The following is a 96,526-nucleotide window of genomic DNA, read 5'->3' on the forward strand; positions in this document are numbered from 1 at the left end:
TCTTGTTGTTTCAACAGTATCCATTATCCATTATTCAGTATCCATTGGCACCTGTCTGGCACAGTCGCCCTATCAGCTACGCACAGGCCGCGAAATCGGTTTATTGGGAGCGGGAGCCGTAACGCTTGGGGCATCGGTCGCGCTGACCAAGGCTATTGATCCACTTACGCCCGCCGAAATTGCCTCACTCAATCGGGGGGATATTAGTTCCTTCGACCGCAATGCTACTTTTCATTGGTCGACCTCGGCTGATAAATGGAGCGATGTTGCGCTGGTAGGTACAGTTGGAGCAGCAGGGGTAGTGTCGCTGGGTTTGCAACCCATACGGCAGGATTTTAAGACCGTAGCCATTATGTATGTCGAAACGCTGCTCCTGGCGAATGGCATTGAGCGGACAGTCAAATCAGTAACCCAGCGTACCAGGCCGTATGTGTACAATTCACTAGTTCCACTGGATGAAAAGCTGGACCGAACCTCACGACAGTCCTTCTTTTCGGGCCATGCGACCAATGCCTTTGCCACGGCTGTTTTTACGAGTGAGGTCTTTCGGCATTATTTTCCGCATTCCAAATTAAGACCTGTGGTCTGGGTAGGAACACTTGGGCTGGCGTCAGCTACGGCCCTGTTTCGGTACGAAGCTGGTTTACACTATCCGACGGACCTGCTGGCTGGTGCTGCGTTTGGCTCCCTGGTCGGCTGGGGGATTCCCAAGCTTCATCAGATCAAAAAGAATAGTGATCTAGGGAAACGGCTGGATGTGCAGCCCTGGAGTAACGGAACCGCCAACGGAATCTATATGCGGTTGGCCGTGTTCTCGCGTTAACGGTTACGTACTGCTGCCAGACGACCTTTAAGCGACAACAGTGTTTGACGAATGACTAAAATTACGGATCATATAAAAGCCGCAAACGGCAAGCCCATTTTTTCGATTGAAGTTATACCGCCCATTAAAGGCGATAATCTTAAGAATCTGCTCGACAACATCGAGCCATTGATGGAGTTTAAACCGCCGTTTATCGACGTTACCTACCACCGGGAGGAATACATCGAACGGCCCTTGCCCGACGGAACCATTCAGAAAATAGTAACCCGTAAACGGCCCGGTACGGTAGGTATTTGTGCGGCTATCATGCATAAGTTCGGTGTAGACCCGGTACCGCACGTACTTTGTGGTGGGTTTACCCGCGAAGAAACCGAAGATTTTCTGATCGATCTGCATTACCTCGGCATTGATAACGCCCTGGTGCTTCGTGGCGACCCCGCCAAGCCGTTTACAACCTTCAAGCCCAAAGAAAACGGTTACTCATATGCGAGTGAACTGGTAGAGCAGGTCGCCAACATGAACCGGGGTATTTATCTGCATGAGGAAGATACGGCCCTGGCGCCAAGTGATTTCTGTATCGGGGTGGCTGCTTATCCTGAAAAGCATTTTGAGGCTCTCGACCACGACATTGACTTTCACTACCTCAAGCAGAAAATTGACAAGGGGGCGGATTACATCGTGACCCAGATGTTTTTTGATAATAAAAAATTTCTGGATTTTGTGGCCCGGTGTCGACAGGAAGGCATCTCTGTGCCGATCATTCCAGGTTTGAAACCCCTCAGCACACGGAAGCAACTTCAGATTCTGCCCAAACTCTTCCATCTGGAAATTCCAGAAGACCTGCGGAAGGCCGTTGAAGCCTGCGAAAACGATCAGCAGGCCCGGCAGGTTGGGGTGGAGTGGTGTATCCAGCAATGTCGGGAACTCACGGCAGCTGGCGCACCTGTCCTGCATTTTTATACGATGGGGAAAGCTGATAATATCATGAAAATTGCCCGCGAACTGTTCTGATTCAATAGGGTAGTAGGGTAAGGGCAGAGAGAAATTATGCTACGTGACACCGAAATTAATCAGTTTATCCGCGACGGGTTTGTTCGTATTGATAATGCCTTTTCGCGTGAACTAGCCGATGAAGGCCGCGCGATTTTGTGGAAAGACACGGGATGTGATCCCACTGATTCTACGACCTGGACACAGCCTGTTATTCGGTTGGGCGGTTATGCACAGGAGCCTTTCCAAAAAGCGGTCAATACCCCCAGGCTACACGATGCCTTCGATCAACTGGTTGGTAAAGGACGCTGGGAGCCGCGCAACAGTTTAGGGACGTTTCCGGTCCGGTTTCCAAGTCCTGACGATCCGGGGGATACGGGCTGGCATGCCGAAGCGAGTTTTGCGGGTGAAGATGGGTCATGGCGATTGAATATATCTTCGAAAGGACGGGCCTTGCTCATGCTGTTCCTGTTCTCGGATGTGGGGCCTGACGACGCGCCAACCCGAATTCTGGTGGGTTCGCATCGGGATGTACCGAAATGGCTGGAACCAGCTGGCGATCATGGGTTGTCGTTTATAGAACTGGCGCAGCAATTTGATGAATCTACCCTGAATCGCCCGGTTGAGCTGGCAACGGGCCCGGCCGGAACCGTATACCTCTGTCATCCCTTTCTGGTTCATGCCGCTCAGCCCCATCGGGGTTCGGTCCCCCGGTTTATGGCCCAACCCCCTTTACTTCCGGCCGAACCCTTGCAGCTTCATCGATCGGATGGGGATTATTCTCCGGTCGAGCAGGCGATTCGTTTAGGCCTGAAATAAGAAAATGGTCACTTCGTCTGTCGGAAGACTAATTGAAGCAACCAGTTGGTTTTACTGGAAATGCGTTTTGTTACGCGGCTAAGTAGTTTCGATACGTTCTAAGAGAAAGCGCGATAGTGAGAATACTTAGCCTGACAAAATGGAATAGACGTATCTTCTTCCTGGCTCAAAGAGAATTGCCAATTCCCACCAGGACGATTGAAATAAGGATCACTACAATTCCGGTGATGAAGGTACGAAATGTAGCCCCCGACACACCCGACCACTCTTTCAGATACAAGCCCCACAGATTCGCCGTTAGAATGATGGTTGCCATATGGGTAATCCAGGAGCTGGCTCCATTGCCCAGTTTACTTTCGCCCATTCCGTAGAAGAAAAACTGAAGAAACCACATAGTACCCGCAGTTGCCGAAAAAAGAACATTGGCCAGAATGGGTGTTTGCGTATTCGTGTAATTGCTGAAGGTCTTATTTCTGGCGTTTAGATACATACACCACAAAAAGTTAGTAGTTAGCCCACCCCATAACAATACCACATAGGTTACATTATTCTGAAACAGGGGGTTACAACCTTGTAAAACGGCTTGATCGGCCAGGGGCTTACCGGCTTCGATGCCATAGTTGAAGAATGCACTTAGTATACCTGAGATGACAGCAATTGTTAGGCCCTTCACGATGTTGAACTCTTTGACAGAGGCTTTCTTTTCAGCATCCGAAAGCTCTGCTTCTTTCATCATGCCCGCTTTACCCGAGATCGCAATCCCGATGAGGCAGCATAGTACACCCAGTAATACTAACCTGCCACCACTTGAGCCGAGCATGTCGGTAAACGAGACTTTTCCTTGTATAGGGTTAATCGTATAGTAGATGGAAGGTACCAGGGCCCCAAAAGCTGAACTGAACCCTAATACGACGGAATTGCCCAGCGACATACCGAGATAGCGAACGCCCAGTCCATACGTAAGGCCACCGATGCCCCACAACAAACCAAATACGATTGTTAGCATCTTGACACTTGCATCGGCCGAGGCTATTATGGCAGGGAAATCGGGGATGGTTAAGTAGGCGGCTAAAGGCGGTACAATGAGCCAGGAAAAAAGACCTCCAATAATCCAATAGCTTTCCCAGGCCCATCCTTTCACTTTATTAAAGGGCATGTAAAAGCTGCCCGAAAAACCGCCACCAATTGTGTGGTAAATGATGCCAATCAGAACTTGCATAAAGAAATCAATTACAATACTATGTTAAACGCTGGTCGGTAGCCGTTACGGCCTATAGTTTGACGTGGCTAAATACGTTCTACTCGATTCTGATTGTTAGTGGTTACTGAGATTGCTGGAAGCCAGTCTACTGAGTGGAACCATCTTCGATAATCCACTCAATTTACGCGACCTGACTATTGCTGCAAGCTGAAAAGAATTGACTGTAGGAATATACCTATCCAGACTACAACCACGATTCTCAAAAATTATGAATTACACTCATTATTCATAATTTTTAACAAATTTATCCTTATTTGCTCGTCGAACTCACCTGCTCTCTCCTGTATAGTATTATCTGGTCTTTTGGGAGTCATTTGTTGCCATTTAAGGTCATTCGCTAGCTATACTAATGAATGCCTGCCGAATGCCCAGATACGTATTCCAACCGAAAAAAAAGAATCTCTTTTGTAGCAGGAGAGTGCATGACACAGGAGAAATCAAATAAAACGTACTTTGCCTAAAAACAAGATTTCGGAAAGATACTACTTACAATTTATCTATGAATACGACGCAAGCGTTCAACTACGTTAGCTATCTCTGGGATGATCAGAAAGCCGCAGAGCTCGCGGGTGATGAAGTAGCTTTGTTTATTTATCGTTCTAACCTGCTGGGTGCTGACCTGCGTCTGACGAACTACGCCGGTGGAAATACATCGGTTAAGCTGATGGAAACCAATCCATTAACCGGCGAGCCTGTTGAGGTGATGTGGGTGAAAGGGTCTGGTGGAGATATTGGTACACTGACCAAAAAAGGCTGTGCCAATCTGTATGTTGATCGTTTGCATGCGCTGAAAAGCCGCTACCGGGGTCTGGAATTTGAAGATGAAATGGTTGGTCTTTTTGATCACTGCCTCTTCGATCCCAAATGTGCCGCGCCATCCATCGATACACCCCTGCATGGATTGCTCCCCTTTAAGCACATCGACCACCTGCACCCTGATGCCCTGATTGCCATAGCTGCCAGCAAAGACGGTGAAGCGATCATGCATGAAATCTGGGGAGATCAGATGGCCTGGATTCCCTGGCAGCGGCCTGGTTTCGATCTGGGCCTGAAGCTGGAAGAAGCTGTTAAGAAAAATCCGAACCTTCGGGGGATTATCCTGGGTGGCCATGGGCTGTTCACCTGGGGGAATACGTCCTACGAATCATACATGAATACGCTGGAAGTGATTGAACAGGCATCAGAATACCTGCATCAGAACTTCGGTAAAAAGCGCCCAGTGTTTGGAGGAGTAGCTCGCCAGAGTGAAACGGCTGAAACCCGAAAAAAACTGGCAGCCGACCTGATGCCGACCTTACGCGGATTGGCGTCTAGCTATCGGCAGATGATCGGTCATTTCACCGACGACGAACGGGTATTGGAATTTGTGAACTCCAACGACTTGCCTCGTCTGGCTCGCCTGGGTACAAGCTGCCCTGACCACTTCCTGCGTACCAAAATCCGTCCGTTAGTGCTCGACCCTGAGAAACTGACCGGCGAGGATAGTACGGCCTATCTTGGCCAGGCGTTTGCCGATTATCGTGCCGATTATACGGCTTATTACGAGCGTTGCAAACACCCAAACAGCCCGGCCATTCGCGATACCAACCCTGTGGTATTATTGTGGCCGGGTGTAGGTATGATGACCTTCGCCAAGGATAAGCAAACGGCTCGGGTGGCTGCTGAATTTTACACCAACGCCATCAACGTAATGAAAGGTGCCGAAGCGGTATCTGATTATGTGGGTCTGCCCGAACAGGAAGCGTTCGATATTGAGTACTGGCTGCTCGAAGAAGCGAAGCTCCAGCGCATGCCAAAGCCGAAACCGCTGTCGGGCAAAATTGCCCTGATTACGGGTAGTGCGGGTGGTATCGGTAAGGCTATTGCCAAAAAATTCCTGTCGGAAGGGGCTGTAGTTGTTATCAACGATAATGATGCCGACCGTCTGGCAGGTGCCAAAGAAGAGTTTCTGAAGCAATACGGAAAAGATGCCTATGCCGCTGACCAACTGGATGTAACCCAGGCCAACACCATTGCAGCAACGTTCAATACGGCAGTTCTGGCATTTGGTGGCGTCGATATCGTGGTCAACTGCGCTGGTTTGAGTATCTCGAAGCCGATTGAAGAGCATACCGAACAAGACTGGGATTTGCTGTATGATGTACTCGTGAAAGGCCAGTTTCTGGTTACTCAGAAGGGCGTTGAAATCATGCGCAAGCAGAAACTGGGTGGAGATGTGATTAACATCGTCAGTAAAAACGCCCTGGTTTCCGGTCCTAACAATGCTGGTTATGGTTCGGCCAAGGCGGCACAACTGCACCTGAGCCGTTTGAATGCCGCCGAACTCGGCAAAGACCATATCCGGGTGAATGTGGTAAACCCCGACGCTGTTATCTCGGATTCGAAAATCTGGGCGGGTGCCTGGGCCGAAGGCCGTGCGAAGGCGTATGGCATTACGGTAGAAGAACTACCTGCTTACTACGCTAAACGGACATTGCTGAATGAGATCATCCTGCCCGACGATATTGCCAATGCCTGCCTGGCCTGCGTAAATGGCCTTCTCGCTAAATCGACCGGCAACGTGCTAAACGTAGACGGTGGCGTAGCAATGGCGTTTGTTCGGTAAAAGCTCCAACCCCAAAGGGGGATAAATTGTGGTGTCAGTAAGAAACTGACACCACAATAATTATCAGCCCACAAATTTATTTGTGGGTTAAAATGGTAGTTTACGCGTCATTTTCAACCGTTTTAACGGTTTTGAGAGCTAGCCAATATGGTCAGTCGGTAGTCCATAATGCACCATAAACCTCCGGTATTCTTCCTGAAAGCTTAGTTTACGATGGTGTTCTTCCTGGTTCTGAATATAGTTCCGAACGCGCGATACATGCGACTCACTGACCGAAAACGCGCCGTAACCAGTTTGCCAGGCAAAATGCGTCGCGGTCAGTTTAGTCTGATTAAACGTGTGTGAACTGCCACCTTTTAGTTGTTTCAGTACATCAGCGATTGACTTTTTGGGATTGAGCAGGAAGAGAAGATGAACGTGGTCGGCCACTCCACCAATACAGTCGACAAAGCAATCCAGATGAATTAATTGATTCAGTAGTTCGTTGTGGACAGTTGATCGGATTGACGGATAAATGAGCGGTTGACGGTCTTTGGTGGAGAAAACAGCATGGACCCAGAGTTTCGATTTGGAGTGGCTCATAGGATAGTGGGAAAAACCGTTAAAACGGTTTTAAAAATTGATGAATGATTTTGTGATCCCACACATGAATGTGTGGGCTGATAATTAGACGGATTCCCCAGATCGTGGATACCTATAACTTGTAAACCTTTATGCAAATCGAACGCGAACACATTGCGGACTTTAACCAGTCGCAGCTGGAAGGGCACCAGCGGAAATTGTCGTACTGGACACAGGAGGTCGCCAAGGCTGAACCCATTATTCAGAAATTGATCGACTTTCAGATTGCGATTCCGAGCTGGGCATTGGGTACAGGCGGAACGCGTTTCGGACGTTTTCCGGGTGGGGGAGAGCCACGCTCGCTCGAAGAAAAAATAGAGGATGTTGGTCTGTTGCACGCGCTGAACCGCGCCAGTGGAGCTATTTCGTTGCATATTCCCTGGGACATTCCAACGGACCCACAGGCGATCAAACAATTGGCCGCTCAACACGGGCTTCGGTTCGATGCCGTCAACTCCAATACGTTTCAGGACCAACCCGACCAGGCGGTGAGCTATAAATTCGGCTCACTGCAGCATACCGATGCGGCCGTTCGCCAGCAGGCCATTGATCACAATATCGAAGTGATCCGGCATGGCGTAGCATTGGGTTCCGATTCGCTAACGGTCTGGTTGTCGGATGGTTCCTGTTTTCCGGGTCAACTGAATTTCCGGAAAGCCTTCGATCGGACGTTGGGTAGTCTGGCCGAAATCTACGCAGCGCTGCCCAATGATTGGAAAATGTTCGTCGAGTATAAAGCGTTTGAACCCAACTTCTATTCGATGACTGTGGGCGACTGGGGCAGTAGCTTCCTATACGCTAGTAAACTCGGCCCGAAAGCCTATACGCTGGTCGATTTGGGGCACCACCTGCCTAACGCCAACATCGAGCAGATCGTAGCGATTTTGCTGCACGAGGGTAAGTTGGGTGGATTCCACTTCAACGACTCTAAATACGGCGATGATGACCTGACTGTTGGAAGCATCCGGCCTTACCAGTTGTTCCTGATTTTTGCTGAATTGATCGATGGCATGGACGCTCGTGGGATGAACCATGCCAAAGACCTCGGCTGGATGATCGATGCCAGCCATAACGTAAAAGATCCGCTCGAAGATCTGATCCAATCGGTCGAAGCGATTCAAATCGCTTATGCCCAGGCGCTCCTCGTTGACCGTGAAGCTCTTGAAGAAGCTCGTGAGGCCAACGACCCGGTTCGGGCACAGGAAATTTTGCAGGAAGCGTTCCGCACGGATGTTCGGCCACTGGTAGCTGAAGCGCGTCGTCGGGCAGGAGGGGCCCTAAATCCACTGGCTCTGTTCCGCAGCCTGAACGTCCGCCAGCAACTCATCGGGGAACGTGGCGCCAAAACCGTAGCAACGGGACTTTAAATTAATGAGCGAAAGAGTGAAAGAGTGAAAGAGCGAATGCCATCCGGCAGACAGGTTTTTGCGTCAGCTATTCGCTCTTTCACTCTTTCATCCTTTCACTCTTTGACTATGAACGTTGTTGCAATTTTTGACATCGGTAAGACCAACAAGAAGCTATTTCTGTTTGACGAGCATTACCGGATCGTTTGGGAGAAATCGGAGCAGTTTGCCGAGGTGCCTGATGAAGATGGTGATCTGTGCGAGGATGTAAACCTGCTTCGGAACTGGGTTGTTACGTCGCTGTCTGAAGTGATAGCCTTGCCCGAATTTTCAGTGAAGGCGGTTAACGTTTCAGCCTATGGGGCCAGCTTGGTGTACGTCGATCAAAACGGGCAGGCAATTGCCCCGCTTTATAATTATCTGAAGGCGTATCCGGCCCCCTTACTTCAACAATTTTTCAGTACATACGGTGGCGAAACGGAATTGACGCGTCAGACGGCATCGCCTTCGCTGGGTAGCCTGAACTCGGGGCTGCAACTGTACCGATTCAGGCACGAGCAGTCGGAACAGTTTACAAAGCTGGCGTTTGCACTTCACTTGCCACAGTATGTAAGCGCTCTGATTAGTGGCTGGCCTGTTTCGGACCTGACTAGTATCGGGTGCCATACCATGCTCTGGGATTTTGACCGACAGCAATACCATAACTGGGTGACTGCCGAAAAACTGGATACCCATCTGGCACCTATTGTACCCTCAGATTCGGTTCGGGAAACAAACCTGAATGGACATTCGGTGCAGGTAGGAGTGGGTTTGCATGATAGTTCATCGGCTTTGATTCCGTATCTGGCGTCGTTTCAGGAGCCGTTTGTGCTCATTTCGACCGGAACCTGGTGCGTGAGCATGAATCCATTTAACAGCCGGCCATTAACCCCCGAGGAATTACAATACGACTGCCTGAACTATATGCATTACAAAGGCCAGCCGGTGAAGTCGTCGCGGCTGTTTGCCGGGTATGAGCATGAACAGCAGGTTAAACGGCTGGCAGCGCATTTTCAGACCCCGGTTGATCAGTACAAGAAAGTAGCCAACAACCCGGAGATCATTGAGCGATTGCGGCATCAACAGAGCCAGGTAACAACGGGCGACGATGCTAAAGGCGATCAATTGCTATCGATGAAAGGCTCTTTGTTTGGACAACGAAACCTGTCTGAATTTGCTACTTACGATGAAGCGTATCACCAGCTCATGTTGGATATTGTATCGCAGCAACTGATTTCGACCAATCTGGTGCTAGCCGGGTCTCCGGTCAAGCGGATTTTTGTGGATGGTGGTTTTGGTAAGAACCCTATTTACATGAACCTGCTGGCAATGGCCTTTCCAACCATTGAGGTCTATGCCGCGTCGGTAGCGCAGGCATCGGCGTTGGGGGCTGCCCTGGCCATTCATCAGCATTGGAATGCCTTCCCGCTGCCTGGCGACTGTGTTGAACTCAAGAAATACACAGCTCAGACTATTGTTCATTAATTTACGGCTTTCCGTATACTGAAAAGCTATGAAGTACCCACCGCTACGCTGCTGGTTTGCCTTGTTGTTTTGCATCATATCATCTGGTGTTCAGGCGCAGAAGCTTCCTGGTAAAAAGAAAATTCTTGCTAAGATGACTCTGGCTAATGCGTACTTCATGAAAACCTGGCCTGACCCTGGCAAGGAAATCGTAACCAATAAAACTCGTCCCAGCAACATCTGGACGCGGGCCGTATACTACGAAGGGCTGATGGCTTTGTATGGCATCGATAAGCAGAAAGCTTATTACGATTACGCGGTCGAATGGGGGGTAAAGCATAATTGGGGCCTTCGCAGTGGCCCTAAAACCCGAAACGCTGACGATCAGTGCTGTGGCCAAACGTACATTGATTTGTATGTAATGGATCGGGATGCCGGTAATCCGCAACCAGAGCGTATTCGCGACATCAAGGCGTCTATTGATGCGATGGTGGCGAGCGATAAAGTCGATGACTGGAACTGGATCGATGCCTTACATATGGCAATGCCTGTTTTTGCAACGCTTGGCGTACTGGAAAAAAATCCCGCTTACTTCGAGAAGATGTACCAGATTTACAGCTACTCGAAAACGAAGCACGGCGGCCATGGACTTTATAACCCGGACGATCATCTGTGGTGGCGGGATAAGGATTTTGTACCCCCTTACAAAGAGCCCAATGGGCAGGACTGCTACTGGTCGAGAGGAAATGGCTGGGTCGTGGCAGCCCTGGTTCGTGTGCTCAATATCCTGCCGAAAGATGCTCCACACCGTGATGAGTATCAGAAAACCTATCTGGACATGATGCAGGCGTTAGTGCCTTTGCAGCGCCCCGACGGATACTGGAATGTTAGTCTCCACGACCCAACGAATTACGGCGGTAAGGAACTCACCGGAACTGCCCTGTTTGTATATGGTATGGCCTGGGGCATTAATCACGGCCTGCTCGATGGTAAGACGTATCGTCCGATCATCGCCAAAGCCTGGAATGCCATGGTGACCGAATCCGTTCATCCAAACGGTTTTTTAGGCTATGTGCAGGGAACCGGCAAAGAACCGAAAGACGGTCAGCCCGTTACCTACGATAGCAAACCCGATTTTGAGGATTATGGTCTGGGTTGTTTCCTGTTGGCAGGAACCGAGTTATATAAATTGAACTAGTTCGACGGTTGGTATCTATGGAAGAAATTGCGTTTACAATGAAATTAAAGCCTGGTGTTGAGGCCGAATACCAGCGACGTCACGATGACATATGGCCCGAACTAGCCCAGGCCCTGACTGATGCCGGTATTCGGGATTATTCGATCTTTCTGGACCGTGCAAGCGGCACCCTGTTTGGGGTTCAGAAACGGTTGCCGGGCCATTCCGCTGATTCGCTGCCTGAACTACCGATTATGAAAAAATGGTGGGCGTATATGGCCGATTTAATGGATACGAATCCCGATAATTCACCCGTCGCTGTTCGGCTGGAGCGGGTCTTTCATATGGATTAGTACACGAACCAGTACTCAAAAAGTCGGTTGCCATAGCTGTTGGTCTAAAACCTTCAACAGCTATGGCAACCGACTTTGTTAATGCATTAGTGTAATTCTGTTAACCACTGTTGCGCAAACGCACGCGCTTCCATGACGGGGGCTTTACCAAGCCGATACAGGAATTTCCATTCGGCAGGTTTCCGCTGGTATACGGGATTGGCAAATTCCTGCTTCCGACCCATGGGCATCAGTCGGGCTTCAAAATCGACGGTTTCCGTCAACGTGATAAAATCCTGCAATCGTTTTTTTAGCAAAGGCCGGAAATCAGCATGGGCGTCGAATTCGGCTTTTTGCCGACGTTGTTGTACCAGTTGATCTTTATCGATATCGGGTGTGGCCGTCGATTGATCGATATTGGTTATGGCTTGCCGTTTGAGCAAGGCTAAATACTGCTTTTTGCAGTCAGCAGGGGGCAGGTTCAGTACTTTTTTCAGTTCAGCAATGTATTGCGCTTTACTGGTTCGTTCACTGCCCGACAGGGAAGCTAATTCCTGTGTTTCCTGCGCCAACTGGCTCCGTATGGCCATCTGGATCATAGCGGGGGCCATACCGGCAAAGGCCTGATCGAGCGTGCCTAGCTGGCTTTTCATGGCCGACCGATTGGCTTCATTATCCTGTTTGGTTTTAGCCATATGCTCGTCGGTATAGGTTTCATCGTACGGATAATACATTCGCAGGTCCTGTAGCCAAACGTCCTTAAAAGTCGATGATTCTACATACGCTCGAACCACTTTTCCCAGTGCGCGTACCGTAGCCGCACGAGACGATTCAGGAATCCGGCGAGCCGTCTGCCGAATGGAGCTGGTGGTGTTAAAAAAGAACCATTGCGGCTCTTTCAGATTGAGCAGGACATCCTGACGAAGCTTACCGGTATCGATGCTTAGTTCGGTCATGACATCGCTCATGCGGGCGGCAACGAGCCAGCAACTAAGGCAGCCTAGAATAAGAAGGACGGGGTATTTTGTTTTCATGAGTGGTTAAAAAAGAGGGAGGTTTCGGGATTCTCGATTGGTTGTGTAAAGGTGTGGATGGGGTGTTCGATACGAAAGACTAAAGGCTATCAACCCACAAAAACAGGCATTGAATGGATGGATCTGGCCTTTGAACGGATATACTCCGTACCCACAAACAGGGGCTTCCCAAGCGAAACAGGTAGCTGATTGACGCCGTAGCAATACAACGTTTGGGTTGGACAACCTGGCTCGGCTTCAAACGTTACCTGGCAGTGATTCATGGCGGCTGGTGTATAGGTAAATGGCCAGGGATGACCCACCTGAGCAACCGTTACTAACCCCGCGTCATTCCCCAGTATCGATAATTCGGGAGAAGGCGCAAAACGCCGGAAGGTTGGCAGGCCAAAGCGTTGCATGAGTTGGCGGGTTGTGGTCGGTGTGCACTCGGTGGCAATACCAACCTCGCTAATTCCCTGAAATAGGTCATCGACCGTCAGATTCGGATTAAACAGTGAGAGGTCGTTCCAGCTGATAAACTTCACCAGGTTGCCGTTGTTGTCGTGAAAGAAACTGGCCCGCGCACGCCAGGTAGGTAATTCAATAATCTCCTGTCCGTTCGTTGTCAGATAGTTCTGCGGATAACTGTGTAGGCAGACCTCCAGCATACCCACCGGCACGTTGATGGCAAAGTGATAAGGCGCTACCAGCTCATCGACGGCCCTGAAAGTCAGGCGGGTCCAGCCCACCTGAATCGTAAGAGCTTCGGTCGATTCAGCAACGATTGGTAAGCCGAGCTGCCGGGTGTAGAAGGCTCGGGTTCCCGGCAGATCGCCCGTATAGAGTTCAAACGCTACGATTTTCATGAGAAAGGCTTACTGAGTAACAGCCGACTTCAACGTCACTGTAGTGGTCGATTTCTGATTGTATTCGGTAGCTGTTTTCTCGATTTTCAACCCAGCGGCTGATGCTTCCAGTACTTTCCATTCCGATACAGCACTGGTATCTTTATCGTTTACGATGCGGAGGGTAGCTGTTTTCTCGTTGTACGTCCAGTGGCTGGGTTTGGCAACTACAGGAAGCGACTCATTCGATGAGCAGGTCAGGGTACCCGTATGACCCGATACTTTACCAGTTGATTCGAAGGTCAGGGTGTTGTCTTTGTCGCAGGGGCGCAGAAACGACATCAGATCATTGTCAACATCGCCATCACCATCCAGATCAATAGCCGGACTAACCTGAAACGAGGTCATACTCAGATTTTTACCGACGAAGGCCAGGCTTTTGCTGTGGGAAGGCAGCTTGTATGATGCGGCTGTCAGGATGAAGGTGGCGGCAGCGGCCAGGAAAAAGATATTAAACGCTTTCATTGTATTTGTTGTGTTTTGATTGAAAAAAGAGATTTCTGTTTGTTGTTCATTAGGCCTGATTGGCATGGCAAAGTTGATGTTCGATTCGGGCGTATACCACCAGCATTGTTGTCAACCGGAAGAAGACCCGGATGAACTGATGGGAAAAGCCAGTCAACCGGATACCGATCACGCCAATTCGAGGATCGGCTGGAATGCTGGTACATGGTCGGCCAAAAAATCGGCGTAGCTCCGGGGGGCACGCTCTAACACGTCGGTGCAGAAGGCAACATCATCGGCCGATACTTGCAGGCCTTCTTCCAGCATGCATTGGTAGGTTTTTCGCCAGTCCTCTACCAGCCAGGTGGCAAGCGATTGGTCTGTAGCAGAATTGTTGGTGGAAGCGGAAGGCTCTCCGCCGGACTGATCATCGGACTGGGCTACCCGAACTGATTGAGGGCCAACAAGCGGAATCGACAGTCCGTTAAATTCGTCAGTAACAATGGCTTTGACTGTCGCATCGGCCACGTCGCGTGCATCGACGCGATTGACACCCTGATCGTCGATGGGCTGAGGAGGAATCCCGTATGACGCGATCGATGAACCGATGATCAGGTCGTTTTGGTAGACAAGGGTAGGGCAGATCATGACGAACTCCATGCCTGTTTGCGTCAGCACGTTCTCGATAATGACCTTCGCTTTTAGATGCGGTATCCGACGGACTTTGTATTGGCTTAAGTAGACCATTTTACGAACGCCAGCTCGTTTGGCTGCGGCAATTGCATACTGTCCCTGGGCTCCTTCGGTAGGGCAACGCTGGTTGAGCAGGGCTACGGTGTCAATATCGTTGAATGCTTTTGGCAGGGTGGCTGGTTGCTCCAGATGACCTACAACCGTTTCAACATCGTTCGGAAATAGGGTGGCTTGTTCGGGCGATGTGATCAACACCCGGACCGATACGTTTTGCTGGACTAATTCGTCTATGACCAGACGGCCAATCGTTCCGGTGCCGCCTATGACTAAGGTTTTCATGATTCAGTATTGTTGTTTATGCGTAAAAAAGAGGTTTGTGTTTCTGTTCAGGAAGGATAACCGCTTGCTGAATGATGGGTCAAAATTGCTCGGTACGATTCGACTGAACCAGGCTGAATCGGTTCAACCGGAAAAACGAGCCTATGAAATGAGTGATACGAACGGTAAAACAAACACAGTGATGATCCGAATCTGTGTCTGGCCTGCACTTTTTAAACCGGACAGTTGCGGACAAAACTGTACGATTACGGACATCGACTTTTAATGGAAAATGCCTTTCTAGGCTCGATAAGGCGAATTTTATGTTTGGCAGGAGATTTGTTTTGCAAAATTACAACAAATCGTCTCAACCAATTTACGACCATGCGAAGAGCCTTTTTAGGGGAGTTCGAAGAAATCGTCCTGTTGGTCGTAGCTGCCTGTCCCGCCGAAGCTTACGGCGTTACCATCTGGGAGGACCTTCAGCAGCAAACCGGCCGTTCGATCACCATGAGTGCGGTTCATGCCACCTTATACCGGCTGGAAGAAAAAGGGTTTTTATCCTCTACGATGGGGGGAGCTACTGCTGAGCGAGGAGGGCGCCGGAAACGGTTTTTTACCCTGACGGCCCTGGGCGTTCGCGCGTTAAACGATGTTCAGCAGGTTCGGAGCCGACTTTGGCAGGCCATTCCTCCCGGAAAATTTCAACTGATTGGCGGGTAGTCTATGAAAAAGCAACCTATTCCACCACGCTGGGCCGACTGGCTTTTAGAAGTTTTTGTAGCTCCTCCTTTACGCGAAGACGTGCAGGGCGATCTGCACGAGGTATTTTACAAACGAACAGAACAGGAGGGCTTGTCGAAAGCTCGTCGGGAGTTTATCTGGGCTGTGCTCCACTATATAAACCCCTACTTTTTCAAAGCCCGCCAACGTACCAATCGACAGTCTGATTACCCATCACCCTCTTACCTGCATCCTGCTATGCTACGTAATTACCTGACCATCGCCCTGCGCACGCTGGCCCACAACAAGGCCTATTCCATCATCAACGTCGTTGGATTAAGTATCGGTCTGGCGGCTGCCATGCTGATTATTCTCTATACCAAAGACGAAGTCAGCTACGACCGCTTTCATACCAACAACCCGAACCTGTATCGGATCACCAGCCGCGATATCACACCCGGCGATCAGAAACCAAGCTACAATACAAATACGGGTATTTTTCAGGGGCCTAAGTTTACGGCTGGTACACCGGAAATACAGTCGTTTGTTCGTTTTCAATCCGGCCAGAGTGATATCCGGCAGGGCAATGAAGTCAAGAGTCAGGAGATGTTTTCGACAGATCCCGAGTTCTTCCAGTTATTCAGTTTTCCGTTGTTGAGTGGCGATCCCAAAACGGCTTTGTCTCGCCCGAAAACGGTGGTTATTTCGGAAGATATGGCCGAAAAACAATTCGGGACAACCGATGCCCTGGGTAAGATCATGTTCATCAAGACCGAAGCGCAGTTTGAGCCGTATACAGTAACCGGAGTTGCGGTAAAATGCCCCCAGAATTCGTCCATAAAATTCGACGTATTACTGCCAATAACTGTTTCGAAAGAAGACATTGCCCGAAGCGACAACTGGTTCAGTTTCTTTCTGAATACGTTTGTGCTGGTGCGTCCCAACGCGAATATCAAGGCCGTCGAGGCAACCATGAATCGGATTTACCAGACCGATGCCAAAAACACGATTTTGGAAATGGCTAAAAAATTTGGGATAAAAAGTAAGACGATCTATTCGCTCCAGCCGCTTACAGAGATGCACTTAAGTACCGATCTGCCGGTCAACAATGGGCTGGTCGATGAAAGCAGACCTACGTTTTCGTACATTCTGTCGGGTATAGCCTTGTTTGTGCTGCTGATTGCCTGCATCAATTTTGTGAATCTGACGGTAGCTCGTTCGCTGAAACGGGCTAAAGAGATTGGGGTCCGAAAAGTAGTGGGAGGGGGGCGAAACCAGCTTATTATCCAGTTTCTGGGCGAATCGTTCCTGCTCTGTTTTGTCGCGTTTGTGCTTGCCATTGTGTTGTTGCTGCTTGTATTACCAACGTTCAACCAGCTTGCCAACAAAGCCCTTTCGTTTGCTTATCTGCTCGACGTAAAACTGATTGCCGGATACATTGGGCTATTTCTTGTAACGGGTTTATTGGCAGGGTTTTACCCGGCCATTGTCCTCTCTGGGTTTAGCCCGGTTCAAAGCCTGTATAGCCGATTCCGGTTTGCAGGCCGGAATTATCTGCAACGGGGGCTGATTGTGTTACAGTTTTCGCTGGCTTCGTTTCTCATTGTAGCCACATTGACCATCAACTCCCAGTTGAACTACCTGACGACCAAAAGCCTGGGTTACGACGATCGAAACCTGGTGGCGGTAAATAAATCGAGCCTGAACCATAGCGAAGCGCGTTTGCTCAAAAGTGAACTGATGAAGTTTCCAACCATTGTCGATGTAGCGCCCAAGAATCGGGGTTTCTGGGGAACGGTGGCTAAAGTCAATGGAGAGAAGCAGCTTTCCTTTGCCTACGAAACCGTCGATGAAATGTACCTGCCCCTGCTTAAGATTCCGATTCTGGCCGGTCGTAACTTTTCGCCCGATTTCCCCAGCGATTCGACACAGTCGGTGCTGGTTAATGAAAGTTTTGTGAAAGAAGCAGGCTGGAAAAATCCAATTGGTCAGGAGGTGAATTTCTTTGCTTACGAGATCCCGGAACGCTATAAGGTGATTGGCGTTGTGAAAGACTATCACTTTGCAGCCCTGAATCAGAAAATCCGGCCGCAGTTGTTCACTATGAAACCAAAAAATGACTTCGGGAAAGCATTTGTCAAAATAAAACCGCATACCGAAACCGAAAGCCTCCGGGCTATCGAGCAGACGTTTAAAAAACTGTTCCCGATTAACCCCTATTCCTATAGCTTTCTGGATCAGGACAATCTGAAAAAATACGAATCGGAGGCTAAATGGCGACAGATTATGCTTTTCGGGGCCATCCTGACGATCTTTATTTCCTGTATTGGGCTATTGGGGCTGGCGACATTGGCAGCCGAACGACGTACAAAAGAGATCGGTATTCGCAAGGTACTGGGTGCATCGGTAAGCAGTATTGTTCAACTGTTATCGTCCGATTTTCTACGATTGGTGGGTTTCTCCTTTGTGTTGGCCTTTCCAGCGGCCTATTTTGCCATTGACAAGTGGCTGGAAAACTATCCCTATCGGATCGAAATCAGTGCCTGGACGTTCGCGTTGGCGGCCCTCCTGGCCATATTGATCGCTTTCTTCACGGTCAGTTTCCAATCCATTCGAGCAGCCATGTCGAACCCAGTGAAAAGCTTACGATCGGAATAGAATCTAGTTGATAAGCGAGGGTTTACAACTGGATTAATGCGTCCGATGAGGGACATCAGTTGTCCGGTAATGGACAAAGAATGAGTGTGAATTGAGAAAAACAGGCCGTTTCTGAGCAGAAATGGCCTGTTTTTATTATTGGCAATAGATTTGTACGATAAAATATAAACTAATAACCTAAGCCGATGCGTCGAACCTATCTGGGTGAATTTGAAGAAATCGTCTTATTAATGGTAGCTATCCTGGATGGGGAAGGGTATGGGGTTACGGTCAGTCAGGCACTGGAAGAGCATACCGGCCGGATTGTTACGTTTGGTACGGTTCATAACACCCTGATCCGGCTCGAAGAAAAGGGGTTTGTATCGTCTTACCTGGGTGGGGCCACTACCGAACGAGGGGGCCGACGCAAGCGCCTGTTTCGGGTTACGGCTCTGGGCAGTCGGGCGCTTCAGGAAATCCAGCAGCTCCGTCAGGAACTGTGGCAGATGGTACCGCCAAACACCCTTCGACTCGGTGGCGTATGAATAGGTCTCCTCAACCCCGTAACGACAGACCGCCCCGCTTTGCCCATTGGTTATTGACCCGGCTACATCCCGAAAACACCCTCGAAGAGGTAGAAGGTGATCTGGCTGAGCTGTATGATTACTGGCACCATCGGGCGGGACGAACGCAGGCCATCTTGCGGTATGCGCTCAACGTGCTATCGGTCCTGCCGCCCTTTGTCCGTCGAAGAAAACAAGTTAAACAACAATACGAACAACCTTCTAGTATTCATCCTGTTATGATTCGTAACTATTTAAAAATTGCTTTCCGGAATCTACAACGCAATAAGGGATACACGCTGATCAATGTGGCGGGACTGGCCTTAAGTATGACCTGTGGTATCCTCATTTTTACTTTGGTCAGCCATCATCTGAGTTATGATAACTTTCATGCGAATGCCGATCGCATGTATCGGATCGTAACGGAGATGCACCGGGATAATATCGGCTATAATCACAGTGTACCCTCACCACTGGGTAAGCATTTCCGGGACGATTACACCTTTGCTGAAAAAGTAGCCCGGATTATCAGTGCCGACGATCAACTGATTACCCTGAGAAATGGAGCTGATATAAAGAAGATAAAGGAGGAAGAAGGGGTTGCCTTCACAGAGCCGGAATTTTTTGACATGTTCAATTTTCCGTTGCTCGAAGGGGATAAAAAAACGGCGTTGCTGGAGCCAAATACCGCCATTATGACCGAACGAATGGCCAAAAAGTATTTTGGCGATGAAAACCCGATCGGTAAGACCTTCTGGCTCAACAACCGGATCGTATTCAGGGTCACAGGAATCCTGAAGGATTTGCCCGATAACACCGACCGAAAGAACGAGATCTTTGTATCGTACCCCACATTGAAAGCCTATGATTCTTGGCTAGCCAATGATATTGATGGGTGGGGCGGTATTCGCGATGGGGTCGAATGTTATGTACAGTTACGGCCCGGTGTTTCGGTAGCCCAGGTAGAAGGGGTGATGCCTGCCTATGTCAAAAAGTATCGACCGACCAGCAAAAACGTCCATCACTATAAATTGCAACCGCTCGCGGATATTCATTTCAATGCCCAATATGGGGGTGTAATGGAAAAAAAGAACCTGTGGGTACTGGCAATTATAGGCTTGTTTCTACTGGGTACGGCTTGTGTAAACTTCATCAACCTGGCTACGGCGCAAGCACTCAAACGAGCCAAAGAAGTGGGCGTTCGTAAAGTGTTGGGTGGACTGAAAGGCCAGCTTTTCTGGCAGTTTATTTCCGAAACGGGTCTGATAACTATAGTCGGTGTTATCGTTGCACTGGGAATGGCGGTTCTGATGTTGCCTGTGGTCAATGCGTTTTTCCACTCGCAAATGACGCTCAATCTGTTTCAGAATAGCCGATTCGTGCTTTTCATTGTCGCGCTTGGCGTGGCCATTACCTTTTTTGCCGGTTCATATCCCGGACTTATTCTGGCCGGTTTCAAACCAGTCGTGGCCTTGAAAGGCAAGCTCTCTCAGCAGCATATTGGTGGTTTTAATACCCGTCGGACATTGATCATCGCTCAGTTTGCTATTTCGCAGGTGCTCATTATCGGTATGTTGGTCATTATGTACCAGATGCGATATGCCAAACAGGCCGATTTAGGGTTCGACAGGGCGGCAATTGTCATGGTACCGATGGGAGATGACTCGACGCATACCAAGATGAACACGCTACGAAATGAGTTGCTACGCATCAAGGGGGTAGAGAAAGTATCGATTTGTTACGCAGCTCCAGCATCCACCAATAGCTGGGGTAACTTCGTGAAAGTGGATAATGAGGAGACGAACTTCAGAACGAGTATCAAATCGGCCGATGATCAGTATTTGTCCACGTTTGGACTGGAACTGGCAGCTGGCAAAAACCTCTTTCCGGCCGACAGTGCCCGAGAGTTTCTGGTCAATGAAACCTTCCTGCGAAAACTCAATATCAAATCGCCCGAAGCTGCTCTTGGTAAACTAATTTCGGCCAACGGGGGCACTATGGTAGCACCCATTGTGGGCGTAGTTAAAGATTTTCATGATGCCTCATTTCATCAGGAAATAAGTCCGATTATCCTTACAACGAATAAAAGCGATTATTCCGATTATGCTATAAAACTGAATGTTGCTCAGGCCAAAACCACACTGGCTGCTATTGAAAAAGCATGGCTGGAGCAGCATCCCGATCAATTATTTGCCTATCAGTTCGTTGATGAAAGCATCGCTAAGTTTTATGAAACGGAAGATCGAATCCTGCAACTGGTCGAGTTCTTTTCATTGATTGCCATTTTTATTGGTTGCCTGGGTTTATATGGGTTAATGTCGTTCATGGCTGCTCAGAAAACGAAGGAGATCGGCATCCGTAAAGTGCTGGGAAGTAGTGTGTCTCAGATTCTATGGATTTTTGGTAAAGAGTTTTCCCGACTGATCGGTTTGGCTTTTCTGATTGCGGCTCCCATTGCGTGGTGGGCCATGACTAACTGGCTTCAGGGCTTTCAATTTCACGTTCAGATGGAAGCCTGGATTTTCCTGGCAGCGATTGGAAGTACGCTGTTGATTGCCGCACTGACGATTGCCTATCAGGCTACCAGAGCTGCATCGGTAAACCCCGTGAAATCATTACGTTCTGAATGATGGCGTAGCCCAAATGGTATTAGCTACTGCAAAGATTAGGTATTGATAAGATGACGAAACAGAGCCTTTGCCGAGCGTAGGCCGAGTCTAAAAAAAGGGCCAACAACGTAAAAAGGTTACGTTGCTGGCCCTTCATCTTTGTGTGCTATCAGATAAACGAACCCGTTTCATGACCATTTTTGATCCAATGGAAACAACAAAAGCAATACTCAAAAATGCCTGGCCCTACCAACAGGACAAGATGAATCTCCCTGTCAATGATCTGGAAGCCGCTATTCCCTTTTATGAAACCTACCTGGGCTTTCGGTTGATTGATCGGCCCGAAACGCCTTGTCCATCGGCTATCCTGAGCAGGGATGCTCTACAGATTGGCCTGGCCGAAAACGGTAGCGATCCGACACAGGACGGCTGCTTCTTTGAAGTTGACCATATTGAGCGAGCTTTTGATGAGTTCAAAGCCAATGGACTGACTAAAGAATTGTCCGGTTTTAGCAATCAAAAGCATGGCGAAACCAACTGGAAAGTCTTCTTCGTGATTGCGCCTGATGGACTTTGTTACTGCTTTGGTGAACGGCAATCGTAGTCGAACCTTATTGGTTTGATGGATAGTTTGGAATATTTTTTCCAAGGTAGATGTTCCGTTCGGCCTTGTACATAGTACCGACGTCTTTGAGTTTCAGAATACCGCTGCCTCCCCGGTTTTCCAGCTTGGCTCGTTTGTCGGCCGTAAGCAATGGGTCATCGTCAAACAGGTATTCGTCAATATAGTACTCGTTGAGCGTGGGTTCTTTAATCGTGATGTGAATGTGGGCCGGGTCGGTATGGCCGGGGTAAGGAGCCGGACGTAACGTAACAAACTTGTATTCGCCTTTCGCGTTGGTGCGCATCCAGCCGCGTATGGAACCATGCCGCTTTTCCCAGCCTTTGGCACTTTCTTTGGCTGTGTAATGCCCCGTTTCGTCAGTATGATATACATACAGAATAACGCCCGGTGCAGGTGTTTTGCCGTCGGCTTTGTATACGATTCCATTGATAGCCAATGGCTTTTTGCCGTTCCAGGTGGCATCTGGTAGTTTCGCCAGCATGTCGAGCTTATCGAACGGAACCGGACTTTCATAAATCGCTTCGCAGCCTTCACACGGACCACCGGCTTTTTTATCCTGCCCGAATACAGGCAATGTGAGCAGCAATAGGAGTAGGTAGCTAAGAATAGAACGCAGATTTTTAAGATGTTTATGATTGGTTATGATTTTATCCGTGTAGATCATAATTATCCTGAAAATCCGCGTTCGATGTTGAATTAATCGGTGAGTGTACATAGCTGATGGGGCTTAGTTCCAGCAAATTAGACTTGGTTATGCGACGGATTACTAAAAATAGCGATTCCATTGATCAGTCGCATAAAACCTGGAGTTGAAATCAACAGGGACTGAATTCAACGGAAACGATTGATGCTGAGTAGTACAACTAGTCTAATTGGCCGTACTTATAAACAAGCGGGGGGAGAAATCACGCTTTGAGTGCCCCTGTTAGCTATATTGTGGCGAAAAAAGCATATCTCCGCTTAAGTAGTATACGTGCACAATTGAATTCATTCATGAAAATCGTACTTGTTGCCTTTTGTATTGCCTGTTTAAGTAGCCTCGGTCTGTTTGCCCAGTCTACCAATCCCGCCATTCGCCAGCGTGAGTTTATTTATGAAAAAGCTCCGACGCCAGAATGCCATGCTTCTACCATTGCCGAAACACCCGCTGGCCTCATTGCCTCCTGGTTTGGTGGTACATACGAGCGTCATCCCGACGTAGGTATCTGGGTGAGCCACCATACCAAAACGGGCTGGGCGACACCGATCGAAGTAGCTACAGGTGTACAGCCCGATGGGAAACGCCTTCCCTGCTGGAATCCCGTTTTATTTCAGATTCCTAAGGGGGAACTACTCTTATTTTATAAAGTCGGCCCCAGCCCCTCGACCTGGTGGGGAATGCTGAAGCGCTCGAAAGATAATGGTAAGACCTGGTCAGAGCCCGAGCGGTTGCCCGATGGTATTTTAGGGCCTATCAAGAACAAGCCCGTATTGCTGTCGTCGGGGGTTTTGCTTTGCCCGACTAGTTCAGAGGATCATAACTGGCGGGTGCATTTTGAGCAAACAGCCGACTGGGGCAAAACCTGGCAAAAAACGGCCCCCATCAATGATGGTGTAACCGACGGGGCCATTCAGCCCAGTGTTCTGTTTCACAAGAATGGTCAGTTACAGATTCTTTGCCGGAGTCAGAAGCTTGGGTTTATTCAGGAAGCCTGGTCGAAAGATGGTGGTAAAACCTGGTCGGCATTGCAAAAAACAACCCTGCCTAACCCCAACTCAGGAACCGATGCCGTTACCCTGAAAGATGGTCGGCAGGTACTGGTCTACAATCCGACATCACCTGTAAATGGTAAAAGTGGCCCTCGTACACCACTCGATGTAGCCATTTCGGATGATGGAAAGACCTGGAAAACGCTGGCTGTTCTTGAAAACGAACCCGGTGAGTATTCATATCCTGCCGCTATTCAAACCGCTGACGGTCTCGTACATATCACCTACACCTGGAAACGTCAGCGCGTCCGGCATGTGGTCGTTGATCCTGGAAAAATATAGAAACCCAACGGCGGACCGGCAGACCCGTACAGATGGTTATGATTTACAAAGACCTTAATAAATCATAACCATCTGTACGGGTCTGCCGGTCCGGCTCTATCAATCCCGCTTGCCAAGTTTATTGAACAACCCCGAGTACATATAGTTCTGGAGATATACATACTCTGGAACTATATGACGCTCATTGCCGAAGCTCCTCCGAAGGATACGTATATCCCTTCTTTGCCGCCCATACATACCGTTACGCTGACTGTCAACGGTATCGAAGCTCAATTACAACTTGCTCCCTGGACGTCTTTACTCGATGCCTTACGCGAGTATATGGATATGACTGGTACCAAAAAAGGTTGCGATCACGGTCAGTGTGGAGCCTGTACGGTTCTGGTCGATGGGAAACGCATCAACTCCTGCCTGACGTTGGCCATTATGCAGGAAGGTAAGCAGATCACTACCATCGAGGGCGTTGCCCAAATGGCTACAGATGCGCCCTCTGGCCTCCACCCAATTCAAAAGGCGTTTATCGACTGCGACGCATTCCAGTGTGGTTATTGTACGCCCGGTCAGATTTGCTCGGCGGTAGGGCTCCTCAACGAAGGTCAGGCCAAAACAACCGCCGATGTCCGGGAACTCATGAGTGGCAACATTTGCCGTTGTGGGGCTTACACCAACATTGTACAGGCAATTGAGGAAGTCATAAATCAGCAGGCCGTATGAATAGCTTTACTTACATCCGCGCCGACTCGGTTGAACATGCTGTCAATGAACGCGTAGCGGAAACGGGCGCCAGGTTCATTGCAGGAGGAACTAACCTGCTCGACTTGATGAAGGAAACGGTAGAGCATCCTTCCCGCCTGATCGATATTACCCGCTTGCCCATGACCAGCATCACCGAAACCGTTGACGGTGGACTGCGGCTTGGGGCATTGGTAACCAATGCCGATACGGCTTATGACAAGCGTGTTCAGGAACGGTATCCGCTTCTGTCACAGGCTATTCTGGCCGGGGCTTCTCCACAACTTCGCAATATGGCGACCAATGGAGGGAATCTGATGCAGCGAACCCGCTGTTATTATTTCTATGATGTGGCCACACCCTGTAATAAACGGGAGCCAGGTTCGGGCTGCTCGGCCATCAATGGTTTCAATCGAATCCATGCCATTTTAGGGACGCAATTGCTGAGCCAGGATGGAATGCCAGCCGAGCCGCAGTGCATTGCTACCCATCCGTCCGATATGTGTGTCGCGCTGGCCGCTATAGGCGCTGTGGTACGGGTAACCGGCAACTATGGTGAACGAACGATTCCCTTCGCCGATTTCCACCGATTGCCCGGCAACACGCCACATATTGACAACTCCCTGGCATCTGACGAACTGATAACGGCTATCGACTTACCCCAGAATGGCTTTCCGAAAAATCATATGTACCTAAAACTGCGCGACCGGGCTTCCTATGCGTTTGCCTTGGTATCGGTTGCGGCTGCACTGGAACTGGAGGGCGATACGATTACGGATGCCCGCATTGCCCTCGGTGGCGTAGCCCATAAACCCTGGCGCAAACCCGAAGCTGAGGCTTTGCTGGTTGGCAAACCCGTTTCCGGCGAATCGTTTCAGGCGGCTGCCGATGCGTTGCTGGCCGGGGCTCAGGGGTACGGAGCGAATACGTTTAAAATAGAACTGGCAAAACGAGCCATTGTCCGCGCACTGGGGCAGGCCGCTAAACTCGAACCAACCGAATGAGTCAGGTAATTGGAAAACCCATTAACCGCGTCGACGGTCGGGATAAAGTGACCGGAAAAGCAAAATATGCCGCGGAGTTTCAGGTGCCGGATCTGGCTTATGGATATGTAGTTTCCGGAACAATAACAAAAGGAAAAATTACCCGCATCGATACCAGCGAAGCCCTGCGTCTGGATGGTGTTTTGCAGGTATTTACCCATGAAAACCGGCCCAAACTGGCCTGGTTCGACATCAGCTATAAAGATCAGGATGCGCCACCGGGTTCACCGTTCCGCCCCTTGCAGGATGCGACTATCAAGTACAGCGGCCAACCCATTGCCCTGGTTGTCGCCGAAACGTTTGAAGTGGCCCGCTATGCCGCGTCGCTAATTCGGGTTGAGTATAAAGAAGAATCGCACGAAACCAGTCTGGAAGCGAATCTGCACCGGGCCCGGCCCCAAAAGCACGGTGTGGCCGATTTGTTGAAACCACCGCCACCCAAACCTCGTGGCGATTTCAATAAAGTTTACGAGGAATCGCCCGTCAAAATGTATGGACGGTATATCCATGCGGCCGAACACCATAACCCAATGGAGTTGTTCGCCAGCACGGTCGTCTATGAAAAAGGTGGAAAGGAACCGAAGCTGACGATTTATGATAAAACCCAGGGCGTAACGAATAGCATCCTGTACGTTTCGCAGGTGTTCGATATCCCGTTCAAAAATATTCGGGTGCTATCGCCTTATATGGGTGGTGGGTTTGGCTCTGGTCTGCGGCCACAGTACCAGTTATTTATGGCCGTTATGGCATCGCTCGAACTGAAACGATCGGTGCGTGTAACCCTCACCCGCCAGCAGATGTTCACCTTTGGTCACCGTCCTGCTACCGTGCAGAATGTTGCGCTTAGTGCTACCGCCGACGGGGCTATGAATGCGCTCTACCATGATGCTAGGGGAGAAACCTCGCGCTTTGAAGACTACACTGAAATCGTAACAAACTGGGGTGGTATGATCTATCCGCCCGAGAACGTCACACAGGATTATAAACTGGTGCCGCTAGACGTGTATACGCCACTGGATATGCGGGCCCCAGGGGGTGTAACGGGTATGTCGGCGCTGGAGATAGCCGTTGATGAACTGGCCTATGAGTTGGGCATGGACCCGCTTGAACTCCGGCTGAAAAACTATACCGACCTGGATCACAACACCAAAAAGCCGTTTTCGAGTAAAGAACTCCGGGAATGTTTCCGGCAGGGAGCCGAGCGGTTTGGCTGGTCGAAACGTCAGTTTGAGCCGCGTTCGATGAAAAAAGGGCATAACCTGATCGGCTGGGGCATGGCAACCGGAATCTGGGAAGCGAATCAGATGCCCGCCCGTGCCGAAGCAGCTTTGCTGGTTAATGGTAAACTATGGGTTAGTAGTGCAACTGCCGACATTGGTACGGGAACCTACACCATCATGACGCAGATTGCCGCCGATACCCTTGGCGTTCCGGTCGAAGATGTGCTATTTAAGCTGGGTGACACGGATTTTCCGGTGGCACCTATTTCGGGCGGCTCCTGGACGGCAGCTACGGTTGGTATGGCTGTTCACTCGGCTTGTGAAGCCGTTGGTAAATCGCTGCTGGGGTTGGCGAAGAAATTGTCCGGCTCACCGTTCAAAGGGGCGAAGTGGGATGATATTGAGTTTGCCGATAAGCAGTTACGGCTCAAAAGCGATCCATCAACGGCCGTTTCGCTGCAAACGCTGGTTGACCTGAATGGGGGAAAGGCTGTTCGGGAAACCTCAACGGGGTTACCGAACGCGTTGAAGCAAAAAGACTATGCCCGCGCAACGCATTCAGCCGCGTTCGTTGAAGTTATGGTTGATGAAGAGCTAGGCACGGTAAAGGTTACTCGTGCTGTAAGCGCCATAGCTGCGGGGCGAATTTTGAATCCGAAAACAGCACGAAGTCAGATTCTGGGTGGCATGGTTTGGGGTATCAGCAAAGCACTTCACGAAGAGAGCATTCTGGATCACAACATCGGCCGATTCATGAATCATAATCTGGCCGAATACCACGTATCCGTCAACGCCGATATTCATGATCTCGATGTCATATTCGTCGAAGAAGATGACACCATTGTGAATCCGTTGGGCATCAAAGGGCTAGGCGAAATCGGGATTGTAGCCATGCCAGCCGCCATTGCCAACGCCATCTTTCACGCAACAGGCAAGCGGGTAAGAGACCTACCCATTACGCTGGATCGGTTGCTGTAAGATTTTTTTTGACAGGATTTACACGATTTACAGGATTGTTAAGAATAAGGTGAGGGCAGATTACAAATCTGCCCTCACGAACGCAAACAACCTCTAAACAGGTTACCTGCAAATCCTGTCAAAAGAAATTAGATCAAGCCACTGCTTTCCCTTCCAGGATGGGCCGTTTGTCTTTCGTTTTGGCCAGAACATTCAGGCTGCTCTGAAATTCAACCTGCACACCATCTGACCCAAATCGGCAGGTAACGGTGTCATAATGGGCCGTTTCAATAAATCGCCAAACCATTACAAACGTATTGGCATCTTGCCAGCTTCCCGAGCCAGCAACTTTGCGGGTTTCACCGCCCGGAACAGGTGTTGGCGTTAGCATCAGTGGAGCTATAGGAAAAGTAGTCGTGCTTTCGACCCATCGGTTTACCCCACAAAGAACCTGATGAGGTCCTTTATCGTCCTGAAGTTTAAAAATGCATCCGTCTTTTCCAAAAGTTAATGATACATCCTTGACATGCAGAGAGTTGTCGGCAACAGCATAGGTCTTGCCACTGATCTGGCTGAATACTGAAGAAGCGGGATGGCTAGGTTCAGGTAATAAGGTTAACGCTGTTAACTTCTTTGTCAGAGCGGCTTGCTGCGTTTTGGCTGATGCCAGATTTGTACCGCGAAGCGCTGGTAAAATATGAGTCCAGGCGGCATCCAGCACTGCCTGCATATTGGCCGTTTCGGAAGTCATCGCAATGACGGCATCCTCTTTTGGCAACACAATGCAGTATTGTCCGTAGGCGCCATCGCCCCGGTAGGCATCGTTCCGACACCGCCAGAACTGATAGCCGTACCCCTGAATCCAGTCGTTGACACTGGCATCGCCTTTGCCCCCTTTCGATTGGACTTCGGCTTTGGTAGCGTCGTTGATCCACGATTCCTGAATCAGTCGTTTGCCATTCCACATGCCTTTCTGGAGATACAGTTGCCCGAATTTGGCAATATCTTCGGTGCGTACCCGCAGCCCCCAGCCGCCGGTATTAATCCCCTGTGGCGAAACCTCCCAGTCTTCGCCTTCAATACCCAATGGTCCGAACAGACGCGGCTTCAGGTACTCCAATACGGTTTGTCCCGTCACCTTTTGCACAATAGCGGAGAGCATGTAGGTGGCCCCACTGTTGTAGACGAAGAACGTTCCGGGTTCATGCTCGACGGGCTGGGCCAGAAACGATTTTACCCAGGATGCATCACCACCGCGAAGGGCGCCCGTCGTATCCTTGTCGTGTCCGGTCGACATGGTAAGCAGGTCTTTTACACGCATAGCCGCCAGATTAGCGCTGACCGTTGCTGGCACATCGTCGGGGAAAAACTTTACCACCTTATCATCAACCGTAAATCGCTTTTCAGCCACGGCCATACCAACTGCGGTAGACGTAAAGCTTTTACTGAGCGAATACAGGGTGTGTTTATATTGAGGAGCATAGGGAGCCCACCAGCCTTCGGCCACAACCTGACCATGTTTCAGTACCATGACACTGTGGACATTAAGTTTCTGGCTTTCGATGGCATTTAGGAAATCCAGTAGTCCACTGGGCGATACACCCTGAGCTTCGGGCTGGCTCCGGGGCAGTTTACCCGTTTTGGTTGGTAAAGCCCAGCTCGTTGTTGGTAGATGGCTGGCAATCAGCAAACCAGCCGCGCCGAAGCCAAGCTGTTGCAGGAAATCTCTACGATTTAAATTCATGGTTTTGCCAAAGCGGTTTGAACTGAAAGTTAGTGTTTATAGGTCGATCAGGTAGCGCAAATCCAAAAGGAGTAGGGCATGGAAAAGTTACTATTGGTGAGGAGGAAAATAAACTATGAACGCGAAGCCGCAATCGAAACGTGCTGAATTAAATGGAATGTTGGATTTTTCGAGGGGAGTGGTTGATTGTTTTTTGATTCAGGGTATTTTTATAGCAGTCCTTCGGGTAAATTCCTGTTTTGCCAGAGATTTATTGGGGGGCATAGCCGTAACCACTTCACTCATCATAGAAAATGCCAAACCGATTCCTTCCTCTTTTTTTACCTCTTTTTCTGCTCACCATAGTAGCTCGTCCACAGTCGTTCAAGCCAAAGCAGTTGCAGGAGGCTACCATCGATCAGCTACACACGGCCATGCAGAAAGGTAAGCTGACGGCTGTGGAACTAGTCCAGCTTTACCTCGATCGCATTGAGGCTTATGACAAGCAGGGCCCATTTCTCAATGCGATTATTATGGTGAACCCCAAAGCCTTGACGGAGGCCCGCCGACTCGATTCATTGTACAAAGCGACAGGTACATTTGTTGGCCCTTTACATGGGATTCCGGTGATTGTAAAGGACAATTACAACACCTTCGACATGCCTACCACCAACGGAACGCTGGCCATGAAAAAGTCGATTCCGCCCAAAGATGCGTTTGTCGTCAAGCGGATTCGGGAAGCAGGGGCTATCATCATTGCTAAGTCGAATCTGGCGGAGTTTGCGACCTCGGGGCAGGTGTCGGTAAGTTCGATTCTACCCGGCTATTCCCGAAATCCATATGATACAAAACGAACAACGGCCGGGTCGAGTGGGGGAACAGCCGCTGCGGTAGCTGCCGATTTTGGCACTATTGGCCTTGGAACCGATACGGGTAGTTCGATTCGGGGGCCATCCTCGCATCAGAGTCTGGTGGGTTTTCGGCCAACGCTGGGCTTAGTCAGTCGGGATGGTATTGCCCCATTAGCGTTGACGAACGATACGGGTGGGCCGATCTGCCGGACGGTTGAGGATGCCGTGCGGATACTGGATGTGATAGCCGGTTATGATAAAGCAGATACCGTAACCCGACGGAGCGAAGGGAAGATACCCGTTTCGTATCGGCAGTATCTGGATAAAAATGGTTTGAAAGGCGCTCGGATTGGCGTATTCCGTCAGCTCTGCACTACCAAAAATTCGGACCCGCAGGTATATGCGCTTTTCAATAAAGCGCTGGACGAATTACGGGCGGCTGGGGCTACGATAATCGACTCGGTACGGGTGCCTGAACTGGACACCATCAACAAGCAGTTCGATACGATTCCGCAGCTTCGTCGCGATTTCAACGTGTATCTGGCAAACCTGGGACCCAATGCTCCGCACAAATCGCTGACATCTATCATCAAGTCGCGGCAATTTCATCCGAGTATCGAAAAAACGCTGCTGGATTCCGACAAGGACACGCTGGCGCCGGAAGCCCATAAAGGATGGGAGAAAAACCTGGCCTTGCGGGAGCGACTACGTAAACTGCTTCTTCGGGCCATGGATTCGACGGGTGTCGATGCGTTGGTGTATCCGTCGTTCAGCTATCCTCCGCGCTTGCTCGGTGATCTGAATACGCCGTCGGGTACGAATAACAATGCTCTGTCACCACCGACAGGCTTTCCGGCTTTTTCAGTCCCGATGGGCTTTACGTATACCGATTTACCCGCTGGTTTGCAATTCTTCGGGCGCCCCTTTAGTGAGTCAACCCTCATTCGGTTGTGTTACGCTTATGAGCAGGCTACCCACCATAGGCACCCACCCGACAGTACGCCTGTTCTGCCAAAGAAGAAGCGGAAAGCTACCCGGTCATAAAATCTCAAGTATCAAAACCGATACCTATAGAACTGACCGTTTGTCAGGGGTTAAGGATTTATGGTGGTTATTGTAATCATTGCTAAATCGCTAAAGCGTACAACGGGTTTGTAATCTTTCGCAGACGTTAATCTGAAAGACTTATTTTCAGCATGAGTTGACTAATTTCTTGCCTGGACGATTCGCGCCATTGAACTAATCAGTACCCGTTTTTTATGTTGAAACTAATTTTGAGTACGTGTTTCTTTATTAGTCTGAGTGTCCAGGCTGCGTTCTGCCAGAACCTTGAGCCACTTGAATTAGCCAAACGGATTTTTGATAAGAGCGACTTCCCCAAGTTACCTAATTACATGAGTGGAGAGTACGAAGGGCATCCGAATGGCTCGGATTTACCCAAAAATTCAGTAACGCGATTTCAAGTACTTGATCAGACAAATCAGCAAGCCGTAGTAGCCTTAACCATACTAGATGCTGGTGGACAGGGAGTAGATAATTACCTCTTTTTTAGAAAAGAATCTGTCTGGAAACTATATGCAGTAAGAGCATTAGCGATGAATGGTTTTAATTTCTATCTAAAAAAGATGCTCGAACGATTGACGCCCAGGCAAATCGATAGTGTTGTAACAAGTTCAAAAAAGAACCCTAAAGCGTCTCTATTTTCTTCAAAAAAAGAGTATGCGTTTAAGCTTGGCAATGCCCGGTTAATGACATCTACGGATGATCAATTAATTCATTATTTTAAAGCACATAAAGCTGAGTTTGAGAAGCTAAAGCAGTTGATGCTGAACAGGAACAATTACGTGGATGCGGATAAAGAAAGTAAACGACGATTCGGCGAGAACTTGAAGTCTGCTAGTGAGAAATTATTTCTATCCTATTCGCCTACTGGTGACGATAATTTTATAGACGCGACTGAATTGGTGATCGGGGGAATGGTTGATAATTGGGTAGGCTATGTGCATATACCGGATAAAAAAGACGTACCAGTTATGAGTGCAGGTCATATCATCTTGCTCCGTGAAATTGGGAATGGGTGGTATCTTTATAAGACAACCTAGGTAATAAGAAGGGGTAATGACGAAACTATCTTTATTTTTTATAGTACTTGCTCTGTCAACGGCTGGCTATGGGCAAAACCGGGCGGCTATGCTTACCCCCTTTGAACGTGATACCAATCAGACGGCAACGTATGAGCAGATTATCCGTTGGTATCGGCAGTTGGACCAGCAGTATGACCAGGCTAAATTGATTGAAATCGGGAAAACGGACATTGGTAAGCCTTTGCATTTGTTCCTGTTAGCAGCTGATAAACAATTTGCCTCCCGTCCTGACCGGGTTACCTTGCTGATTAATAATGGTATCCATCCGGGCGAACCGGAAGGCATTGATGCCTGCATGATGCTGGCGCGTGATTTACTGAAAGCCAATAAACTTCCCAAAAATGTTCTGGTTGCTATTGTCCCGGTCTACAATGTAGGTGGTTGCCTGAATCGGGGCGTTTCGCGGGTGAATCAGAACGGGCCAGAATCGTATGGATTTCGGGGTAATGCCCGTAATCTGAATCTTAACCGCGATTTTATAAAAGCGGAAGCTGAAAATACGCGGGCTTTTCAATCGATGTTCCAATGGCTGAAGCCGCAGGTATTTATTGATAATCATACCAGCGATGGCGCTGACTATCAGCATGTGCTGACGTATTTTGCGACGCAGAAAGATAAGCTTCATCCGTTGGTGTCGGGCTATATGGTTCGGTCGTTTCAGCCAGCGTTAGATAAACAGTTGACAGCTAAGGGCTTTCCATCTGCCCCGTATGTGAATCATGCAGGCGATACACCGGAGAGCGGGTTGATTGGGTATAATGACTCACCTCGGTATTCGACGGGCTATGCTGCTTTATTCAATTGTTTCGGGTTTACGCTGGAAACCCATATGTGGAAGCCCTTTCCTGCTCGGGTAAAGGCATCGTATGTGTTCGATGAGGAGGTAATGCATTTGTGCGATCGAGAAGCTAAAACGATTTTGACGAATCGACAACGAGCCGATGAAGCCATCCGCCAGCAGACAACCTTTCCTCTGAGCTATAAACTGGACCGTAGCAAGACCGATTCGGTTACGTTTCTGGGCTATGCGGCTGCTTATAAACCCAGCGAGGTATCGGGCCTGAACCGACTTTATTACGACCGCACAAAACCCTTCACGAAGCGGGTTCCTTACTGGAACACCTTCGCTGTCGATGTACAAGTCGATAAGCCTCGGGCGTACGTCATTCCGCAGGGATGGGCTGAGGTAATTGGTGAGTTAAAGCGCAATGGGGTGACGTTGACGCCCTTGGCAAAAGATACGTTACTAACAGTTGCTGCCTATTACTTTACGGATTTCAGGACTCCACAGCGTCCCTACGAAGGCCACTACCCGCATTCGGGCGTAAACGTGCGGACTGAAATACAAACGATTCAGTTTTATAAAGGTGATTTTCTCGTCCCAACCACACAAATAGCGAATCGGTACATTGTCGAAACGCTTGAGCCGCAGGGTGTTGACTCGTTTTTTGCATGGAATTTCTTCGATAGTATTCTGGACCAGAAGGAGTATTTTTCGAATTATATATTTGAAGACACAGCCGCTGACCTGTTGAAGCAAAACCCGACCTTACAAAAGCAACTGGACGAGAAACGTGCTGCCGACAAAGCCTTCGCCGAAAATGCCAATGCGCAACTGGATTTTATTTACAAACAGACACCGTATTACGAGAAAACCCATAACCGCTATCCGGTGTATCGGATAAATTAAAAACTCTTTTTTCGACAGGATATACAGGATAAAACAGGATTGCTTTGTCGATATTGATCCTGTTTTATCCTGTAAATCCTGTCGAAAAGTAAAACAAGATGAACTCAATGAGTCGTTTCGTAATTTGTTTCTGGTTGGTTGGCCTGGTTTCGCTTAATCTAGTTGCCCAGACTAAACCATCGTCGTTGGATGTCGCAGCCATTCGGTCGTTGCGGGCGGAGTCTAATCAGGCTATTCAGGCAAAAGACCTCAGTGGATTCGGGCAAACGATGTTGCCGGAAATAGAGGTGACGCGGGGAAGTGGTTCGCACGTGTCAGGCCGGGATTCGGTACTGGCGTCGGTAGCCGTTCAATTCAAAGACCCGGCTTTTCTGGGATACGTTCGGTACACGGATCGCATAGACATCAGTACAACCAGTCCATTAGCTGCCGAGCATGGGCATTGGGAAGGCCGCTTCCGCCGATCTGACGGCACTCAACTCATCACAGGAACCTACCTGGCGATGTGGCGCAAAACTGACTCAGGCTGGAAAATTCGCTCCGAATTATTTGTGAGTTTAAGCTGTACCGGCAGTGCCGCCTGCGGAAAGTAATGGCGATTAGTTTGCCTACGCAGACAATTCTTTAAAATAGGTGGATGAAAGCTGGAATGTATTTGGCAAGGTTCATTTATTAGATGGTACATCTGGTAGAAAAAACGAACATCAAATACCGAAAGAAGACCAGGCTTTTAGTCAACAATAGTTTTTTAATGAATCTGGGGCCATAAATCTATGGCCCCAGATTCAACTCTATTATACCTTCTTCCGTCTTACCCCTTTTTCACTTCCTTCGCCCAGCTATCTTTCAGGGTAACGGTTCGGTTAAAGACGGGTTTATCGGTAGTAGAATCGGAGTCGAGGACGAAGTAGCCTTTGCGTATGAACTGGAAATTGCGGATAGCTTCCGAACGAGCGGCTTCGACCAATGCTGGTTCGACAAAGGCGCGGACCACTTCCAGTGAGTTCGGGTTCAACAGTTCACGGAATTCGCGTTCGTCGGCGGCTGGGTTTTCGACCGAAAAAAGCCGATCATACAGCCGAACTTCAGCTTCGACAGCGTGTGGAACTGATACCCAGTGGATGGTACCTTTTACGTTAATACCCGATGTGTCCGAACCGCTACGGCTTTCGGGAATGTAGGAGCAGCGAAGTTCGATAATCTCACCCGCGTTGTCTTTGACCACTTCATCACATTTGATGATGTAAGCCCCTTTCAGCCGAACCATGCCGCCCGGAAATAGCCGGAAGAATTTCTTCGGCGGGTTTTCCATGAAATCATCCCGTTCGATATACACTTCCCGGCTAAACGGAACCTCCCGGTCACCTGCACTAGGGTCTTCGGGATTGTTTTCGATGTGCATGATTTCTTCCCGACCGACCTCATAATTGGTAATGACGAGCTTCAGTGGTTTTTCGTCCAGCACAGCCATCACGCGGTGCGTGGTTTTGTTGAGTTCTTCGCGGATGCAAAACTCCAGAAGGCCCACGTCGATCAGGTTATCGCGTTTGGCGATCCCGATGCGGTCGGCAAATTCGCGGATGCTGGCAGGGGTATAGCCCCGACGACGAATACCGGCAATGGTTGGCATACGCGGGTCGTCCCAACCGCTAACGTGTCCTTCTTCAACCAACTGCTTGAGCTTCCGTTTACTCATAACCGTATAGGTCAGGTTGAGCCGGGCAAACTCAATTTGTCGGGATGGGAAGATGTTTAACTGATCGATAAACCACTCGTATAATGGACGGTGTACTTCAAACTCCAGCGTGCAGAGTGAATGCGTAATATGCTCAATCGAATCGGATTGCCCATGGGCGAAGTCGTACATGGGGTAAAGGCACCAGGCGTTGCCCGTCCGATGGTGATGCGCATGCTTGATGCGGTAGATGATTGGGTCGCGCATGTGCATGTTGGGAGAAGCCATATCGACCTTAGCCCGTAACACTTTGGCACCATCTGGAAATTCACCCGCTTTCATGCGCCGGAACAGATCGAGGTTTTCATCTACACTCCGGTCCCGGTATTGATTCATGCGACCCGGTTCCGTCGGCGTACCTTTCTGTGCGGCAATTTCTTCCGACGTTGAATCGTCTACATAAGCTAATCCTTTCTGAATCAGTGTTTCAGCAAATTGATAAAGCTGGTCGAAGTAATCGGAAGCGTAGAACTCATTTTCCCACTCGAAGCCTAACCATCGTACATCGTTCTTGATCGAATCGACGTATTCAGTGTCTTCAGTAACGGGGTTGGTATCGTCGAAGCGTAGATTGGTCTGTCCGCCGTATTTATCGGCCAGGCCAAAATTAAGGCAGATGGATTTGGCGTGACCAATGTGCAGATAGCCATTGGGTTCGGGTGGAAAACGGGTGTGAATGCGTCCACCGTTTTTACCAGCGGCTAAATCGTCTTCAACAATTTGTTCGATAAAATTGAGAGAGTTTCCTGCATTATTGCGGTCAGAGGAGTTGTTCTCACCGGCAAGAGATTCTTCGGGTTCCTTCGTTGCTTCCGCCATGTCGTTACTTCACACTTGATAAAAGCCCGAAATTACGGCCTTTGACCGGGTTTGGCAAACAGAACCGTTATCAATTGCGTTTCAGAGAGTAGCTCGAGAGCCAGAAACAGCATACTCAAAAGCCCTGAATTTTCGCTAACAGGGTCATGGAAAAACTACTTAAGTAGGTAGTAGCCGCTCGTTAATTTATTATTAATGAACGAACAAAATGGCTGTCAGAACGAGTTGTTGCAGTGAGCAAGCCGTTTTCTATCAGCCAACAACGGTGCTCAAGGCTTACGATTTATGAAAAAAACGTTTATCGGCTTTCTTTTTGCGGTTGGGTGTTTCGTATCTAATTATGGATTTGCTCAGAGAACAACGGACTCGTTGACTCGACAGGCCTATCTGGCCGATTGTATTCAATACGCATTAAGTCACCAGCCGACTGTCAAACAATCCGTTATAGACCAGGAAATTGCCGAGCGAACAATTCAGAGTAGTCTTTCGGCCTGGTATCCACAAGTTTCAGCGGGGTATAGCCTGCAGCATTACCTGAAACAACCCGCAACGCTCTTTCCCGACCCAACCACGGGCGAAGTTGTTCCGAGAGTGATCGGGGCAAAAAATACATCGACGGCATCGCTGTCGCTGACTCAGAATATATTCAATCGGGACTTATTGCTCGCTAATCAGACAGCGGATGCGTACCGGGTACAGGCAACCCAGAATACGGTTCGTAACAAAATCGATGTGGTCGTCAATGTTAGCAAGGCTTTTTACGATGTGATTCTGACCCAGCGTCAGGTCGATATTCTGAGTGTCGATATTGCTCGTTTGCAGCGTAGTCTTCAGGATGCCACCAATCAGTATCAGAGTGGAATTGTCGACAAAACAGATCCACAACGGGCTGCTATTGCCCTTAACAATACGCGTGCTCAACAGAAACAATACCGGGATCTGATTGGGGCTAAATACCAGACATTGAAGCAACTGATGGGGTATCCGCCCAATACTCCGCTCAATGTGGCGTATGATACGCTGCAACTTGTAAACGATGCTAACCTGGATACCCTTCAACTGGTCAATCCGCAGAATCGTATTGAATACCAGCAGCTATTGACCCAGGGCCGGTTACTGGATGCCAACGTAAAATATACGCGCTGGGCGTATTTGCCTAACGTAGCGGCCTTTGGTAATTATAACCTGTTGTATCAGAACAATTCCTTCGGTCAACTCTTTGGTATGGTATTCCCGAATTCACTGATCGGCCTGTCAGTAGCGTTGCCAATTTTTCAGGGAGGGCGTCGGATTCAGCAGACCAAAATCGCTGAGTTGCAGGTACAACGGTTGCAATGGGACTTAGCCGCGCTCACCAGTTCGGTCGATGCGGAGTATGCACAGGCGCTGTCTAACTACAAAGGGAATCTTGCCAACTACCTGGCGCTGCGGGAAAACCTGATAATGGCAGAAGATGTCTACCGGATTATCAACCTGCAATACCGTTCCGGGGTAAAAACCTTCCTTGATGTGACCATTGCTGAAACAGACCTGCGAACGGCCCGTCTCAATTCGTTTAATGCACTTTATCAGGTATTAATCAGTAAGTTAGACGTTCAGCGAGCCCTCGGTGTTATTCAATTTTAAACCATGAAACTTTCTCCCTATTTCACCCTGCTTACGAGTGTTGCGTTGTTTGCCTGTGGCAGTAACAAAACAGATCAGCAGCAAGGTCCACCACCACCTACCCCTGTTTCGGTTGCCAAAGCGACAAAAGGGAATGCAACCTACTATGACGAGTTTCCGGCTACGGTAACGGCCTTGCTGGAGGTTGAGATTCAGCCGCAGGTGGCTGGTAACATTACGGGTATCTTTTTTCAGGATGGGCAGCATGTTAGCAAAGGACAGAAGCTTTACACCATCGACCCGCAGCAGTACCGGGCTAGTTACGATCAGGCGGTAGCCAATCTGAATGTACAAAAAGCCAATCTGAACCGGGCCCAGAAAGATGCGGATCGGTACAACACATTAGCTCAGCAGGATGCCGTTGCCAAACAACTGGTCGATAATGCCAATGCTACGCTGGAATCGGCCAAAATGCAGGTCGAAGCGGCTCAGGCAGCCATCCGGCAGGTAGGAACGAACCTGAAATACACCACGATTTTTGCGCCCCTGGACGGGACAATCGGTATTTCGCAGGTTCGGCTCGGAGCAGCTGTAGCACCCGGTCAAACGCCACTTAATACCATTTCGTCTGATAACCCAATAGCGGCCGATGTGCAGATCGATGAGTCGCAGATTCAGCGGTTTCTAAAGTTACAGAGTCAGCCCAACGTGACGCGGGATTCGACCTTTGTCTTGCTTTTGCCGAGTGGACAGCCGTACGCTTTTCCCGGTTCAGTACGCATTGTAGACCGGGCTGTTGACCCACAGACGGGTACGTTACGGGTGCGTATTGCCTTCCCGAATCCTAACCGACAACTGAAACCGGGACTGAATGTGAACGTTCGGGTGAAAAATAGCACAGGCGAACCGCAGTTGCTGATACCATACCAGGCCGTAACGGAGCAGATGAGCGAATACTTTGTGTTTGTCGTAGGCGATAGCAGCAAGGTGAGTCAGAAAAAAGTGACGCTCGGTGCCCGGATCAATGATAAGGTCGTCGTGAAAAACGGCCTGAATGAAGGCGAAACCGTCGTAACGGAAGGCACCCAGAAAATTCGGGAAGGAGCGAAAGTAAAAATTAATGAGTGAAAGAGTGAAAGAGCGAAAGAGTGAATCATGCTGACTCCCTTTCGCTCTTTCACTCTTTCGCTCTTTCACTCATTGGATTATGTTCGCAGAAATATTCATCAACCGGCCGGTTACGGCCATAGTGATATCGGTGGTTATTGTAGCGCTGGGGGTGCTGGCCTTGCAGAGCCTGCCCGTCAGTCAATATCCCGATATTACACCCCCAGTCGTGCAGGTGACGGGTACGTATACGGGAGCGGATGCCCAAACGGTTGAACAGACCGTAGCGACGCCCATTGAAACCCAGGTGAACGGGACGCCCGGCATGGATTATGTGCAGACCAATGCCACCAACGACGGCCGGATGACCATGAACGTGACGTTTAAGGTGGGGACGGATGTGAACATTGCCGCACTTGACGTTCAGAACCGGGTGGGGATCGCACAGCCACAATTGCCCGAAGAAGTTACCCGGCTTGGGGTTGTGGTGCGGAAGCGGAATCCATCGCTGTTTATGCTGGTGGCGATTTATTCGCCCAACAAAACCCACAACGTTTCGTTTCTGGATAACTACGCCAACATCTACATTCGCGATGCCCTGCTTCGGGTGCCGGGAGTAGGGGATATTTTCAGCCGGGCCGATGATTTCAGTATGCGGATCTGGCTCAAACCCGATCGGCTGGCGCAGCTTGGCTTAACCCCCGACGATGTAGTGGGTGCCCTTCAGGAACAGAATTTACAGGTAGCAGGCGGTTCGGTAGGCGCGTCGCCACAACCGTCCACCCAGGCGTTTGAGTATACAGTTTTTACCAACAGCCGACTCAGTAAAGAAGACGAGTTTAAGAAGATCATCGTGCGGAGTGACCCAGCACGTGGTTCTCTGGTGTATCTGGAAGATGTGGCTCGGGTGCAACTGGGTAAGTTTTCGTATGCCAGTAACTCGTTTGTCGATGGGAACCGGGCGGCTTATCTGCTGGTCTATCAGTTGCCGGGTAGTAACGCCATTGCCACCGCCAAGGGCGTATATGCTGCGATGGACAACCTGAAAAAGACGTTCCCCAAAGACATTGATTATGTCGTGCCGTTTGAGTCGGTATCGGTTATTCAGGTGTCTATTTCGGAAGTGGTCGAAACGCTGCTCGAAGCATTGGGGCTGGTGGTACTGGTTGTATTCCTGTTCCTGCAAAGCTGGCGGGCTACCCTGATTACATTGCTAGCCATCCCGGTGTCGATCGTTGGTACATTTGCCTTGTTTGTGCCACTAGGGTTTACGATAAATACGCTGACACTCTTCGCGTTCGTGCTGGCTATCGGTATCGTGGTCGACGATGCCATTGTGGTGGTGGAAGCCGTGCAGGTGAATATCGATAAAGGGATGTCGCCAAAAGACGCGACTAAGGAAGCGATGGCCGAAATTTCGGCTCCCGTTATAGCCATTGCCCTGATTCTGGCGGCTGTGTTCGTTCCGGTTGGGTTCATACCCGGCATTGTCGGGCGGTTGTACCAGCAGTTTGCCATCACCATTGCCGTATCGGTACTGATTTCGGCCTTTGTCGCCCTGTCGCTGACACCTGCTTTATGTACGCTGCTCCTGCGTCCGATGCATATTGACGAAAAAGCGACTGGACTCAACAAGTTCTTTTACAAATTCAACCTGGTATTCGAACGCATGACCAATTCGTATACCAACAGTGTCAAACGACTCATCAAAGCGACCCCGCTGGTGATTGTTGGGCTGGTTGTTATTTACATTGGAACGGGGCTGTTGTTCCGCGCAAAGCCTACCGGATTCCTGCCAACGGAAGATGAAGGCCGTTTGATTGTGACCTACGAAATCCCGGAAGCGGCTTCAACCTCCCGGAGCCTTGTCGTGCTGAATAAGGTGATGGCCATTCTGAAAGCGCAGCCATACGTCGCCCATTTTTCGGCGCTGGGTGGTCTGAATGCCATTACGTTTGCCTCAAAATCGAATAGTGGTACGGTATTTATTCAGCTCAAACCCTGGGAAGAGCGCAAAGAACGAAATATGCAGGCCGATTCGCTGGTAGTGAAACTCCAGCGGGCGCTTTCGAGCCTGAACGATGCCCGTCCGCAGGTGATTCAGCCGCCTGCTATTCCGGGTCTTGGACAAAGCTCCGGGTTTACCTTTGAAATTCAGCAGCGCGAAACCAACGACGATGTCCGCGCTTTTGATAATGTGGTACAGAACTTCCTGGCCGAAGCCAACAAACGACCCGAAATTGGCCGTGCCTTCTCGTATTTCACCGCCAAGACTCCGGCTTACCGAGTAGATGTGGACCGGGATAAGTGTAAAAAGTTAGGGATACCTGTCAGCAGTGTGTACCGGACGATGCAAACGTATCTGGGTAGCCAGTACGTCAACGACTTCATTATTTATGGACGTAAGTTCCGCGTGGTGGCGCAGGCCGATACCATGTACCGAACCGATGTGCGGAATCTGGGCAATTATTACGTACGAAATCAGGCTGGTCAACTGGTGCCGATCAGTACGGTAATTAAAACGACGGTTATTGAAAATGCGCCCCTGATCTCGCACTTCAACCTGTTCCGGTCGGTTGAGTTAAACGGCGGGGCTAAACCCGGCTTTAGTAGCAGTCAGGCCAATGATGCGTTGCGGGAAGTAGCGGCCAAGGTGTTGCCTGCCGGTTATTCCTATGATTTTGGTGGCCTGAGTCGGGAGGAGATCAATGCCGGGAATACATCGATATACATTTTCATGCTATCGATTGGGTTTGTCTTTCTGTTTCTGGCCGCTTTATACGAAAGCTGGTCGGTTCCCTTCTCAGTCTTATTATCAGTGCCGATTGGCGCGTTGGGGGCTATTGTCGCGCTTATCCTGTTTCCGTATTTAAGCAACAACGTGTATGCCCAGATTGGCTTGATTACCCTGATCGGTCTGGCTGCGAAAAACGCCATCCTGATTGTCGAATTTGCGAAAGAACGGGTGGATCGGGGAGAAGACCTCATTCAATCGACACTGGAAGCTGTTCGATTGCGGCTCCGGCCTATTCTGATGACATCGCTGGCGTTTATTCTGGGCGTATTTCCGCTGGCCATTGCCAGTGGAGCCGGTGGGGTAGCCCGCGCTACGATTGGGCGAACCGTACTGGGTGGGATGCTGGCGGCTACGTCGATTGCTATTTTTGTCGTGCCTGTTTTGTACGTGGGTATCACGCGGCTGGCCTATGGTAAAAAGGGACTGGAAGAACTGAAAAAGAACGCGAAGAACGAAGAGAAGCCTCAGGAAGAACCACAGCCAGCGATCGATAAGTAAGGCGAATTACGAGCGAATTGACGCCTGTTGTAAGCTCATAAAGACCTTGGGTTGATTGTTGATTTTCTGTTCGTTCGCTTTCCGGTATTCTTGCAAAGGATTTACATCAAAAGCCTTTGCAAGAATGACAGGACGCAAAAAGATATTTCTGACCGCCGGAAATCAACAATTACCTTCCATTACCGCACAGGGGCGGGTGCATTATTCGAGTGATGGGCGGAGCGGTACCGTGCACTATTCGAGCCCACAGGCTTCCTTTTCCATGTGGTACGAATTTGCTGGAGGTAATGCCATTGCGATTATTGATATACCAACCCCCGAAACCTGGGTAGAACGAACTAAACTTCCTCTAACTGAACGCGAAACGGTGTTGCAGTTTATTGGTGATCAGGTTGTTCGCGATCAGGTGCCGGGTGGTGGCTATTTCGACTATTCGGACAATACCATGACAATCTGTCGAGGCCAAAAGCCTGTATAGTCAGGCAATTGATCCCTTCTGACTAGTAATTACACCTCACCCTTTAATGGCTGGATGGTTGGGGCAAACAGGTGGATGAGTAACCAGGCCAGCAGATAGGCACTTCCACACATCAGAAAGATGTAATTGTACCCAATCGTAATGTTGCCCTGTGCTTTATAGGTATCCAGTAAGGCACCTACAACTATTGGAAATAAGATTCCTCCCACCGAACCGGCCATACCGCCCAGCCCAACTACTGAGCTCACAGCGCTCTTGGGAAACATATCGGATACCAGCGTAAATAGATTGGCGCTCCAGGCCTGGTGTGCAGCCACCGCCAGACTCAATAAACCCACAACCTCCCAGATGGATGTCGCATAACGAGTCAGTACAATGGGTACAATGCAGAAGGCATACAGCAACATGGCCGTTTTTCGCGAGCGGTTGATGGTCCACCCCCGATTCAGAAAGTAGCCCGATAAATAACCACCCCCAACACTACCAATCGTCGCGGCTGTATAAACGATGATGAGGGGTAGGCTTGGTTTCTTAAGGTCAAGATTAAACGAGGCTGCAAAATAGGAAGGGAGCCAGAACAGGAAGAACCACCATACGGGGTCGGTTAGCAGTTTGCCCAGAATAAACGCCCAGGTCTGACGGCGCCGAATCAGATCGATCCAGCGAACGTTGGAGGCTCCCTCCGTCGTCCCTTCGGTATCCTGCGTGATGAAGGCCAGTTCCTGCGTCGATACATGCTTATGGTTTTGTGGGCTATTGTACGACCACCACCAGAAAAAAAGCCAGATAAATCCGATCAATCCCGTCAGTATAAACGCTACCTGCCAGCCGTATACGCCTAGAATCCAGGGAACGGCGATGGGGGCGACCACCGCGCCAATATTAGTACCCGCATTGAAAAGACCCGTAGCGAGTGCCCGCTCATGGCGTGGAAACCATTCGGCCACCGTCTTGATGGCTGCCGGGAAGTTGCCGCCCTCGCCAAGACCCAGTAAGGCCCGATACACCCCAAAGCTGAACGTGCTGGTGGCTACGGCGTGCAAAGCAGCGGCTATCGACCAGACTAAGACGGCGAGTACATACCCCACCTTCGTACCAATTTTATCGATTAGGCGACCAAAGACGACATAACTAAGCGCATAAGCCGCCTGAAAAGCCATGACAATATGGCTATAGTCTGTTTCGGTCCAGTTGAAGATTGTTTCCAGCGTTGGTTTAAGCAGACTGATCACCTGACGGTCCAGGTAATTGATCGTGGTCGCCACAAACAGTAATCCAACAATTCGCCAGCGGTAGTTGGTCATAAATTGGTAATCATTAAATGGTCATCGCTAGTCATTAAATGGTCATTACTGGTTACTGACCGCTTCGCGGCAATGCACAGTGAAAGGCTATAAATGACCACCAATGCCGGTACATGACAATAGAGTTAAAACGGTAAGGTGCGGAGAGACTGGCTACTTTCCTGAGCCAGATCAATGATTCGCGCTAGCTGCTGAATGTCGGTAGGCGTAATTTCGGGCTGGGCTCCATTAACGATCACCTCATACAGATTGTCGTAGAACGGAGCGTAATTACCCGGAGCACTTTCTATAATTTCGGCTTGTCCATCCCGGTACAGCGTACCCCAGCGGTCGTCGGGCTCGATGCCTAAATCGGGCTCATTGGGGAGTCTATTCGTTCGGAGTCGTTCCTCTTGTGGGTCCAGGCCGCCTTTCAAAAACGAACCTTCGGTGCCATGCAAACTGTACCGTAATTTGTTCTGATACATCATCAGGCTGGATTCGAGCCGAACGACCTTATCGGCATAGCCTAGCTTAATGTCGAAATAATCGGGGACGTGGCTATTGGGGCGCAGGATTCGAATGGTGCCCTGTACCGTTTCAGGAGCTCCAAACAAATGCAGGGCCTGGTCGAGTAGGTGAGGTCCCAGATTATACAAATTGCCTCTTCCTGTACCTGCCTGTTCTTTCCAGCTCTGCGAATTGGGGGGTACAGGTGAATAGCGGTCGTATCGGCACTCATAATCGACCAGCGTGCCCAAAGCCCCGTCGGCCAGCAACCGTTTAATCGTCAGAAAATCAGAGTCCCAGCGTCGGTTTTGGTAAGCAGTGGCCAGTTTGCCCTGTTTCTGAGCCAGTTCGAGCAGGTCGATGGCTTCGCGTTCGGTCAGAGCAAACGGTTTTTCAACGACAACGTGTTTCCCCTGTTCGAGGGCTTTTCGGGCGTAGTCAACGTGGGTTTCGTTCGGACTACAAATAAAAACCAGGTCAATCGCCGGGTCTGCAAAGAGTTCATCGGGAGTAGCTACCCATTCAATCGACGGATCGAACTGCCGGACTGCATCCGGACGGCTACTGGCAATTTTTTTAAGATGAAAACGCGGATTGACCGTCAGAAACGGCGTGTGAAAATAACGCCCTGATAGCCCAAATCCCACCAAACCTACTTGAATAACCTGCGGCATATAGCGATAGAGGAATTAGGAAATACAATCGGTTTACGGCTTTCTGAACGCGGCTGTAAACTGATTGTATTTCCTATAAAGGAGTTAGCCTGGGTTTATCTCCTGTTTAGGATGGCAAATTGTTGGTTAGTTAGCTACTTCGCCGTTCCTGAAACAGGTACCAGTTGAGCCGATAGGTCAGGCGTTTTCATGTCTTTGTCGAACGGAAACATGGGGTGTTTGATGCGTTTATAGGGAAGCCGGAACAGATCCTGGTCGACACCACCGGGCGTTAGTGCCATGATCCAGTCCGCACGCATGTTGTACAGTTCCGGTTCGAGGTAGCCAATCTTCACAACGACGATATCCGCTTCACGAGGCTTCAGTCCAAGCCGGGTAAAGTCGATTTCTTTGTGATACGGTTTGCGCTTTTGCGTAATGATCACATGCACGCTCCCTACCTTGATAACCGCTTCTACTTCAGCATCTTTATCGCCGTGTACAATCGATTCTACAGTGCCTTTGAGGGGAATCGGAGGGGCGTATCGGGCATCAACTGCCGCTCCGGCTTTTCCTTCGACAGTTCCGCCAACGCCAGCCGCAATGGCCTTTTTGATTAGCTCCGGAGCCGGTATGGACGCGTAAATCAAGGAAGGGCCATTCGCCTTCTGAAAGGCTGGTCGGGACAAAATCTGAGTGAGTGTCCAGGTAACATCGCCTGCTCCACCAGCCGTTGGATTGTCGCCGGTATCACTAATGAAAAAGGGATGTTTCGAACTGGTTAAGGCTTTTGCCAGGCATTCATCCAAAGTACCTGTTGGTGCCACAAAACCGAACTCGGAGCGGACCCGCCAGAAATGCTGCGCCAGTTTTTCGGCCGCCTTGGCCACACTGGCTTTATCGTCGCCGGTAACCATCACAACGGCATGGTTGCGGGGTTCATCGGCCCAGGCGTATCCAATCCAGATACCGGCATCGACAATACCCGGCTGATGGTCGGCCAGGGGAGCTACTTCCTGATACAGGCTTTTGCCCGGCTCGATGCGCGTGCTGGTTTTTTCGCCGGGAAGCAAAATCGGGATGGGTATCCAGGCTTTGTAGGCTGGTTTGCCCTTGCCGCTTTTGATGCGTTCCAGCAAATGAACAACCGCCCGTTCTTTGGTTTGCATGGCATCTTCGTGCGGAGCCATCCGGTAGCAGGTCATCAGATCGGTGTTTTGGGCCAGCCGCCAGGAAACATTGCCGTGCAAATCCATTGAGGTCGAGATGAGCGTCTTATAGCCAATGACCTGTCGGATTCGGGTGATCAGGTCGCCTTCGGGATCATCGAGCCCTTTCACGCTCATAGCCCCATGGATGTCGAAATAGAGCCCATCATACGGACCATATTTTTTGAGCGAATCCAGCATTTTACCCACCAGCGACTCGTAGGCTTCGCGGGTTACAGCCCCACCCGGCAGCGATTTACCCACAACCGTCGGAAACCAGATAGCCTGTTTCCGCAAAGGGGCCACGGGCATCATGAATGGATAGGCATTGAATACTTCGGGGCCGTAGCGGGCGTGGAAGGCCTCTTCCAGGGTAACGGCTGGAGAAAACGTGCTGGACTCGATGCCCAATCCCGCAATGGCGATGCGGGGTAAACGCGTGTCATTGCCAGGGGCCGACTGGGCAAGGCTGACTTGAATGGAGAGAAAAGTGGTGGTTAGAACGAAGAAGAGCTGTTTCATGCCCACAAGTTAACGCATTGCTTCGAAATCCGTGGCTGTAGAATCCGACAGACTAGCGTTCTTTCGTCCGGGTATAGAAACGAGCCTGAATTTGCCGAGTCGATTGGTGCATTTCATGTTGTAAGTCATGCATCTGATCGGCGGGCAGGTCTTTAAAGGACGCATTTTCAGGATGGTGATGCTCGTGAGACCCTCAGTAGATGAAAGTTAGCCTGACAATTATTGAAAACAGGAGGGTAGTACCGGCGCTTGTATAGTTACCCAATCGCACGGGTGATCCCGTAATTATGAGCGCACTTGAAGACTACTCCTCCTGTGGCACTAGTTATATGAGCATAGAAGAGGGCTGAATACAGTAATGCAGATTTCCAGGCGGTATTGTAGGCTATATGACATTGGAATCATAGAAGGTAGTGGGTTCGAGTCATTATTCCCATACGGGGAAAGGATCCTTAAAAGCACCCTTATTTTCCATATGGTTAAGCTCATGTTCGGTGCATAAGCAGTCCATTAGCTCAGCCGTAATCTGGTTTTGGTTTAAATCCTGCCCAATGATAACCAGTTCGTTCTGGCGGTCGCCAAACCGTTTATGCCAACGCGAGTCGATTGCCTGCCGATTTTCTAGGAAGGAAGCATAGCGTAGGCGTTGAGAAAAGGGCATAGAAGCCCACCAGACTCCCGCTCGTTCGGCCCGAAGGCTTCCGCCCGCCTGACTAAAATTCAGGGCATCGGCTGGTCGGGAAGCCAGCCAGAACAGTCCTTTACTACGAATGATACCTGCTGGGAAGTTTTCGCTCAGATAATGCCATAGACGTGCCGGGTGAAACGGCCGACGATCTCTGAAAACAAATGACGAAATGCCATACGCTTCGGTTTCGGGTGTATGACCCTTGCCGGATTTATGATTCTGTAATTCCTGAATCCAGCCCGCTGATTGGGAGGCTTCATCAAAATCAAACAAATGGGTGTTTAAGACTTGGGTTAGCTCGACCTTCGAGAACTGGCTTTCGATGAGTCGGGCGTTGGGGTTGAGTTTTTGAAGGATTGCCTTTAACTCGCCTAGTTGATTCGGCTTGAGCAGGTCTGTTTTGTTCAGTACGATCACGTTGGCAAACTCAATCTGGTCGGTCAGCAGATTTACGATCGTGCGTGTATCCGAAGCGTCGTCATTTAATTGTCGTTGGTAAACTGTATCGACCGAACTAAAGTCGCGGGGGAAATTGAACGCATCAACCACAGTGACCAAGGTATCGAGCCGGGCGAATCGCGACAGGTCAATGCCCTGATTTTCGTCGATAAAGCTGAACGTCTGTGCTACGGGCAAGGGTTCAGAAATCCCCGTGGATTCGATCAGTAAGTAATCAAAACGACCTTCGCGAGCCAGTTTTTCAACTTCAATCATCAGGTCTTCCCGGAGGGTGCAGCAGATGCAGCCATTACTCATTTCAACCAGCTTTTCTTCCGTTCGGGATAGGGTATTTTGCTGATTCACGAGTTGGGCATCCACATTGACCTCGCTCATATCATTCACGATGACGGCCACTTTCAGCCCTTGTTTGTTGTGCAGGATATGATTGAGGAGGGTCGTTTTGCCAGCCCCCAGAAAGCCACTAAGAACGGTCACAGGTAGTTTTTTCATAATTGATTGCGTGATTTACTGAAGCTCGGCGTCCTCCAGTATGTAGTTTAATTCATAAATATTGTCGGCGTTGAGTCGTAAAGTACCCGAAAATGTTCGTCGCTCGTCTGTCTTGAATTTGTACGGCAATCGTTTGAATTTGAGAGCAATAATGGATTCGGGACCGGCAGCTCCACAGAAAAAACAGGCCGCCATGGGGAATCGGGAAACAACATAAATGCCCCGCTCCAAATCAATGGGAAGTACATAGCCTGCTATGCGGATGGATTTACCGGATAAGGCTTTTACCGAGTTGCCAAAATGAGGGTACAGCATCACAACGCCTTCTTCGGGATACCATTTTTTTTTGAACTGAACATCCCGCAACTGCTCCCAGGATACCGTTTCTGGTATTGTTGTCAGATGGAGAGATACCCCAAGAAAAAAGGGTAGAAGTAAGGAAACAGGCGTCATGACACTCAGTGGTTATGATGTGTTCGGCAGTAACGAATATTCAGTAGATGGGTTACGACCAGCCCCAGCGAGGCTGCATAAGCCAGAAATTCAAACGATTCATGCACTTTTTCCAGCAGCAGGCCCGTTGCGAATAGCGCCAGGAGACTCCAGAGCGCACCCGCAATCCGTCCAGACGTATGGCGGGTTGCTGACCATACGGCCAGTATGTTGATCCCAATAAAAAGGTAATCGAGGCTAAGAAAGCCCATGCGTAGGGCATCGTGTTGAATAAAGGTGGAAGTCAGCACCAGAATAGGCGTAATCAGGCAATGGATGATACACAGAACCGATCCGGTAATGCCGATCCAGTCGGCACGTTGGCGAAAAACGAGGGATTTCATTGATTAAATCTGGCCGTAGTTTTGTTGTAAATGCAACATTGTTGCAAAAATAGAAAAGCAATTTTGTCTTACCAAGCTAGATGGATTATTTAATGCAGCATTGTTGCATTTTCATTGATTGGTGTACCTGAAATGCTGATGGATGAATTTGTATGTGTTTATTTTCAGGCTACCTTTGTTATACTATGCGCTCTCTACTGATTTATACACTCCTTCTGGCCGTGCTGCTACCCAGCATCAGCTCATGGGGTATCATTGCGCATTATCAGCTGAATAAAGAATACATTGCTCGGGTCTTGTGCGAGAATCGGGATAAACCGCAGATGCATTGTGATGGTAAATGCTACCTGGCTAAACGGTTAAAAGCGCAACAGGATAAGCAGGATAAAGAGACAACAGAGCGTGTTCAGCATACCTCACTGATTCAATTATATTTCGAGGCTAATCAGGCATTTACCTTTGTATCGCCAGTAGTGTATACACATCGGCAGGTATTTACGTATCTGCTTAGCCTGTACGCGGCTCCTACCCACGGCCTTCTTCGGCCACCCTGTGCCTGATCTGGTACGTTAATCATTTCCAGTCGATAGCCCCGCTAAGATGGGCAAGTTTGCTGTATCTATGGCTGTCGATCAATAGGTCGGTGTTCTCGGACAACGTTCCATATTCTTCTAGTTCAGTCTGTTTGCTCATTGTGTGAGCAGGAGGCTTCCATGTTACTTCTGTATGAATGCTACGAACTATAGTATAGCCCTATTGTTGGGCCTATTTTGTGTTGCCTGCCAATCGAGCCCATCGACTGATGCGGCCAATCAAGCTGATTCAAGTGCGCTAATCACAGCCAGATCTCAATCGGTAGCCGATCTTGAAAAACAGATTTTGGCCCTTCATGACAGCGTAATGCCTGCCATGAGTGACCTGATGAAACTGAGAAAACAGGTGATGGAGCAGTTAGGCGAACTGGAAAAAGAGCCCATGTCGGCTGATGTACAGCGGCAGAAAGAGCAGGCTCTTGCCGTAAAGACAGCGCTGGATAAAGCCGATGCGTCGATGATGGATTGGATGCATATCTATAACGGAGACACCCTGGCAACGTTGAATGAGCAACAGGCCCTGGCGTATTTGAAAGATCAGCAGCAACGTGTACATACGATGAGTCTGTTGATGCGCAAAAGTATCGACGACGCGAGGGCTTATCTGAAACAGCTATGAAATTCAGGTGCGCGTGTATAAGTCTGTTGTTGCTGTTTGGCCTGAGCCAATGTAGCCAGACGACTGAAAAGCTGCCCTATATCGGCGAGCCCGAAACGGTGACCAACCTGGTAGATGGAAACGAAGTAACGGGGCGAGGCTATCCAGTCATTCCAGCGTTTTCGTTCATCAATCAATATGGTAAGACGGTGACCCAGCAGGATTTCGATGGGAAAATCTACGTAGCCGATTTCTTCTTTGTGACTTGTCCGACTATTTGTCCCATTATGAAAAAGAACCTGCTGGAGGTATACAAAAAATATAAGGATAGTCCCGACGTCAGGATTCTATCGCATACCATCGACCCCGACCATGATACCCCGGTAGTACTCGGGGAATACGTTCGGGAGCTTGGTATTACAGGCACCATGTGGCAGTTCGTAACCGGCGACCGGGAAAAAATCTACGACATCGGTGAGAATCACTACCTGGTAACGGCTGGGAAAGATGCCAAAGCACCGGGTGGCTACATTCACAGTGGGGCCTTTGTCCTGATCGACAGGGAGAAGCACATTCGGGGGATGTATGATGGCACCACACAGGAGGGAACCCAGAAGTTGATCCGGGATATTAATGTGCTCCGGCAGGAATACGAGTAGCGAATGGAAATTACCAAACTCTTATGAATCGAACACGTAGTCTGTTTACACTTCATAGCTGGCTGGGGCTATTTACTGGTATTTTTCTTTTTCTGCTGGGGCTGAGTGGATCGGTGCTCGTGTTCCGGCATGAACTGGATCAGGTTGCCAACCGTGAAGTCCTGACGGTAAAGTTACCGACTCAAGTTGTGGCCAATCCTTTAACCCGGTGTTATCAAACGATTCTCAGCCGCTATCCAAACCTGGACGGCATTGCCTGGCTTAATCCTGACGCCGGACCGACAGAGGCCTACGACTTTCGGCTTTACCTAAATGATACCCAGTTGCTCACGTACGATCTGGGATTGATTTCATTTAATCCATATACCGGAACGATAGTGCGTGAAGGTAAATCGATTGACTTCAGTCCCAGCATCATCGAATGGTTATTCCAGTTTCATTTTAGTTTCCAGTTAGGCATGCCAGGAGCGGCTTTAACTGCGCTGTTTGGGCTGACCATGTTGGGGTCGTTGCTGACCGGGTTAGTCATCTACCGAAAAATGATCTGGAGAGTGCTGACGCTTCGGTCGCGAATAAACCGCAAAAACTGGCGAACCATCAGCTCGGATCTTCATCGGCAGGTTGGGGTGTGGTCGTTATTGCTCAATGCTGTAATCTTCTTTACGGGCTTCTGGATGAATCTGTTTGCATTTGAGCCCAAAACCTGGCAGGCTGAACTAACGCAAACCCGGCTTAATACGCCAATGGCTCTGACGGCCGATGGGTTGTACCAGCAGGCCAGGCGATTAATGCCCGATCTGGAACCGTCGTATGTATATCTGCCGACACAGCCTGAGCGCAAATTTAGGGTCAGCGGACCCTTGAAAGGGCAGTGGGCGTTGTGGGGAGCTGGTAACGCCGTTATTCTTGATCAGCAAACGGGCAAACTTGTCCAGATTCGTCGACTATCGGAACTGCCAGTGGCCAAACGTCTGGAGTCGGCATTTTTTCCATTGCATGTAGGCAACTACGGCGGCTTACCCGTAAAAATTGTGTATGTATTGATTGGTTTAACGCCGGGCATACTGGCTATTACGGGTTTTCTGCTCTGGTGGCGACGGGCTCGGAAGCCAACGCGTAATTGGCCTGAACAGCGTATTGTTGTTAGGCCAACCTAACTGGCTTGGTTGACACAAGTCTCTAACTCTATTCAGCATGAACGCATTACCTACTCGTCGGGACTTACAACAGCTACTGGCCAATACAGGAGTTTCGCTGCCAGAGTCGAAATCAGTATGGTCGCAGGAAGCTATTAACTGGACTGCCTTGGTACTCATTCACGTTGCTCTATTGCTGGCAATGTGGGACATACTTGTCCGTCTCCGGCCGCTCACACATTAACGAATCTTATCCCATGAAAAAACGTAATCAACTTATTTTAGGGCTCTTTCTGTTCGTTTATACAAGCCTGTCCGCGCAGGCACAATCTGCCCCGGTTGGTGATACAACCCGGGTCGCCATTCTGCTGTTTCCAGGCGTAGAGTTGCTCGATTTTGCCGGACCGCTGGAAGTGTTTAATCACATGGAAAGCGCTAAGGTATATACCGTAGCGGCTCAGTCGGGCCCCATGACCATTATGCAAAGAATGCTCACCGTCGTGCCCGAATATACCCTGTCGACAGCGCCATTGCCTGATGTGCTGGTGGTGCCAGGTGGACGAATGGAAGAGGTTATGCAGGATAGTAGCGTCGTCAGTTGGATTAGGCGGACTACGTCCCATCGGCAACTGACGATGTCGGTCTGCACAGGTACGTTTCTGCTGGGCAAGGCGGGTCTGTTAGATGGTAAGACCATTACGACGCATTGGGCAGCCACTCAAATGCTTCAGCAAATGACCCCCAAAGCTACGGTGATGGAGCATACCCGGTTCGTGGATCAGGGTAATCTAGTAACTACAGCGGGTGTTTCGGCGGGTATTGACGGGGCCTTGCGCGTAGTGGCCCGGCTGAAAGGCATGGAAGCTGCCAAACAGATCGCCCGCATCATGGAATATGACAAGTGGGACCCGAAGGCAGGACTCGTTGTGGGCCAGATACGAACCCAGGCTAAAGGGAAAGCCAACCCAACTGTCGGGAAACCAGCCGCCGTCAAAAAAACGGTAGTGATGAAACCGGGTCAATGGAAACTAACCTCATCTATTGACCCAGTCTGCCAAATGTCAGTAGACGGATTGGTGGCCGATACAGCTCGGTACATGGGCAAGACGTATGGGTTCTGTTCAAAAATGTGTAAAGAGCGGTTCAGGAAAGAACCGATGACCTACCTCAAGCACTAAACTATCTATTGGCTCAATTATGTCTGGTCTGTTCTACCTGAACTAGATGTAATTGACCTTACCCCAAACTTTATTATGCGTTTCAATAATACGTTTCTCCTTCTGCTTTGCCTGCTGGCCATCAGCAGTTTTGCCCAAACCATAACCGGGAAAATTAAATCTGGTTCAGGCGAAGCCATCGGTTTTGCCAACATCTCCGTTTTGAACAGTTCGAACGGGACAACGGCCGACAAAGACGGTAATTTTTCCCTGGATCTGGCCAGAGGAAGGTACCAGTTACAAGTCAGTGCTATTGGCTTTGCCACCAAAATTCAACGGGTGACTGTATCGGACCAACCGCAAACGGTAGACGTCACCTTGGTGGATAATACCAATGCCCTGAGCGAAGTGGTCGTCACGGCTGATAAAACCGAAGAAAAGCTACAAAACACGCCGTTGGCGGTTACCTCGCTCAATGCCAGGCAGCTAGAAGAATATCGGGTGTGGACCATCAGCGACCTCACTGCCCTGGCACCCAGCACCTTTATTGTGGAACACGGAAATAGCACCGGGTCTAATTTTTTGAATATTCGGGGGGCTATGGGGTTTGCCAATGATCAGTCCGTGGCTACGTATGTGGACGGGGTCTATCAGTTTGATTATTTTTCGGCCCCCTTCAATTTCAGCAATATCGAACGAATCGAAATTCTACGGGGACCCCAGGGTACGCTCTACGGCCGAAATGCCTATAGTGGCGTGCTCAACGTAATTACCAAACGACCCACCAACAAAACCAGCGCATTTGCCGAAATCGATTTGGGCAATTACGGCCAGCAGCGGTATAGTGTGGGGCTCAATGCCCCGCTCATACAGGATAAATTGTTTGTGAACGCCGGATTTCAGGCCAACATTCGGGGAGCAATCTATTCGAATCCAACCCTGGACACTAGAAATTTCGACCATCATAAGGCCTATAGCGGCAATGTAAACCTGAAATATCTGGTATCGGACAAGTGGATAGTCGACTGGAACACAAGGTATGAAAACGACAACGATAAGGGGGCATATCCCTGGGCCGCTACCGACAGCGCGGCCCGAGCCAATCCGTACACGGTTTTTGGCAATTGGGATAATACCGAACGCAGAACCAATTTCAACACTTCTCTAGGTGTGCGATACTTTGGCCGTACGTTTAATTTTACGTCCATCACCGCTTTTGTCGATTATCATATCTGGTTGCCGGGACGATTTGATTTTGATTTTGGGCCCGACCAGTTAATTAGCTTTACTACCTGGACAGAACAAAACGAATTGACCCAGGAGTTTCGCATTTCGTCGCCAGCCAATGCCGGGAAATGGAAATGGACCGTAGGCTCTTATTTATTCGGGGAAAAAATAAAGAATAGCAGCACGACCTATTTCGACAAGGACTATGCTCTCCTCGATCCGAATGCGCCCTACGCGTCCATCGGCAACGGGAAACGGAATGGGTACGGTATCGCATTTTTTGGGCAGGCGGCCTACGCCATCACGCCAGCTTTTGACGTAACGATTGGGGCCAGGTATGACATCGAGCGCCGGGAACTGACGCAAAATTCTTTGTTTGAAAAAGATAATGTAGTTACGTTGTTAGCCCCGGACAGCACCTCAAAAAAGACTTTTAATGCGTTTACGCCCAAGGTTATTTTGAGTTACAAATTGACGGATAACTCGATGGTATATGGGGCGTATGCCAAAGGATTCCGAGTGGGCGGATTTAATTTTGGCAACCTAGCCAATCCAACCTATAACCCGGAAAAATCAGATAATTATGAAGTGGGTATCAAAAATACGCTTTTCACAAACCGGCTTAAACTGAACCTGACGGCGTTTTATTTCCAACAAAAAGACCAGCAGGTATCCACCTCCCGCGACGGCGTAAACTATGCCACGCTGAATGTGGGCGATATGGATAATTATGGATTGGAGCTGGAAGTATCGACCCTGCCGATCAAAAACTTACAAATCGACTAGACGGCCAGTACCTCACACAGTGAATACAAAAAATTACAACTTTTTGATGCAGAAACCAATGCGGTAAACGATTACAAGGGTAACAAAGCGATTAACAATCCAGCTTTGCAGTCGATGCTTGCCGTTCAATACGGCGTGCCTTTTGCTACTTCTGCTCAAACGTTCAAAGCCTTTGTCAGGGGGGAATTCCGATACATCGGCCAATACCAGTTGGATTTTGTCAATGCCTATCAGCAGAGCGCGTATGGTATGGTTAACACCCGAGCCGGTGTTACCAGTAGTCATTTTGATGTTGCCCTGTGGGTTCGTAATCTTACGGATGTGCGCTACATGGCGTATGGGTACGGCAGTTATATGATGGGCCTTCCCCGAATGCTGGGTATAACCCTAACTGGTAAATTTTGATTTTTGACCGTTGGGGTATCCGGGATTATACTCTCTGATTACGTTTACCCCTTATTGTACCAAAGTAAACCTCTTGTTCCTGTTTGTTTTTGTAAGCGCTGTTGAATTGCCAATGCGGACATTTATTCTGTATCTACTGCTGATTGCGACAATATTGCCGACGGTAAGTCCGTGGGGGATTGTTGCGCACTATCAGCTTAATAAAGAATACATTGCCCGGGTGCTTTGCGAAAACCGCAACCGACCCGAATTGCATTGTGATGGCAAATGTTATCTGGCTCGCCGTCTGAAAGCACAGCAGGATCGGCAGGACAAGGAAACTACCGAGCGCGTTCAGCATACGCCTTCCGTTCAACTTTATTGCAACGAGCGCTTCGGCTTTTGCTGCGAACCGGTTTCTGCCTTCAGGGAAGCTATTCCCACTTTTGCCTATCAATTGATTGTTTATTCTGCACCATTACCTGCTGTTTTTCAGCCACCAGGTAATCCTGGCCAGTGGGCTTGACAACGAAGCCGTTTGTTCGTCGCCAGCATCTGTCGGGCGAAATCAAAATTCTCAATTATTAACTTATTCATTTTTAGGTTAGTCGTTCCCAAACGGGCTCATATTCTGGCCGAACAGATCGGCTTGCGCAAGTAGCGCATGCCCAGTAAGGCGTATGGATACGGTTGTCTTTGAGGTGACGATGACTTGACCGCTTTAACACGATTATGCATACTCATTTTTCATATCAACTTATCGTTTCGTTTCTGATTGTCGGTATTACGTTGGTTTCCTGTAAGAAGGACGACGAGGATATCATTGACCCAGCCGTTAAAAACTCGGTATCCATTCAATTTGAAAACCGGGTGGGCGATCAGAAACTTGTACTGGGGACTCCTGCTTACAAAAATGCATCGGGAGAAACGTTTGCCCTTACGACGCTCAATTACTTTATCAGTAATATATCGCTCAAAAAAGATGACGGTACAGTCCAGAAATTCCCCAATCAGTATTTTCTGGTTCGCCAGGCTGATGCGGCTTCGCAGGTGATTACGCTAAAGGATGTACCCTCGGGCAATTATAGTGAGATGAGCTTCATGATTGGGGTCGATAGTACCAAAAGTGTATCGCCCGTCAGCGAGCGGGTAGGGGCACTGGATGTGACTAGCTACGGCACGGATGGCATGTACTGGTCGTGGAATTCGGGCTATATTTTCCTGAAAATAGAAGGCACATCAACCGCTGTACCGACCACAATCAGTGCCAATCAAAGTTTTGCGATGCACATCGGTGGATATGGTGGCGGCTGGAATGGCTCTGCCAAAACGGTGAATAACCTTCGTTCGGTAACGTTACCCATGACGACGAAAGCCACCGTTCGGGGAAATATCGCTCCTGAGATTCACTTGTTTGTGGATGCGCTCCAGATCTTCAATGGCCCCAATAAGATCAGCCTGGCTACGACGAACAGTGTGCATATGCCTGCTGCTGCAACGCCCATTGCAGACAACTACAAGACCATGTTTCAGGTCGATCACGTACACAACGATAAGCAATAGGTCGCATCGGTCCCTGGCTTCACAGGCTGGGGGCCGTTCTTGTTCTAGCTTATGAATAGACTATCGAGTCTCAAAACAGGATTTGGGGGCGTTGGTTTGGTGTTGGGGCTGCTGGCCTGCCAGGTGGAAGAGCCGGAGGCTCAGCCCCAGGAACTTTTTCAACAGCCTGCCAATTTTCCCCAGCCGGTTTACGCCGTGGACCAAAATCGGCCCACGGCGGCCGGGGTAGCTTTAGGCAAATCGTTGTTTTACGATGGCATCCTGTCGCGCGACGGGTCGATTTCCTGCGCTGAGTGCCATAACCAGGCATATGCGTTTACGCACCACCAGCATGATGTTAGTCACGGGATCGATAATCGGGTAGGAACCCGGAATTCACTGCCGATTCAGAACCTGGCCTGGGCATCGGATTTTTTCTGGGATGGAGGAGTACATAGCCTGGATTTAGTACCGATTGCACCCATCGAAAATTCGGTGGAAATGGATGAACGATCGGCGAATGTGATCCGTAAACTGCGGGCAAGTGCTACCTATCCTGCTTTGTTTAAAGCGGCCTTTGGTACTGACGAGATCAATGGGCCTCGTTTTCTGCAAGCCTTGTCGCAGTTTATGCTAACGATGGTTTCAGGGAATTCGCGCTACGACAAGTGGGTTCGGAAAGAGCCGGGCGGTACGCTGACCGTCGAAGAAATGGCCGGGCTAACGGCTTTTCGGGCTAAATGCAGTGGCTGCCATGCAGGTGAGTTGTTTACTGACAACAGCTTTCGGAACAATGGCCTGTTTATTCAGGGGAGTAACGATGAAGGGCGGGCTCACGTTACCGAGCTGCCGCAGGATCGCTACAAATTTAAGGTGCCGAGTTTACGGAATGTTGAGAAAACATTGCCTTATATGCACGACGGCCGATTTTATTCGCTCGAAGCCGTGCTGAATCATTACGCCGAAAATGTGCAGCCAACCGAAAATCTCGATCCTTTACTTCAGCCGAAAAGTAACTCGGACCAATCCCGGCTAGGTATTCCACTAACATCGGACGAAAAACGACAGATCATTGCATTCCTGAAAACACTTACCGACGACCAGTTCCTGCGTGACCCTCGGTTTGCCATTCAGTGATGATTAACCAACTAAAGGCGATTGCCCTATGAAAAAATATTTCTTGTTCGGATTGTTTGTACAACTCGCATTACCGACGTTGGCCTGTGACCTCTGTGGTTGTAGCAACGGTGGGTCGTTTTTTGGGATTCTGCCACAAGGTCATCGGGGCTTTCTGGGGGTTCGCTATCGGTACAACTCGTATCACTCCCACCTGAATAGCTTGAATCTGAGTAGCCAGGAGCAGTTTCGGACGGCTGAGCTTTGGGGGCGGTTCTATCCGATCCGTCGGATGCAGGTAATGGCGTTTGTACCGTATCAGTTCAGTCAGCAAACGATGCTCAAATCGGGGGATGTAACGCCCCTGCGTGGTCTGAGTGATATTACCGTGCTGGCGCATTACAACGTACTGAATACGTTTATGGATGATACCACCGTGCATACTGTCAATCATAATTTACTGGTCGGGGGCGGTGTGAAGCTGCCAACAGGCCGTTTTCGGTATGATGAAAACAGCCTGTTGGATGTAGCTAACCCGAATTTTCAGCTCGGAACCGGCAGTATTGACTGGATTGGCAATGTGATCTATACAGCTCGCTATAAAAATTGGGGTGTAAACGCTGATGTGTCGTACCGGATAACGACAGCTAATCCGAATGGCTATCGGTTTGGTAACCGATTCAATACATCGGCATCCGTTTTTTACCTAGCCGGCCTGGGCAGCCGGTCCATCATGCCTAATGCCGGGTTATTTGTCGAACACGCTGGGCATGATGGACGTGATGGTGTGGTAAACAAGCAAACGGGGGGCTATGCGGCTTATCTGAATCTGGGCACCGAAGTGTATCTGAATAAACTATCGGTTGGAATGAGTTATCGGAAGCCCGTATCGCAGTATTTATCGGATGGCGAACTGCGCGCCAATGCACAACTAACTACTCATATCACCTTTTTATTCTGATAAACGATGCGTCTTTCGCTTATACTACTGCTGCTGGTGTGTTTATTGGTAGGCACAATTTGGTCGTGCCAGAACGAAGTTGACGTTTCCGAAACCGGATCGCTCATCATAAACCTCGATAACCGGGTTGGCAATCAGGATTTAAGCCTGGGAAAAGCCACGTACCAAAATGCGGCAGGCGAAGCCTTTACAGTTACAAAATTCAATTATTTCGTCAGTAACTTTCGGCTTAAAAAGGCCGACGGAACGGAGTATGTATTGCCTCAGGAGGCTAACTACTATTTGATTCAGGAAGATAAACCAGAATCTCAATCCTTTACACTGACGACGATTCCAGCGGGTACGTATATCGGGATGTCGTTTTTAATTGGGGTGGATAGTTTGCGGAGCCTGGCCAATATTAGCCAGCGTACGGGAGTGCTTGATCCGGGTCTGGGAACTCACGAAGCAATGTACTGGGAGTGGAATTCAGGTTATATTTTTCTTAAGCTGGAAGGTACGTCCCCGGTCGCTCCAGCTGCACAGAATAACCTGTTCTTCTATCATATTGGTGGCTTTGGAGGTGGGTACAATGGCAAGAAAACCATCAACAATCTTCGCACCGTTACCATTTCGTTCAATGGAAATTCGGCTCAGGTATCTGCATCGGGCAGACCGCAGGTCAATCTGACTGCAGATGTACTAAATGTCTTTACTGGCACAACAACTTTGCAAATTGCCCAGCATTCGTCAGTAATGTTTGAAGATTATTCAGCCAACATCGCGAATAACTACAAGGAAATGATCCGGTATAAGGATTTGCAAAATCAGTAAGATGATTAATTCCCTACTCAAACAGGAGCAAGTCGACTACACCTGACAACTCCTGTTTGAGTGGGGAAAAAACAGGAAGCATTGCATGGATAACGCGCATCGGTGTGCCGACTAGATAATGCGCGGAAACAGCATCGGCACACGCTGTCGGTAGGTTTTATAGCTATCGCCGAAGATGGACACCAGCTTTCGCTCTTCAAAATAAATGCCGATCCGAATGTAAAGCGCTGCTGCCAGAACCAGAAGGGTATGCGACCAGGTAGGCTGGGTAATCCAGATTCCTAGCAAACACAATAGAATGCCTGTGTATAACGGATGACGAACGTACTGAAGTAACCCTGTCTGGCGCAGGCCTTGCCCCGTGTCCTGTTGGCTGCTGACGGGCCAGCCGATAAATTCGCCCAGATCATAGCCCCACAAGGCAATCAGGGCAATTCCTGCGCCAAGCATGGTAATTGGCAGACCAACCAGCGCGGTGCCTTGCCAGGTGCTAACATACTCAACCGGCGCTTTCCAGTGAAGCCATAGGACGGGTAGGAAAGTAAGTAGGGCGATTGCGTTGTATAGCAAACGATAATACCGACTGAGCCAGCCTAATCTGAGTGCTACCGTTTGTTTCAGCCATGTACTGGCAGTCAGGCTGTGAATTAAGCCAAATACAAACCAACTAGCCAGAATTAAAACATAATACATAGCTAAGGGACACTAAAACGTAATTTGACTGTACCCCAAATTCATCTTAATATAGCCATAAGTCCTCTTACGACAAAAAGTAGCCTGGGGCATGGATACGCTAAGCCGAGAATGCACTAAACCGGAAGGGGCTGATGTCAAATTTAGTTGTTCCGATTAAGGCTAGCTCGGCCATAATCTGGCCGACGGCTGCCGAATGTTTGAAGCCGTGTCCCGAACAGGCAGAGGCCAGTAGCACATGGTCATAGTCAGGATGCTGGTCGAGGATGAAATCACCGTTGGGTGTCATCGTATACAAACAAACGACCGATTTAATGCACTGAGGCCCAATGCCGTTTAAGTTTGGCTCGACGAACTGCTCATACATACGCTGTGTTTCGGCCTGGCTAACGGTTCGGTTTACGGTATTAGGGGTGGTGGGGTATTCGTAGGTTTCAGTAGCTACTTTAAGCCCACCAGTAGGTCCGTCGATGGCAGGAAACCCATAAATGCCCTGGTCATTCAGGATAAAGATCGGCATGTTATCCGGTGTGTACTGCTCATATTTACCCTCAACAGCGAACCAGTAAAGTACCTGGCGATACACCTGTAGCAAATTGCTATAGGGCGTTTGTCGAAGTGATTCCGTCACCCATGAACCCGTCGTCAGAATCAATTTTCTGGTTTGATAGCTACCTTTATCCGTCAAGACAGTCACGCCCGAATCGGTAGACTGAAACGAAAGCATTTGCTCATTCGTGTGAACCGATGCACCTGCTTTTTGAGCCTGTTCCAGTTGAACACGGATGCATCGTTCAGGATGTAAAAAGCCCGCTTCGGGTTCGTAATAGCCTATATCGTTTTGGGCATATCGGAATTGCGGGAATTCATGCCGTAGGGCGTCTGTATCCAGAATACGGTGGGTAATACCAAACTGTTCGGCTGCTTCAAGCGTAGTCGTTAACCAGCCTGGTTTATTACGGGTTTGTACGGTAGAATGTTGCTGACCTACGAAAAGCCCACCTGTAATGGTTAGTAGCTTTTCTCCCGATTGCTGTTCGAGTTCGCGCCAGATCTGGTATGAACGTAAAGTAAGCGGTACAAAATGCAGGCCTTCGCCGATGGCCTGTCGGGTAATGCGGGTATCACCGTGGGTAGAGCCCAGCGTATGCGGAGGCTCGAACTGGTCGATACCCAGAACGTTGGGCGTCTGCCTGGAGAGCTGATACAGTGTAGCACTACCCATTGCTCCCAACCCGATAACAATAGCGTCGTAAAGCATACACTCGTAATTAATTGCCTCCCAAAATAGTAAAATAAACCGCAAAGACGCGAAGCCGCCAGGAAAGACAGCAGAACTGGCTCCTGGCGACTTCGCGTCTTTGCGGTTTATTCGGAGCTATTTCTTTTTAAGGAGGGTCGTTACTTGATGAAGCGAGTAGGCTACATTGAGGCTTAACGCGCGATTTTTAAGCTTATCATAATCGCCTGCGATAGGATCGATATTAACCAGCCCCAGCTCATAGGCCAGACTTAAACGAAGTCCCTGTGGCAATTGATACCCGGCGGTAAAAGCCAACCCGGCATCGAAGCGCTTAAAGCCCAGGTTTTTATCGAAAGCCGATACCGAAGGGGTGTTGTCGGAGTCTTTGATTTTACCCCATAAGCCGTAAGCCAGATAAAAACCTACGCCCCCAAACAGACGACCCTTGTTGCCGGGTAAGTCGTGGTTGTAGAGAATGTAGGCAGGAATTTCAAGGTATGTCATCCGGGTTGTCGAAGTGCCCGATTTATAGGTGGTTTTGCTGCCTTTGCCAATAAGCTGGACACCATACAGCAGCGACACGTGACTAAGAAACGGGGCTTTGTCAGGCGAGGTTGTCGGACCAGATCGCGAATCGTTAGTGGCCAGCAGCGTAGTGGGGTCGGCTGGTTGAATACGACGGTTCGATGTAGGGTTATAATAATGGATAATCTGGTTGACCAATCCCTGATTGTGAAACTGTATTGCTAAATTCAGAGCCAGCACATCGCCTGGGGTAGGGGCCGTAGCTGCGTAGGGCGTTCCGGCATAGGAGGGATTCAATAGTTTTTGCCGGACCATATCGATCGATGCCTGTAAAAAAGTATCGATCTTTCGATCTAAGTCTGTAGCGGGCCTCTGGGGTACTTCAGGCCCGATTAACTGAGCCCATACCAGGCTGGGAAATAGCACGATGAGTAGCAAGAAAATAATGTTTTTCATGACCATAACAGGTAAAAGTTGGCTCCATAAAGTTCCCGTACTCTCATCAGCTAAGGTATAGTTAGTGCTAACTATTTTGCACCGACAACCGAATCACCTTCGGACCTTCGTTAATAATAATGATCGAATGATTGAGTTGTTGAATGAGTTTCTTCTTAATTCAATCATTCAACAACTCAATCATTCGATCATTGTTACTTTGCGCTATGGAAACGATTTCGAGGAAAGGATTTATTCAGCAATGTCTGGGGCTTGGGGCGTTGGCTGGCTTGTCGTACCTGCCCATTACAGCCTGGGCTGAAGGAAGGACAGATGAGGATTTCTATACGAAAGTAGTAGCTGCCAACGAACAGGAGGTGGCTAAGCTCCTGAAAAGCTTAACCGCTGACCTTACTGAGGTACGACGGCGGGCTGGGTATGACCTGGCGAATCTGGCTGCCGCTTTTTGTGAACCCACGTCTTCGTTTTACCAGAAGGAAGAGCTAGTGGGAGCCATGTCGAAGATCATACAGTTTCTGCTGAAGAAGCAGCATTCCGATGGCACCCTCGACTTCGGAAACCTGGCCTCTCCACCCGATACGGCCTTCATTCTGGAACCGCTTACAGCAGCCGCTACGATTCTGAAACACACTAATCAGGCTTCGCTTAATGACGTAAAGGCGCAGTTAAAGACGTTTATTGTTAACGCGGGTGAAGCGCTCCGAACAGGTGGAGTACATACGCCCAATCACCGTTGGGTCGTGTCGGCCGCATTGGCCAAAATCAACGCATTGTACCCAGATTCCGGCTACGTGAAACGAATTCATGAATGGCTGGCCGAGGGTGTGTATATCGACGATGAGGGCAACTACCTGGAACGGAGTATGAACTATTCCGTTGTCATCGATCGGGCACTGATTACAATGGCTAGTCTGTTACCTATGCCCTCGCTGTTTGGCCCGGTTCGCAAAAACCTTGATTTAGTATACGTTCACTGCGAACCTGACGGTGAGCTGGTTACAGTCGATTCCCGGCGGCAGGACCAGTATGCCCCCATCAGCATGCTGTACTTTTATCATGAATATCGGTTTATGGCCCTTCATGATAACAAGCCCGAATGGGCGGCCATCACCCGGTACATTGAAACACTGCCTGGGTTTACAGATCGGGTATTGAATGACTTGCTGGTTTATTATCTGGAGGAGCCGCTCTATAAAAAGCCGTTGCCAACACCAAAAGCGCCTTCGGTCAATTTTGAGGTCTTTTACAAGCATACCAACCTGGTGCGCATCCGGCGGGCCGATACGACGACGACGCTGTTCGGAGGGACCGATTTTCCGATTATTATTGCGTCGGGCCGGTCGAATAGTCCAAATTTTTTCAGTTTCCGAAAAGGAGCCGCCATATTGAAATACATGCGTCTGTCGACCGATTTTTTTAGTACAGGTTATTTCCACAGCCAGGGAGTCCGGCATGAGGCTGGCCGATACATACTGCATCAGAAAATCGAAGCGCCATATTATCAGCCCTTGCCTGCCCAGTATCGCAAAGCCAATGGCGATTACGCCCATTCGCAAAGTACCGATGGACGCTTCTGGAACAAGATGGATTTTAGCCACCGCCCCCAAAGCAACATCAAGACACTGGAAACAACGATAATAGCTCACGAAGCAACTGGAAAGAATGAACTCAAGGTGCGGGTCACCAGCGAAGCTGGAATTCATGTCACACTGGAGCTTTGCTTTAAAGAAGGTGGGGCGTTGACAGGCGTTTCGCCACAGGACGGGTCGACGGACAATTTCTTCCTGAAAAATGGAATGGGCCAGTATGTTGCCGGTACTGATACCATCCAGTTTGGTCCTGGGGTATATCAGCATGCCAAAACAACTGGCCTTGAAGGGGAGCTATACTCATCGCATTTTGGCAGCCTGCGTACAACGGGCATGCACGTTTACCTCACCGGGATCACCCCGTTTGAGCATACCATCACCATCGGTTAACGCATAGGCTGTTGTAGCTGCCCAGAAAGTATAAAAGCACTTAACTCCTGCCCTCCACTATGTTCGACAGGCTACGTTGAATGAGTATGAATTCAGGCGAAAACTCATCCAGAATGCATTGGCAGGCTTCAACATCGTCCCAGATTCGAAGCCGTGCCTGCTCGATAGCAGTGATTCGTAATTGATAGGCATTCGTGCGTTCTACAGGGCAAATCTGAATTAAATCCCGGTAAATCGTTTGTAGTTGAGTCAGTAATTGATTGGTATCGGCTGAGTACATAGTCGTTTGCGTTAAAAGAAAAGTTTCTGTAGATACACCCCGATCTGGATAACAGCCTGCATACATAGAGCCATTATCCATTATAAATACGGGAATAGTACCCTTGTCGTTGCATTAACAGCTTGTAGAAACTGCTTGTTATTTATTTGTGTAGTTATTTTTACTTAATGGGACCGTAAGCTACTCAAAGTAGGGGAACGGTGTAAATAGTGAAAGCTTTGAAAAGGGAAATACCAAGTGATTAGTTCAAACGATACGTGTAGCAAATGATCAGGATGTTGAAGGAAATACTGAATAATACATCATACGTATAAGGATAATCGTGCAAGTGGTCAACTAGCCGAATAATTGCTTTGTAATTGGATATAGTTAGATAATTTTAATAATCTATTAGACATCGTTGATAGGCTACTCGTTTTGACGAATGAATTAAGTGGTCGCTCTAGGAAATCAGGTAATTAGACGTAAATTTTACAGGCATTGCCCATTAATACCTGTAACTTATTTATGCGAACATTTTTTATTCTCGCTTTGCTGGTGGGTGCCTTAACACTCGGCAAGGTCTATTTTTTTCCAAAACCTGATACAAAAACACCGGGTGGAAGCCCTGTGGGGGTATCTGGTAAAGGTGAAACAAAGGGGAAATCGGGCGATAAAGCCCCTACGATTCCTGTGGAGATTTACCTGGCTCGTACCGAAAAACTAACTAATGTGCTGGCTGTTTCGGGCACGGTCCTGCCCAATGAAATTGTCGAGCTAAAGGCAGAAGTTTCCGGGCGGCTCATGCAGCTCAATGCAAAAGAAGGGGCGTATGTCAATAAAGGCGAATTGATCGCTAAAATCAACGACGAAGAACTAAAGGCGCAACTGATTAAGCTGGGGTATCTCGAAAAGCGAGCCAAAGATGTGGAAGCCCGTCAGAAACGGCTACTGGCTGTGGAAGGCATCAGTCGGGAGGAATACGATATTGCCGAAAGTAATGTAAACACGGCCCGTGCGGATAAGGAACTGCTCATGACTCAGTTGGCTAAAACCGAAATTCGGGCACCCTTTAGCGGAAAACTGGGGCTGCGGGCCATCAGTCAGGGAGCTTTTCTGACGCCGGGAACGCTGGTAACCACACTCGTACAAACCAACCCCGTAAAAATTGACTTTTCTGTTCCCGAAAAATACGCCAGTCAGATTCGAGTCGGTAGTCCGGTACGCTTTACGGCCGATGGGCTTGGGGCATCCCTGACCGCGCAGGTAACGGCCATTAGTCCGCTGATCGACGAATCGCTGCGCACCATGAAGGTACGGGCATACACGTCCAATCCGACGGGGCGGCTGGTGCCCGGTATGTTTGTTCGGCTCGATGTGCCGCTTGGCAACAACCAGACCATTCAGATACCCACCCAGGCCATTGTGCCTGTGCTGAAAGGCAAAAAAGTGTACATCGTCCGTGAAGGAAAGGCGCAGGAAACCTTCATTAAAACGGGTATTCGCAACGACCAGCAGGTACAGGTTATGGAAGGATTAGCCCCCGGCGACTCGGTGATCATCAGCAGTATTATGTCGCTGAAAAATGGCGCTTCGGTAAAAGTTAAAAAAGGATAATGTAAAACGGCTAATGGACAAGTGGTAGTGGATGATAGATACTATAAAATGGCTTCATTATTATCCATTAGTCATTATTCATTGTCCATTAAAAAATATTGACTATGAGTCTCTCTACGCTATCGATCAAGCGACCTGTGCTGGCCATTGTGATGAACCTGCTCATCCTGTTTTTTGGCTGGCTGGGATTTAAATACCTGGGGGTTCGCGAATTCCCATCTATCGACCCGCCCGTTATTTCCATTCGGACCAACTATGCCGGAGCCAACGCCGATATTATTGAATCGCAGATTACAGAACCCCTTGAAAAACAACTGAATAGTATTGAAGGGATTAAGTCCATTAATTCGTCGAGCAGCCAGGGACGGAGTGAAATTACCGTTGAGTTTGCCATCGATGTCGATATGGAACGGGCGGCCAACGACGTTCGCGACAAGGTATCGGCTTCGGCCCGGACTCTGCCACTCGACATTGACGGACCGCCGATTGTGAGTAAGGCCGATGCCAACTCCGATCAGATCATGATTCTGACGTTGCAGAGCAATACCCGCTCGCATCTGGAAGTCAATGAATTTGCCGAGAATGTAATCGTGCAGCGCTTACAGACCATCAATGGCGTGAGTGAAGTGTCGATCATGGGGCAGAAAAAATACGCCATGCGGATCTGGATGGACCCGGATAAAATGGCGGCTTACAACATCACGGCCCAGGACGTTAAAACCGCTCTTGATCGCGAAAATGTGGAATTGCCAAGCGGTAAAGTTGTAGGAAGCAATACGGAACTGACCGTGAAGACCATTGGTCGTTTCCGTACCGAAGAGGATTTCAACAACATGATTGTGAAAACCCTCGGCGACAACGTGATTCACCTGAGCGATATTGGTCAGGCTGAACTTGGGCCTGAGAATGAGGAAAGTGTGCTCCGCCTGAACGGGGTTCCGATGATTGGGCTGGGTATCGTGCCGCAACCCGGTTCGAATCACCTCGATATTTCGGCCGAAGTCAATAAACGGTTGATCGATATTCGAAAAGACCTCCCGGCCGATTACAGGCTGGACATCATGTTCGATTCGACCGTCTTCGTGAAGCGGTCAGTGGAGGAAGTGGGCGAAACCCTGCTGATTGCCATTGGGCTGGTCGTGCTGATCATCTTCTTGTTTTTCCGTGACTGGCTGGTGGCCTTTCGCCCATTGATCGACATCCCCGTGTCGCTGGTGGGCACCTTCTTCGTGATGTACCTGATGGGCTATTCCATCAATGTATTAACGCTGCTGGCAATCGTCATGGCGACTGGGCTGGTGGTTGATGATGGGATTGTGGTCACGGAGAATATTTTCAAGAAAATCGAGCAGGGGATGAATCCCATCGAAGCGGCTATCAAAGGGTCGAACGAGATTATTTTTGCCGTTCTGTCAACGTCCATTACACTGTCGGCGGTATTCCTTCCTGTCATTTTTATGGAAGGCTTCGTCGGGAAGCTGTTCCGGGAGTTTGGTGTCGTGATTTCGGTAGCTGTCCTGATTTCGGCCTTCGTATCGCTCACGCTCACCCCCATGCTGAACGCCTACCTGAACCGGAAAACCCACAAGAAAACGCGGTTCTACGACGCTACAGAGCCGTATTTCGAAGCCATGACAACCGCCTACCACGACCAGTTGGTAAGCTTCCTGAAGGTTCGTTGGGTAGCGCTTCCCATCATTCTGGCAACATTGGGGATGATCTGGTTTTTCGGGAAAGATCTGCCCTCAGAACTGGCCCCGCTCGACGATCGGAACTGGTTCCGGCTCAACATGACGGCTCCCGAAGGTACCTCTTTTGAGTCGATGGACGATTATATGTTGCGGGTGGGGCAGATGCTGGAGGATTCCATGCCGGGCAAGCAGGGAATTATGCTCGTGACGGCTCCTGGCCGTACAGGGTCGGGTAGTCCCAATTCGGGTAGCGGTCGGGTGTTTCTGGTCGACAAAATGGAGCGGAAAGGTCTTAGCCAGCAGATGATTGCTGACAAAACGACCAAGCTGCTTAAAAAACTACCCGATGCTAAATCGGTTGTTGTACAGCAGCAGACCATATCCGTCGACAGTCGCGGTGGATTGCCGGTACAGTACGTCGTTCAGGCCCCCGATTTTGAAAAACTACGGGAATACCTGCCCCGTTTTCTGGAAGAAGCTCAGAAAGACCCCACCTTTACTTCCGTCGATGCGAACTTGAAGTTCAACAAGCCCGAAGTGAACGTGTTCATCGACCGGGAGAAAGCAAAAGCGATTGGTGTATCCGTAGCCGATGTCGCTCAAACGGTACAATTGGCGCTGGCTGGTCAGCGATTCGGGTATTTTACGATGACCGGGCGGCAATACCAGGTGATTGGGCAGTTTGACCGGGCCAACCGAAACGAACCACTCGACGTGACGAAAATGTACGTAAAAACCACTCAGGGGCAGGTGGTCCAACTGGACAATATTGTCCGGATGGACGAGCAGAGCAGCCCTCCGCAGTTATTCCATTTCAACCGCTACATGAGTGCTACCGTACAGGCGGCACTGGCTCCCGGAAAAACCATTGGTGATGGGATTGCGGCTATGAACGCCGTTCGGAATCAGCTCAACGACCCCGCCATCCGTACCGACCTGAGCGGTGCCTCCCGAGATTACGCTGAAAGCCAGTCAAATACAATGTTCTCGTTCATCCTGGCCCTGGTGCTGGTCTATTTTATTCTAGCCGCTCAATTTGAAAGCTTTGTAGACCCCTTCATTATCATGCTTACGGTTCCACTGGCTATTGGCGGGGCTGTTTTTTCGCTTTGGTATTTCAACCAGACGTTCAATATCTTTAGCCAGATCGGTATAATCATGCTGATCGGACTGGTTACGAAGAATGGGATTCTGATCGTGGAGTTTGCCAACCAGCTTCGGGAAGAAGGGATGTCGATCCGGGAAGCTGCTCTGGAAGCGGCCTCCCTGCGCCTTCGCCCGATCCTGATGACCAGTCTGGCAACGATACTGGGCGCATTACCGATTGCGTTGGCGTTGGGGGCTGCCGGTCAGAGTCGTATGTCGATGGGGATTGTCATTATTGGCGGGCTGCTGTTTTCGTTGGTCCTCACCCTGTTCGTAATTCCGGCTATGTATACCTTCCTGTCTCGTAAACGGAAAGGCGATCAAACGACGCAGGATGAGCTTTTTACAGAAGAGGAACATCCTGCCAAACCAATCGCGACGGTGTAAATAGCTTACGTTGAGCAACCTATGTATCTACTTCCTATAGGCATTTTGCAAGAAGAAAATAGGATGTTGATACACATATATCGTTTCGTTCCTTAATTTGGTACAGGAATTGATAAAATGATTTCCATCACTTTCCGTCAGTATGTCCGATAGTATAGGGGCCAGTACGCAAGTACCTTCGGTAGCTGACAGGAAGACCGTTTAGTGCCCAAAACCGTACTTGTATACTTGTTCAATCAGTTATTGTCTACTTCTTTATGATCCCAGGTGTACAACATGAAGCCTTACAATCTATTAATCGTCGAGGACGATCTAGATGATCAGCTTTTACTAAAACTTGCTTTTGCCGATGACTCAATTAATTATAAGCTCCTGTTCGTCTCATCGGTAGATGAATTTATTGAAAGCATACCATTATGGCCTGTAACACCGGACCTGATTCTGCTGGATATAAATATGCCGATACTAAATGGGTTTGAGGCTCTGACGTTTTTGAAAAGCTCAACCATCTATCGGCAGATTCCGGTTATTATGCTGACTACATCCGAAGTCGATGCGGATATTGATCGGGCCTATGAGCTGGGGGCTAGTGGGTATATTACAAAGCCTGATACGCATATCGGACTGCTTAAAATAGCCGAGCATATCCGACTATTCTGGTTTGGCGTTGCTAAAATCCCGACTCGCCTGGTTTGATTCTGACTCGCTTGTTGGCGTACAAGGCCCGTTTAGGTCCCGGAAATTCAGCTAGCCATCGCCTTAGTCTCTACCAGTAACCATAACGTAGTAGGGAAAAAAGCGATGCCTGCATACGTTCCATACATTTAAAAATCTACGTGCAATCCCCATCTATCGTACAGGCATCCCCTTCTAGTGCGGTTACTAGGGAGTTGTTTTTTTGCTGGCTCCATTCCGAAAATGCGTTTTGGAGGAATGCCAGCATCGCATGAGGCTCCTGAATCCCAAACGCTTCATAGTTGCCTTCAATGACATAGGATGGGACACGTCGTACACCGGCTGTCTGGGCATCGGTAATATCCTGTTTTACCCGCTCAGTATAATACTCATTGGTTAATGCTTCGGCTACTTCGTCGGCTGAGAGTCCAATTGATTTACCGAGCTCAGTTAATTCCGCTGGATTTCCTATGTCTTTCCCTTCCGTAAAATAGGCGTGGAACAAACGTTCTTCGGCGGCTTCAGCCAGGCCCTTTTCTTTCGCTAGCTGAATAATCCGGTGCGCATTAAATGAACTCGACAACACCACTTTGTCAAAATTGTAGTCGAGGCCTACGCTTTTGGCCATGTTAACGGCTGTTTGATGCATGGCTACGGATTCCTCATAGCTTACGTTCCTTTTCTTGGCCAGGTAGTCATAAATTGTCATTCCTGGTTCTATACGATTCGCAATGGCTGAATCGATCTCAAAGCTTTTCCACTCAATTTGTAGCGCATCTTTATGGGCAAATTGCTCCAGGGCTGCTTCGAATTTCCGTTTCCCTGCATAGCAAAATGGGCAGATTACATCACTCCATATTTCTACTTTCATTTTCGGTGTTTCCATGTGCGTTTAATGATTGCCTACTGTTGTATTCGTTCGAAAAGGTTTCTTATATCAACCTGGAGAAGTAATCGCCAGGTTGATTAGGACTGGTGCTGGCCATTCTTATCGCTCCAGTTGTTTTGTAAATCAGGCAATAAGGAATTTATTGCCTGCCGGATCCTCGAGAAAATAGCCATCTGGTGTTTTCTGACTGTTGGTGGAATTGCTTAGCGCTTTGGAGAGCCTTTCTTGTGAATCGTACTTTAAGGTAAAGTACCGCAGTCCTGCGGTTCCCTCTGGCGCTTTCGGAGCGTTCATTCCAGCCCAAACGTTGACGGCTATGCGGTGATCGACGGCCCCACCAGCACCTAGATCGCCCCATCCCTGCCTGGGAATCAATACATGCCTGGAGAACCCAATACGTGTGTAGAAATCGTAGGCGGTTTGGAGATGCGGTACGTGCAGGTTCATGTGCCCTACAATGGCGCCGTCTGGAAAAGCGCGTTCTGGGTTTTTGTCGGTTAAATGGCTTAGCAACTCCTGAACATCCAGCGGTTCAATGGGCTTGCGAAATCTTCCTTGGTTATCGACTATCTGGACACCGTTTTCTGTGGCGTTGAATTCAACAACCCGCTGCGGGGTTTCCACCGCGAATTCGAGATTGATCCCGTCAGGGTCATCGACATAAAGCGACTTTGCTATAATGTGATCGGTTGGTGCTACATCCCAGCCCTTTGTCGCTAACCTTACTAGTAGCTGCGCTAGATCAGTTTCTGTTGGGAGGTGTATGGCGGCATGATAAAGGCCACTAAACCCTTTTCGGTACGGGGTTTTCGAACCTGGATGGAGAACGACAAGTGTTCGCTGGGCGGTTCCTATCTCCGTGGTTTCTCCAGTTGATCGAACTTGCATCCCCACAACATCGCGCCAAAAATTAATCGATCTGGAAATGTCAGTGACATTTAAATGCACCGCACCAAAGGTTATAAAATCCATATGTTTAGTTGTTGAAGGGAGGGGATCTGTTATGTCCAGGCTTACCGGACTAAGCAAAACGGCTCCCATGGTTGCCGACCTTCCTATAAATTGCCTGCGCTTCATTTCAATCAATGCGTTGACACTCGTCTGGGTCATTACGCCTAAATCGATCTATATAACCTGAGTGGTACTACCGTTCCGGAATAGGGGCTACTTTGAGTCGCCCCCAGCTCACCAAACCAGCGATTACGCCTAATGCGAGCGGGAAACCTGATCCGGCAGCTTCATTATGCGTAAGGTGATAGATTACCGCAAACAACATAACCAGGGCTAGTAAGCCTGCTGCAATGGGTGTCAGAATTGGTTTGATTTTGAGCAGAGAAGGTAGAATTAGTCCAATGCCTCCCACTATTTCACATAAACCAATCAGCTTGACCACCAGGTAAGGGAAGTGGTTGACAAACGACATTTGGCTCGCAATGGCTTCGATAGGCTGCAACAGAACGGTTGTGCCGCCCATGATAAATATGGCCGCTAATAAGGCCTGGCCAATCCAGAGAAGGATGTGGACTACTTTTGATGGTTTTGCCTGTGTGTTCATGACTGTTTTTTTATGAGGCAAAATTATGTACCTTTACTTACCTTTTGTTAGTAGTATACAAAAGGTGAGTGGTAACCTTTATGAAAGTGGTTCATCGCAATATGGAGACCTGGAACAACCAAACGAAAATGGATGACAAGGCATGCACCTATCGGTTGAATGCGATAGGTGATGCGCTGTATGCGATAGGCGGGAAGTGGAAACTGCGCATTATTGTAGCCCTTATTGAACGAAAGCGCCGGTTCAACGAATTGCAGCGATTGGTAAAGGGAATATCGCCGAAGGTGCTTAATGCTGAATTAAAAGAACTGGAATTGAATGGGTTCGTTAAACGAACAGTGCATGTACAGATGCCCGTTATCATTGAGTATGAACTGACGGATTACAGCCATACGCTGGAACATGTTCTTGACGCATTAAGTGAATGGGGGGCTATGCACAAAAACAAAATAAGAAATGAGATGTGACAGGTATGGGGATGAATTTTAGATTATCAACCTAAAATTCATCCCCATACCTGTTTATAACCGGATATAAGCGATTAAAGCGAACTCGAAAACACATCCATTGGTAAGCGAACTTTAGCCGCTTGTGCGTAAGGATCTTTATCGGCATCCCGATAACCTAACGCCAGTAATACCACACTCTTTAATCCTTTTTCTTTTAATCCTAAAATATCATCAAATTTCGAAGGGATGAACCCTTCCATGGGCGTAGTATCTACCTGTAATTCAGAGGCAGCAGCGATTCCTGTCCCTAAGCCAATATAAGCCTGCTTAGCTGCCCACGTGAAGTTTTCCTCCTGTGTCTTTCCTGTGATATTCGCAATTAATAGTTGCCTGAATTTTTCCAGACTTTCAACAGGAACCCCACGCGTTTGAGCCATACGTTGCATATACTCATCGACATGTGCTATAGACAGGTTTTCAATGGCAGCAAACACCAATAGATGAGACGCTTCCGTTATTTGTGGGTTAAACGCACCTTCGCCTAGCTTTTTACGAATCTTCGGACTTTCGACGACAATCACTCGGTACGGCTGTAAACCAGCCGATGAGGCAGAAAGATTGATGGCTTCTATAATCGTGTTTATATCAGCCTCGCTTACTTTTTTGTCGCTGTATTTTTTGACAGCATATCGCCATTTTAATGATTCTGTTAAGCTCATTTTGTTGTTTTTTCAATTGGTTGATTTAACATTGTTCATTCGCTTCAGACCACACTATTCGCTATTTAGTTTACAAATACGCAGCCCTCGGGAGAGATAGAAAAGAATGGTAAAGAATTAGGCTTTCAGATTGAATACCTCGTTCAGTCCTTCGTATAGTCCGGTTGGTTTACGGCCCAATAATTTTTCCAGATCATTGGTAACCAGTTCGAACTGCCCGTTTTTAATGTCCAGGTTGAAGCCTGCAAATACAGCTACAATGAAATCAGCAACCCCTGCGTCTTTTAATCGTTGCCCAAAGATTTCAGGCTCAGCAGGCGTGTAGGTTACCGTTTTTCCAGAAAGTTTCGTTAGGGCCTCTGCCACATCCAGGTAGGAATGTAGCTCATTTCCTGCAATGTCGTACGTCTTGTTTTCGTGTTCATCCTGAAGCAACACATTGGCTGCGGCTTCACCCATTTCTCTCCTCATTGCAAACGGAACTCGACCGTTTCCAGCTGGTAAATAGAACCCGGTTTCAAGGACATTTTCCCCTCCGTACAATGGCAATGTCTCCATGTACAGGTTGTTTCTTAGGAAAGTATAGGCCAGCCCGCTTTCACGGATATGGTCTTCTGTCTTGAAATGGGTGTCAAGACCATCGACTTCAGACGCGTCGATGTTTTTATGTGAAACCCCTGTGTACACAATGTGCTTCACCCCATTACGAACAGCCGCATCGACAACTCGTTTATTTTGTTCCAGCCGATAAGGCACAATTGTAGGGATCAGCAATACATTGCTAATGCCTTTCAACGCCTTATCGATAGATTCCTGGTCGTCAAAGTCCCCTAAGCGGACGATTACGCCTTTATCAATGAGGGGCTTTGCTTTCTGTTCGTCTCTTGCCAATACGGCAAATTCATGGGGCGAAAGATGTTTCAACAACTGTTCGACGGCTGCTCCACCAAGATGCCCGGTTGCCCCTGTTACTAAGATCATTTTCAGATTGCTTATTTGTTGCCTCTTTATCCAGAATTAGCGAATGCTAATTCTGGATGATTTTCCCGATACCGAACGAAGAAAGACGTGCCCTGTTCTATTCGGCCTGGAAGCAGAAGAATGTGTAAGGGAATTAAGCTAATAGGTTAATAGGCCGCCGTGAACCGCTCCTGGTGATGTTTTGGGTGTTCAATTTCATCGGCAATAACCACGGCCAGATCTTCGCCAGAGAGAACATTTTTGCCATGCTCATCCAGTACGGGGTGATCTTTTCCTAAGCGGTATTTTCCCGTTCTGCCGATGGTAATACCCTGGTGCATCTCCACCGCCGGGCTGAAAAATACCCAGTCCAAATCCTGTTCTTCTTTCAAAATGGTAAAGTAATCCCTTGCTGCTTTGGCGCCTGGAACAAACGGATTGTCGGCCGGGAAGGTATCTACTAATTGAGTGCCATCAGGTAAATACAGGCTTCCTGCTCCGCCAATTGAAATAAAACGGTTAACGCCTGCCTGCTTTACGGCTTCCTGAATGGCTTGAGAACCACTGATGAAGTCTTCGTAAATGGTAGGATTTGTCCATCCTGGGCTAAACGCATTAACGACCACATCAAAGCCTTTCAGGGCTTCTGCCAGGGCTGCCACGTCTGTAACGTCGACGGCTAGGTAATGTAGATTCGCTTTGTCCGATGCTTTTTCTTTTCTGGAAATACCAGCTACACTTATATTCCTATTTGCTAATTCGTTGGTAATATGGTTGCCTACAAATCCGGTGGCACCGATAACAGCTACTTTCATTTTCGTATAAAAAGTTGTTTGAATACCCAAAGGTATTTTACCTTTGCTATACTTTAATAAGTAATATACTTTAGTATATCGGTATAGAAAAGTATAGTAATTTGTTAATCAGTATATTATGATTGTTGATATTGACTTGGCTGCCATCCAGCAATGCCCTGACTCGTTTATGTTAGCCGTAAATGACACGCTCAATGTGTTGGCAGGTAAATGGAAATTACCGATTATGGCCTCTTTAATTTTCGGCACAAAGCGGTTTAAGGAGCTGGAGCGGGAGATTCCTAAAATCACCCCCCGGATGCTCTCCAAGGAATTGCGGGATCTGGAGATGAATGGTATTATTGTCCGGACAGTCCGGGATACGATACCCGTTACCGTTGAATATGCACTGACCCCTTCCGGGAAATCATTTAAGCAGGTATTGGATACAATGGTAGAATGGGGATTAGACCATCGAAAAAGAACGATGGAACAGGGGGAGTAGCCTAAGCAAATTTATTAGAGCGATGCCAGGGCTACTGCGATTTTGGCTCCCGCTATTGCATTGTTTTTGATAAGGGCTATGTTCGCCTGCAAGCTTTCTCCCTGGGTATGGGTGGCAATGTATTTTAACAGAAAGGGGGTGATGTCTTTACCCGTAACCTGTTGGATGGTGGCAGTGGCTAGAGCCTGCTGGATATGGCTTTCAATTTTGTCGTTGGGTACCTGTTGATTTACGGGAACCGGATTCGCAATCAGCACTGAACCGTCTAGACCCAGCGCCCATTTGGTTTTGAGCATATCCGCAATTTGTTCTGGGGTATCGAGTCGGAGTGGTGACAAAAATGGGCTTTGATTGCTGTAAAAACCGGGAAGAGCGTCCTGCCCGATCGTAACGACGGGAATGCCTTTGGTTTCCAGATATTCAAGCGTGAGTCCAATATCCAGAATACTTTTGATACCGGCCGATACCACGGCTACCGACGTTTGTGCCATTTCAGTTAAGTCGGCCGATATATCCATGCTTTGCTCGGCTCCCCGATGAACACCCCCGATTCCTCCTGTGACGAATAGCCGAATGCCCGCCATGGCGGCAATGCGCATCGTAGCGGCTACAGTCGTGGCACCATACAATCGTTGACTGATCACAAAAGGCATGTCGCGCAGGCTTACTTTCCACACATTTTCGGCCTGACCGAAGTATTCAAGTTGTGGTCGGGTAAGGCCGACATGACATTTTCCGTCAAATACAGCAATGGTCGCCGGGATCGCTCCGTGTGCGCGAACCAGTTCTTCGACCTCCAGAGCCGTTTCCACATTTTGGGGCCAGGGCATGCCATGCGATATGATGGTCGATTCCAGCGCAACGACCGGCTTGCCTGTGGCAATAGCTTCAGCTACTTCAGGTTGTATGGCTAAATACGGATTCATACGTGTTTGTAGAGAGAGGGCTGATTACGGTTTTTGCGCAGTAAAGACCACCGTCGTAACCGATTGGGCGCTGATTGGCAGCCGGGAAACCGATGCAGTACGCTTTTTGAGATCTGTTGCAGCCGATGTTTCAAAGATCGATACGGAATTGAGCCGTTTGGGGAGACCCTTCACGTCAAGAAGAGTATCTGGCCCCGGATTGACGATGACAAGTATCATTTGATTGCTGTCGATAGTGCGGTAAGCTGAGACAAGTGGTGCCGTAACCAGGCTGTCGTTTTGGTTAGACTGAGCTGCTATACGAACCATTCCGGGCCGAACAAAACGAGCGAAGTTGCCCAGAGCCCAGAGCGTCTTAGAAGCCAGTGCATCTCCGCCAAACTGATTCTGGTCATTTTCGCCCATCTTGCCGTTCTTTTCCAGGTAAATCAGTCCGTCTTTGTAATTGTTGGCACTCAGGGCCAGCCACCATTGCCACGAAGCTGCATTCGCCAGGGTAAGGTCGGTATGAATTACGCGGGCCACATAAAGGGCGGTTTTCATGCCCAGGTCACGGCCTCCACCATTGATCTCCCCGTCATTATCACCCAATACACAATACTCCGATTGCCAGAAACCAACCCCAGCCTGCTTCAACTTCGCACCAAGCTGTTGTCGGGTCGACTGGAGAAGCCGTATGGGGGAGGTGGTGAAATAGCTATGGCCACTCACCAGCCGTTCTACGTTGGGGAGGTTACCGATGTAGTCAGGACTATTGGAGGAGAACAAAGCGTCGATAACATTGTCCTGTCCGGTTTGGCTCCGATTCGTACCTCGTTGAGACAGGTAATTCAACTGACCCGCTTCACCTAGTGCCAGATGGGTACTGAGTTTACGACGGGTGAGTTCCTGGCTAAGGGCGCGTGCCAGCTCGGCCATGTCGGTGTTGGTGGCAGGAGTGCCTTCCTGCGTAGCCATTGTTTCCCCTTTCTTGATGCCCCAATCCCACTGGGGTTCGTTGAACGGGCTGAGGTAATGCATGGGCCAGCCTTTTCGGTCGAAATACTGTACCACATCGGCCAGAAAGCGCGTGTATTCGCCCAGCCGTTGGCGATTAAAGTTGTAATCACCTAATTTCCCCGACGCATAAGCCTTGCCGTTGGCCGTGAACTGAACGGGTGGTGAGTTGGTAAAACCGAGCAGATAAGGGACTTTACGTTGATGGGCCGCTTCGACAAACCATTGCTGGCCAGCCTGTTTCGACCAGTCGTAGGTGCCATCAGGGCGCTGAAAACATTCTGACCGACGCCAGGGACTGCGAATACCACTCGAATCGCCCTGTTCGGTGCTTCCGGCTCCGATGTTGAATCGCCACATCGATAGTCCGATGCCTTTAGGATTCCCGGACGCATCGGTATCCAGACTGAATAGCCAGTCGGCAATTTGCTGGCGGTTGGCTAGTGAATACTTGGTACCGACAAACTGCGCCGACCAGCAGTCCGATGCGCCGAAGCTGTGGATGGTCTGATAGGTTTGATCGGGATGAAGAGTAACGACCAGCGGAGTAGGGTAGGCAGCCTGTTGGGCCAGGCCAAGGTGGGTCTTTGCCAGCAGGAAAAGTAAAGCTACAAAGGCCGTTATTCGCGATAGGAACATCAGAAAGAGTGGGGAATCGAGTCCGGTAATGTGTTCAGACAAAAGAAGTGATAAAAACGTAAACTACCTGCATACGGAGCGGACAAGGTAGCAGAAACTGGAAAAGACAAGAAAAACAGAGTAATCGGCTTCGGGTAGACTGTTGCTAACGTATTCCTTTTTGTAACTGGAAGAAATTGGTAAAGAACTGTAATTGTTTACTTTACACCATTCGTTAAATACCTTATCTTCGACCAGCCAACTATACCCTTCCTCCTTCTGAATATGTTTCCCCATCCTTTGATTCGACTCATCAACTGTAGTCTTTGGCTGACCTGTCTGCTCACGGCCCGTTTATCCATGGCGCAAGTGCAGACCATGGATACCATGCAAACCGATGAGCGTATTGTATTCCTGCGAGCCATAACCCGGAAATATTTTGCTGATACGACGAAGGTAATGGCCATGCTGGATAGCGCCCGTACCTTTTGTGACGATCGGGACGATGCGTTTATGATCTGGTATGTAACGCTTTTACAGGTGCACTATCAGTATATCTATCAGCATGATGAACTTCCCCAAAAGATTGCCTTTCTGAAAAGCAAACAGGCTTATTTTGACCAGTCGCCCTATCCGGTTATTCGGGCTACCTATTACTGCCACCTAAGCAATGAATATTTCCGAAACCTGGAATTCACGGAAGCCTTCAAATTTTACTTTCGTGCCCGGCAAATTTTTGAACAGATTGGCTATCAGGATATACCCGAAGCTGTCGATTACCTCTATTATTTCTTTCGCTTTCACTACTATTTTGAAGATTACCGGACGGCGATTCATTATGTCAGCTTAGCTGAAAAATACAATAAATGGAAGCTGATTGCGGATTGGTTCTTAATCAATAACCGGGGGGTTGCCTATTTAAAAATTAACGACTATACGAACGCGAAAAAGACGTTTTTAGAAACCATTGCCGTGGCTAAAGCGGGGCACAATGATACGTATGTGGGCATTGGGAGTGGCAACTATGGCAATACGCTTCGCCTGGAGGGAAAATACAAAGAATCACTCCCGTATTTGTATAAAGATGTGGCAATCAACGAGAAAGAAGTGCCCGATAATTCAGCGATTACCTGCCTGTACATCGCTTATTCACTCATTAAGCTCGATAGCCTGGCCAAAGCCCAGACCTACATAAAGCGGTCACTTCAGTTACAGCCCAACTGGTTCTGGAGTAATTACGGGCCCATGTATTATGAGGTGAACGCGCTGTATTATCAGAAAGCAGGAAACCTGGAAGCGGCCATCCGGTATAAAGATTCGCTGGTCGTCAAGAAGGATTCGCTTCGAAGAATTTTTGATAATCGGTTGCTGGCGGCTGCCCAGGCACAGATGGCTGCCGAAAAATACCTCAACGACTTAGCCAATATTGAAGCGGAGAAGGATAATGCCCTGCTCCGGCGTAATATCTTCATTGCCGTTCTGGTTATTGTTACGATCGCCATCATTTACGCAGTCAATCAACGACGGAAGCGGGAAAAACAACTCCAGGAAGCCGAGAAGAAGCGGGCCGATGATTTACTGGCGCACGCAACGGAGCAACTGGCTCTGTATATGGAGAACCTGAAAGATAAAAACGAACTCATCGAAAAAATGGCGCTTGAGTTGAATCCGTCAGAGCCACAATCGCCGGAAGCAGCCATTGTTGATACCCGAATCGAATCCTTGCGCCAGAGTGTAATTCTGACAGAAAGCAACTGGCTTGAATTCAAGCAATTATTCGAGCGGGTCTACCCGCATTTCTTCGATAATCTGCTCACAAAGTATCAGGATCTAACCCCCGCCGAAGTTCGGTTACTGGCCTTGCTCAAACTAAATATCGCATCTCGCGAAATGGCTTATATGCTGGGGGTCTCCATTGAATCCTTACGCAAATCTCGGTATCGTCTGCGAAAAAAACTGGAAACACAACAGGCTGATACCGACCTTAAAGGGCTTATTGTGCATTTGTAGTGGTACCTCCCAAAGGTAAGGGTAAGCCCGCTGGAAATCTGGTTATTTGCACTGGAAATGGCTATTTTTAGGCTTGTCCACGGTTTTGTCCACGCTGGTTTGCGTTGCCGTCCACGATTTTGTCCACGTCCAACATTGGGTTTTCTTCACGTATTGGAGGTGTTTTACATCGTTGCTTTTGACCTAATACACTGCAGCGATGCCTTCCTTCTTTCAAAATCCCGTCGATCGTAAATGGCTGATCATATTGGCCATAATCCTCCTGCTGTTCGTCTTTATGGGCTATTGTGTGTGGCTCTATTACAGCTACCATGTAAAAAAACTGGACCATCAGAAGCTCATCCTGCTGCCCGATAGCTATCCGTGGTCCGTTGTGGACGTGTGGGTGCGATTGAAAGAAACCATTCAGATGACCTGAATCATCCGGCTAGTCAGCACAACTCTGCTCTGAAATGAACCCTTCTCTAACCCATGAAACAAATCGTTACTGTCGGCTGTCTTCTACTCCTTTTCTGGCTTGGAAGACGAACCTGTCTGGGCCAAAACCTGGACCCAAACGCCTATAAGGGTGGGGAAAACAAACTAAAACTGACGGGCGGCCTGTCGGCTAATATGGTGTATATGTCTAACCAGGCCTCGACGATTACGCCCGTCAGTTATTTTGTGAGCGGCAACCTCAATTTGACCTATAAGACGTTTACGCTACCATTTAGCTTCAACTATTCCAATCGGACGTTTTCGTATAGCCAGCCTTTTTCGTTCAACTTCGTCACCTTTCGTCCGACCTACAAGTGGATTTCAGCCGAGATTGGGACCTGTTTCATGACTTTTTCGCCCTACTCGCTGAATGGACATCAGTTTCAGGGCGCCGGGGTCAATCTGACGCCTAACCGTTGGAGTATCAGCCTGATGTACGGTCGGCTGCTAAAAGCTACGGAAGGCGACCTGCTGGCTACAGTTCCTGTGATACCCACCTACCGACGGATGGGAATGGGACTGAAAACGCAGTACCGAACGGATAAATATACCGTTGGTCTAACCCTATTCAGTGCATCCGATAATCCGGCTTCCTTGCCCGGCTTGCCCGACAGTCTGCGACCACAACCCAAAGAAAATCTGGTAGTTGGCCTGGATTTCAGTACCACATTGTTTAAACGATTGCAACTCAATGGCGAATACAATTCCAGTTCGCTGAATGCTGATAAGAATCAGGTTAGCGATGAAAGCATCAGCCGGAAGACGCTGTCGGGTTTGTTTTTCAGACGTGGCGTAGCTATACAATCGTACAACAGTATTCGGCTGGGACTGAATTATAATCTGGTTCGGCTGGGTGGGATAATCGGGGTTGATTACCAGCGAGTTGATCCCGATTATGTGACACTGGGCGGGTACTATTTCGTCAACGATATCGAGAACATATCCCTCCGATACAGCCAAACCCTTTTCTCCGGGAAGGTTAATTTTTCGGGTAGTGCCGGACTTCAGCAGGACGACATCGAGCATAAAAAATCATCCAGCCAGCGAAGGGTAGTTGGTATGGCGACGATCAATGCCAACCTGAGTCCGAAACTATCCGTTGGTTTCAATTTTTCGAGTTATACCTCGTATGCCTTTATCCGGACGGCCTTCGATAACATTCGCAAGCTGAATCCATTCGAGCAACTGGATACCCTGAATTACCGGCAGATCAACCAAACGGTTTCCACGAATATCAACTACGCCATTTCCAGTACCGAAACGGCTGTCCACGGCCTGAATCTGAGTGCGTCGTGGATGGAATCGGTTAATAAGCAGGACGATATAGTCCGAACCGGGCAGGAGTCAGGGTTTATTAATTCGTCGCTGCTATACAATTACGCGCAGCCTAAACGGGCGCAAAGTTTTGGGCTAGGGTTAAACGGAAGTTATAACAGCATCGGCACTCAGCAGTCACTGTCGATTGGGCCGTTGTTTAATTTTCAGAAAAGCTTTCTGGCCAATAAGCTAACCACAAATGCATCTCTGGCTTATATATACACCAGCGATCAGGGGTATGATACCCAAACGGGGGCTGTCAACCTACGCGGAAGTGCCGCCTACAAGGTGGATAAGATGAACAGCTTTGCGGGTAACCTTGGCTTTACGCAGCTAGCGGGTAGTGGTCTGAGCACCCGAAGTTATGTTTCGCTGACGGTCGGTTATGTCAATCGTTTTTAACGCTGGATACGCATGCGATACTTCCGCTTTATAACCCTATATAGCCTGTTGTTCCTCATAGGACTGCTGACGAACGGGTATGCCCAGCATTTTCCGGTGCAGGCTACCTTTTACGCCAAACCTCCGTATCCAATCAATCTGGCTGACTATGCGAATCCACTAGGGCAGAACCTGAGTCTGAAAGTAATTCTACGCGATCTGAACCTGGACCCCACGCAGGTCTATTTTCGATTTACTGTTACGGGGGGAGGACTGTCTCTGAGCAACCCACCCCGGCTGGGTAGCCAACCCGTTTTTACGCTAACCCCAGGCTTTGTGCAAACGTTTACCCAGGCCGATTTCGGACGATATTTTAACTGGGAAAATCTGGGTGTTTCGCCTATCGTATATAGCAAACCGTTAGGTGAAGGTATTTATACCTTTTCGGTCGATGTGATCGATGTGCTGACCAATAAATCGCTGTCGGGAGCGGTTCCTTTACCACCTGTCTGGCTGGTTGTGAACGACCCTCCTTTACTTACATTTCCGGCCAATCAGAGTTTGGTTAAGGTGATCAATCCGCAGAATACGGTTTTTCAGTGGGTGCCCCGCCAGCGTCAGGCAAACGCCGTCGAATACGATTTCGTGCTGACCGAACTTATTGTTCCCGCAAATTATGGCGGTAATCTGCAAAACTTGTTCTTAGCGCAACCACCCTATTACAAGACGACCACGACCAACACTACGCTGCTATTTGGGCCCGGTATGCCTCCCCTGATTCCCGGACGAACGTATGGGTTTCGGGTTCGGGCGAGGGCAAAAATGGGTTTCGAAGACGTAGGCATTTTCCGAAACGATGGCTATAGCGAGATTTTTACGTTTACCTATGGCGAGAAGAACCGGGCACCCAGTATTACCACGGCCCGATGGGATGTCGATGGAAAGGCTGTTGTGGTCTGGTCGGGTGTTGATCAGCAAGTTCGGTATGATCTGCAATACCGCGATCCGTTTGCCAATGTGGTCAATGCCATAGCCATTGTCGCTACGCCGATTATGACCAGTGCGATCAAATCGAGCAATACCACTTCCGGGAGTAGTGCCACAGCTCCAACGTCGATTCTATATAACCTGGAAAACCCAACCCTGACGAAGCTGGGAAACAACACCTATTCGGCGAAAATCGCGCTGGATAATACCAGAGCCTACAATTTTCAGGTGGGTGGAATCACGGCCCAGGCTACCGATCAGATGCTGTATTCAGCCCCTGTTTTTTTGGCAAAACTGGATTGGACAACGGTATCGGTGGCGGGCATCACGCGCGACAACAATGACTATCTGGCCCAGCTAACGGGTAAAAGCCGGAAGAAGAACCCGAATCCGCTGGTGGCTACCTGCCAGAACCCGACTGTGAATCCCACCGATCAAACCAAAAATAACGTGGCTATCGGCGACACCCTGCACGTGGGGGGGACCGATGTGCGGGTCGTTTCGACTGAGTACGCCCAGGCCATGATTAAAACGACGGGGGGGGGAGCAGCGCCATCAAACTGTATTTCTCCGACAACTTCGTGATTAATCAGTACAACGAGGTGATTTCCGGCTATTTGACCAGCGAGCCGACTGGGAAACGGATTTCACTGGTCGATGGCAATGCGGATATGTCGGGCGATGTAACCGACCAGACGATTAAACGACTCGGCGTTCAGATCGATTCGCTCAAAACACTGGGTAACCAGATTTTCGACGAGTCGAAGAACAACGTACAGAATCATGTGGGCTTCATCCTGCGGGTGAATTTTCAGTTGGTCAGTTTGAAAAATCGGCTGACGGAGAAACAAACAGCCCTCACGGCCTGCCTGAATACCGTAGTGAATCAGCTAACGACGGAAACCAATACCCAGAAAAAACAGGATTTGCAAAAACTGCGAACGTTGTTGCAGACACAGGTAGCTGACAATGGACGCAATCTGACGAATCTGACCACGTATCTGGATAATTACCTGCTGCTCGGAGCCGATGTGGTGTCGATACTGCTACCCAAACTTTTTATGCTTTAACTGGCTGTTTCCAACCCTGACCCGATTTGCTACTATCGATATGACTTTCTGGAAATCTATCTGCCAACTGAAATTCCTGTCCGTCGTTCTGGGCTTGCTGAGTAGTTCATTTTTAGCATTGGGCGAGAATGAAAACCCAGGTAAAACCCCAACCCCGCCGACTACTGAAAAGAACGTAACTTCTGCAATGGCGCTTCAAACGGCGCTGAACCAGAGCTTGAGTGTGCAGAACCTGAACGAGATGTCGCGCTTACTGGCCCCCTCGAAAATTCAGGTGGCCGACCTGTCGCAGGAAGCTAAAGACGCCAAGTTGCTGTTTGATCAGTTGCAAAGCCAGGGTAAACTCCTATCGACACTGACCAACTCCGCCCTGCAAACCCTGCCCATTGCCGTACCCATCGACAACACCAGCCAGGGGTATCTGATGATCAAAAAAGCCACGTTTTACCCCGACCACGTCGAACTTGATGTGTATGCCCGACTGCTACTGGGTGATCAGGAAATTTACTTCGGCGCTACTGGGGTCAAGTACGTAATGGCATCGGGTATAGCTGGAACGGTGGGGCTGGTGATGCTGGGTACGCAGGAGTTTTCGAATACGCAATACAAAGTAAGCCTGACCGGAGGGAGTATGAAAAATGCGCTACCGAGTAGTGCATCCCAGCTCAAAATCAACTGCGGTAGCTTTGCCGGACTGGTGATCAAAGGCAACCTGGAACTTAATAAAGACACGTTTCTGAAGCTGGACGATAAAGGGTATCCGATGCCCGACGGAACAGCCGCTGTTGTCTCATCGCCGATTGATTATCAGGCAACGGCGTTGACCGGACTGACGGTGCCGGTAAAAAATCCGCTGGCGTTTACCCTAAAAAAATCGCAGACGGTGATGGGTTTTGTGTTGGCGAATGTCTCGTTCGACTTCTCCGAAAAAGCAACGCCTTCGGCTATTACATCGACTGTCGGTTCATTTTTGGGAAACAATTCCAATATGATCAATCAATGGACGGGCCTGTTCGCTACGGCATCGACGGTATATGTTCCGATGTTTTTTATTCCGGCAACGCCCAAAGACCCTACGCCCATACGCCCCAGCTTTCAGGCGGGCGTACTACTGCTCGACGACTCCGGGTTGTACATGAATGCGTCAGGAACCGGCATTGCTAATTTCAGCCAGTTGGGTGGTTCACCCATGACGATCGATCAGATCAGCTTTACGCTAGAAAAAAGCAATTACAGCAACTTTAGCCTGTCGGGAAAGGTTGGGGTGCTGGCTGCCAAAAGCCCGTTCAAGAAAAATGATAAATCATACGATTTCAGTACGCTTTCTAAAGATGAATACCTGACCTACGCTGGTAGCCTGGACGATAAGTCGCAAAGTTTCTCACTAAAAGTCAATCAGCAGGCTAACATGTTCTTTTTGGGGGCGAAATCGACGCTGCGCGACGATTCGAAGGTTGATTTTGTGCAGGACACGCCCACTTACCGAAATGCCAGTTTAACAACGGATGGAAATGGGACAAGTGCTTCCGCGGGTGGTAATACAACCCTGGAAAGTATAGCAACAGACACAGCCACACCGTCGGCTTCTTCAGGTCTGGTTACGGGTACGAATCGGCTACAGGCTCGGTTGGTAACACCGAAGTTAAGCTTTCGTTATGTCATCGGTCTGGATGTCAATAGTAAAGAAGTTTCGTACGATACAACGTCAAAAAAAACGAATAACGATAAAATTCTGTCGCTTGGCGTAGTACTGGTCGAGGACCTGGTCGTTGGGTATTCGTTCCTAAGCAAAAAGCCCATTTTCAAATTCACCCGCATGGGGTACGAGCGATTGGGCAATGTGCCTGTCTTCGGTAAAATCGGACTAAAAAAGCTGATGGCCGAATACGACGATACCGAAAAGTCGTGTACGGTGAATTTTACCTTTTATGCCAATGTCAATCCCTTGTCTAAACAGACGGTTTTTGATACAGGTGACACGACCAAGGTTAAAAACTCTGACACAACATCGACTCTGAATATCACGGCGGGGGTCGATATCAACTTTGCCTGGGAAGTCAGCGAAACGCAAACGTCGACCGTTGATTTCAAAGCCAATTTTTCGGGGATAAGTCTAAGCACCTTACGTATTGCAACAGGATCTTCGGCAGGGTTTACCCTTGATGGTTCTATATCGTTCGACAAAGATGATGAAGAGTATGGAACGGTTTGTCGGGGAAACATTACCGCCGAGTTTAAGATCAAAGGTGTTTCAAAACTAGCCAAAGCACAGGGCGACGATGAAGACCCCCGAATGGTTGTCAACTGGATTGGTGGGCGCGTCGTTAAGGAAGATGGTAGTGCCTACAATTTTACCTATTTTGACTTTCTCTTGTCGTTTGGAGAAGCTGGCATACTCATTGGCCCTACCGTTAAAGTGAATGGATTCGGAGCGGGTGTTGCGGTGAATATGACCCAAACCAATGAGCTGGGCTCACGATACTCCATTACCGGTAAAAAATATTTACCACGGGAGAAAACGGGTGGAGCATTGTTTGCCGTGACTTTTTTTGCCACCGATAAACAGCAACGGGGCATGCTGGGTATTTATGCCGAAGGGGCAAAAGGGACGGGGGCCGGAAGTGGCTTTCGTAAACTCAGTATCTTTGGGACCTGGGAATTTGCACGCGATTCGGTTGAGTTACCTCAACAGGACGCAAAGACGGCCTTAAAGGCAGCCACTGTACCAAGCAGTTCTACAACTCCCCCAACGAATCAGCAAGTCAATAACCTTTCTAAACAGCAGGTTAACAATGCTGTCAAGATGCTGGATGTCTCGTTGGATGATCGGTTCGCCATTTTAAAATTTGATCTCACCTTCGATGCTTCGACCGACGATTTTATCATGGAAGGGAGTGCGTTTGGGTTCATGCACGTACCGCTGAAAAAACCAGGTTCGTATGTGCGCGGGGCCGCTGATGATGAAGGGGCGGGTTTTCTGGGTATGATTCAGCTTAAAATTGTTGCAGAAGGTCTTGTCAAGGAAAATAAGGAGAACAGACAGGATAAAAAAGAAGGAAAGCCAAAAGGGGATAACGAACCCAATCCGGTGAATGGATATCTCTGGATCGGTCGCCCCGATCAACCATTGGCCATCGAAGTTAATCTCAACCTTGGTAAAGACGAGTCGCCTACATACCTCAAGATTGGCGCTACTCTGTTTATCGTCGGCGGGAATGTACCTCTGCCAAGCAACCAGGTCAGGTATTACTCAATCGTTGAAAATGCTAAGGCTCAGATAAATAGCGAACTGAAATCCCGAAACGAAGGGGAGATCAATTTTGATTTACCCACCTCGGTCATGCAGGATGGCACCCGCTATTTCAGTCTGGGGCTCTCATTAGGCGGCAGTGTTTATCTGTCTACCCCTACCAAAGCCGTTTCGGTCTATGCCAATTTAACGTTTGGGTTTGGCTTTATGGTTGCGTACGACAAGGCGTTTAAGTCCTGTAATGGATCACATTGGCTAGGCTCAGGGGTACTCCACGGCTCAGGTGAATTAGGCATCGTACTAAACCTCAAAAAGACACAGACAAAATTCCAGATTGTGAAGGGTTCCATCACCGCTGCGGGTGTTTTCGATTTCAAGGGCAGCTATGGGGCTATGATGTTTGAATATACCCTGATGGGGGGTATTGTCGAAGGGCGCGCGTTCATGACGTTTGGTGATTCGCCTTGCCTGTCCCCCACCGTTTTTGAACTGAACTCCAGGGTCAACCTGGTTAAAGAGACGTCTCCCCAGGCAGCCATTTTTCGGAGCGATGCCACATCCGACGCTTCGGCAACCTACAATGACTACATGATCCAGCGTCATGAGATGATTGTGCTCTACACCGATCCGCAAATTCCCGTCTATCAGTTCTGTAACCTAAAGATCGACGGCGGCCAGGTGATCGAAAATGTGATGATTGCTGGTAATTATTATTCAATAGGCTCACCCCTAAAACGCTATGTTCATTACCAGCCGAATGATCGGATTCGGTTTGTGGCCAATACCGCCGAATATGACCTGGATGATCGGAAGGCGACGATTTATACCAAACGGACAACGCTTCATCAACCCAATGCCAACCTGATACTTGTTGTTGAACTGGTTATTACCAACGGCGATCAGGCACCCAATTCAGACTGGCTCCCAATTCAGGGCACCGACTTCAGGCAACGATTTACGTTCAGAACCAGAGTTTGGGATAGTTTTTATGCAGATCAGGCTCAGCGAGTTCAAGATGGAACTGCCACCTACTATTGGTATTACATACGGAATGACAAATAGCTGTACGGCCATGAAACTATCGATCTACTTAACCCTTTGCTTCGTCGGTGGGCTCATCAGTCTAGCCCATAGTCAACCAAAACCTGCGGCCAAAACGAAAACACCCGTCAAATCGGCTACTGCGCCAGTCAACCGGCCTGACAATCGAACCCGGTATGCAATGAAAGGCGAAAAGATGGAAAGCCGTCCGTCAGTTGGTGTTTTGGCAAAAGCTATTGGCCATAAGCTGTACCTGCGCTGGGTCCCGACTATGCAAAGCTATTGGGAGTTTGGCTACCGCGACGGTTATGTCGTCGAGCGGGTCAATGTAAAAACGCGTCAACGGGTGGTCATAAACTCGAACGTGATGCCGAAACCAGCCGCCGACTGGCAACCGTTTATCGACCGGAAAGACCGGAATTACAGCGTATTGTATGCCGCTATTTATGAGCAGCCTGAGTTTTCGGGCGAGGCAATTACCCAGATGAACGAACGAATTCAGTTGTTTCATTTCGCCTTGTTGGGGGCCGATATGGATTTTAAAGCGGCCTGTATGGCCGGGCTGGGTTTAATCGACTCAACGGCGGTGCAGGGCGAACGGTATCAGTATGTGATTGGCCATAAATCGGCAGCGCGGTATAAGCTCTTGTCAGTTGTTTCCTCGGAAGTCGGCCTGGGCGATACGAACCCAATGCCAGCCATCAGGCATTTTGCGGGCAGGGCCGGTGATCGGGTAGCGAACTTATTCGCCGAAACAGCGTCGGTACGTAGCACATATAATCAGTACCAGATTGAACGGTCGGAAGACGGTGAACACTTTGCTTCTATTTCCAGCCTGCCTTTTATTGTAACCAATAAACTCGATACGCTCACTGTCAGCGATACGTTAGACAGTGATGAAATCACGTATCAGTATAGGATTCGGGGATTAACTCTCTTTCAGGAAGTGGGCCCTTACTCCAATAACGTGCGCATAAAAGCAAAGAGCACGCTCCCAGTCCCTGCGTTTTATTCTGTAAACGAAACCACTGATAAAAACAAGCTGGAAGTACAATGGCTATACAAAGATAGCCTTAGCCAATATATCGATCATTACCAGCTTGTTGGCGCTACTGAACAGGGTGGGCCATTTGCACCGATTTCTGAAATTATCCCCGCTAATCAGCGGATGACTTATATAAAACCGCTTACGCCCGCTCGTGGATATACCTTTTTTATCAAACTGATTACGCATCTTAAAAAAGGGGATGTGATGGAAACCCTGGCTTATCCAGTTACACTGGCTGATGACGATCCGCCGGTGCAGCCTCAGGGATTGACGGGGAAAATTGAGCGAAAAGGCGAACTGGGCATCGTTACCCTTAGCTGGCAACCCAACCCCGACACTGATTTATACGGATACTTTGTAAATCGGCGCGATAAGGCCGGACAGCGATATTACCGGGTCAATAATGAATTCATCAAGCAAACGACCCTAACCGATACGATTCGGCTACAGCAGATGCAGCGCTATGTGTTCTATACTGTTAAGGCACTGGACTTGCTGTTTAAAGAATCCGTCGATTCGAAAGCGTTGGTGTTGCGCATCCCTGATATCAACCCACCTACTTCGCCCATTATCGACAGTTTTACTGTGACCGACAAAAGGATATTTCTGCACTGGACCCGTAGCCATTCGGAGGATGTCCAGAAACATATTCTGTATCGGAAGAAAATGCCCAATGCCAACTGGGAAGAGCTGCTGACCATCACCGACACCCTTACTCAAGCCTACACCGACTCCAGCGTGGCCGAAAAAAGCCTGTATGCCTATACAGTGATTGCGTTCGACGACAGCCAGAATCGATCGCAACCAGCAACGCCGGTTGTGCTGGAAACACCCTTCTTTACCCGCAACGTCGATTTTTCGCAGTTTACGTCCGCCGTTGTCGATACGACCCGCCAAACGATACGGCTGACCTGGGCCTGCAATCAGACCGATAAAATCGACAACTTTCTAATCTACCGGGCCATGCCCGACGATGAGTTGGCGCTGGTCAAAAAAGTGGAAGGAGACTCGCGGGAGTGGATCGACTATGTAGAAATGCTGCCGAACAAACCGTATCGCTATGTGATCCGGGCCCGGATGCAGGAAGGGTATTTATCGGGCTGGAAAGAAACGGTAATCGAACGGAAACCATGAAACATGCTATACTCGCCTGCTGGCTGCTCTGTTTGCTGGTCGTTACCAACGTGGGGGCTCAGACCTGTACACTGACGCTGAATAAATCTTACGATTACCTCAGTACGGGGCAGAGTTCCATCTTGTCCTATGTTGGGTGTACGGGTGGCACGGTCGCCTGGGATCATGGCCTGGGCACGGGCAATAACAAAACCGTCAGCCCAACCGCTACGACGACTTACAGTGCTACCTGTACACCCGCTAGTGGAGCACCTTGCTCGCAGTCGATCACGGTGAATTTTATTAACTGTTCAGTATCCGCCAGTGCGTCTCCATCAATCATCAGTTCCGGCCAAAGCTCCGTTCTGTCCTATACGGGTTGTGTTGGGGGATCGGTCGACTGGGTCGATAGTCGCGATAACGGTATAGGTTCTGGAAATAACCTGATCGTTACTCCAACAGCTTCCATAACGTACATCGCCCAGTGTAACAAAGACAACGGCTACTGTTTAAGCTACGTGACCGTAACTGTAAGTAATTGTTCCATTACCGCTTCGGCCAGTACCACGTCTATTAATGCGGGGCAAAGTTCAATTCTGTCCTATACGGGTTGCACGGGCGGTACGGTTAGCTGGGACAATGGCGTTGGTACTGGAAATAACCTAACGGTTACGCCTTCCACGACGACTACATACCTGGCTACCTGTACACCGTCTGGTAGAGGTAGTTCCTGTTCCAGTTCAGTCAGGGTTTCCGTTACGCCTTGTGCTGTGATTGCCTTAGCCAGTTCAACGACCATCAATGCCGGACAGAGTACTGAGTTAGTTTATGAGAACTGTACCAACGGAACGGTATCGTGGGATCATGGTGCAGGTACGGGCAATAACCTGATCGTCAGTCCATCCATCACGACCACTTATCTGGCGACCTGTACACCCACGGGCGGAGGCACCCCCTGCACCAATTCAGTAACGGTTACGGTCATACCCTGTACGCTAAGCCTTTCGGCCAGCCCAGCCAGTACAACAACCGGGCAAAGTTCGCTGCTTACTTATTCGGGTTGTTCAAACGGTACCGTCACCTGGAGTAATGGGCTGGGTAGTGGAAATAACAAAACGGTCAGTCCATCCCTGACCACGACCTACAGTGCTACCTGTACGCCCAGCGGTGGCGGCAATGCCTGTTCGGCTTCGGTATCGGTAACCGTCAGTGCTGCCTGTTCCATTGGTGCGTCGGCCAGTCCGTCCAGTATCAATGCGGGGCAAAGTACGGTTTTGTCCTATACGGGTTGTTCGGGTGGCACGGTGAGTTGGGATAATAGGCTGGGCAACGGCAATAGTAAAACCGTCAGCCCATCCGTTACAACCACTTATGTGGCTACCTGCACATCAGCGGGCGGGGGAGGTACCTGCTCTAGTTCGGTTTCGGTCACGGTTACGGCCTGTTCGGTGTTGGCTCTGGCTAGTTCGACCACGATTAATAGCGGACAAACGACAACCCTGGCTTATGAAAATTGTACGAACGGAACCGTTAGCTGGGACCAAGGTGCAGGTAATGGCAACACGATTGTCGTCAGCCCATCCGTCACCACCACCTATCAGGCCACCTGCACACCCAGGGGAGGGGGAAGCCCCTGCACCAGTTCGGTAACCGTTACAGTCAACACCTGCGGATTATCGCTGTCGGCCAGCCCATCTACGGTCAACGCAGGTCAGAATTCGGTGTTAACCTATACTGGGTGCAGTAATGGTACGGTAAGCTGGGATAATGGGCTGGGCAGCGGTAATTCGAAAATCGTTAGCCCGACCCTTACAACGACCTATAGTGCCACCTGTACGCCAACGGGTGGGGGGAATGTCTGCACTGGTTCGGTGACGGTCAATGTTACCAGTTGTAACTTTAGTGTAGGGGCCAGTCCGTCCAATATCAACGCGGGCCAGAGTTCGGTGCTGTCATACAGTGGGTGTAGTAACGGGACGGTGAGTTGGGACAATAGGCTGGGCAACGGCAATAGTAAAACCGTCAGCCCATCCGCCACCACGACCTATCAGGCGACCTGTACACCTAATGGTGGGGGAAGCCCCTGCACCAATTCGATAACGATAACGGTCAACACCTGTAATCTGACGCTATCCGCCAGCCCGTCGACCATCAATGCAGGCCAGGGTTCAGTGCTGACCTACAATGGGTGTAGCAATGGTACGGTGAGTTGGGATAATGGCGTTGGTTTGGGAAACAGTAAAACGGTAAGCCCAACCCTAACAACAACTTACAGTGCCACCTGTACGCCAACCGGAGGAGGTACTCCCTGTACGAATACGGTTACCGTTACTGTCAATACCTGCAACTTTACCATTGGGGCCAACCCGGCTACGATCAATGCGGGGCAAAGCACCTTACTTTCGTACAGTGGTTGCGTTGGGGGGACTGTGACCTGGAATAGCGGCCTGGGAACGGGAAACAGTAAAACCGTCACTCCGGCCATTACGACCACCTACAGCGCTACCTGTGCTCCTAACGGGGGAGGATCGTTCTGTACCGGTTCGGTTACCGTTACTGTGAATACCTGTAGTATAGTGATTTCCGCCAGTCCGTCCACCATCAATGCGGGGCAGAGCTCGGTATTGACCTATACCGGATGCAGTAATGGAACGGTGAGTTGGGATAACGGACTTGGTACGGGTAACACCAAAACTGTTAGCCCATCAGCAACCACAACGTACACGGGCACCTGTACACCAACAGGTGGCGGTTCGCCTTGTACAAACTCCGTAGTTGTTACAGTCAATCCACTGCCGTGTAGTCTAACGACATCAGCTACGTCAACTACCATCAACACGGGAATCAGTACGATACTTTCCTATGCAGGCTGTACGGGTGGCACCGTTACCTGGAATAATGGTTTAGGAACGGGCAATACCAAGACCGTTAGTCCGTCGACAACGACCGTATACCAGGCCACCTGTGCACCCGCCGGTGGGGGTAGTTCCTGTACCAGTTCGTTGACTATTACCGTTCACGATTGTTTGTTCACTACCTCCGCCAGTTCAGCAACGATCAATGCCGGACAAAGTGCCGTCCTGTCGTACACCGGCTGCACGTATGGGCTCGTCAGTTGGGATCATGGGGTAGGTACCGGGAATGATAAGATCGTCAACCCATCCGTCACGACCACCTATCTGGCTGTTTGCGCACCTAAAGAAGGCGGGTCGACCTGTACCGAATTTCTTACTGTCACGGTCATACCCTGTAATCTGAATGCATCAGCCAGTTCAGTTAATATCAATGCCGGACAAAGTTCAGTGCTGACCTACACAGGTTGTTCGAATGGCACGGTAAGCTGGGATAATGGCCTGGGGAGTGGCAATACCAAAACCGTCACGCCTTCATCGACAACGACGTATCTGGCAACCTGTACACCCACTGGAGGTGGGGCTTCCTGCACTAGTTCGGTAACCATCACGGTTAGTACCTGTAATTTCATTGTAGGTGCTAGTCCTGCTAACCTAAATGCGGGTCAAAGTTCGGTAGTATCGTATACGGGTTGCTCCAATGGAACGGTGAACTGGGATAATGGCCTGGGCAGCGGTAATAATAAAACCGTCAGCCCATCCGCCACCACGACCTATCAGGCGACCTGTACACCTAATGGTGGGGGAAGCCCCTGCACCAATTCGATAACGATAACGG

At 49.2% G+C, this 96,526-nt stretch carries 79 protein-coding genes (1 of these 79 running past the window's edge); 52 read left to right on the plus strand and 27 right to left on the minus strand.

The genetic code is table 11. The features are described from left to right. The 3 genes in view from BGO59_RS35850 to BGO59_RS35860 are tightly spaced (at most 51 nt apart) and all read left to right on the plus strand, a layout consistent with a single transcriptional unit that may run on beyond the window. Window positions 1-823, plus strand: partial view of a phosphatase PAP2 family protein gene (locus BGO59_RS35850; protein ID WP_293692449.1) — the 3' portion only. 47 nt of this gene lie to the left of the window's left edge; the window shows 823 of its 870 coding nt (coding positions 48-870); its start codon lies off the left edge, out of view; its stop codon occupies window positions 821-823. Window positions 824-874: 51 nt separating this feature from the next. Then, complete coding sequence (metF, locus tag BGO59_RS35855; protein ID WP_293692451.1) at window positions 875-1,834, plus strand: methylenetetrahydrofolate reductase [NAD(P)H]; 960 nt, start codon at window positions 875-877, stop codon at window positions 1,832-1,834. A gap of 36 nt (window positions 1,835-1,870) precedes the next feature. Continuing rightward, window positions 1,871-2,632 (plus strand): phytanoyl-CoA dioxygenase family protein, encoded by a 762-nt coding sequence (locus tag BGO59_RS35860; RefSeq protein ID WP_293692453.1) that lies wholly within the window; start codon window positions 1,871-1,873, stop codon window positions 2,630-2,632. A gap of 166 nt (window positions 2,633-2,798) precedes the next feature. Here BGO59_RS35860 and rhaT read toward each other — a convergent pair whose 3' ends face one another. Next, a complete protein-coding gene (gene rhaT / locus BGO59_RS35865; RefSeq protein ID WP_293692455.1) occupies window positions 2,799-3,851 on the minus strand; it encodes an L-rhamnose/proton symporter RhaT in 1,053 nt (350 codons plus the stop codon). Window positions 3,852-4,392: 541 nt separating this feature from the next. Between rhaT and BGO59_RS35870 the strand changes: the two genes are divergently transcribed. Continuing rightward, a complete protein-coding gene (locus tag BGO59_RS35870) occupies window positions 4,393-6,498 on the plus strand; it encodes a bifunctional aldolase/short-chain dehydrogenase (RefSeq protein WP_293692457.1) in 2,106 nt (701 codons plus the stop codon). 138 nt (window positions 6,499-6,636) lie between these two features. Here the strand turns inward: BGO59_RS35870 and tnpA are convergent, their stop codons facing one another. Then, the gene (gene tnpA, locus BGO59_RS35875) at window positions 6,637-7,080 is read right to left on the minus strand and encodes an IS200/IS605 family transposase (RefSeq protein WP_293692459.1); all 444 of its coding nucleotides are present in this window, start codon (window positions 7,078-7,080) and stop codon (window positions 6,637-6,639) included. A gap of 131 nt (window positions 7,081-7,211) precedes the next feature. On the opposite strand from tnpA, the gene BGO59_RS35880 reads away from it, so the two are divergent. The 4 genes from BGO59_RS35880 (at window position 7,212) to rhaM (ending at window position 11,498) form a co-directional block, all read left to right on the plus strand. Beyond that, a complete protein-coding gene (locus BGO59_RS35880; RefSeq protein ID WP_293692461.1) occupies window positions 7,212-8,486 on the plus strand; it encodes a TIM barrel protein in 1,275 nt (424 codons plus the stop codon). Between the two features lie 108 nt (window positions 8,487-8,594). Then, window positions 8,595-9,989: an FGGY-family carbohydrate kinase gene (locus BGO59_RS35885; protein WP_293692463.1), complete on the plus strand. Its 1,395-nt coding sequence runs from the start codon at window positions 8,595-8,597 to the stop codon at window positions 9,987-9,989. Window positions 9,990-10,017: 28 nt separating this feature from the next. Next, window positions 10,018-11,166, plus strand: coding sequence for a glycoside hydrolase family 88 protein (locus tag BGO59_RS35890; protein ID WP_293692465.1), 1,149 nt, complete (start codon window positions 10,018-10,020; stop codon window positions 11,164-11,166). Window positions 11,167-11,183: 17 nt separating this feature from the next. Beyond that, window positions 11,184-11,498, plus strand: coding sequence for an L-rhamnose mutarotase (gene rhaM, locus BGO59_RS35895; protein ID WP_293692467.1), 315 nt, complete (start codon window positions 11,184-11,186; stop codon window positions 11,496-11,498). Between the two features lie 86 nt (window positions 11,499-11,584). Here rhaM and BGO59_RS35900 read toward each other — a convergent pair whose 3' ends face one another. The 4 genes from BGO59_RS35900 to BGO59_RS35915 form a co-directional block, all read right to left on the minus strand. Beyond that, window positions 11,585-12,511: a hypothetical protein gene (locus BGO59_RS35900; RefSeq protein ID WP_293692469.1), complete on the minus strand. Its 927-nt coding sequence runs from the start codon at window positions 12,509-12,511 to the stop codon at window positions 11,585-11,587. An 89-nt stretch (window positions 12,512-12,600) separates the two neighbouring features. Beyond that, a complete protein-coding gene (locus BGO59_RS35905; protein ID WP_293692471.1) occupies window positions 12,601-13,356 on the minus strand; it encodes a glyoxalase/bleomycin resistance/dioxygenase family protein in 756 nt (251 codons plus the stop codon). 9 nt (window positions 13,357-13,365) lie between these two features. Beyond that, the gene (locus tag BGO59_RS35910) at window positions 13,366-13,860 is read right to left on the minus strand and encodes a hypothetical protein (RefSeq protein ID WP_293692473.1); all 495 of its coding nucleotides are present in this window, start codon (window positions 13,858-13,860) and stop codon (window positions 13,366-13,368) included. A gap of 168 nt (window positions 13,861-14,028) precedes the next feature. Next, complete coding sequence (locus BGO59_RS35915) at window positions 14,029-14,871, minus strand: SDR family oxidoreductase (RefSeq protein WP_293692475.1); 843 nt, start codon at window positions 14,869-14,871, stop codon at window positions 14,029-14,031. Between the two features lie 363 nt (window positions 14,872-15,234). Between BGO59_RS35915 and BGO59_RS35920 the strand changes: the two genes are divergently transcribed. The 5 genes from BGO59_RS35920 to BGO59_RS35940 all read left to right on the plus strand — a co-directional run bounded on the left by BGO59_RS35920 (window position 15,235) and on the right by BGO59_RS35940 (window position 21,986). Further along, window positions 15,235-15,573 (plus strand): PadR family transcriptional regulator, encoded by a 339-nt coding sequence (locus BGO59_RS35920; protein ID WP_293692476.1) that lies wholly within the window; start codon window positions 15,235-15,237, stop codon window positions 15,571-15,573. A gap of 3 nt (window positions 15,574-15,576) precedes the next feature. Next, a complete protein-coding gene (locus tag BGO59_RS35925) occupies window positions 15,577-18,231 on the plus strand; it encodes an ABC transporter permease (RefSeq protein ID WP_293692477.1) in 2,655 nt (884 codons plus the stop codon). A gap of 185 nt (window positions 18,232-18,416) precedes the next feature. Then, window positions 18,417-18,755: a PadR family transcriptional regulator gene (locus BGO59_RS35930; protein ID WP_080056355.1), complete on the plus strand. Its 339-nt coding sequence runs from the start codon at window positions 18,417-18,419 to the stop codon at window positions 18,753-18,755. Further along, window positions 18,752-21,403: an ABC transporter permease gene (locus BGO59_RS35935; RefSeq protein WP_293692480.1), complete on the plus strand. Its 2,652-nt coding sequence runs from the start codon at window positions 18,752-18,754 to the stop codon at window positions 21,401-21,403. The genes BGO59_RS35930 and BGO59_RS35935 overlap by 4 nt, the downstream gene beginning before the upstream one ends. 169 nt (window positions 21,404-21,572) lie before the next feature. After that, window positions 21,573-21,986, plus strand: a complete 414-nt coding sequence (locus BGO59_RS35940) for a VOC family protein (RefSeq protein WP_293692482.1) — start codon at window positions 21,573-21,575, stop codon at window positions 21,984-21,986. A gap of 7 nt (window positions 21,987-21,993) precedes the next feature. On the opposite strand, the gene BGO59_RS35945 is transcribed toward BGO59_RS35940, so the two are convergent. Continuing rightward, window positions 21,994-22,671 (minus strand): intradiol ring-cleavage dioxygenase, encoded by a 678-nt coding sequence (locus tag BGO59_RS35945; protein ID WP_293692484.1) that lies wholly within the window; start codon window positions 22,669-22,671, stop codon window positions 21,994-21,996. A gap of 329 nt (window positions 22,672-23,000) precedes the next feature. Between BGO59_RS35945 and BGO59_RS35950 the strand changes: the two genes are divergently transcribed. The 4 genes from BGO59_RS35950 (at window position 23,001) to BGO59_RS35965 (ending at window position 28,011) form a co-directional block, all read left to right on the plus strand. Further along, entirely contained in the window at window positions 23,001-24,038 is a 1,038-nt protein-coding gene (locus BGO59_RS35950) for an exo-alpha-sialidase (RefSeq protein WP_293692486.1), read from the plus strand. A 174-nt stretch (window positions 24,039-24,212) separates the two neighbouring features. Beyond that, window positions 24,213-24,752, plus strand: coding sequence for a 2Fe-2S iron-sulfur cluster-binding protein (locus BGO59_RS35955; RefSeq protein WP_293692488.1), 540 nt, complete (start codon window positions 24,213-24,215; stop codon window positions 24,750-24,752). Next, entirely contained in the window at window positions 24,749-25,774 is a 1,026-nt protein-coding gene (locus BGO59_RS35960) for a xanthine dehydrogenase family protein subunit M (protein ID WP_293692490.1), read from the plus strand. Before BGO59_RS35955 ends, BGO59_RS35960 begins: the two co-directional genes overlap by 4 nt. Beyond that, window positions 25,771-28,011 carry a xanthine dehydrogenase family protein molybdopterin-binding subunit gene (locus BGO59_RS35965; protein ID WP_293692492.1) on the plus strand — a complete coding sequence of 747 codons (2,241 nt, stop codon included), beginning with the start codon at window positions 25,771-25,773 and terminating at the stop codon, window positions 28,009-28,011. The genes BGO59_RS35960 and BGO59_RS35965 overlap by 4 nt, the downstream gene beginning before the upstream one ends. Window positions 28,012-28,144: 133 nt before the next feature. Here the strand turns inward: BGO59_RS35965 and BGO59_RS35970 are convergent, their stop codons facing one another. Beyond that, the gene (locus BGO59_RS35970; protein WP_293692494.1) at window positions 28,145-29,734 is read right to left on the minus strand and encodes a serine hydrolase; all 1,590 of its coding nucleotides are present in this window, start codon (window positions 29,732-29,734) and stop codon (window positions 28,145-28,147) included. 293 nt (window positions 29,735-30,027) lie between these two features. On the opposite strand from BGO59_RS35970, the gene BGO59_RS35975 reads away from it, so the two are divergent. From BGO59_RS35975 to BGO59_RS35990, 4 genes are all read left to right on the plus strand, one after another. Continuing rightward, complete coding sequence (locus tag BGO59_RS35975) at window positions 30,028-31,608, plus strand: amidase (protein WP_293692496.1); 1,581 nt, start codon at window positions 30,028-30,030, stop codon at window positions 31,606-31,608. A gap of 215 nt (window positions 31,609-31,823) precedes the next feature. Beyond that, window positions 31,824-32,666, plus strand: a complete 843-nt coding sequence (locus BGO59_RS35980; protein WP_293692498.1) for a hypothetical protein — start codon at window positions 31,824-31,826, stop codon at window positions 32,664-32,666. Window positions 32,667-32,682: 16 nt separating this feature from the next. Further along, a complete protein-coding gene (locus tag BGO59_RS35985; RefSeq protein ID WP_293692499.1) occupies window positions 32,683-34,398 on the plus strand; it encodes a M14 family metallopeptidase in 1,716 nt (571 codons plus the stop codon). A 107-nt stretch (window positions 34,399-34,505) separates the two neighbouring features. Continuing rightward, on the plus strand, window positions 34,506-34,991 hold the full coding sequence (locus tag BGO59_RS35990; RefSeq protein ID WP_293692501.1) for a nuclear transport factor 2 family protein: 486 nt from the start codon (window positions 34,506-34,508) through the stop codon (window positions 34,989-34,991). Between the two features lie 218 nt (window positions 34,992-35,209). Here the strand turns inward: BGO59_RS35990 and BGO59_RS35995 are convergent, their stop codons facing one another. Continuing rightward, window positions 35,210-36,952 carry a glutamine--tRNA ligase/YqeY domain fusion protein gene (locus BGO59_RS35995; RefSeq protein ID WP_293692502.1) on the minus strand — a complete coding sequence of 581 codons (1,743 nt, stop codon included), beginning with the start codon at window positions 36,950-36,952 and terminating at the stop codon, window positions 35,210-35,212. Window positions 36,953-37,237: 285 nt separating this feature from the next. Between BGO59_RS35995 and BGO59_RS36000 the strand changes: the two genes are divergently transcribed. The 4 genes from BGO59_RS36000 to BGO59_RS36015 all read left to right on the plus strand — a co-directional run bounded on the left by BGO59_RS36000 (window position 37,238) and on the right by BGO59_RS36015 (window position 43,437). Further along, complete coding sequence (locus BGO59_RS36000; protein WP_293692504.1) at window positions 37,238-38,578, plus strand: TolC family protein; 1,341 nt, start codon at window positions 37,238-37,240, stop codon at window positions 38,576-38,578. A gap of 3 nt (window positions 38,579-38,581) precedes the next feature. Next, the gene (locus BGO59_RS36005) at window positions 38,582-39,685 is read left to right on the plus strand and encodes an efflux RND transporter periplasmic adaptor subunit (RefSeq protein WP_293692506.1); all 1,104 of its coding nucleotides are present in this window, start codon (window positions 38,582-38,584) and stop codon (window positions 39,683-39,685) included. 79 nt (window positions 39,686-39,764) lie between these two features. Next, entirely contained in the window at window positions 39,765-42,959 is a 3,195-nt protein-coding gene (locus BGO59_RS36010) for an efflux RND transporter permease subunit (protein WP_293692508.1), read from the plus strand. A gap of 124 nt (window positions 42,960-43,083) precedes the next feature. Next, window positions 43,084-43,437 (plus strand): hypothetical protein, encoded by a 354-nt coding sequence (locus tag BGO59_RS36015; RefSeq protein ID WP_293692510.1) that lies wholly within the window; start codon window positions 43,084-43,086, stop codon window positions 43,435-43,437. A 29-nt stretch (window positions 43,438-43,466) separates the two neighbouring features. Here BGO59_RS36015 and BGO59_RS36020 read toward each other — a convergent pair whose 3' ends face one another. The 6 genes from BGO59_RS36020 to BGO59_RS36045 form a co-directional block, all read right to left on the minus strand. After that, window positions 43,467-44,741, minus strand: a complete 1,275-nt coding sequence (locus BGO59_RS36020; RefSeq protein WP_293692512.1) for an MFS transporter — start codon at window positions 44,739-44,741, stop codon at window positions 43,467-43,469. A 125-nt stretch (window positions 44,742-44,866) separates the two neighbouring features. After that, window positions 44,867-45,904 (minus strand): Gfo/Idh/MocA family oxidoreductase, encoded by a 1,038-nt coding sequence (locus BGO59_RS36025; protein WP_293692514.1) that lies wholly within the window; start codon window positions 45,902-45,904, stop codon window positions 44,867-44,869. 134 nt (window positions 45,905-46,038) lie between these two features. Then, window positions 46,039-47,613, minus strand: coding sequence for a M81 family metallopeptidase (locus BGO59_RS36030; RefSeq protein WP_293692516.1), 1,575 nt, complete (start codon window positions 47,611-47,613; stop codon window positions 46,039-46,041). Window positions 47,614-48,040: 427 nt separating this feature from the next. Next, entirely contained in the window at window positions 48,041-49,252 is a 1,212-nt protein-coding gene (locus BGO59_RS36035) for a GTP-binding protein (protein WP_293692518.1), read from the minus strand. Window positions 49,253-49,267: 15 nt separating this feature from the next. Beyond that, a complete protein-coding gene (locus BGO59_RS36040; RefSeq protein ID WP_293692520.1) occupies window positions 49,268-49,705 on the minus strand; it encodes a DUF3299 domain-containing protein in 438 nt (145 codons plus the stop codon). A 5-nt stretch (window positions 49,706-49,710) separates the two neighbouring features. After that, entirely contained in the window at window positions 49,711-50,088 is a 378-nt protein-coding gene (locus BGO59_RS36045; RefSeq protein WP_293692521.1) for a MerC domain-containing protein, read from the minus strand. Between the two features lie 185 nt (window positions 50,089-50,273). On the opposite strand from BGO59_RS36045, the gene BGO59_RS36050 reads away from it, so the two are divergent. The 13 genes from BGO59_RS36050 (at window position 50,274) to BGO59_RS36105 (ending at window position 61,060) form a co-directional block, all read left to right on the plus strand. Next, window positions 50,274-50,648, plus strand: coding sequence for a hypothetical protein (locus BGO59_RS36050; RefSeq protein ID WP_293692522.1), 375 nt, complete (start codon window positions 50,274-50,276; stop codon window positions 50,646-50,648). A 166-nt stretch (window positions 50,649-50,814) separates the two neighbouring features. Next, on the plus strand, window positions 50,815-51,300 hold the full coding sequence (locus tag BGO59_RS36055; RefSeq protein ID WP_293692524.1) for a hypothetical protein: 486 nt from the start codon (window positions 50,815-50,817) through the stop codon (window positions 51,298-51,300). Beyond that, window positions 51,297-51,938 carry an SCO family protein gene (locus tag BGO59_RS36060; protein WP_293692526.1) on the plus strand — a complete coding sequence of 214 codons (642 nt, stop codon included), beginning with the start codon at window positions 51,297-51,299 and terminating at the stop codon, window positions 51,936-51,938. Before BGO59_RS36055 ends, BGO59_RS36060 begins: the two co-directional genes overlap by 4 nt. Window positions 51,939-51,961: 23 nt before the next feature. After that, window positions 51,962-53,095 (plus strand): PepSY domain-containing protein, encoded by a 1,134-nt coding sequence (locus BGO59_RS36065; protein WP_293692527.1) that lies wholly within the window; start codon window positions 51,962-51,964, stop codon window positions 53,093-53,095. Between the two features lie 37 nt (window positions 53,096-53,132). After that, on the plus strand, window positions 53,133-53,318 hold the full coding sequence (locus BGO59_RS36070) for a hypothetical protein (protein WP_293692529.1): 186 nt from the start codon (window positions 53,133-53,135) through the stop codon (window positions 53,316-53,318). A 13-nt stretch (window positions 53,319-53,331) separates the two neighbouring features. After that, window positions 53,332-54,252, plus strand: coding sequence for a DJ-1/PfpI family protein (locus tag BGO59_RS36075; RefSeq protein WP_293692531.1), 921 nt, complete (start codon window positions 53,332-53,334; stop codon window positions 54,250-54,252). A gap of 75 nt (window positions 54,253-54,327) precedes the next feature. Beyond that, a complete protein-coding gene (locus BGO59_RS36080) occupies window positions 54,328-56,244 on the plus strand; it encodes a TonB-dependent receptor (protein ID WP_365981622.1) in 1,917 nt (638 codons plus the stop codon). Between the two features lie 114 nt (window positions 56,245-56,358). Beyond that, window positions 56,359-56,649 carry a hypothetical protein gene (locus BGO59_RS36510; RefSeq protein ID WP_365981621.1) on the plus strand — a complete coding sequence of 97 codons (291 nt, stop codon included), beginning with the start codon at window positions 56,359-56,361 and terminating at the stop codon, window positions 56,647-56,649. 112 nt (window positions 56,650-56,761) lie between these two features. Next, on the plus strand, window positions 56,762-57,154 hold the full coding sequence (locus tag BGO59_RS36085; RefSeq protein WP_293692533.1) for a hypothetical protein: 393 nt from the start codon (window positions 56,762-56,764) through the stop codon (window positions 57,152-57,154). A gap of 206 nt (window positions 57,155-57,360) precedes the next feature. Then, window positions 57,361-58,191, plus strand: coding sequence for an MbnP family protein (locus tag BGO59_RS36090; protein WP_293692535.1), 831 nt, complete (start codon window positions 57,361-57,363; stop codon window positions 58,189-58,191). Window positions 58,192-58,242: 51 nt separating this feature from the next. Then, window positions 58,243-59,307, plus strand: a complete 1,065-nt coding sequence (locus tag BGO59_RS36095; RefSeq protein WP_293692536.1) for a cytochrome c peroxidase — start codon at window positions 58,243-58,245, stop codon at window positions 59,305-59,307. A 28-nt stretch (window positions 59,308-59,335) separates the two neighbouring features. Then, window positions 59,336-60,247: a hypothetical protein gene (locus BGO59_RS36100; protein ID WP_293692538.1), complete on the plus strand. Its 912-nt coding sequence runs from the start codon at window positions 59,336-59,338 to the stop codon at window positions 60,245-60,247. A gap of 6 nt (window positions 60,248-60,253) precedes the next feature. Further along, window positions 60,254-61,060: an MbnP family protein gene (locus tag BGO59_RS36105; RefSeq protein ID WP_293692540.1), complete on the plus strand. Its 807-nt coding sequence runs from the start codon at window positions 60,254-60,256 to the stop codon at window positions 61,058-61,060. A 111-nt stretch (window positions 61,061-61,171) separates the two neighbouring features. On the opposite strand, the gene BGO59_RS36110 is transcribed toward BGO59_RS36105, so the two are convergent. From BGO59_RS36110 to BGO59_RS36120, 3 genes are all read right to left on the minus strand, one after another. After that, complete coding sequence (locus BGO59_RS36110; protein ID WP_293692542.1) at window positions 61,172-61,753, minus strand: isoprenylcysteine carboxylmethyltransferase family protein; 582 nt, start codon at window positions 61,751-61,753, stop codon at window positions 61,172-61,174. A 100-nt stretch (window positions 61,754-61,853) separates the two neighbouring features. Continuing rightward, window positions 61,854-63,014 carry an N-methyl-L-tryptophan oxidase gene (gene solA, locus BGO59_RS36115; RefSeq protein WP_293692544.1) on the minus strand — a complete coding sequence of 387 codons (1,161 nt, stop codon included), beginning with the start codon at window positions 63,012-63,014 and terminating at the stop codon, window positions 61,854-61,856. A gap of 117 nt (window positions 63,015-63,131) precedes the next feature. Then, a complete protein-coding gene (locus BGO59_RS36120) occupies window positions 63,132-63,977 on the minus strand; it encodes a porin family protein (RefSeq protein ID WP_293692545.1) in 846 nt (281 codons plus the stop codon). Window positions 63,978-64,183: 206 nt separating this feature from the next. On the opposite strand from BGO59_RS36120, the gene BGO59_RS36125 reads away from it, so the two are divergent. Continuing rightward, on the plus strand, window positions 64,184-65,956 hold the full coding sequence (locus BGO59_RS36125) for a hypothetical protein (RefSeq protein WP_293692547.1): 1,773 nt from the start codon (window positions 64,184-64,186) through the stop codon (window positions 65,954-65,956). Between the two features lie 40 nt (window positions 65,957-65,996). Here BGO59_RS36125 and BGO59_RS36130 read toward each other — a convergent pair whose 3' ends face one another. Further along, window positions 65,997-66,236, minus strand: coding sequence for a hypothetical protein (locus tag BGO59_RS36130; protein ID WP_293692549.1), 240 nt, complete (start codon window positions 66,234-66,236; stop codon window positions 65,997-65,999). Window positions 66,237-66,743: 507 nt separating this feature from the next. Between BGO59_RS36130 and BGO59_RS36135 the strand changes: the two genes are divergently transcribed. From BGO59_RS36135 to BGO59_RS36145, 3 genes are all read left to right on the plus strand, one after another. Then, window positions 66,744-67,832 carry an efflux RND transporter periplasmic adaptor subunit gene (locus BGO59_RS36135; protein ID WP_293692551.1) on the plus strand — a complete coding sequence of 363 codons (1,089 nt, stop codon included), beginning with the start codon at window positions 66,744-66,746 and terminating at the stop codon, window positions 67,830-67,832. A 104-nt stretch (window positions 67,833-67,936) separates the two neighbouring features. Further along, window positions 67,937-71,056, plus strand: a complete 3,120-nt coding sequence (locus BGO59_RS36140; protein ID WP_293692553.1) for an efflux RND transporter permease subunit — start codon at window positions 67,937-67,939, stop codon at window positions 71,054-71,056. Between the two features lie 276 nt (window positions 71,057-71,332). Next, window positions 71,333-71,752 (plus strand): response regulator, encoded by a 420-nt coding sequence (locus BGO59_RS36145; RefSeq protein ID WP_293692555.1) that lies wholly within the window; start codon window positions 71,333-71,335, stop codon window positions 71,750-71,752. 136 nt (window positions 71,753-71,888) lie between these two features. Here BGO59_RS36145 and BGO59_RS36150 read toward each other — a convergent pair whose 3' ends face one another. The 3 genes from BGO59_RS36150 to BGO59_RS36160 form a co-directional block, all read right to left on the minus strand. Then, complete coding sequence (locus BGO59_RS36150) at window positions 71,889-72,617, minus strand: DsbA family oxidoreductase (protein WP_293692557.1); 729 nt, start codon at window positions 72,615-72,617, stop codon at window positions 71,889-71,891. Between the two features lie 126 nt (window positions 72,618-72,743). Next, window positions 72,744-73,592, minus strand: coding sequence for a VOC family protein (locus BGO59_RS36155; RefSeq protein ID WP_293692558.1), 849 nt, complete (start codon window positions 73,590-73,592; stop codon window positions 72,744-72,746). A gap of 172 nt (window positions 73,593-73,764) precedes the next feature. Beyond that, window positions 73,765-74,175: a DoxX family protein gene (locus BGO59_RS36160; protein WP_293692560.1), complete on the minus strand. Its 411-nt coding sequence runs from the start codon at window positions 74,173-74,175 to the stop codon at window positions 73,765-73,767. An 80-nt stretch (window positions 74,176-74,255) separates the two neighbouring features. Between BGO59_RS36160 and BGO59_RS36165 the strand changes: the two genes are divergently transcribed. Continuing rightward, window positions 74,256-74,642, plus strand: coding sequence for a helix-turn-helix domain-containing protein (locus BGO59_RS36165; protein WP_293692562.1), 387 nt, complete (start codon window positions 74,256-74,258; stop codon window positions 74,640-74,642). Between the two features lie 74 nt (window positions 74,643-74,716). Here the strand turns inward: BGO59_RS36165 and BGO59_RS36170 are convergent, their stop codons facing one another. The 3 genes from BGO59_RS36170 to BGO59_RS36180 form a co-directional block, all read right to left on the minus strand. Then, the gene (locus BGO59_RS36170) at window positions 74,717-75,343 is read right to left on the minus strand and encodes an NAD(P)H-dependent oxidoreductase (RefSeq protein WP_293692564.1); all 627 of its coding nucleotides are present in this window, start codon (window positions 75,341-75,343) and stop codon (window positions 74,717-74,719) included. A 117-nt stretch (window positions 75,344-75,460) separates the two neighbouring features. Then, entirely contained in the window at window positions 75,461-76,324 is an 864-nt protein-coding gene (locus BGO59_RS36175; RefSeq protein WP_293692565.1) for an SDR family oxidoreductase, read from the minus strand. Window positions 76,325-76,470: 146 nt separating this feature from the next. Further along, on the minus strand, window positions 76,471-77,118 hold the full coding sequence (locus BGO59_RS36180; RefSeq protein WP_293692566.1) for an NAD(P)-dependent oxidoreductase: 648 nt from the start codon (window positions 77,116-77,118) through the stop codon (window positions 76,471-76,473). 118 nt (window positions 77,119-77,236) lie between these two features. Between BGO59_RS36180 and BGO59_RS36185 the strand changes: the two genes are divergently transcribed. Next, entirely contained in the window at window positions 77,237-77,602 is a 366-nt protein-coding gene (locus tag BGO59_RS36185) for a helix-turn-helix domain-containing protein (RefSeq protein ID WP_293692568.1), read from the plus strand. Between the two features lie 14 nt (window positions 77,603-77,616). Here BGO59_RS36185 and BGO59_RS36190 read toward each other — a convergent pair whose 3' ends face one another. Together BGO59_RS36190 and BGO59_RS36195 are read right to left on the minus strand one after the other, a co-directional pair. Then, on the minus strand, window positions 77,617-78,528 hold the full coding sequence (locus BGO59_RS36190; protein WP_293692570.1) for a pseudouridine-5'-phosphate glycosidase: 912 nt from the start codon (window positions 78,526-78,528) through the stop codon (window positions 77,617-77,619). Between the two features lie 24 nt (window positions 78,529-78,552). Beyond that, the gene (locus BGO59_RS36195) at window positions 78,553-80,205 is read right to left on the minus strand and encodes a glycoside hydrolase (RefSeq protein ID WP_293692572.1); all 1,653 of its coding nucleotides are present in this window, start codon (window positions 80,203-80,205) and stop codon (window positions 78,553-78,555) included. 222 nt (window positions 80,206-80,427) lie between these two features. Here BGO59_RS36195 and BGO59_RS36200 point away from each other — a divergent pair, with 222 nt between their 5' ends. From BGO59_RS36200 to BGO59_RS36235, 8 genes are all read left to right on the plus strand, one after another. After that, window positions 80,428-82,152 (plus strand): hypothetical protein, encoded by a 1,725-nt coding sequence (locus BGO59_RS36200; RefSeq protein WP_293692574.1) that lies wholly within the window; start codon window positions 80,428-80,430, stop codon window positions 82,150-82,152. A 199-nt stretch (window positions 82,153-82,351) separates the two neighbouring features. Beyond that, window positions 82,352-82,570 carry a hypothetical protein gene (locus BGO59_RS36205; RefSeq protein ID WP_293692576.1) on the plus strand — a complete coding sequence of 73 codons (219 nt, stop codon included), beginning with the start codon at window positions 82,352-82,354 and terminating at the stop codon, window positions 82,568-82,570. A gap of 53 nt (window positions 82,571-82,623) precedes the next feature. Next, window positions 82,624-84,348, plus strand: a complete 1,725-nt coding sequence (locus BGO59_RS36210; RefSeq protein ID WP_293692578.1) for a hypothetical protein — start codon at window positions 82,624-82,626, stop codon at window positions 84,346-84,348. A 12-nt stretch (window positions 84,349-84,360) separates the two neighbouring features. After that, window positions 84,361-85,899, plus strand: a complete 1,539-nt coding sequence (locus BGO59_RS36215; protein WP_293692580.1) for a hypothetical protein — start codon at window positions 84,361-84,363, stop codon at window positions 85,897-85,899. Continuing rightward, the gene (locus BGO59_RS36220; RefSeq protein ID WP_293692582.1) at window positions 85,896-86,384 is read left to right on the plus strand and encodes a hypothetical protein; all 489 of its coding nucleotides are present in this window, start codon (window positions 85,896-85,898) and stop codon (window positions 86,382-86,384) included. The genes BGO59_RS36215 and BGO59_RS36220 overlap by 4 nt, the downstream gene beginning before the upstream one ends. A 40-nt stretch (window positions 86,385-86,424) precedes the next feature. Then, window positions 86,425-90,696 (plus strand): hypothetical protein, encoded by a 4,272-nt coding sequence (locus tag BGO59_RS36225; RefSeq protein WP_293692584.1) that lies wholly within the window; start codon window positions 86,425-86,427, stop codon window positions 90,694-90,696. A gap of 10 nt (window positions 90,697-90,706) precedes the next feature. Next, the gene (locus tag BGO59_RS36230; RefSeq protein ID WP_293692585.1) at window positions 90,707-92,857 is read left to right on the plus strand and encodes a hypothetical protein; all 2,151 of its coding nucleotides are present in this window, start codon (window positions 90,707-90,709) and stop codon (window positions 92,855-92,857) included. Next, window positions 92,854-96,526: hypothetical protein (locus tag BGO59_RS36235; protein WP_293692587.1), on the plus strand; the 3,673-nt coding region annotated here is incomplete at its 3' end. The genes BGO59_RS36230 and BGO59_RS36235, both read left to right, overlap by 4 nt.

The organism is Spirosoma sp. 48-14 (assembly GCF_001898575.1).
Taxonomy (GTDB): Bacteria; Bacteroidota; Bacteroidia; order Cytophagales; family Spirosomataceae; genus Spirosoma.

Coding starts and splice junctions, on each gene's coding strand:
- BGO59_RS35925 (WP_293692477.1), top strand. CDS start 15,577: ATGAAAAAGCAACCTATTCCACCACGCTGGGCCGACTGGCTTTTAGAA.
- BGO59_RS36065 (WP_293692527.1), top strand. CDS start 51,962: ATGAATCGAACACGTAGTCTGTTTACACTTCATAGCTGGCTGGGGCTA.
- BGO59_RS36095 (WP_293692536.1), top strand. CDS start 58,243: ATGAATAGACTATCGAGTCTCAAAACAGGATTTGGGGGCGTTGGTTTG.
- BGO59_RS36075 (WP_293692531.1), top strand. CDS start 53,332: ATGAAAAAACGTAATCAACTTATTTTAGGGCTCTTTCTGTTCGTTTAT.
- BGO59_RS36025 (WP_293692514.1), bottom strand. CDS start 45,904: ATGCCGCAGGTTATTCAAGTAGGTTTGGTGGGATTTGGGCTATCAGGG.
- BGO59_RS35905 (WP_293692471.1), bottom strand. CDS start 13,356: ATGAAAATCGTAGCGTTTGAACTCTATACGGGCGATCTGCCGGGAACC.
- BGO59_RS36150 (WP_293692557.1), bottom strand. CDS start 72,617: ATGGAAACACCGAAAATGAAAGTAGAAATATGGAGTGATGTAATCTGC.
- BGO59_RS35930 (WP_080056355.1), top strand. CDS start 18,417: ATGCGTCGAACCTATCTGGGTGAATTTGAAGAAATCGTCTTATTAATG.
- BGO59_RS36005 (WP_293692506.1), top strand. CDS start 38,582: ATGAAACTTTCTCCCTATTTCACCCTGCTTACGAGTGTTGCGTTGTTT.
- BGO59_RS36120 (WP_293692545.1), bottom strand. CDS start 63,977: ATGAAAAACATTATTTTCTTGCTACTCATCGTGCTATTTCCCAGCCTG.
- BGO59_RS36190 (WP_293692570.1), bottom strand. CDS start 78,528: ATGAATCCGTATTTAGCCATACAACCTGAAGTAGCTGAAGCTATTGCC.
- BGO59_RS36135 (WP_293692551.1), top strand. CDS start 66,744: ATGCGAACATTTTTTATTCTCGCTTTGCTGGTGGGTGCCTTAACACTC.
- BGO59_RS35985 (WP_293692499.1), top strand. CDS start 32,683: ATGACGAAACTATCTTTATTTTTTATAGTACTTGCTCTGTCAACGGCT.
- BGO59_RS36040 (WP_293692520.1), bottom strand. CDS start 49,705: ATGACGCCTGTTTCCTTACTTCTACCCTTTTTTCTTGGGGTATCTCTC.
- BGO59_RS36030 (WP_293692516.1), bottom strand. CDS start 47,613: ATGAAACAGCTCTTCTTCGTTCTAACCACCACTTTTCTCTCCATTCAA.
- BGO59_RS36105 (WP_293692540.1), top strand. CDS start 60,254: ATGCGTCTTTCGCTTATACTACTGCTGCTGGTGTGTTTATTGGTAGGC.
- BGO59_RS36185 (WP_293692568.1), top strand. CDS start 77,237: ATGATTGTTGATATTGACTTGGCTGCCATCCAGCAATGCCCTGACTCG.
- BGO59_RS35980 (WP_293692498.1), top strand. CDS start 31,824: ATGTTGAAACTAATTTTGAGTACGTGTTTCTTTATTAGTCTGAGTGTC.
- BGO59_RS36000 (WP_293692504.1), top strand. CDS start 37,238: ATGAAAAAAACGTTTATCGGCTTTCTTTTTGCGGTTGGGTGTTTCGTA.
- BGO59_RS36210 (WP_293692578.1), top strand. CDS start 82,624: ATGAAACAAATCGTTACTGTCGGCTGTCTTCTACTCCTTTTCTGGCTT.
- metF (WP_293692451.1), top strand. CDS start 875: ATGACTAAAATTACGGATCATATAAAAGCCGCAAACGGCAAGCCCATT.
- BGO59_RS36130 (WP_293692549.1), bottom strand. CDS start 66,236: ATGTACTCAGCCGATACCAATCAATTACTGACTCAACTACAAACGATT.
- BGO59_RS35955 (WP_293692488.1), top strand. CDS start 24,213: ATGACGCTCATTGCCGAAGCTCCTCCGAAGGATACGTATATCCCTTCT.
- BGO59_RS35870 (WP_293692457.1), top strand. CDS start 4,393: ATGAATACGACGCAAGCGTTCAACTACGTTAGCTATCTCTGGGATGAT.
- BGO59_RS36145 (WP_293692555.1), top strand. CDS start 71,333: ATGAAGCCTTACAATCTATTAATCGTCGAGGACGATCTAGATGATCAG.
- BGO59_RS36055 (WP_293692524.1), top strand. CDS start 50,815: ATGAATGCTACGAACTATAGTATAGCCCTATTGTTGGGCCTATTTTGT.
- BGO59_RS36125 (WP_293692547.1), top strand. CDS start 64,184: ATGGAAACGATTTCGAGGAAAGGATTTATTCAGCAATGTCTGGGGCTT.
- BGO59_RS36020 (WP_293692512.1), bottom strand. CDS start 44,741: ATGACCAACTACCGCTGGCGAATTGTTGGATTACTGTTTGTGGCGACC.
- BGO59_RS36140 (WP_293692553.1), top strand. CDS start 67,937: ATGAGTCTCTCTACGCTATCGATCAAGCGACCTGTGCTGGCCATTGTG.
- BGO59_RS35950 (WP_293692486.1), top strand. CDS start 23,001: ATGAAAATCGTACTTGTTGCCTTTTGTATTGCCTGTTTAAGTAGCCTC.
- BGO59_RS35915 (WP_293692475.1), bottom strand. CDS start 14,871: ATGAAAACCTTAGTCATAGGCGGCACCGGAACGATTGGCCGTCTGGTC.
- BGO59_RS35970 (WP_293692494.1), bottom strand. CDS start 29,734: ATGAATTTAAATCGTAGAGATTTCCTGCAACAGCTTGGCTTCGGCGCG.
- BGO59_RS36160 (WP_293692560.1), bottom strand. CDS start 74,175: ATGAACACACAGGCAAAACCATCAAAAGTAGTCCACATCCTTCTCTGG.
- BGO59_RS35890 (WP_293692465.1), top strand. CDS start 10,018: ATGAAGTACCCACCGCTACGCTGCTGGTTTGCCTTGTTGTTTTGCATC.
- BGO59_RS36010 (WP_293692508.1), top strand. CDS start 39,765: ATGTTCGCAGAAATATTCATCAACCGGCCGGTTACGGCCATAGTGATA.
- BGO59_RS36110 (WP_293692542.1), bottom strand. CDS start 61,753: ATGTATTATGTTTTAATTCTGGCTAGTTGGTTTGTATTTGGCTTAATT.
- BGO59_RS36180 (WP_293692566.1), bottom strand. CDS start 77,118: ATGAAAGTAGCTGTTATCGGTGCCACCGGATTTGTAGGCAACCATATT.
- BGO59_RS35910 (WP_293692473.1), bottom strand. CDS start 13,860: ATGAAAGCGTTTAATATCTTTTTCCTGGCCGCTGCCGCCACCTTCATC.
- BGO59_RS36155 (WP_293692558.1), bottom strand. CDS start 73,592: ATGGATTTTATAACCTTTGGTGCGGTGCATTTAAATGTCACTGACATT.
- BGO59_RS36080 (WP_365981622.1), top strand. CDS start 54,328: ATGCGTTTCAATAATACGTTTCTCCTTCTGCTTTGCCTGCTGGCCATC.
- BGO59_RS35975 (WP_293692496.1), top strand. CDS start 30,028: ATGCCAAACCGATTCCTTCCTCTTTTTTTACCTCTTTTTCTGCTCACC.
- BGO59_RS36175 (WP_293692565.1), bottom strand. CDS start 76,324: ATGATCTTAGTAACAGGGGCAACCGGGCATCTTGGTGGAGCAGCCGTC.
- BGO59_RS36230 (WP_293692585.1), top strand. CDS start 90,707: ATGAAACTATCGATCTACTTAACCCTTTGCTTCGTCGGTGGGCTCATC.
- BGO59_RS36050 (WP_293692522.1), top strand. CDS start 50,274: ATGCGCTCTCTACTGATTTATACACTCCTTCTGGCCGTGCTGCTACCC.
- BGO59_RS35900 (WP_293692469.1), bottom strand. CDS start 12,511: ATGAAAACAAAATACCCCGTCCTTCTTATTCTAGGCTGCCTTAGTTGC.
- BGO59_RS35935 (WP_293692480.1), top strand. CDS start 18,752: ATGAATAGGTCTCCTCAACCCCGTAACGACAGACCGCCCCGCTTTGCC.
- BGO59_RS36170 (WP_293692564.1), bottom strand. CDS start 75,343: ATGAGCTTAACAGAATCATTAAAATGGCGATATGCTGTCAAAAAATAC.
- BGO59_RS35860 (WP_293692453.1), top strand. CDS start 1,871: ATGCTACGTGACACCGAAATTAATCAGTTTATCCGCGACGGGTTTGTT.
- BGO59_RS36060 (WP_293692526.1), top strand. CDS start 51,297: ATGAAATTCAGGTGCGCGTGTATAAGTCTGTTGTTGCTGTTTGGCCTG.
- BGO59_RS36035 (WP_293692518.1), bottom strand. CDS start 49,252: ATGAAAAAACTACCTGTGACCGTTCTTAGTGGCTTTCTGGGGGCTGGC.
- BGO59_RS36205 (WP_293692576.1), top strand. CDS start 82,352: ATGCCTTCCTTCTTTCAAAATCCCGTCGATCGTAAATGGCTGATCATA.
- BGO59_RS35885 (WP_293692463.1), top strand. CDS start 8,595: ATGAACGTTGTTGCAATTTTTGACATCGGTAAGACCAACAAGAAGCTA.
- BGO59_RS36100 (WP_293692538.1), top strand. CDS start 59,336: ATGAAAAAATATTTCTTGTTCGGATTGTTTGTACAACTCGCATTACCG.
- BGO59_RS35945 (WP_293692484.1), bottom strand. CDS start 22,671: ATGATCTACACGGATAAAATCATAACCAATCATAAACATCTTAAAAAT.
- BGO59_RS36085 (WP_293692533.1), top strand. CDS start 56,762: ATGCGGACATTTATTCTGTATCTACTGCTGATTGCGACAATATTGCCG.
- BGO59_RS36215 (WP_293692580.1), top strand. CDS start 84,361: ATGCGATACTTCCGCTTTATAACCCTATATAGCCTGTTGTTCCTCATA.
- solA (WP_293692544.1), bottom strand. CDS start 63,014: ATGCTTTACGACGCTATTGTTATCGGGTTGGGAGCAATGGGTAGTGCT.
- BGO59_RS36015 (WP_293692510.1), top strand. CDS start 43,084: ATGACAGGACGCAAAAAGATATTTCTGACCGCCGGAAATCAACAATTA.
- rhaT (WP_293692455.1), bottom strand. CDS start 3,851: ATGCAAGTTCTGATTGGCATCATTTACCACACAATTGGTGGCGGTTTT.
- BGO59_RS35940 (WP_293692482.1), top strand. CDS start 21,573: ATGACCATTTTTGATCCAATGGAAACAACAAAAGCAATACTCAAAAAT.
- BGO59_RS36165 (WP_293692562.1), top strand. CDS start 74,256: ATGAAAGTGGTTCATCGCAATATGGAGACCTGGAACAACCAAACGAAA.
- BGO59_RS35880 (WP_293692461.1), top strand. CDS start 7,212: ATGCAAATCGAACGCGAACACATTGCGGACTTTAACCAGTCGCAGCTG.
- BGO59_RS36070 (WP_293692529.1), top strand. CDS start 53,133: ATGAACGCATTACCTACTCGTCGGGACTTACAACAGCTACTGGCCAAT.
- BGO59_RS36045 (WP_293692521.1), bottom strand. CDS start 50,088: ATGAAATCCCTCGTTTTTCGCCAACGTGCCGACTGGATCGGCATTACC.
- tnpA (WP_293692459.1), bottom strand. CDS start 7,080: ATGAGCCACTCCAAATCGAAACTCTGGGTCCATGCTGTTTTCTCCACC.
- BGO59_RS36225 (WP_293692584.1), top strand. CDS start 86,425: ATGACTTTCTGGAAATCTATCTGCCAACTGAAATTCCTGTCCGTCGTT.
- BGO59_RS35965 (WP_293692492.1), top strand. CDS start 25,771: ATGAGTCAGGTAATTGGAAAACCCATTAACCGCGTCGACGGTCGGGAT.
- BGO59_RS35995 (WP_293692502.1), bottom strand. CDS start 36,952: ATGGCGGAAGCAACGAAGGAACCCGAAGAATCTCTTGCCGGTGAGAAC.
- BGO59_RS35960 (WP_293692490.1), top strand. CDS start 24,749: ATGAATAGCTTTACTTACATCCGCGCCGACTCGGTTGAACATGCTGTC.
- BGO59_RS35990 (WP_293692501.1), top strand. CDS start 34,506: ATGAGTCGTTTCGTAATTTGTTTCTGGTTGGTTGGCCTGGTTTCGCTT.
- BGO59_RS36510 (WP_365981621.1), top strand. CDS start 56,359: ATGCTTGCCGTTCAATACGGCGTGCCTTTTGCTACTTCTGCTCAAACG.
- BGO59_RS35920 (WP_293692476.1), top strand. CDS start 15,235: ATGCGAAGAGCCTTTTTAGGGGAGTTCGAAGAAATCGTCCTGTTGGTC.
- rhaM (WP_293692467.1), top strand. CDS start 11,184: ATGGAAGAAATTGCGTTTACAATGAAATTAAAGCCTGGTGTTGAGGCC.
- BGO59_RS36090 (WP_293692535.1), top strand. CDS start 57,361: ATGCATACTCATTTTTCATATCAACTTATCGTTTCGTTTCTGATTGTC.
- BGO59_RS36200 (WP_293692574.1), top strand. CDS start 80,428: ATGTTTCCCCATCCTTTGATTCGACTCATCAACTGTAGTCTTTGGCTG.